This window comes from Rufibacter soli, assembly GCF_054781795.1.
The window spans coordinates 172,620-287,962 of sequence record NZ_BAAGTS010000001.1 but is presented as its reverse complement, the minus strand read 5'-3'; the positions used below and the strand labels follow the sequence as shown (position 1 = coordinate 287,962).

At 52.0% G+C, this 115,343-nt stretch carries 99 protein-coding genes and 1 pseudogene (2 of these 100 cut by a window edge); 58 read left to right on the top strand and 42 right to left on the bottom strand.

The annotated features are described in order from the left end of the window. Together ACYVJQ_RS01215 and ACYVJQ_RS01210 are read right to left on the bottom strand one after the other, a co-directional pair. Nucleotides 1-158: the 5' end (the start) of a hypothetical protein gene (locus ACYVJQ_RS01215; RefSeq protein WP_460891242.1), read on the bottom strand. The gene continues 1,030 nt to the left of window position 1, outside the view; only the first 158 of its 1,188 coding nucleotides appear in the window; its start codon is at nucleotides 156-158; the stop codon falls past the left edge of the window. Beyond that, complete coding sequence (locus tag ACYVJQ_RS01210; RefSeq protein ID WP_460891241.1) at nucleotides 155-619, bottom strand: hypothetical protein; 465 nt, start codon at nucleotides 617-619, stop codon at nucleotides 155-157. The genes ACYVJQ_RS01215 and ACYVJQ_RS01210 overlap by 4 nt, the downstream gene beginning before the upstream one ends. Nucleotides 620-1,436: 817 nt before the next feature. On the opposite strand from ACYVJQ_RS01210, the gene ACYVJQ_RS01205 reads away from it, so the two are divergent. Beyond that, nucleotides 1,437-2,075 (top strand): DUF4230 domain-containing protein, encoded by a 639-nt coding sequence (locus tag ACYVJQ_RS01205; protein WP_460891240.1) that lies wholly within the window; start codon nucleotides 1,437-1,439, stop codon nucleotides 2,073-2,075. 364 nt (nucleotides 2,076-2,439) lie between these two features. Here ACYVJQ_RS01205 and ACYVJQ_RS01200 read toward each other — a convergent pair whose 3' ends face one another. Then, a complete protein-coding gene (locus ACYVJQ_RS01200) occupies nucleotides 2,440-2,925 on the bottom strand; it encodes a regulatory protein RecX (protein WP_460891239.1) in 486 nt (161 codons plus the stop codon). Nucleotides 2,926-3,088: 163 nt separating this feature from the next. Here ACYVJQ_RS01200 and ACYVJQ_RS01195 point away from each other — a divergent pair, with 163 nt between their 5' ends. The 3 genes from ACYVJQ_RS01195 (at nucleotide 3,089) to gloA2 (ending at nucleotide 7,229) form a co-directional block, all read left to right on the top strand. Continuing rightward, nucleotides 3,089-3,952, top strand: coding sequence for a DMT family transporter (locus ACYVJQ_RS01195; protein WP_460891238.1), 864 nt, complete (start codon nucleotides 3,089-3,091; stop codon nucleotides 3,950-3,952). Nucleotides 3,953-4,142: 190 nt separating this feature from the next. Next, nucleotides 4,143-6,782 (top strand): DUF5686 and carboxypeptidase regulatory-like domain-containing protein, encoded by a 2,640-nt coding sequence (locus ACYVJQ_RS01190; RefSeq protein ID WP_460891237.1) that lies wholly within the window; start codon nucleotides 4,143-4,145, stop codon nucleotides 6,780-6,782. Nucleotides 6,783-6,839: 57 nt separating this feature from the next. After that, complete coding sequence (gene gloA2 / locus ACYVJQ_RS01185; protein ID WP_460891236.1) at nucleotides 6,840-7,229, top strand: SMU1112c/YaeR family gloxylase I-like metalloprotein; 390 nt, start codon at nucleotides 6,840-6,842, stop codon at nucleotides 7,227-7,229. Between the two features lie 567 nt (nucleotides 7,230-7,796). Here the strand turns inward: gloA2 and ACYVJQ_RS01180 are convergent. Then, entirely contained in the window at nucleotides 7,797-8,246 is a 450-nt protein-coding gene (locus ACYVJQ_RS01180) for a hypothetical protein (RefSeq protein ID WP_460891235.1), read from the bottom strand. Between the two features lie 66 nt (nucleotides 8,247-8,312). After that, nucleotides 8,313-9,218 carry an EamA family transporter gene (locus ACYVJQ_RS01175; RefSeq protein ID WP_460891234.1) on the bottom strand — a complete coding sequence of 302 codons (906 nt, stop codon included), beginning with the start codon at nucleotides 9,216-9,218 and terminating at the stop codon, nucleotides 8,313-8,315. A 249-nt stretch (nucleotides 9,219-9,467) separates the two neighbouring features. On the opposite strand from ACYVJQ_RS01175, the gene ACYVJQ_RS01170 reads away from it, so the two are divergent. Beyond that, nucleotides 9,468-11,945 (top strand): bifunctional UDP-N-acetylmuramoyl-tripeptide:D-alanyl-D-alanine ligase/alanine racemase, encoded by a 2,478-nt coding sequence (locus ACYVJQ_RS01170; RefSeq protein ID WP_460891233.1) that lies wholly within the window; start codon nucleotides 9,468-9,470, stop codon nucleotides 11,943-11,945. A 255-nt stretch (nucleotides 11,946-12,200) separates the two neighbouring features. Here the strand turns inward: ACYVJQ_RS01170 and ACYVJQ_RS01165 are convergent, their stop codons facing one another. Beyond that, the gene (locus ACYVJQ_RS01165) at nucleotides 12,201-12,947 is read right to left on the bottom strand and encodes a Bax inhibitor-1/YccA family protein (RefSeq protein WP_460891232.1); all 747 of its coding nucleotides are present in this window, start codon (nucleotides 12,945-12,947) and stop codon (nucleotides 12,201-12,203) included. 169 nt (nucleotides 12,948-13,116) lie between these two features. On the opposite strand from ACYVJQ_RS01165, the gene ACYVJQ_RS01160 reads away from it, so the two are divergent. The 5 genes from ACYVJQ_RS01160 (at nucleotide 13,117) to infB (ending at nucleotide 20,971) form a co-directional block, all read left to right on the top strand. Then, a complete protein-coding gene (locus ACYVJQ_RS01160; RefSeq protein WP_231583493.1) occupies nucleotides 13,117-13,350 on the top strand; it encodes a FeoA family protein in 234 nt (77 codons plus the stop codon). Between the two features lie 3 nt (nucleotides 13,351-13,353). Further along, complete coding sequence (gene feoB / locus ACYVJQ_RS01155) at nucleotides 13,354-15,516, top strand: ferrous iron transport protein B (protein ID WP_460891231.1); 2,163 nt, start codon at nucleotides 13,354-13,356, stop codon at nucleotides 15,514-15,516. A gap of 304 nt (nucleotides 15,517-15,820) precedes the next feature. Next, nucleotides 15,821-16,294 (top strand): ribosome maturation factor RimP, encoded by a 474-nt coding sequence (locus ACYVJQ_RS01150; protein WP_460891230.1) that lies wholly within the window; start codon nucleotides 15,821-15,823, stop codon nucleotides 16,292-16,294. A 7-nt stretch (nucleotides 16,295-16,301) separates the two neighbouring features. Further along, nucleotides 16,302-17,561 carry a transcription termination factor NusA gene (gene nusA, locus ACYVJQ_RS01145; RefSeq protein WP_048921923.1) on the top strand — a complete coding sequence of 420 codons (1,260 nt, stop codon included), beginning with the start codon at nucleotides 16,302-16,304 and terminating at the stop codon, nucleotides 17,559-17,561. A 170-nt stretch (nucleotides 17,562-17,731) separates the two neighbouring features. Next, entirely contained in the window at nucleotides 17,732-20,971 is a 3,240-nt protein-coding gene (gene infB / locus ACYVJQ_RS01140) for a translation initiation factor IF-2 (RefSeq protein WP_460891229.1), read from the top strand. Between the two features lie 892 nt (nucleotides 20,972-21,863). Here infB and ACYVJQ_RS01135 read toward each other — a convergent pair. Next, on the bottom strand, nucleotides 21,864-22,283 hold the full coding sequence (locus tag ACYVJQ_RS01135; protein WP_460891228.1) for a hypothetical protein: 420 nt from the start codon (nucleotides 22,281-22,283) through the stop codon (nucleotides 21,864-21,866). A gap of 232 nt (nucleotides 22,284-22,515) precedes the next feature. On the opposite strand from ACYVJQ_RS01135, the gene ACYVJQ_RS01130 reads away from it, so the two are divergent. From ACYVJQ_RS01130 to ACYVJQ_RS01100, 7 genes are all read left to right on the top strand, one after another. Further along, the gene (locus ACYVJQ_RS01130; RefSeq protein ID WP_460891227.1) at nucleotides 22,516-23,298 is read left to right on the top strand and encodes an enoyl-CoA hydratase/isomerase family protein; all 783 of its coding nucleotides are present in this window, start codon (nucleotides 22,516-22,518) and stop codon (nucleotides 23,296-23,298) included. 140 nt (nucleotides 23,299-23,438) lie between these two features. Further along, nucleotides 23,439-24,938: a lipopolysaccharide biosynthesis protein gene (locus ACYVJQ_RS01125; RefSeq protein WP_460891226.1), complete on the top strand. Its 1,500-nt coding sequence runs from the start codon at nucleotides 23,439-23,441 to the stop codon at nucleotides 24,936-24,938. 19 nt (nucleotides 24,939-24,957) lie between these two features. After that, nucleotides 24,958-25,404, top strand: a complete 447-nt coding sequence (dut, locus tag ACYVJQ_RS01120; protein ID WP_460891225.1) for a dUTP diphosphatase — start codon at nucleotides 24,958-24,960, stop codon at nucleotides 25,402-25,404. A gap of 120 nt (nucleotides 25,405-25,524) precedes the next feature. Further along, complete coding sequence (locus ACYVJQ_RS01115; RefSeq protein WP_460891224.1) at nucleotides 25,525-26,532, top strand: sugar phosphate nucleotidyltransferase; 1,008 nt, start codon at nucleotides 25,525-25,527, stop codon at nucleotides 26,530-26,532. Between the two features lie 17 nt (nucleotides 26,533-26,549). Further along, nucleotides 26,550-28,301, top strand: coding sequence for a tetratricopeptide repeat protein (locus tag ACYVJQ_RS01110; protein ID WP_460891223.1), 1,752 nt, complete (start codon nucleotides 26,550-26,552; stop codon nucleotides 28,299-28,301). Beyond that, a complete protein-coding gene (locus ACYVJQ_RS01105) occupies nucleotides 28,294-29,055 on the top strand; it encodes a DUF4292 domain-containing protein (RefSeq protein ID WP_460891222.1) in 762 nt (253 codons plus the stop codon). The genes ACYVJQ_RS01110 and ACYVJQ_RS01105 overlap by 8 nt, the downstream gene beginning before the upstream one ends. After that, complete coding sequence (locus ACYVJQ_RS01100) at nucleotides 29,042-30,424, top strand: murein hydrolase activator EnvC family protein (RefSeq protein WP_460891221.1); 1,383 nt, start codon at nucleotides 29,042-29,044, stop codon at nucleotides 30,422-30,424. Before ACYVJQ_RS01105 ends, ACYVJQ_RS01100 begins: the two co-directional genes overlap by 14 nt. A gap of 285 nt (nucleotides 30,425-30,709) precedes the next feature. Here ACYVJQ_RS01100 and ACYVJQ_RS01095 read toward each other — a convergent pair whose 3' ends face one another. The 4 genes from ACYVJQ_RS01095 to ACYVJQ_RS01080 all read right to left on the bottom strand — a co-directional run bounded on the left by ACYVJQ_RS01095 (nucleotide 30,710) and on the right by ACYVJQ_RS01080 (nucleotide 33,658). Continuing rightward, nucleotides 30,710-31,429 carry an SAM-dependent methyltransferase gene (locus ACYVJQ_RS01095; RefSeq protein ID WP_460891220.1) on the bottom strand — a complete coding sequence of 240 codons (720 nt, stop codon included), beginning with the start codon at nucleotides 31,427-31,429 and terminating at the stop codon, nucleotides 30,710-30,712. Between the two features lie 68 nt (nucleotides 31,430-31,497). Beyond that, the gene (locus tag ACYVJQ_RS01090) at nucleotides 31,498-32,265 is read right to left on the bottom strand and encodes an alpha/beta fold hydrolase (protein WP_460891219.1); all 768 of its coding nucleotides are present in this window, start codon (nucleotides 32,263-32,265) and stop codon (nucleotides 31,498-31,500) included. Between the two features lie 39 nt (nucleotides 32,266-32,304). After that, a complete protein-coding gene (locus tag ACYVJQ_RS01085) occupies nucleotides 32,305-32,874 on the bottom strand; it encodes a hypothetical protein (protein WP_460891218.1) in 570 nt (189 codons plus the stop codon). A gap of 67 nt (nucleotides 32,875-32,941) precedes the next feature. After that, nucleotides 32,942-33,658, bottom strand: coding sequence for a pyridoxine 5'-phosphate synthase (locus tag ACYVJQ_RS01080; RefSeq protein ID WP_460891217.1), 717 nt, complete (start codon nucleotides 33,656-33,658; stop codon nucleotides 32,942-32,944). A gap of 117 nt (nucleotides 33,659-33,775) precedes the next feature. On the opposite strand from ACYVJQ_RS01080, the gene ACYVJQ_RS01075 reads away from it, so the two are divergent. From ACYVJQ_RS01075 to ACYVJQ_RS01015, 13 genes are all read left to right on the top strand, one after another. After that, nucleotides 33,776-34,237: a GatB/YqeY domain-containing protein gene (locus ACYVJQ_RS01075; protein ID WP_460891216.1), complete on the top strand. Its 462-nt coding sequence runs from the start codon at nucleotides 33,776-33,778 to the stop codon at nucleotides 34,235-34,237. 13 nt (nucleotides 34,238-34,250) lie between these two features. Continuing rightward, nucleotides 34,251-34,760: a CvpA family protein gene (locus ACYVJQ_RS01070; RefSeq protein WP_460891215.1), complete on the top strand. Its 510-nt coding sequence runs from the start codon at nucleotides 34,251-34,253 to the stop codon at nucleotides 34,758-34,760. Between the two features lie 189 nt (nucleotides 34,761-34,949). Beyond that, nucleotides 34,950-35,522: an anthranilate synthase component II gene (locus ACYVJQ_RS01065; protein WP_460891214.1), complete on the top strand. Its 573-nt coding sequence runs from the start codon at nucleotides 34,950-34,952 to the stop codon at nucleotides 35,520-35,522. Nucleotides 35,523-35,560: 38 nt separating this feature from the next. After that, a complete protein-coding gene (locus ACYVJQ_RS01060; RefSeq protein WP_460891213.1) occupies nucleotides 35,561-36,325 on the top strand; it encodes an alpha/beta fold hydrolase in 765 nt (254 codons plus the stop codon). Then, nucleotides 36,322-36,987: a CBS domain-containing protein gene (locus tag ACYVJQ_RS01055; protein WP_460891212.1), complete on the top strand. Its 666-nt coding sequence runs from the start codon at nucleotides 36,322-36,324 to the stop codon at nucleotides 36,985-36,987. Before ACYVJQ_RS01060 ends, ACYVJQ_RS01055 begins: the two co-directional genes overlap by 4 nt. 64 nt (nucleotides 36,988-37,051) lie before the next feature. After that, nucleotides 37,052-37,930 carry an NAD kinase gene (locus ACYVJQ_RS01050; protein WP_460891211.1) on the top strand — a complete coding sequence of 293 codons (879 nt, stop codon included), beginning with the start codon at nucleotides 37,052-37,054 and terminating at the stop codon, nucleotides 37,928-37,930. 121 nt (nucleotides 37,931-38,051) lie between these two features. After that, nucleotides 38,052-39,017 (top strand): DUF6089 family protein, encoded by a 966-nt coding sequence (locus tag ACYVJQ_RS01045; protein WP_460891210.1) that lies wholly within the window; start codon nucleotides 38,052-38,054, stop codon nucleotides 39,015-39,017. 66 nt (nucleotides 39,018-39,083) lie between these two features. Further along, nucleotides 39,084-39,839: a type IX secretion system protein PorG gene (gene porG, locus ACYVJQ_RS01040; RefSeq protein ID WP_460891209.1), complete on the top strand. Its 756-nt coding sequence runs from the start codon at nucleotides 39,084-39,086 to the stop codon at nucleotides 39,837-39,839. Nucleotides 39,840-39,901: 62 nt separating this feature from the next. Next, complete coding sequence (locus tag ACYVJQ_RS01035; RefSeq protein WP_460891404.1) at nucleotides 39,902-40,648, top strand: isoprenyl transferase; 747 nt, start codon at nucleotides 39,902-39,904, stop codon at nucleotides 40,646-40,648. Nucleotides 40,649-40,683: 35 nt separating this feature from the next. Beyond that, nucleotides 40,684-43,212: an outer membrane protein assembly factor BamA gene (gene bamA, locus ACYVJQ_RS01030; protein WP_460891208.1), complete on the top strand. Its 2,529-nt coding sequence runs from the start codon at nucleotides 40,684-40,686 to the stop codon at nucleotides 43,210-43,212. A gap of 30 nt (nucleotides 43,213-43,242) precedes the next feature. Continuing rightward, nucleotides 43,243-43,920 (top strand): OmpH/Skp family outer membrane protein, encoded by a 678-nt coding sequence (locus ACYVJQ_RS01025; RefSeq protein WP_460891207.1) that lies wholly within the window; start codon nucleotides 43,243-43,245, stop codon nucleotides 43,918-43,920. A 19-nt stretch (nucleotides 43,921-43,939) separates the two neighbouring features. Further along, nucleotides 43,940-44,542: an OmpH/Skp family outer membrane protein gene (locus ACYVJQ_RS01020; RefSeq protein ID WP_460891206.1), complete on the top strand. Its 603-nt coding sequence runs from the start codon at nucleotides 43,940-43,942 to the stop codon at nucleotides 44,540-44,542. Nucleotides 44,543-44,637: 95 nt separating this feature from the next. Beyond that, nucleotides 44,638-45,711: an RluA family pseudouridine synthase gene (locus ACYVJQ_RS01015; RefSeq protein WP_460891205.1), complete on the top strand. Its 1,074-nt coding sequence runs from the start codon at nucleotides 44,638-44,640 to the stop codon at nucleotides 45,709-45,711. Between the two features lie 505 nt (nucleotides 45,712-46,216). Here the strand turns inward: ACYVJQ_RS01015 and ACYVJQ_RS01010 are convergent. The 8 genes from ACYVJQ_RS01010 to mazG form a co-directional block, all read right to left on the bottom strand. Next, the gene (locus tag ACYVJQ_RS01010; RefSeq protein WP_460891204.1) at nucleotides 46,217-47,707 is read right to left on the bottom strand and encodes a tetratricopeptide repeat protein; all 1,491 of its coding nucleotides are present in this window, start codon (nucleotides 47,705-47,707) and stop codon (nucleotides 46,217-46,219) included. A gap of 37 nt (nucleotides 47,708-47,744) precedes the next feature. After that, nucleotides 47,745-48,698, bottom strand: a complete 954-nt coding sequence (locus tag ACYVJQ_RS01005; RefSeq protein WP_460891203.1) for a PstS family phosphate ABC transporter substrate-binding protein — start codon at nucleotides 48,696-48,698, stop codon at nucleotides 47,745-47,747. Continuing rightward, nucleotides 48,685-48,942, bottom strand: coding sequence for a hypothetical protein (locus tag ACYVJQ_RS01000; protein ID WP_460891202.1), 258 nt, complete (start codon nucleotides 48,940-48,942; stop codon nucleotides 48,685-48,687). Before ACYVJQ_RS01000 ends, ACYVJQ_RS01005 begins: the two co-directional genes overlap by 14 nt. A 137-nt stretch (nucleotides 48,943-49,079) precedes the next feature. Further along, on the bottom strand, nucleotides 49,080-49,907 hold the full coding sequence (locus ACYVJQ_RS00995; protein WP_460891201.1) for an energy transducer TonB: 828 nt from the start codon (nucleotides 49,905-49,907) through the stop codon (nucleotides 49,080-49,082). Next, a complete protein-coding gene (locus ACYVJQ_RS00990) occupies nucleotides 49,907-50,443 on the bottom strand; it encodes an ExbD/TolR family protein (protein ID WP_460891200.1) in 537 nt (178 codons plus the stop codon). The genes ACYVJQ_RS00995 and ACYVJQ_RS00990 overlap by 1 nt, the downstream gene beginning before the upstream one ends. A gap of 15 nt (nucleotides 50,444-50,458) precedes the next feature. Then, nucleotides 50,459-51,067 (bottom strand): ExbD/TolR family protein, encoded by a 609-nt coding sequence (locus ACYVJQ_RS00985; RefSeq protein ID WP_460891199.1) that lies wholly within the window; start codon nucleotides 51,065-51,067, stop codon nucleotides 50,459-50,461. Between the two features lie 30 nt (nucleotides 51,068-51,097). Continuing rightward, nucleotides 51,098-51,952: a MotA/TolQ/ExbB proton channel family protein gene (locus ACYVJQ_RS00980; protein ID WP_460891198.1), complete on the bottom strand. Its 855-nt coding sequence runs from the start codon at nucleotides 51,950-51,952 to the stop codon at nucleotides 51,098-51,100. 255 nt (nucleotides 51,953-52,207) lie between these two features. Next, on the bottom strand, nucleotides 52,208-53,026 hold the full coding sequence (mazG, locus tag ACYVJQ_RS00975; protein ID WP_460891197.1) for a nucleoside triphosphate pyrophosphohydrolase: 819 nt from the start codon (nucleotides 53,024-53,026) through the stop codon (nucleotides 52,208-52,210). Between the two features lie 526 nt (nucleotides 53,027-53,552). Between mazG and glmM the strand changes: the two genes are divergently transcribed. The 3 genes from glmM (at nucleotide 53,553) to ACYVJQ_RS00960 (ending at nucleotide 57,595) form a co-directional block, all read left to right on the top strand. Then, nucleotides 53,553-54,947 carry a phosphoglucosamine mutase gene (gene glmM, locus ACYVJQ_RS00970; protein ID WP_460891196.1) on the top strand — a complete coding sequence of 465 codons (1,395 nt, stop codon included), beginning with the start codon at nucleotides 53,553-53,555 and terminating at the stop codon, nucleotides 54,945-54,947. Between the two features lie 89 nt (nucleotides 54,948-55,036). Beyond that, nucleotides 55,037-56,179 (top strand): cysteine desulfurase family protein, encoded by a 1,143-nt coding sequence (locus ACYVJQ_RS00965; RefSeq protein WP_460891195.1) that lies wholly within the window; start codon nucleotides 55,037-55,039, stop codon nucleotides 56,177-56,179. A gap of 447 nt (nucleotides 56,180-56,626) precedes the next feature. Beyond that, entirely contained in the window at nucleotides 56,627-57,595 is a 969-nt protein-coding gene (locus ACYVJQ_RS00960) for an L-threonylcarbamoyladenylate synthase (RefSeq protein ID WP_460891194.1), read from the top strand. 108 nt (nucleotides 57,596-57,703) lie between these two features. Here ACYVJQ_RS00960 and ACYVJQ_RS00955 read toward each other — a convergent pair whose 3' ends face one another. The 4 genes from ACYVJQ_RS00955 to ACYVJQ_RS00940 form a co-directional block, all read right to left on the bottom strand. Continuing rightward, nucleotides 57,704-59,902, bottom strand: a complete 2,199-nt coding sequence (locus ACYVJQ_RS00955; protein ID WP_460891193.1) for a S9 family peptidase — start codon at nucleotides 59,900-59,902, stop codon at nucleotides 57,704-57,706. Between the two features lie 243 nt (nucleotides 59,903-60,145). Next, nucleotides 60,146-60,727 carry a hypothetical protein gene (locus tag ACYVJQ_RS00950; RefSeq protein WP_460891192.1) on the bottom strand — a complete coding sequence of 194 codons (582 nt, stop codon included), beginning with the start codon at nucleotides 60,725-60,727 and terminating at the stop codon, nucleotides 60,146-60,148. Between the two features lie 19 nt (nucleotides 60,728-60,746). Beyond that, complete coding sequence (locus tag ACYVJQ_RS00945; protein ID WP_460891191.1) at nucleotides 60,747-62,189, bottom strand: aldehyde dehydrogenase; 1,443 nt, start codon at nucleotides 62,187-62,189, stop codon at nucleotides 60,747-60,749. 475 nt (nucleotides 62,190-62,664) lie between these two features. Beyond that, nucleotides 62,665-63,453 (bottom strand): SDR family oxidoreductase, encoded by a 789-nt coding sequence (locus ACYVJQ_RS00940; protein WP_460891190.1) that lies wholly within the window; start codon nucleotides 63,451-63,453, stop codon nucleotides 62,665-62,667. A gap of 523 nt (nucleotides 63,454-63,976) precedes the next feature. Here ACYVJQ_RS00940 and ACYVJQ_RS00935 point away from each other — a divergent pair. Together ACYVJQ_RS00935 and ACYVJQ_RS00930 are read left to right on the top strand one after the other, a co-directional pair. Continuing rightward, nucleotides 63,977-64,504: a 3-hydroxyanthranilate 3,4-dioxygenase gene (locus tag ACYVJQ_RS00935; protein WP_460891189.1), complete on the top strand. Its 528-nt coding sequence runs from the start codon at nucleotides 63,977-63,979 to the stop codon at nucleotides 64,502-64,504. 121 nt (nucleotides 64,505-64,625) lie between these two features. Further along, nucleotides 64,626-65,252: a hypothetical protein gene (locus tag ACYVJQ_RS00930; protein ID WP_460891188.1), complete on the top strand. Its 627-nt coding sequence runs from the start codon at nucleotides 64,626-64,628 to the stop codon at nucleotides 65,250-65,252. Between the two features lie 107 nt (nucleotides 65,253-65,359). Here the strand turns inward: ACYVJQ_RS00930 and ACYVJQ_RS00925 are convergent, their stop codons facing one another. The 3 genes from ACYVJQ_RS00925 to ACYVJQ_RS00915 all read right to left on the bottom strand — a co-directional run bounded on the left by ACYVJQ_RS00925 (nucleotide 65,360) and on the right by ACYVJQ_RS00915 (nucleotide 67,775). Next, nucleotides 65,360-66,094: a YebC/PmpR family DNA-binding transcriptional regulator gene (locus ACYVJQ_RS00925; protein WP_460891187.1), complete on the bottom strand. Its 735-nt coding sequence runs from the start codon at nucleotides 66,092-66,094 to the stop codon at nucleotides 65,360-65,362. 166 nt (nucleotides 66,095-66,260) lie between these two features. Beyond that, nucleotides 66,261-67,118, bottom strand: coding sequence for an SDR family oxidoreductase (locus ACYVJQ_RS00920; protein WP_460891186.1), 858 nt, complete (start codon nucleotides 67,116-67,118; stop codon nucleotides 66,261-66,263). A 261-nt stretch (nucleotides 67,119-67,379) separates the two neighbouring features. Continuing rightward, complete coding sequence (locus tag ACYVJQ_RS00915) at nucleotides 67,380-67,775, bottom strand: RidA family protein (protein WP_460891185.1); 396 nt, start codon at nucleotides 67,773-67,775, stop codon at nucleotides 67,380-67,382. A gap of 257 nt (nucleotides 67,776-68,032) precedes the next feature. Between ACYVJQ_RS00915 and ACYVJQ_RS00910 the strand changes: the two genes are divergently transcribed. Continuing rightward, a complete protein-coding gene (locus ACYVJQ_RS00910) occupies nucleotides 68,033-69,076 on the top strand; it encodes an amidohydrolase family protein (RefSeq protein WP_460891184.1) in 1,044 nt (347 codons plus the stop codon). Nucleotides 69,077-69,441: 365 nt separating this feature from the next. Then, on the top strand, nucleotides 69,442-70,713 hold the full coding sequence (gene kynU, locus ACYVJQ_RS00905; RefSeq protein ID WP_460891183.1) for a kynureninase: 1,272 nt from the start codon (nucleotides 69,442-69,444) through the stop codon (nucleotides 70,711-70,713). A gap of 92 nt (nucleotides 70,714-70,805) precedes the next feature. On the opposite strand, the gene ACYVJQ_RS00900 is transcribed toward kynU, so the two are convergent. Both ACYVJQ_RS00900 and ACYVJQ_RS00895 read right to left on the bottom strand, forming a co-directional pair. After that, nucleotides 70,806-73,061: a cation:proton antiporter domain-containing protein gene (locus ACYVJQ_RS00900; RefSeq protein WP_460891182.1), complete on the bottom strand. Its 2,256-nt coding sequence runs from the start codon at nucleotides 73,059-73,061 to the stop codon at nucleotides 70,806-70,808. A gap of 248 nt (nucleotides 73,062-73,309) precedes the next feature. Next, nucleotides 73,310-73,708, bottom strand: a complete 399-nt coding sequence (locus ACYVJQ_RS00895) for a hypothetical protein (protein ID WP_460891181.1) — start codon at nucleotides 73,706-73,708, stop codon at nucleotides 73,310-73,312. 248 nt (nucleotides 73,709-73,956) lie between these two features. On the opposite strand from ACYVJQ_RS00895, the gene ACYVJQ_RS00890 reads away from it, so the two are divergent. Both ACYVJQ_RS00890 and ACYVJQ_RS00885 read left to right on the top strand, forming a co-directional pair. Further along, nucleotides 73,957-75,204, top strand: coding sequence for a cation:proton antiporter (locus ACYVJQ_RS00890; RefSeq protein ID WP_460891180.1), 1,248 nt, complete (start codon nucleotides 73,957-73,959; stop codon nucleotides 75,202-75,204). Nucleotides 75,205-75,290: 86 nt separating this feature from the next. After that, complete coding sequence (locus tag ACYVJQ_RS00885; protein WP_460891179.1) at nucleotides 75,291-75,905, top strand: alpha-ketoglutarate-dependent dioxygenase AlkB family protein; 615 nt, start codon at nucleotides 75,291-75,293, stop codon at nucleotides 75,903-75,905. 137 nt (nucleotides 75,906-76,042) lie between these two features. On the opposite strand, the gene ACYVJQ_RS00880 is transcribed toward ACYVJQ_RS00885, so the two are convergent. After that, complete coding sequence (locus ACYVJQ_RS00880) at nucleotides 76,043-76,546, bottom strand: methylated-DNA--[protein]-cysteine S-methyltransferase (protein ID WP_460891178.1); 504 nt, start codon at nucleotides 76,544-76,546, stop codon at nucleotides 76,043-76,045. A gap of 106 nt (nucleotides 76,547-76,652) precedes the next feature. Here ACYVJQ_RS00880 and ACYVJQ_RS00875 point away from each other — a divergent pair, with 106 nt between their 5' ends. Both ACYVJQ_RS00875 and ACYVJQ_RS00870 read left to right on the top strand, forming a co-directional pair. Continuing rightward, a complete protein-coding gene (locus ACYVJQ_RS00875) occupies nucleotides 76,653-78,002 on the top strand; it encodes an FAD-dependent oxidoreductase (protein WP_460891177.1) in 1,350 nt (449 codons plus the stop codon). Between the two features lie 103 nt (nucleotides 78,003-78,105). Continuing rightward, nucleotides 78,106-80,991: a CHASE domain-containing protein gene (locus ACYVJQ_RS00870; RefSeq protein WP_460891176.1), complete on the top strand. Its 2,886-nt coding sequence runs from the start codon at nucleotides 78,106-78,108 to the stop codon at nucleotides 80,989-80,991. A gap of 197 nt (nucleotides 80,992-81,188) precedes the next feature. On the opposite strand, the gene ACYVJQ_RS00865 is transcribed toward ACYVJQ_RS00870, so the two are convergent. From ACYVJQ_RS00865 to asnS, 7 genes are all read right to left on the bottom strand, one after another. After that, complete coding sequence (locus ACYVJQ_RS00865; protein WP_460891175.1) at nucleotides 81,189-81,767, bottom strand: DUF4252 domain-containing protein; 579 nt, start codon at nucleotides 81,765-81,767, stop codon at nucleotides 81,189-81,191. A gap of 82 nt (nucleotides 81,768-81,849) precedes the next feature. After that, entirely contained in the window at nucleotides 81,850-82,647 is a 798-nt protein-coding gene (locus ACYVJQ_RS00860) for a LytR/AlgR family response regulator transcription factor (protein WP_460891174.1), read from the bottom strand. Between the two features lie 114 nt (nucleotides 82,648-82,761). Further along, the gene (locus tag ACYVJQ_RS00855) at nucleotides 82,762-83,805 is read right to left on the bottom strand and encodes a sensor histidine kinase (RefSeq protein WP_460891173.1); all 1,044 of its coding nucleotides are present in this window, start codon (nucleotides 83,803-83,805) and stop codon (nucleotides 82,762-82,764) included. Between the two features lie 64 nt (nucleotides 83,806-83,869). Continuing rightward, nucleotides 83,870-84,502, bottom strand: a complete 633-nt coding sequence (locus ACYVJQ_RS00850) for a hypothetical protein (RefSeq protein WP_460891172.1) — start codon at nucleotides 84,500-84,502, stop codon at nucleotides 83,870-83,872. Between the two features lie 62 nt (nucleotides 84,503-84,564). Next, nucleotides 84,565-86,724, bottom strand: coding sequence for a TonB-dependent receptor (locus ACYVJQ_RS00845; protein ID WP_460891171.1), 2,160 nt, complete (start codon nucleotides 86,722-86,724; stop codon nucleotides 84,565-84,567). 211 nt (nucleotides 86,725-86,935) lie between these two features. After that, the gene (locus tag ACYVJQ_RS00840; protein WP_460891170.1) at nucleotides 86,936-87,403 is read right to left on the bottom strand and encodes a hypothetical protein; all 468 of its coding nucleotides are present in this window, start codon (nucleotides 87,401-87,403) and stop codon (nucleotides 86,936-86,938) included. 619 nt (nucleotides 87,404-88,022) lie between these two features. Continuing rightward, nucleotides 88,023-89,411 carry an asparagine--tRNA ligase gene (gene asnS, locus ACYVJQ_RS00835; RefSeq protein WP_460891169.1) on the bottom strand — a complete coding sequence of 463 codons (1,389 nt, stop codon included), beginning with the start codon at nucleotides 89,409-89,411 and terminating at the stop codon, nucleotides 88,023-88,025. Nucleotides 89,412-89,624: 213 nt separating this feature from the next. On the opposite strand from asnS, the gene rpoN reads away from it, so the two are divergent. From rpoN to ACYVJQ_RS00770, 13 genes and pseudogenes are all read left to right on the top strand, one after another. Further along, nucleotides 89,625-91,103 (top strand): RNA polymerase factor sigma-54, encoded by a 1,479-nt coding sequence (gene rpoN / locus ACYVJQ_RS00830; protein WP_460891168.1) that lies wholly within the window; start codon nucleotides 89,625-89,627, stop codon nucleotides 91,101-91,103. A gap of 135 nt (nucleotides 91,104-91,238) precedes the next feature. Further along, entirely contained in the window at nucleotides 91,239-91,859 is a 621-nt protein-coding gene (locus ACYVJQ_RS00825; RefSeq protein ID WP_460891167.1) for a hypothetical protein, read from the top strand. A gap of 101 nt (nucleotides 91,860-91,960) precedes the next feature. After that, nucleotides 91,961-92,581, top strand: a complete 621-nt coding sequence (locus tag ACYVJQ_RS00820) for a hypothetical protein (RefSeq protein WP_460891166.1) — start codon at nucleotides 91,961-91,963, stop codon at nucleotides 92,579-92,581. Between the two features lie 98 nt (nucleotides 92,582-92,679). Further along, complete coding sequence (locus tag ACYVJQ_RS00815) at nucleotides 92,680-94,236, top strand: M28 family metallopeptidase (protein WP_460891165.1); 1,557 nt, start codon at nucleotides 92,680-92,682, stop codon at nucleotides 94,234-94,236. A 174-nt stretch (nucleotides 94,237-94,410) separates the two neighbouring features. After that, nucleotides 94,411-96,060, top strand: coding sequence for a beta-N-acetylhexosaminidase (locus ACYVJQ_RS00810; protein WP_460891164.1), 1,650 nt, complete (start codon nucleotides 94,411-94,413; stop codon nucleotides 96,058-96,060). A 148-nt stretch (nucleotides 96,061-96,208) separates the two neighbouring features. Next, on the top strand, nucleotides 96,209-96,400 hold the full coding sequence (locus ACYVJQ_RS00805; RefSeq protein ID WP_460891163.1) for a hypothetical protein: 192 nt from the start codon (nucleotides 96,209-96,211) through the stop codon (nucleotides 96,398-96,400). 7 nt (nucleotides 96,401-96,407) lie between these two features. After that, nucleotides 96,408-96,875, top strand: coding sequence for a hypothetical protein (locus ACYVJQ_RS00800; RefSeq protein WP_460891162.1), 468 nt, complete (start codon nucleotides 96,408-96,410; stop codon nucleotides 96,873-96,875). Nucleotides 96,876-97,117: 242 nt separating this feature from the next. Further along, nucleotides 97,118-97,699: a DUF4142 domain-containing protein gene (locus ACYVJQ_RS00795; RefSeq protein ID WP_460891161.1), complete on the top strand. Its 582-nt coding sequence runs from the start codon at nucleotides 97,118-97,120 to the stop codon at nucleotides 97,697-97,699. Nucleotides 97,700-97,717: 18 nt separating this feature from the next. Continuing rightward, nucleotides 97,718-98,270, top strand: a pseudogene (locus tag ACYVJQ_RS00790) (DUF4142 domain-containing protein). Nucleotides 98,271-98,336: 66 nt separating this feature from the next. Further along, nucleotides 98,337-98,996, top strand: a complete 660-nt coding sequence (locus ACYVJQ_RS00785; RefSeq protein WP_460891160.1) for a DUF4142 domain-containing protein — start codon at nucleotides 98,337-98,339, stop codon at nucleotides 98,994-98,996. 114 nt (nucleotides 98,997-99,110) lie between these two features. Then, complete coding sequence (locus ACYVJQ_RS00780) at nucleotides 99,111-99,722, top strand: DUF4142 domain-containing protein (RefSeq protein WP_460891159.1); 612 nt, start codon at nucleotides 99,111-99,113, stop codon at nucleotides 99,720-99,722. A gap of 143 nt (nucleotides 99,723-99,865) precedes the next feature. After that, on the top strand, nucleotides 99,866-100,531 hold the full coding sequence (locus tag ACYVJQ_RS00775; RefSeq protein ID WP_460891158.1) for a DUF4142 domain-containing protein: 666 nt from the start codon (nucleotides 99,866-99,868) through the stop codon (nucleotides 100,529-100,531). Between the two features lie 214 nt (nucleotides 100,532-100,745). Further along, nucleotides 100,746-101,009, top strand: a complete 264-nt coding sequence (locus ACYVJQ_RS00770; protein ID WP_460891157.1) for a hypothetical protein — start codon at nucleotides 100,746-100,748, stop codon at nucleotides 101,007-101,009. Nucleotides 101,010-101,175: 166 nt separating this feature from the next. On the opposite strand, the gene uvrA is transcribed toward ACYVJQ_RS00770, so the two are convergent. The 6 genes from uvrA to ACYVJQ_RS00740 all read right to left on the bottom strand — a co-directional run bounded on the left by uvrA (nucleotide 101,176) and on the right by ACYVJQ_RS00740 (nucleotide 109,783). Beyond that, on the bottom strand, nucleotides 101,176-104,208 hold the full coding sequence (gene uvrA, locus ACYVJQ_RS00765) for an excinuclease ABC subunit UvrA (RefSeq protein WP_460891156.1): 3,033 nt from the start codon (nucleotides 104,206-104,208) through the stop codon (nucleotides 101,176-101,178). A 217-nt stretch (nucleotides 104,209-104,425) separates the two neighbouring features. Continuing rightward, nucleotides 104,426-105,070, bottom strand: a complete 645-nt coding sequence (locus ACYVJQ_RS00760; RefSeq protein WP_460891155.1) for a hypothetical protein — start codon at nucleotides 105,068-105,070, stop codon at nucleotides 104,426-104,428. A gap of 254 nt (nucleotides 105,071-105,324) precedes the next feature. Beyond that, complete coding sequence (locus ACYVJQ_RS00755; RefSeq protein ID WP_460891154.1) at nucleotides 105,325-106,437, bottom strand: alanine racemase; 1,113 nt, start codon at nucleotides 106,435-106,437, stop codon at nucleotides 105,325-105,327. 248 nt (nucleotides 106,438-106,685) lie between these two features. Then, on the bottom strand, nucleotides 106,686-107,312 hold the full coding sequence (locus ACYVJQ_RS00750) for a PepSY-associated TM helix domain-containing protein (RefSeq protein ID WP_460891153.1): 627 nt from the start codon (nucleotides 107,310-107,312) through the stop codon (nucleotides 106,686-106,688). A 143-nt stretch (nucleotides 107,313-107,455) separates the two neighbouring features. Then, on the bottom strand, nucleotides 107,456-108,319 hold the full coding sequence (locus ACYVJQ_RS00745) for an LOG family protein (protein WP_460891152.1): 864 nt from the start codon (nucleotides 108,317-108,319) through the stop codon (nucleotides 107,456-107,458). Nucleotides 108,320-108,526: 207 nt separating this feature from the next. Further along, nucleotides 108,527-109,783, bottom strand: coding sequence for an ABC transporter permease (locus ACYVJQ_RS00740; protein ID WP_460891151.1), 1,257 nt, complete (start codon nucleotides 109,781-109,783; stop codon nucleotides 108,527-108,529). A gap of 239 nt (nucleotides 109,784-110,022) precedes the next feature. Here ACYVJQ_RS00740 and queA point away from each other — a divergent pair, with 239 nt between their 5' ends. The 4 genes from queA to ACYVJQ_RS00720 form a co-directional block, all read left to right on the top strand. Next, complete coding sequence (gene queA / locus ACYVJQ_RS00735) at nucleotides 110,023-111,069, top strand: tRNA preQ1(34) S-adenosylmethionine ribosyltransferase-isomerase QueA (RefSeq protein ID WP_460891150.1); 1,047 nt, start codon at nucleotides 110,023-110,025, stop codon at nucleotides 111,067-111,069. A gap of 385 nt (nucleotides 111,070-111,454) precedes the next feature. Further along, the gene (locus ACYVJQ_RS00730) at nucleotides 111,455-114,052 is read left to right on the top strand and encodes a PAS domain-containing sensor histidine kinase (protein ID WP_460891149.1); all 2,598 of its coding nucleotides are present in this window, start codon (nucleotides 111,455-111,457) and stop codon (nucleotides 114,050-114,052) included. A gap of 114 nt (nucleotides 114,053-114,166) precedes the next feature. Continuing rightward, a complete protein-coding gene (locus ACYVJQ_RS00725; protein ID WP_460891148.1) occupies nucleotides 114,167-114,889 on the top strand; it encodes a 2-C-methyl-D-erythritol 4-phosphate cytidylyltransferase in 723 nt (240 codons plus the stop codon). Between the two features lie 76 nt (nucleotides 114,890-114,965). Beyond that, a protein-coding gene (locus tag ACYVJQ_RS00720) for a hypothetical protein (protein ID WP_460891147.1) crosses the window boundary here: on the top strand, nucleotides 114,966-115,343 show its 5' portion. 246 nt of this gene lie beyond the right edge of the window; only the first 378 of its 624 coding nucleotides appear in the window; it begins with the start codon at nucleotides 114,966-114,968; the stop codon falls past the right edge of the window.

Below are 115,343 nucleotides of genomic sequence, written 5' to 3'. Positions count from 1 at the left end.
TGGGCGTGAGGGATATATCTAAAGATTGCGTCTGCAGGAACTGTGACTTGATGTCTTTGATAAAGTAAAACTTGTAGGATTGCCCAAATCAGGATGGGAATCAATATAGAAAGACGGATTAGGAGATTTTCCCTCTTATCAGTATATGTTAACGTCATAGAATGATTGGTGAGTGGTCTTTCTTAATTTGGGTTATGCCTCCTGTAGCCGCCAAAAGCAAAAAGCAAGGTAAAACTGGATACAGCCAACGGCCATCCCAGTCTTCAATAGTAAGCATGGTAATACCCGCCTGCAATATCACTGGCGTAAGCAGCAAAGCCTTTGTAGCAGCTGGAAGAGGACCTTTTCTCCAGCCTATCCATGCTAAGGAATACACAGGAAGAAGGTAGGCCAGAATAGCAATATTGTGCCCTATTGAGTAAAATGGTTTGGCATGAATAAAAAAGAAGAACCCCTTCAACAAGGCCATGCCCATAAAATAAACAGGATTAACGGCTATAAACCACATTACTTGGCCTAGTTGCGTCAGAGATTCGGGTGGCAACTGGGGCTGGTGAAATTGGTTCATCGTTAAACCAAAATACCCATAAATTAAGTCGCCTCTTTCATAAGGGATCATAAGCCGGAAAGCTTCTAACAGGAACGTGTCTAGTACGAGGTAAAATACGGCTATCACTATAAGACCTCCTATGCTTAAAACCCATTTGTTGTAGCGTTTGAAAGGCTGGTATTTTACCACCCAAAAGGCTCCCAAAGCCAACAAGAGAATGAACCCATTAGGCCTTACCAAGGTAGTCCAAACAATAGCAAGGCAAACGCAAATTAGAACAGCGCGGGTTTTTGGTAAAAGGAACAGACAAAGACTAATGGTAAGGAGGCTAGTAAATAAGGAGTCTGTTAAGATATAGCTGTTCCAAGCCTGCAGGTCTGGATTCAGTGCGAAAAGCGCGGCTACAAGTAATGGAATCCAGGGGTGTTGAGTTAGCCTCAGGGTAGTTTTATATAAGGCCAGTCCCGCCAAACCCGACAAAAGCATCTGCACCAGGACCACAAAGGTATGTGATAGACCGGCATAGGCTACGGGGATAAGTAACAGAGGATACCCCAGGTACCGGTACACTTGCGTGTAGGTGACCGGTTCCCCTGTCAGTACCTCATTAGTGAAAAGGATAAACCGGTGGCTGTCAAAGGCGATTCTAACCCCGTGTTGTTGAAAAAGGATTACCTGCAGGATAACCCATGCCAGCACCAACAGCACTTGCGCCACTTTTACTTTTGCCATAGAAGTCTACTCGGGGGTAGACCAAAGGTACAAATTATGGCGGGCATCACGTACAAACTGTTTTAAGCCCGTTTTTCAGAAAACAGCGCCAAAACGGCCGAGGCAACTTTCGGTGCGATTTTCGCATATAGATACCTGCATCTATCTTTCCGCTATGCGTCTACTCTATATTCTCCGTAAACTTGTTCCATTGCTGTTGTTTTTTGCCATAGCGGTAATAGCCTGGAAGTTCTTCCTGGCGCCGTTCCGTGATTTCTTCACGGGTGACAAAGAGCCGTCGGTAGAGGTGATGCACAATACCATCTTGACTAAGGTAGAGGAAATGGGAAAGTTGGAGCTGGTGCGGTTCAACTTCAAAGATGTGGTGGAATACAAAAAGGAAGTCTCGCGTTATCTGCCTGATTCTAAAATCGCCCTGATTGTGGGCGGGGAAGCCGTGGGGTGCATTGACCTGCAGAAATTAGAGGCCAGCGACCTTCAGTTTATAGGTGACTCGGTGTTGCACGTGAGCCTGCCTGCCCCCGAAATCTGCTACTATCGCATTGACCACACGCAATCCAAAGTCTTCGGGAAGGAGAATACCTATTTCCAGGACGCTGACCTGGTGGATGAAGGCTATAAATATGCTGAAGCCAACGTGAAAAAAGCGGCCCTAAGCAGCGGCATCCTGAGGCAAACCTCCATCAACGCCGAGAAAATCCTGAAGCCCATGCTGGAAAACATGACTGGCCGCAAAGTCTACCTCATGCCCCGCGAAACCATGCAAGCGCCACTTCTGCCCAAGAAACGATAAGGTTAATGTGCTAATTCCGTAATATGCTGATGTGCTATTTTAAAGGTGCAGAGGCGGGAATGTAAATTCAGGCGGTTGCCTCATTGTAGGTGAAAACTTCAAGGTAAAGTAGGTCCAAGTTGAAAACTTGAACCAAAGGTAGTAGTGGGTAATTTTCCGTTTTGGGCCTGTTTTTAAGAAAATAGGCCCAAAACGGAAAAGTCAGTCTGCTTGCTTTTTAGAAGAGGTGGCATTTAGAATTTGTAGGGGCAATCCATAACTTTCCCAAACCCTCAAAATTAAAAATAGCACATCAGCACATCCTAAAATTAGCACATCAGCACATCCTAAAATTAGCACATCAGCACATCCTAAAATTAGCACATTAACCCAGCCCTAACTCCTTCCAAGCAGCCTGGATCAAATCTAGTTCGTATCCTTTGCTTTGCAGGAAGTATTGGATTTTCTGGCGGCGGGCCATGGGGTTGCGTTCGCCTTCGGTGGCGTTTTTCTTTTCCAAGAGGTGCAGCAGGTTTTCCCAGTACGTGTCGGGGTCAATTTCCTGGAGGCCTTTCCGGATGCAGAAATCAGAGATGCCTTTGGCTTTAAGGCCCTGCTGGATTTTGCGGCGTCCCCAGCGCTTGAGGCCGTACTTACCCCGCACAAAAGACTGGGCATAGCGTTCCTCGTCCAGCAGTTTTTCCTGAGTCAGGAGAATCACCAGTTCATCGGCATCATCCAGGTCCAGGCCGTAGTCCAGTAGTTTGGTGCGTACCTCGTTCTGGGTGCGTTCCTGGTAGGCGCAGTAAGCGGCAATCTTAGGGAGTGCCTCTTTCTTGGTATAGACTTTCTTTTTCTTCGGCTGAAACACAGAAAACAGTTTAGTAAGGTACCGTTCAGGTATACTCTATAAACCAAAAGTAGGCAAAAACAGTTTGCACTATAGCGCTGCAAAAGCAGGAAAACAGCAGTTTTTTCGGTTCCTATCCTATTTAGCCCGACCTTTGCGGCCTTATATTTTACCGCTTACTTGTATGACCAGAGGGGTGCAGTTTATGCTGCTTTCTACGTTCTTTTTTGCCTTCATGAACGTATGCGTGAAATTTCTCTCGCATTTGCCACCTATGGAAGTGGTGCTGTTTCGGTCCATGATCTCTTTGGTGCTCAGTTATGCCATGATCAGGCGGGCCAATATCTCGCCTTGGGGCAACCGTAAAGCTATTTTGATCACCAGAGGCCTTGCCGGAGGGTTTTCGCTGCTCATGTTCTATACCACCATCCAGAATATTCCGCTGGCGGGGGCGGTCACTATTCAGTACTTAGCGCCTATTTTCACTGCCTTGTTGGGGGTGTTTATTGCCAAAGAAAAGGTAACGCCGTGGCAATGGGTATTCTTTCTGGTGTCGTTTGCTGGGGTGCTGGTGATTGAGGGGGTAGACACACGCATTTCCCTGCATTATTTGCTCATTGGCATAGGCAGCGCGTTCCTGTCGGGGGTAGCGTATAATTCGGTGCGTAAATTAAGCGAGACAGACCACCCACTGGTGATTGTGTTTTACTTCCCGCTGGTCTCGCTTCCGCTGGCGGCCATCTTCTGCCTGTTTGACTGGGTACCCCTACGGGGCGATGACTGGATTTGGCTCCTTTTGACCGGGATTCTGACGCAGCTTGGGCAGTATTTCATGACCCGGTCTTACCAGATTGAGAAGCTGGCGCGGGTGGCTAACCTCAACTATATTGGCATTCTGTACGCGCTGGGCCTGGGGTTTGTGTTCTTTAATGAGACGTTCCATTTCTACTCGTACTTGGGTATTGCGCTGGTTTTGCTGGGTGTATTGCTGAATATGCGGTATAGCCGAAAGCTTAGGAAGCAAGAAGCGGCCTTAGCGGTTAAGTAGGCGTTTTAAGCCTGTTTTCTTAAAAACAGGCTTAAAACGGAGTATAGCGTTGGTACATAGGAGCTCTTCTGTTTACCTTTAAGGAATACTCTTCCGGCAGAGGAAGAGCTGTTTAGAATATTGCGTTTTCTCTATAAAGGCTTATACCCAACACGAAGGATCTTTCGTTATGCTGTCAAACCCTTCGTTCATGCCTTTACCCGTCCTCTTTTCTTTTGCGTTCAGGCCAGTGCTAACGTCCCTGCTTTGCTTGTTTTGTCTACTAAGCGGCACGGCCCAGGCGGGCATTGTGAAAGGCAAGGTCACCGATGAAAAAGGGGAGGGCCTGGCCTTCGCCACGGTTTATCTGCTGGGCTCCACCGTAGGTTCCACCACCAATGAGCAGGGCAATTACCAGTTCAACGTAGACCCCGGCAAGCATACGGTGGTGTTCCAATACGTGGGCTACAAAAGCCAATCCAAGACCATTGAAATCCCCGACGAAGAGAAGCCCACGCCCCTGGTTTTGAACGTGCAGCTCCTCCCCGAGGTCTATAACCTGAACGAGGTTCGGGTAAGCCTCAGCGGCAAAGACCCCGCCTACGGTATTATGCAACAGGCCATTGCCAAACGGGAATATCACCTGAAAGAGGTACAGGCCTACACCGCCCAGGTCTATGTGAAAGGGCTGCAGCGGCTCTTGAACATGCCGAAACGAATCATGGGCATAATTAAAGTGCCGGCTGGCCTTAAACCGGGTATTCTGTACTTGTCAGAATCGGTGTCTGAGCTGAACTTCATGCAGCCCAACAAGTACCGCGAGCGGATGATTTCCTCTAAGGTGAGCGGCAACAGCCGGGCCTTCAGCTTTAACCAGGCCTCCGAATTCAACGTGAACTTCTACCAAAACCTGGTCAAAGCCAAAGGCGTGAACGAGCGCGGGTTTGTCTCGCCGCTGGCCAGCAATGCCATGTTCTTCTACAAGTATGAGCTCATGGGCAGCAACCAGAACAACGGCCACCTCATCCACCGCATCAAAGTCACGCCCAAGCGCAAGAATGACCCCGCCGTGACCGGTTACCTCTACATTGTAGACGGTTCCTGGCGCCTGCAAAGCCTGAACCTCTACGTGACCAAAGACCAACAGATTGAATTTGTGGATACCCTGCGCATTACCCAGCAGTTCACCCCGGCCGCCGGTAACGTATGGGTGCTGCAGTCCCAGAAATTCACGTTTGACGTAGAAGGCTACGGCTTTAAAGGCAACGGGTATTTCATGGCGGTGTACAGCAAGTACCGCATAAAGCCCGCCTCGTTTGTAAAACAGGAACCGGCCCCCGCCCCAGCAACGCCAGCTCCCCAAGCCCCAGTAGTTGCCCCACCGGTGGCCGTGGCTCCGCCTACCGTGAAACTCAGCAGAAAAGAGCGCAAAGCCCAGGAAAAATCGGCTCCCGCTGATGGGGTCCCGGATGCTGAGTTCTTCAAGAAAAAGGAGGTGTTGCTCATAGAGAAAGAAGCCAATACCCAGGATAGTTCGTACTGGGCCGCGGTGCGCCCTGTGCCTTTAACCGAGGAAGAAGTGGTGGATTATCACCAGAAGGACAGCCTGCAGGTCATCAAAGACTCCAAGCCCTACAAAGACTCCATAGACAAAAAGAACAACCAGTTGGGCGTATCTAACCTGCTGCTCACGGGCTACTCTTACCAGAACTCCTTTGAGCGGACCACTTTCAGCCTGGACCCCATTACGCGTATCTGGCAATATAACACCGTGGAAGGGCTGGTGGCCAACCTGCGCCTTGGCTATACCAAACGCTTTGAAGACCGCCGAAGCTATACCATCACGCCCACGTTGCGCTATGGGTTCAGCAATGAGAAGCCCCAGGCCAAACTGTCGGCCTCTTACAACTATGACATGGTGCGCCGCCGCTCTGCCGGTTTTGAGGGAGGCAGGTTTGTGAACCAGTTTAACGCCAATGAGCCCATCACGCCGTTTGTAAACACGGTGTACACGCTGCTGCTGGAAGAGAATTATATGAAGCTCTACCAGAAAACGTTCCTGCGCGGGTGGCACAGGCGGGAACTGGTGAACGGCCTGGCCGCCTTGTTTGAGGTGGAGTACGCCCAGCGTGATATGCTCCAGAACACCGCAGACTACGTGGTCCGGGACCGGACTACCAAGACCTTCACCTCCAATAATCCCTTTAACGCCGAAGTGGGCAACACCGCTTTCCCGCGGCATCAGGCGCTCACGGCCACCATTGGACTGGCATTCCGGCCCGGGGCCGAATACATTTCCCACCCAGACCGCAAGATCAACCTGGGTTCTGAATGGCCTACTTTTACCCTGGTGTATAAAAAAGGCATCCCGGGGCTTTTGGGCAGTGACGTAGATTATGATTTTGTGACCGTTGGGGTAGAAGACGAACTGGCACTGGGACTGCTGGGAACCAGTAACTACACCATCAACGTGGGTTCGTTCCTGCGCAAAAAGGAAATGTACTTCATGGATTTTAGGCATTTCTCGGGTAACCGCACCATCCTGTCCGGCGACTTCAGCGGCTTTCAGCTACTGGACTATTACCGCTACAGCACCCAGAAAACCTTCTTTGAGGGCCACTACAGCCACCACTTCAACGGCTTTATTTTAAACAAACTGCCCCTGGTGCGCAAACTCAAATGGCAGGAAGTAGGCAGCGTGAATTACCTCCACACCCAAGCCTCTGGTCATTACCTGGAGGTAGGCGTAGGGCTGGAGCACCTGTTCAAGATCTTCCGGGTGGACTTTGTGACTGGTTTCCAGGAACGCGTGAAAGTAAGCTCCGGCATCCGGGTAGGTTTCGGGTTTTAGGCCAGAAGCCCTTCCCATTTTGAAAAAGAGCCAGCGGCTTTTACCATTCTAAATTGCATGCTCCATTTAAAGAACATCCACCACATAGCGGTCATCTGCTCCAATTACGCCGTCTCCAAAGCATTTTACACCCAGGTGCTGGGCCTCACTGTGCTTCAGGAAATTTACCGCCCCGAAAGAGATTCCTACAAACTAGACCTGGCCTTGAACGGCGTGTACGTGCTGGAACTGTTCTCTTTCCCAGAGGTTCCCGCCCGCCTTTACTTACCCGAAGCCGCGGGCCTGCGCCACCTGGCCTTTGCCGTGGAAGACGTGGAAGCCGCCCGGCAGGAACTGATTAAAGCGGGAGTTCCTGTACAGGAAATAAGAACAGATGAACACACCGGCCAACGCTTCTGCTTCTTCTCTGACCCAGACGGCTTGCCATTGGAATTGTATGAACAGTAAGTAGTGTGGTTTGGGCCTATTTTAGAAAAACGGGCTGGAAACGTGGGTTGCTCTGCACGAGTAGTCATCCTCCTACCCCCTTCAAAGGGGAAGGATATGCGTAAGGTGAGGCCTGGGCCTCAGGGAAGCTGCAAACTTCCCGAATGGTAGGTCCAAGTTGGAAACTTGGACCAGGAAAGACATACTGATGTAAACACCCCTCTTAATCTCCCCTCAAGGGGGGAGTCTGCGCTTAATAAGTGTTATTGGAAAGTATAATGCAGTAGGGCGTTTTGCGGCTGTTTCCCCAAAAACGTGCCCAAAACACTAACCACCTCTAACTCGACTCTCCTTCTTCCTCGCATTTCCCCGATTCCAGTCTTTACTTCGAGCGCCTCGCTTGTGGCCCTGCAGGGGCTTTACTAAGGGTAGACTGCAACTCGGCCGCAAGGGCAGTGCGAGGGGGAAAGACGGGGCCCCGCGGCCGTGAGCGCTCGGAGAGAGAAGATGAAACAACCAAGCATAAGGACTTAAGGCGACAGCGCTCACCACGCCAGCAGCAGGCGGAAAGGCGTGCACCAAAGCAACTTACAACGCCTTCACCTCAAGCTTCGCTGTTTTCTCCGCCGGTGAAGTATCAGCGGTATTAGGGTACGGCTGTACCTCAGACAAAATCAACTGGTACTGCCGGGAACCCATAGAAACCTGCACGGTGTCGGCGGAGCGTGGACCACGATTGTCTGGAGCGGGGAGGGCATCGCCTAGATACAAGGTTTTGGTGGCCTCATTGCCGCGGGTGTCCTGGAGCTGCAGATAAGTGATAGCTGAGCCTTGCCGGATGCACATAGCATTCATGGGGCACCGGCTGTCCTCTACTTTCTGCAGTCGCACCACCAGGTTGCCTACCGTTACCGGCTTCTCCAAGCCCAGGATAAACGGCGCCGAAAGCTGGGGCGTCTGTTCAGAGGAAAGGTTTTCGGTGTGGGCGCAACCCACCAGTAAAAGGCTGGCGAAGGCGAGAGCGAAAAGACTTTTCATAGGCGTTTAAATAACGTGACTATAGGTAAGAGTCAAAAACGAAGCCAAAGGCTGCACCGGCTTTCCTTAATTTAAGGCCGCTGCCGCTTTCTTCTTGCCAATAGGCAGGTTATACAGAATCACCGACAGGAAGATCACAAAATACGCCACAATCTTTTGCTGACTGGCCACCTCACCGAAATACAGGAACGCCATGGTGAAATTGATGATCGGGTTCAGGTACATAAGCACGCCCACCGTGGCAGACTTCAGTTCCTTTAACGCATACAGGTTCAGGAACAACGGTAACACCGTAAACACCCAGCTCAAGAGCACAATCTGACCGGCAAAATGCACCGTAATCGGCTGCGCCGAATCTCCCACAAACCACGGGTAACTGGGCCCGATGAACAGGAAAGCCAGCAGCAACTGTAGCGTGAGCAGCACAATCTTGTCATAGTCTTTCATGAGCCGCTGCGTGATCAGATAAAAGGCGTAGGAGGCCGCAATGAGCAAACTGAACAGCAGATTATAGAGCGAATCGGTCCCCACCAAAAGGCAACTCATGAGGCTTAGCCCTATAGACAGCCACTGGTTCAGGCGCAATTGCTCCCGCAATAGCAGATAACCCAGAAAGGCCGTGAGAATGGGGCAGAGCAGATACGAGAAAGAGCCGGTCTGAATATCCACATGGTTCACCACGTAAATAAAGGCTAGCCAGTTAATGGTGAGCAGAGTGCCGCCCAGCAACGTGAACAGCACGAAGCGTTTCCGCTCCCGTGGGGCATGGCCTTTGAACAACTGAAGGGTTTCCTGCCATTGCTGCCGGCGTGTGCTCAGGGAAATGACCAGCAACGTGAGCACCGACACCAGAATCCGGAAATACAGAATCTGGCTGGCGGGAAAGTGGGTGAGAGCTTTGAGCGGAAAGGGGATAAAGCCCCATATTAAAAAGGCACTGATGGCCGCGCCGTGGTAACGATTCAACTTCACAACAAAAATATTTTTCTGAGCCGCAAAGGTAACCCATGCCGGGCCCACTGCCTAATCTGCGTTGACTTGCCCGTAAAAAGCGGCGAGTTGCTTCTCCTACAGAACACTTCCAGCCGTGGCGAGGCGTTTTAAAGGCGTTTTTCAGAAAACAGGCTTAAAACAGGAAAAGCCCGGCGGCCATGCCCCGTGACGGAAGAGGTGCGGCGTATAGGCATCTCTCGTATATTTGACTACTACTTGTGAGAGCCTATGTTTACCTTCAAAGAGATAGCCCAGGTCATGGGCGGCACCCTGGCCCAGTGGAAAGCAACCTATCCGGTCCAGCACTTGGTCACCGACAGCCGCAAACTGGTCAACGCCGCCTCATCGGTGTTCTTTGCCATACGCGGCGAATTTCATGACGGGCACCAGTACCTCCCCGAGCTGTATGCGCAGGGCGTGCGCCAGTTTGTGGTGGAAGACGCTGCCGGCATCATGGACCTGGACGCGTACCCAGAAGCTAATATTCTACTAGTCAGCAGCAGCATTGAGGCCATGCAACGGCTGGCTGCCTACCACCGGCGCCAATTCACGTTGCCGGTCATCGGGATCACCGGGAGCAATGGAAAAACTATTGTGAAGGAATGGCTGGCCCAACTCTTGAGCGTGTCTGAGCGGGTAGTGAAAAGCCCGCGCAGCTACAACTCCCAGATTGGCGTTCCATTATCTGTTTGGCAAATCAACGAAAGCCATACCATTGGCGTGTTTGAGGCAGGTATTTCCCGGCCCGGCGAAATGGAGAAACTGGCCAGTGTGCTGCAACCCACCATCGGGATTTTCACCAACCTGGGCTCGGCGCATGATGAGGGCTTTGAGACCCGAAACCAGAAACTGCAGGAAAAGCTCAAGCTCTTCGCGCACGTAGACAAACTCATTTACTGCGCCGACCAGGTGCCGGTGCATTACGCCATCCAGAAGGCCGGTCTGCCCGGGTTCACCTGGAGCAAGGCAGAAGTCCCTTCGGCGGCCGCCGATGTGCAGGTAAAAGTGCTGGAAATGCGCCAACGCAAAACCAAAATACGGGTGCATTACCAAGGCCATGGCCAAGACCTGACGCTGCCTTTCTCAGACGAGGCTTCTCTGGAAAACGCCCTGCATTGCCTGGCTGCCCTGCTGTACCTGGGCGTGGCGCCGGAGCAGATGGCGTCCCGTTTTGACCGCCTCACGCCCGTGGCCATGCGCCTGGAGCGCAAAGAGGCTATCAACGGCTGCTACGTCATAGATGATACCTACAACAATGACGTGGCCGGCCTGCGCATTGCCCTTGATGTATTGGCCCACCAGGCCCGGCGTGGCCGAAAGACCTTGATTCTCTCAGATTTGCTGGAGGCCGGCCTGGAGGAAGAGGCGCTCTATCAGCAAGTGGCGCAGGAAATCTCCGCCCGCGGCGTGGACCACGTTATTGGCATTGGCGACATCATTACCCGCCATCAGGAACTGTTCCCCAAAGGCAGTGAATTCTACCTGGGCACCGATTCCTTTCTGGGCCAACTGCGCCCCGAGACGTTCCGGCAGGAGACCATTCTGGTGAAAGGCGCGCGCGTGTTCCAGTTTGAGAAGATAGTGGCCGCCCTGCAGCAGCAGGTGCACGGCACCATGCTGGAAGTGAACCTGGATGCTCTGGTACACAACCTCAACTATTACCGTTCCCGGCTACAGCCCCAGACCAAGATCATGGTCATGGTCAAGGCCTTCGCATACGGCGCCGGTTCTTATGAGATCGCCAACCTGCTGCAGTTCCACCGGGTAGATTACCTGGCCGTGGCATACACAGATGAAGGCGTGGCCCTGCGCGAGCACGGTATCACGCTGCCCATCATGGTCATGAATCCCAGCGCCGACAGCTTCCTAAAGATGCAACAGTACGCCCTGGAGCCCGAGATTTACTCCCCGGACCTGCTGCACCGGTTTCTGGACTATTTTCCCGAAAAGAGGCCTAAAACGCCCCGCATTCATCTTAAGCTAGACACCGGCATGCACCGCCTGGGCTTTGACGCCGCAGAGTTGGAAGAGGCTCTGACTGTGCTGGACCAAATGCCGCACGTGCGGGTGCAAAGCGTGTTCAGTCACCTAGCTGGCGCCGATGAAGCCCTGTACAATGACTTTTCCCGCGAGCAGATTGCCCAATTTAAACAGATGGCCGCGCGCGTAGAGAAAGCCTTAGGCTACACGGTCACCAAGCATATCCTAAACTCAGCGGGCATAGTGCGTTTTGGGGAGGAAGCTGCCTTTGACATGGTGCGCCTGGGCATTGGCCTGTACGGCATTGAGTCCTCGGGCAGTGACCAAGCTAGCCTGCAGACCGTGGGGCAACTCAAAACCACCGTCTCGCAGGTAAAGCAGATCAAAGCCGGAGACACCGTGGGCTACAGCCGCCGGGGCGTGGCTGATACCGACAAGCAGACCGCCACCATTGCTATTGGCTATGCCGATGGCTATGACCGCCGCTTCGGGAACGGGGTGGGCGAGGTGCTCATCCATGGCCAGCGCGCGCCCATCATCGGTAACGTGTGCATGGACATGTGCATGGTAGACGTGACCGGTCTGGACGTGCGCGCCGATGATGAGGTCCTGATCTTCGGGGAAGGCCTGCCGCTCACCGAGCTGGCCGCGCGCATTGGCACCATACCGTATGAGCTTTTGACCAACGTGAGCACGCGGGTGAAACGAGTGTTTTATAATGCGTAGCGTTTTGGGCTGTTTTTGTGAAAACAGGTGTAAAACAGAAAAGCCCCGGCAATCGCCGGGGCTTTTCTGTTTCTATCAACTTTTCTTTTTAATGCAGTTAGGTACTTGCTTGCCGTCTTTGTCTTTCATGCCGGCTTGTTCATACCCTTTCCAACACGGATCTTCCTTCTTCTGGGCTTTCTTCGTCTTAGGCATATTATTTCACGGTTGGTGATATACTAGCCTACGAGGTCTATCCCGTTCTGTTAAAATAAATTACCTGCGGTTGATTTTAGACAGCAGGCGCAGAATCTCAATATACAGCCAGATCAAGGTCACGGTTAGGCCGAAGGCGGAGTACCATTCCATATACTTGGGAGCGCCTACCGCCACGCCTTGCTCAATGGTGTCAAAGTCCAGGATCAGGTTCATGGCGGCAATGATAACCACAAACACACTAAACACAATGCCGGCTATACCGCTGCTATGAATAAGCGCCATCTCCACGCCAAACAGCATTAAGACCCAGGAAAGCATATAATAGCAGAAAATCCCGAAGGTGGCGGTGATGATAATGGACTTGAACCGCTCCGTAGCCTTAATCACGCGGGTGCTGTATAGAAGCAGCATGCTCCCGAAGATAGTAAGCGTCAACAGCATGGCCTGGTTGGCAATACCGGGATACTGGGTTTCCAAAAGCCCAGATACGCCGCCCAGGAACAAGCCTTGCAGTGCGCAGTAGATCGGGGCAATATACGCGGCCAGGTGTTTCTTGAACGTGATCAGGAACGCCAAGGCTACGCCTACCAACGGAATAGCAATGAGGTAAGGCAGGGGCACGCCCATGTAAAAGAACAGATCCCAGGAGAAAAGGGCAAATACCACCACAATGGCAAATAAGGCCGCTGACTTGGCGATGGTGCCGTTCAGGGTCATGGTTGGTCCGGCATAGGCTTCGGCCTGCGCCAGGTCGGTGAAGGTTTTTTCTTTGAGGGCGGGGTTGTTAGAGGTGAACAGTGACATGCGCTGTAGGTTAGATTTGAAGGAAAAATAGGGAACAAATACGGCAAATGCAATAAATGTGCCGCGTATGTGGTCGTTCTCCAGTTAAACCTGCCTAACTTTTTGGATTCATTAGGAACACCTTGTACCTTGCGGTTGTTTATAACAAGTCTAAATAAAGCAGAGACAGGTGCAGAAAGACCAAAAGAGCGTGCGGGATCTGAAGATAGGGGAGAAGGGCATTATCTGTTGCCTCACCGACCCTGATATGTCTTTGAAACTGCTGGAGATGGGCTGTATACCAGGCGAAGAGGTGAAACTCAATAGCCGGGCCCCCCTAGGTGATCCCATTACCATCATTGTGAACGATTACACCCTTTCCCTGCGTTTAGACGAAGCTGCTACCATCAAGTTAAAGGCTTAGTCTATGTCTCAAGTTCTTGCTCCGGCTCCTGCCTCCGTTCCGCGTCCTACTGATAGTGCGCCCCGTACAGCCGTTGCCAAGATTGCCCTCATCGGGAACCCAAACTCCGGTAAAACCTCTTTATTCAACCACTTAACCGGTCTTAACCAGAAGGTAGGGAATTTTCCGGGGGTAACGGTTGATAAGAAGACCGGCCTCACGAACCTCACGCCCAACCTGCGGGCCCAGGTTATTGACCTGCCCGGGACCTATAGCCTGTACCCCAAGTCACTAGATGAGAAGGTTATCATAGACCTGCTGCATGATAAGAAGTCTGCGTTTTACCCAGACGTACTCATCATCACCGCAGATGCCTCCAACCTAAAGCGCAACCTGCTGCTGTTCACCCAACTAGCAGATCTGAAGATTCCTGCGGTACTGGCTTTGAACATGATGGACGTGGCCGAGAAGCATGGCGTAAAGATTGACATTGCCGAACTGCAGGAAGAACTGGGCGTGCCTGTGGTACCGGTGAACGCCCGTACCGGCGGCGGAATCGCAGCCCTCAAGATTTTGCTTTCCCAGCAGTTGGAGGCGCCAAAACCTTCCTTCTTCCAGATACCCGAAGGCCTGTTGGTGATGGTGCGCCAGATACGCTACTACTTTGAGTTGAGCAATGATTACCTGGCCTGGCACTATGCCCACCAATACCAAAAGCTCTCTTTCCTCTCTGAGGATGACAAAGAATACATTGCAGACTTGGTAAAGAAATACGATTTCCAGTCTAACGCGCTGCAGGCCACTGAGACCATTGACCGCTACACCCGCATCAATACGTTGCTCCTGGACGCTATGCGCGTGACCAAAGCGGAGAACAACGAGCAGATCAGCAACAAGATTGACCAGGTACTTACCCACAAGGTGTTTGGCTACTTGATTTTCTTTGGCGTGCTGTTCACCATCTTCCAGGCCATCTTCGCCTGGGCGGCTTACCCCATGGATCTGATTGACGGCGGGGTAGCCACGCTCAACGCCTGGATCCATACCCAGGCCGAGGGTCCGCTGGTAAACCTGCTCACTGATGGTGTGCTGGCCGGTTTGGGCGGCGTGCTGATTTTCATTCCGCAGATTGCCCTGTTGTTTGCTTTTATTGCTGTGCTAGAAGAGACTGGGTACATGGCCCGCGTCACGTTCTTAATGGACAAGATCATGCGCAAGTTCGGGCTGAACGGCAAGAGTGTGGTACCGCTGATCTCTGGCGTGGCCTGCGCGGTGCCGGCCATCATGGCTACCCGCACCATTGACAACTGGAAAGACCGCATGATCACCATCTTCGTGACCCCGCTCATGAGCTGTTCGGCGCGTCTGCCCATCTATACCATCATGATCGCGCTGGTGGTACCTGAGAAATACTTCCTGGGCTTCCTGAGTTTGCAGGGGCTGGTGCTTATGGGCTTGTATCTGATTGGGTTCCTGGCGGCTATTTTCTCAGCGGCTATGCTCAAGTGGGTACTCAAGACCAAAGAGCGCAGCTACTTTATCATGGAGTTTCCTACCTATAAAATGCCCCGCTGGACCAACGTAGGCCTGACCATTGTAGAGAAGGTGAAAGCGTTTGTGTTCCAGGCCGGTAAAGTGATTCTGGCTATCTCCGTAATCCTGTGGGTGATGTCTTCGTACGGCCCCGGCAACGCCATGGAGCAGGCCGAAACCCGTGCTACTGCTGAACTAACCACCTTGAGCCTGAATGAGGCAGATGCCAGCGCGCATATTGCCGGGCAGAAGTTGGAGGCATCGTATGCCGGTCAGTTTGGCAAGTTCATTGAGCCGGCCATTAAACCGCTGGGCTATGATTGGAAACTGGGTATTGCCTTGCTTACTTCCTTTGCCGCCCGTGAGGTGTTTGTGGGTACCATTTCCACTATTTACAGCGTAGGCGATTCTGAGAACATTGCTACCGTCAAAGAGAAACTGCTGGCTCAGAAAGATGAGTTCGGGCAGCCGTTCTTTACCCCGGCCCGTGCCTTCTCGTTGCTTATCTTCTACGTCTTTGCCATGCAGTGCATGAGTACCCTGGCCGTAGTATACCGTGAGACCAAAGGCTGGAAGTGGCCTATCATGCAGCTGGTGTACATGACCGGCCTGGCCTATGTTTCGGCGTTTGCCGTTTTTAAGCTGTTCTCTTAGACTTCCGTTTTGGGCCTGTTTTCTGAAAAACAGGCCCAAAACGCATTTTCTGCCTTAGGGGCAATTCTGTTGAATTACCCGGGCTCTTTCCTTTCTGCTTATGGTGACCTGCCGGCGAAACTTCTTTGCTGAAGGCATTTGACCATAGCGCTTCTTTTTCCGTAAATTTATTTTCCAAACAACTTCAAACGTACATAATGCGCTGTTGCTTGTGTTACAGTAGATTTATTAGTACATTTGTGCGATTAAAGTGAAATGGAGGGGACGAGAGAGTCCCCCTTTTTATTTGTTACCCAGACCGCGAATGGCCTTAGACCAGAAAACAATAGCAGATTTTGCGCAGGAAGCGTTGCCGGAACCGGACTTGTTCCTGGTGTCGGTGCACGTGTCTGATACGCCGGTGCGGCCCAAGGTGACTATCTTAGCCGACGGTGACCAGGGTATTACCATCCAGCAGTGTGCCAAGATCAGCCGTAGGGTGTCCAAAAGGATTGAGGAAGTATACGGGGAAGAAACGGAGTATTCCATTGAGGTTTCCTCACCGGGCGTAGACTACCCTCTCACCGAGGCCCGGCAGTACGCCAAAAACGTGGGCCGCAACATCAAGATCACCCTGGCCGGCGGCACCGAGAAAGTGGGCGTGCTGCAGGAAGTAGTAGAAGACGGAATTTTATTTGCCGAAGAGGTAAAACAGAAACATAAGGTGTCTTTGCAGGAGCCCATAAAAGTGCCCTACCTGGATATTGTGAAAGCGCAGATTGTAATCTCTTTTAAATAAGAAAGACATGGATAGTTCAATATTAATCGAATCATTTGCGGAGTTCGCCAAATTCAAGAACATTGACCGCCCTACCATGATGAGGATCCTGGAGGACGTGTTCCGCACTATGATCCGGAAAAAATGGACGACAGATGAGAATTTTGACATCATCCTGAACGTAGAAAAAGGTGACCTGGAAATCTGGCGTAACCGCGAGATCGTGGATGATAACTCAGAGGACATCTGGGACGATGACAAGATTCCCTTGTCTGAGGCCCGCAAGATTGAGCCTGACTTTGAGGTAGGTGAAGAGGTTTCTGAGCTGATCAAGCTGGAGGACTTCGGTCGTAGAGCCGTGTTGACTGCCCGCCAGACCTTGATCCAACGCGTGAAAGACCTGGAGAAAGACTTGCTGTACCAGAAATACAAAGACCAGGTAGGGGAGATCATCTCCGGCGAGGTCTATCAGGTATGGAACCGTGAGGTGTTGATCCTGGACTCAGAAGACAACGAGCTTCTGATCCCTAAGTCTGAGCAGATCCCCAAAGACCGTTACCGCAAAGGTGACGTAGTGCGGGCAGTGGTACAACGCGTAGAGATCATCAACGGTAACCCAAAGATCATTCTTTCCCGTACTTCTCCGCAGTTTCTGGAGCGTTTGTTTGAAGGCGAAGTGCCCGAGATCTTTGACGGTTTAATCACCATCAAGAAAATTGTGCGGGAGCCCGGCGAGCGTGCCAAAGTAGCCGTAGAGTCGTATGATGACCGCATTGACCCAGTAGGGGCCTGCGTGGGCATGAAAGGTTCACGTATCCACACCATTGTGCGGGAGTTAGAGAACGAGAACATTGACGTGATCAACTACACAGACAATATGGAGCTGTACATCCAGCGGGCGTTGAGCCCTGCCAAGATCAGCAGCATCAAGATAAACGAGGAATCTGGACGCGCCTCTGTGTTCCTGAAACCAGACCAGGTATCACTGGCCATTGGTAAAGGCGGGCAGAACATCAAACTTGCCAGCAAGCTGGTAGGTCTTGAGATTGACGTGTTCCGTGAAACCGAAGGGTTTGAAGAGGACATTGACCTGACCGAGTTCTCTGATGAGATTGAGGCCTGGGTGATTGACGAGCTGAAGCGCATTGGTCTGGATACAGCCCGTAGTGTGATGGCCGTCAGCAAGGAGGATTTGGTGCGCAGGACAGAACTGGAAGAAGAAACCGTGGAAGACCTGCTCAACATCATCCGCCAGGAGTTTGATTCAGAAGAAAGCAACAACAACTAGTGGTGCGCTTTATGTGCCGGGTTATTTGATCTGACCGGAAGGATGGGAGCCGTTTTGGGCCTGTTTTCCGGGAATTAGGTTAAAAACGCGAAGTCGTCATGGCCGCCCATCCTTTTCATGAGTAAGAAACAAGTAACTACAAAAAGTAAATCATAACAGCATATTTGAACATGTCAGAAGAAAGAACGATGAGGCTTAAACAGGTAGCAACCACCTTGAACATCAGTACCTCCACGGTAGTGGAGTTCCTGGAGAAAAAGGGGGTTGATGTCGAGAATAAACCTACTTCAAAAATTACCCCGGAGCAGTTCAATATGCTGTCGAAAGAATTTGCTTCCTCTATGCAGGCCAAGGCCGAGGCGGCAGAGCTGAACATCCCCGGGAAAAAGCCCGCTGAGGTTGAGCCGAAGGCTGAGCCTAAGCGTCAGCAAGAGCCCGAGCAGGAGATGCTCATCAAGTCTAACCAGGTGAGACCACAGGCCGAGGCGCCTAAGCCAGCAGCCCCGGCAGCACCTGCCACGCCAGAACCCGCCCCGGTAGCGGCTTCTTTGCCTGGCATTAAAGTGCTAGGCAAAATTGAATTGGACGCCAAAGGCAGACCGGTTCCGGCAAAACCTGCTCCTGCAGCAGAAGCGCCAGCCCCGGCTCCGGTGGCAGCTGCTCCAGCGCCCGAAGCAAAAGCTCCTGAGGCGAAAGCGCCAGAGGCCCCGGTTGCTCCGGCAAAACCAGTAGAGGCCCCTGCGGCAGAAAAGCCGGTTACTCCGGCTCCCGCTCAGCCAGCTCCGGCAGCTGCTCCTGTAGCAGAAGCCAAAGCCCCAGAGGCGAAAGCGCCTGAGGCTCCTGCAGCTGCTGCTCCGGTAACTCCGGCCGCGCCAGCTCAACCAGCGGCTCCGGCACCTGCCCCTGCGGCAGAAGCCCCTAAGGCAGCTGCTCCGGCTCCGGAAGTTCCTGCGGCTGCACCAGTTGCTTCGGCTCCAGCCGCCGCCGCTCCGGCAGCGCAGGCCCCAGAGGCCTCTGCAGAGCCAGAAGTACCACAAGAAACCATCAAAGCACAGGCAGATCAGCTGAAAGGCTTAACTGTATTAGGTAAAATAGAATTGCCGGTAAGCGGCGGCCGTGGCAAAGGCGGTAAGCCGGTAGCCTCCTCAGATGAGCGCCGTCGTGGAAACCAACCAGGTGCCCCAGGCCAACCTGGCCAGGGCCAAGGCGGAGACAAGAAAAAACGCAAGCGCATTGAGGTGCCTAAACCAGGTACCCCAGGTGCCGGCGCTGCCAACCCTAACCAACCACAGGCGCACCGCGCCGGTGACAGGGCTACCAGCACCCGTCCATTGGGAACCGGCCAGGCGGCTAACCGTCAAGGCGGTGCCAGCGGACCAGGCGGCCCACGTCCAGGTGGCGGTGGCTACCAGGGAAATCGTCCGGCGGGTGGCCCAGGCCAGCGACCAGGAGGACCGGGCCAGCGTCCGGGAGGCCCATCGGCCCCTCGTGCTGAGTTAACGGATAAAGAAATCCAGGATCAGATTAAAGCAACACTGGCTCGTTTGAGCGGTGGTAAGGGTGGTAACCAAGGAAATCGCGCCAAGTACCGCCGTGAGAAACGTTCTGCCGTGGCAGATGCCGCTGATGAGCGTAGAGCACAGGAGCAGCTGGAGTCTAAGATTCTACGCGTAACCGAGTTCGTGTCTGCCAATGACCTGGCCGCCCTCATGGATGTGAGCGTGAACGAGGTGATCAAGACCTGTATGAACCTAGGCATGTTCGTGTCTATCAACCAGCGTCTGGATGCCGAGGCGATCACCATCATTGCCGATGAGTTTGGCTATGACATTCAGTTTGCCACTACCGAAGACGAGGAGAACATTGGTATTGAGGAAGAGGATGCTGAAGAAGATCTGAAGCCACGTGCGCCAATTGTAACTATCATGGGTCACGTTGACCACGGTAAAACCTCTTTGCTGGATTATATCAGAAGAACCAAGGTAACAGCCGGTGAGGCCGGGGGTATTACCCAGCACATTGGCGCCTACCAGGTAACCACAGATGCGGGTAAAGACATCACCTTCCTGGATACACCTGGTCACGAGGCCTTTACCGCCATGCGTGCCCGTGGTGCCAAGGTAACGGACGTAGTTATCATTGTGGTAGCCGCTGACGACAGCGTAATGCCGCAGACCAAAGAGGCCTTGAACCACGCGCAAGCGGCCGGTTCGCCTATTGTGATTGCCATTAACAAAGTAGATAAGCCTACGGCTAACCCAGACAAGATCCGCGAGGAACTGGCCCAGTTAAACGTATTGGTGGAAGAGTGGGGTGGTAAATACCAATCTCAGGAAATCTCTGCTAAGACCGGACAAGGCATTGACGAACTTCTGGAGAAAGTATTGCTGGAAGCCGAATTACTGGATCTGAAAGCCAACCCAGATCGCCGTGCCGTGGGTACCGTGATTGAAGCTGCCTTGGATAAAGGCCGTGGGTACGTAGCCACCGTGCTGGTACAGACCGGAACCCTGTCTATTGGGGACATTCTGGTAGCCGGTTCGCACTACGGCCGTGTGAAAGCCATGACCGACGTGTTGGGCAGACGTCACAAGACCGCCGGACCTTCCATGCCAATTCAGGTATTAGGTATTGACGGTGCGCCGCAGGCCGGTGACAAGTTCCAGGTGATGGAGACGGAGCGTGAAGCCCGTGAGATTGCCGTAGGACGTCAGCAGTTGCAGCGTGAGCAGAGCATGCGTACCAAGAAACACATTACCCTGGATGAGATCGGTCGTCGTTTGGCCATCGGTACTTTCAAGGAACTGAATGTGATTGTACGTGGTGACGTGGATGGTTCTGTAGAGGCACTTTCTGACTCCTTACTGAAACTGTCTACCGAAGAGGTACAGGTGAACATCCTGTCCAAAGGCGTAGGTCAAATCTCCGAGACAGACGTTATGCTGGCTTCGGCCTCAGACGCCATCATCATCGGTTTCCAGGTTCGTCCATCCGCGAGTGCGCGTAAGTTGGCAGAGAATGAGCAGATTGACATCAGGCTGTACTCTATCATCTACAACGCCATCAATGAGGTGAAAGACGCCATGGAAGGCATGTTGGCCCCAACCGTACAAGAAGTGGTAGTCGCCAACGTAGAGGTACGCGAGGTGTTCAAGATCACGAAAGTGGGTACTATTGCGGGTTGTATGGTTACAGACGGTACCATTACCAGAAACTCTAAAATTAGAGTGGTGCGCGATGGTATTGTGGTTCACTCCGGTGATATCCTGGCCTTGAAACGCTTTAAAGATGATGCCTCTGAAGTACGCCAAGGCTACGAGTGTGGTGTCAGCATTAAGAACTTCAATGACCTGAACCAAGGTGATATCATTGAAGCATACGAAGAGCGTGAGATTAAGCGTACGCTGTAAGCAGCTGTCGTTTTAGAATACGTGTTATAATGAAGGCCTCTCCTGCAAAGGAGGGGCCTTCTGTTTTGAGGGTGTTTTTGGGAAAATAGGCTTGAAACAGGTGTTTTATGGTTTTTCGTTGCTTTCGTTGTTTTTAGTATTTGTGGCCATTGTTTGTTCGCCGTTGTTAGTGTTGTTGTTCGCCGTAGTTGGTAGTCTTAGCAACGACTTAGACTGCCGGTCCGTTTGACATTTAGCCATTACTGTCCATTTCCTTTCCTGCCAAGCCTCCAGGCTGGAGTGGCGGCCTGCCCGCGTCTGTCACTTTTCTCCTTGATGAGAAAAGTAACCAAAAGAATCAAGAAGCCCCGAACTCGCTGACGCTCAGACAGGCGGGGCTTCCTTTCATTACCACCAGGTAAAAGCCTTCTGCTGCGTAGGGAACTTAGGCCCCTGCCAATTGATTAGCCGCTGCTTGCCCCTACCCATGCTTCGGGCTACGCGGTAGCGGCCCTCCGCAAGGTCCGGGGCACATGGGCCTATCGGTGATTGGATTGTTGCAAGGCCTTAATCACCCTGAAGGGAGGATTGGGGAAAGAGTTTGAAGGTACTGAGGACTCTACTCAGAAGACCTCGTAGCGTGCGCAGCTCCTACGAGTGTCTGTGCCAAAGGCCTTAACCTAGGCAGTAAGGTATAAAACACGTTTGTGTAGGGACAGGGCTTGACCTGTCCGTGTCTCCAGCTGCATTAGGCCTTTTTTCTCTAAGAATTCTAGTAACCCGTTTGGAGGCTACGCATCTTTGTTAAAAGCAACCAAAAGGCTGTCAGGAACTTTAATCGCTTAGCCACAAAAAACAAAATCCCCTTGCATATTCTGCAAGGGGATTTTGGGTAGTAAAAAGTAATGGGATGTTAAAAGATCAGAAACTTGCGTTCGCGTTTGTTCAGGGTCTGCTGGTAAATGCGGCCATCTGGGTTGTCCTGGTCAATTAACCTTTTTGATTTTTTAGGTTGCGCCCGTTTGGGAACAGACTTCGTCTTGTATTCTTTGATAGTAAAGCGGCCTACCCCGGTGTCAAACTTAGTGTCTGGCATGGAGTACGCGGCACCTGATGTCATGCCGCCACTGGTTTTAGCAGAGGCAATGGCTTTCTGCTTTTCAAGCAGCATTTGGCGGTCTGCGTTACCAGTCGCTACTTCCCCTTTCTTAATGCCGTCGGGACCAAGGCTGCCTTTTGCTTTTCTGGGCTTTTGAGCCATGGCTTCAGGAGCAGTGGCTCCCAACAGGAACAGCGCCATCACAAAAGCCGCATATCTAAAAACTGTGATCATAAAAGTAAGAGGAGATTTTGAATATGTTCTGTAACGAGAAAGTAAGGGCAACTGTTCCGAAAGAGAAGGCTAATATTGAAATATATTTTATACTTTCCTAAGTTTTGAAGCGGAAATGATGCCTAAGTCAGGTATTTTTCTGGGGTAGGGACCCAAGGGGATATTCTGTGTGGATTTCTTTATATTTGCGCCTTCTGGTTTGTACCCGTTACGTACGTTTAGAAAAGAAAATATGACCCATTATAATAACCTTCTGCTTGAGAATAAGGGCGGTATTTTATTTATCACGGTAAATCGTCCTAACAAGATGAATGCCCTTAACATTGAGACGGTAAAGGAAATAAATACCGCCATGCAAGGGGTGTACGATGATGCCGAGGTGCGGGGGGTTATCTTGACCGGAAGCGGTGAGAAAGCCTTTGTGGCCGGGGCAGACATTGCCGAGATTGCGGAGTTGAACGAGGTGAACGGCCGTCGCTTTGCTGAGCGCGGGCAAGACGTTTTCTCCATGATAGAGGAGTGCCCCAAACCGGTGATTGCCGCGGTGAACGGATTCGCGTTGGGCGGGGGCTGCGAGTTGGCCATGGCCTGCCACATACGGGTAGCCAGTGAAAACGCCCGCTTCGGGCAGCCCGAGGTGAACCTGGGGATCATACCCGGGTACGGCGGAACCCAACGCCTGACCCAACTGGTAGGCAAAGGCAAGGCCATGGAACTGATGATGACCGGCGACATGGTTTCTGCCAACGAGGCCTTAGAGATTGGCTTGGTCAACCACGTAACGCAAGCCGTAGACCTCATGCCGAAGTGTTTGGAGATCATGGAGAAGATCATCAGCAAAGCCCCTATTGCGGTAGGCATGATTGTAGACTGCGTGAATGCTTGGTATGACAAGGAAGAGCACGGCTACCAGACGGAGGCCAACTCTTTCAGCCGGTGCTGCGGGTCTGAAGATTTCAAGGAAGGGACCGCCGCGTTCCTGGAAAAGCGTAAGCCTGAGTTTAAAGGCGAGTAATTCCCATTTGTCTCTTATTCCTATACATGACCTGTCTGCTCCCGTTTTGGGCCCGTTTTTGAGAAAACAGGCCCAAAACGGGAGTTATGCTGCCTAAGCACCAGGTAATTTTTCTGTTTAATTTCTGTGAATAGCCTTCTATGAGTATTGCGAAAAAGCTAGTGGGGCAGACGGCGGCGTATGGCTTGAGCAGCATTGTGGGCCGGGCGCTTAACTATCTTCTGGTGCCTCTGTACACCGGCGTTTTTGCGCCGGAAGAATACGGCGTGGTGACCAAACTTTACGCCATTGTGGCGTTCCTGAACATTGTGTACACCTACGGCATGGAGACCGCCTTCTTCAGGTTTGCCAATAAACCAGGCGTGGACCGGCGCGCGCTCTACCACAAGGTGCAAACCCTCATTATCACCTCTAGCCTTGTCTTGACCGCCGCCTTTGTCCTGAATGCTTCACCTATAGCCGCCGCGTTAGGGTACCCTGGCAAAGAGAAATACATCATTTGGTTAGCCATCACCATGGCGGTAGATGCCATCTCGGCCATTCCGTTTGCGCGGTTGCGCCTGGAGAACAAGGCGGCCCGGTTTGCCATTATCCGGCTCACCAACATCTTTCTGGTTATAGGCGGTAACCTGTTTTTCCTGCTTTTTTGCCGGCAGGTGTATGACGGCAAGTACCTGACAGAATTGCAGCCTATAGTGGCGGCCATCTATGACCCTGAGATGGGGGTAGGCTATATCTTCCTGGTGAACATGGTGGCTAATCTCCTGTTTATTCCCATGCTCTGGCGTGAGTTCTCAGATTTTAAGTTCCGGCTGGAATTAAAGGAGATGTGGCCTATGCTGGTGTATGCCTTTCCTATTCTAGTGATGGGCCTGGCCGGCGCTACCAATGAGATGCTGTCCAGGTTAATGCTGGAAGATTGGCTTCCCCAGAACTTTTACCCAGGGGTAAGCAATGAGAAGGCGCTGGGTATCTTTGGCGCCAACTACAAGCTGGCCATCATGATGAGTTTGATGATTCAGGCGTTCCGGTATTCGGCAGAGCCGTTCTTCTTCTCGCAGGCCCAGGAGAAAAACTCGCCGGCCACGTTTGCCGTGGTCATGCGCTGGTTTGTGATTGTCTGTGCGTTGGCGTATCTGGGCATCAGTGCCAACCTTGATATTTTCCAGTATTTTCTAGGGCAGAAAGCCTACCGCACGGGTATGGAGGTGGTGCCGGTGCTGTTATTGGCTTATCTGTTCAACGGTGTATATTATAACCTCACGGTCTGGTTTAAGCTCACCGACAAGACGCATTACGGCACGTACATCACCATCTTTGGGGCCATCGTGACGGTAGCGGCTAATTTCCTGCTTATACCGGTGCTGGGGTACATGGGCAGCGCAATTGCGGCGTTCTTGTGTTATTTTACCATGTCTGTGGTGTGCTACCTGATAGGGCAGAAGTATTTTCCGGTGCCCTACCCGCTTATGGCTATCTTTGGTTACCTGGGGCTGGCCACGGTCCTTATCTGGTTGGCCAATGTGGTAGAGATTGACAGTTTCTGGCTGGGGAATGCCTACCACATAGGGCTTTGCCTGGTGTTTCTGGCCGTGGTCTGGGTGGTAGAGAAGCCGCAGATCAAGGGAACAAATAGATAATTGACTATATTAGCTTTCTATGAATACCACTTTACCTGTAAAAGTCATTAATAGTGGCAAGCATGCATTGCCGGCCTATGGAACAGAACACTCCGCGGGGTTAGACCTGCGGGCCAACATTGAGGCGCCCATCACGTTAAAACCTTTGCAGCGGGCACTCATTCCCACGGGCCTCAGCATTGAATTACCAGAAGGCCATGAGGCGCAGATCAGGCCCCGCAGCGGCCTGGCCTATAAGCACGGTATTTCCATTGTGAACAGCCCCGGCACCATAGACGCAGATTACCGCGGTGAGATCAAGGTGTTGCTGGTTAACCTTTCAGATACAGATTTTGTGGTGGAAGACGGGGAGCGCATTGCCCAGATGGTGGTGGCGCGGTATGCCCGTATAGAATGGGAGACGGCCCAGGAGTTAACGGAAACCCAACGCGGCACCGGCGGCTACGGCAGTACCGGAAAACACTAAGAACTTCGGTTTTTACGCTATTTTCCTGAAAACGGCCTTAAATCAGAAATTACCTATATCTAAATTGTGGTCTGGCCGTAGGTAGGCCATACTTAAGCAACCTATATTTAAGATCTACTTATGAGAATCATTGTACCAATGGCCGGCATGGGCAAACGCATGCGTCCGCACACCCTCACTGTTCCTAAGCCACTTATCCCCATTGCAGGCAAACCTATTGTGCAGCGTTTGGTGGAAGACATTGCCAAGGTGTGCCAGGAGCCCATTGAAGAAGTGGCCTTTATCATTGGTAACTTCGGCGAGGAAGTGGAAGCCCGCCTGCTCAAGATTGCCGAGTCTGTTGGGGCAAAAGGTTCTATCCATTACCAGGACCAACCGCTGGGCACAGCCCATGCCATTCTTTGCGCCAAAGACGCGCTTAAAGGCAATGTGGTGGTGGCCTTCGCCGATACCCTGTTCAAAGCCGACTTTACCCTGGACACCTCGGCAGAGGGTACTATCTGGGTGCAGAAAGTGGAAGACCCGCGTCCGTTTGGCGTGGTGAAACTGAATGAGCAGGGCCAGATTACCGAGTTTGTGGAAAAGCCGCAGGAGTTTGTGTCTGACCTGGCCATTATTGGTATCTACTACTTCAAAGACGGCGAGTACCTGCGGGATGAGTTGCAGTACCTGCTAGACAATGACATCAAAGACAAAGGCGAGTACCAACTTACCAACGCCCTGGAGAACATGAAGAGCAAAGGCTCTGTCTTCATCCCGGGCCCTATCTCTGAGTGGCTGGACTGCGGCAACAAGGATGCGACCGTATTCACCAACCAGAGGTACCTGGAGTACATCAAAGACGAGGAGGGCTTGGTGTCCAAATCAGCGAAGATCACCAACTCTGTGATCATTCCGCCGGTGTATCTGGGAGAAAACGTGGTGCTGAACAATTCAGTGGTAGGTCCGCACGTTTCCATAGGGAACAACACCCAGGTGAACGGGGCAGTGGTGAGCAACAGCATTGTGCAGGAAAACAGCAAAATTAATCATGCGCATATCGCTAACTCAATGTTGGGGAATTTCGTTGTATATGAGGGGATTCCAACTGACTTAAGCCTAGGCGATTACAACGTGCTGCGTGGCTAGATAGGGAATAAATTTTTATGTGGAAGAGAGGACTCACGGTAGTGGCCGCTGTGTGCGGGTTGGTGGTAGCCGGAGAAAAAAGCTATGCCCAGTCTGAGCGCAAGAAAGAGAAAAGCACAGTCACCTCGGCTGCGCCTGCCCCTGCGTTAAGCCCGCAAGAGCAGCAACTCAGTGAGTCCTATTTTCTGGAAGGCATGAAGTTCTTCGTGCTGGAAGACTACAACAAGGCCCTGGACCGGTTCCAGCGCGCCTACGCCATCAGCCCAGACAATGCCGGGGTCAACTACAAACTGGCAGAGACCAGCCTGCTCATGGGCAGCGCCCGCGGCGCCCTGCCTTTTGCCAAAGCTGCGGTAGAACTGGAGCCCAAGAACCCCTATTACCACCTGTTGCTGGCCCAGATCTACACCAACCAACAGCAGATAGATGACGCCATAAAGGTGTACGCCCGCCTCACCCAGGAACTACCCAACACCCAGCAATACCTCTTCAACCTCACAGACCTGTACCTGGCCAAAAACCGCCTGGATGATGCCTTGCGCACGTTGAACCAAATTGAGGAAAGCTATGGGCTGGTAGAGGAGATTTCGTTCAAAAAGCAGCAGATTTACCTTAAGCAGAATAACCTGGACAAGGCGCTGCAAGAAGGGGAAAGCCTCATCAAGTCAAACCCAGATGAGGTGCGCTACCTCTTGGCCCAGGCCGAAATACTGGCTGCCAACAAACGGGTGCCCGATGCCGTGAAAGTGGCCGAACAGGCCCTTAAAGTAGACCCCCAGAACGCCTATGGCCGGCTCATGCTAGCAGACCTGCTCCAGCAGCAGGGCAAGGCCGCTGAGGCAGACACCCAACTGGAACTGGCCTTTAAAAACCCGTCCCTGAACATAGATGCCAAGGTGAAGATTCTGGTGGACTACATCAGGCGGTTGCCCAATGAGAAAGTAGCGGGCCAGGCCATTAAGCTGGCCGACCTCACCACCAAGGCGCACCCGCAGGAAGCCAAAGCCTTCGCCGTGGCCGGCGATATCTACGTGAACGCCGACAAGAAACTGCCCGCCCGTGACCATTACCTGAAAGCCGTGGCCCTGGACCCCGGTCATTACAAGATCTGGCAGCAGATTGTGTTTCTGGACGGCGAAATGAACCAGAACGATTCCCTCATCGCCCATTCAGAGCGCGCACTGGAGTTCTTCCCTAATCAGCCTATCTTCTGGTTTTACAACGGCACGGCCCACCTCATCACCAAGAACTACGCCAAGGCGGTTAAGTCATTGGAATATGGTCGCCGGCTGGCCGGTAACAACGCTGACCTGCAGTTGCAGTTCAACCTACAGCTGGGAGACGCCTACCATTCCCTGCAACAGTTTGAGTTGTCTGACCAGGCCTATGAGAATGTACTGGCCATTGATGCTAAAAACCCCCATGCCCTCAACAACTACAGTTATTTCCTGTCTTTGCGGGGGCAGAACCTGGCAAAAGCAAAAGCCATGGCCGGATCATTGGTGGCCCAGTTTCCAGACAACGCCACGTACTTAGATACCTATGCGTGGGTGTTGTATAAAATGAAAGAGTACCAGGAGGCGAAGCGCCTGCTGGAAAAAGCAGTGGCAGTTTCTTCAGATGCCGCTATTATTGAGCACTACGGGGACGTACTCTACCAATTGGGCCAGCGGGACCTGGCCCTCAAGCAGTGGGTGCGGGCCAACCAGGTGGGCGGTGCCTCTGAAGGCATCAGCAAAAAGATAAAAGACAAGAAACTATATGAGTAGTAGCAGATACGTATGCGCGTTAGGGTTAAGTTTATTGGTGTTGGTAGGTTGTCAGAGAAAGGCGGTGCCGAGTGCCTCTGGCGCGGTGGCCCCAGAGAACATGAACAACGTCAACGTGGTCAACACAGACTATACCTATTTCACGGCAAAGGGTAAGCTGCAGAGTGAGCACAGCAACCTAAGCGCGAACCTCACCATACGTATGAAGAAAAACGAGGTCATCTGGGCCTCGGTACAGGCCTTCGGGTTTGAGGCTGCCCGCCTCAAGGTCACGCCAGACTCAGTGTACATTGTCAATAGACTCAAAGAGGAATACCTGATAGGTTCTTATGAGGTGCTGCGCCAACGGTATAATGTAGACGTAGATTTCAACACGCTGCAGGAAATCCTGATCGGGAATTTTGTGCCCGGAGACCCAAGCAAGATCAAGCTGGAAAAAGACGGGCCCATGCAGCACGTACGCACCCTGCGTACCAACCTGCAGCTAGACCAGTTTGTAGATACCACCCGCTATAAATTGAAACGCGCCGAGGTACGCAACCTGCAGACCAAAGACTATATGTCTGTAGATTACCAGGATTTTGAAGACGTGAACGGCAAACCGTTTGCCATGGCGCTGCTGCTTTCTATCCAGCAGCCAGAGGGCAATACAGCCAAGACCACGGTGGTGGCAGTGAAGCACCGGCAGGTTTCCACCTCAGATACTTCCCTGGATTTTCCTTTTTCAGTACCTTCACAGCATGAACGTAAATAGGGCGGGGGTACTTTATCTTTTTTTATTCTTTTTCTTGATTGGATTCTATTCTGCCAACGCGCAGCAAAAGAAGACCACCCGTACCCCGTCCAAAACATCTTCAAAAACAAAAAAAGCGCCGGTAAAAAGCAAAGCGCAGCTGGAGCGCGAGAAAAACGCCAATCTAAAGCGTATTCAGGAGGCTAACCGTATTTTGGCCCAGACCGCCCAGAAAAAGCAGGCCTCCTTGGGTCAGTTGAACGTGATCAAAGAAAAGATCACGGTGCAGAAAGGCGTCATCAAAAACATTTCCTCAGAGATCGTCTACCTCAACAAAGACCTGAGAACCACAGAAGAAAAGGTAGCCGATACCCAAACAGACCTGGAGCGGCTTAAGAAAGAATATGCCCGCCTGATCTACGCTGCCTCCAAAACGGCCAATAGTTACAACAAACTCATGTTCCTGTTCGCCTCAGATTCCTTTAACCAGATGATGCGGCGCATGCGCTACCTGCGCCATTACACTGAGGCCCGCAAAGAGCAGGCTGCCGCCATTGAGGCCACGCAGAAAAACCTGAGCCAGCACCTGAATACCCTTACCTCACAGAAACAGCAAAAGAAAAGCCTGCTCAACGTGCAGCTGAGCGAGAACAAGAACCTGCTTTCCATGCATGACCAGCAAGACCAGGTGATTCAGCAGCTGAGCATGCAGGAGCAGTCTTTGAAGCAGGAAGTAGAGCAGCGCGAACAGGCCGTGCGGCAGCTGGATAAATTGATTGCCAACATCGTGCGCGAGGAGATAGCCCGGGCTGCCCGCGCCGCGGAGGCCGCCGCCAAAGCCAGAGCCGCCCGGGAAGCCGCCGCCGCAGCTGCCGCAGCCGCAGCTGGTAAGCCAGCCCCGGCCCCAAGCACCGCCAGCGCACCCGCCAAGGCCAGTACCAGCCGGGTAACGCTTACTCCAGAGGGAGAGATTGTCTCGTCTAACTTTGCGGGCAACAAAGGCCGCTTTGCTTGGCCGGTAGAACGGGGTTTCATTTCGCAGCGTTTCGGGCGGCAGGCGCACCCGGTATTGAAAGGCGTGTACGTTCAGAACAACGGGGTCAACATCCAGACGGGGGCCAATGAGAAGGTGAGGGCCATCTTTGGCGGAAAAGTACTCACCATCCAGACTATACCTGGCATGAACAACATTGTGATGGTACAGCACGGCGAGTACTTTACCATCTACGCCAAGCTACGCACCGTAAGCGTGTCTGAAGGGCAGGAAATAAGCGCCAAACAAACCATAGGCACCGTGTACACAGACGCCGAAGGTACCTCTGAACTCCAGTTCCAGATCTGGAAAAACCAGGCCAACCTCAACCCAGAGGGCTGGCTAATCCGGAAATAAAAATTCCTGTTTTGAGGCCGTTTTCTTAAAAACGGCCTCAAAACAGGAGGCTATGGAAAAAGTAAATTCCTTGTAATTATCAATTAATGGCAGCATAGGCTAAGTTGTTGGTAAGAACACTTAACAACACAATACTGATGTTGGCACCTGAACAGTTGGTCTGCCCACATTACCATCAGCTGCCCCTGTTGATAATCGCATTAGCCAGAAAAATTTCTCTGATAAACCTTCCTAAAGCCCGCATTTCTGTTTTGAGCCTGTTTTTTCAAAAACGGCCTTAAAACGCTACCGCTTGTAAATCAGGAACACTGCCGGTTGCTTGTGCAGATCGGGTACCTTGCCTTTCCAGTCGGCCACGCGTAGGGTTTTGATGAATTCTGTGGGGCCCGAGATGTTGGCGGCAATGCAGAGTTTGGTGTCTTTGTTGAGGTGCTGCAACAGGTCGTCTATCATCTGGCGGTTGCGGTACGGCGTCTCCATGAAAATCTGCGTCTGGTCTTTGACGGCCATCTCTTTCTCCAGGTTTTTAAGGGCCCCAATACGGTCGCGCTTCTCAATGGGAAGGTACCCATGGAACGCAAACGACTGCCCGTTAAACCCTGAGGCCATTAATCCCATTAAGATCGCCGAAGGCCCTACCAGTGGCACCACCTTTACCCCGTACTGGTGCGCCAGACGGGCCAGTTCGGCACCGGGGTCTGCCACGCCGGGGCAACCTGCCTCAGAGATGACCCCAGCGTCTTGCCCCGCCAAAAGCGGTTTTAGGGCGGCGGTAAGCTCCGCATCAGAAGAGTTCTTGTCAATGACCGTGATCTGTAGTTCCTCTATGGTTTGGCTGGGGGCAATGGATTTGATGTAGCGGCGCGCCGTGCGGGCATTCTCCACCAGAAAGTATTTCAGTTGCGCCGTCACCTCGGCTACCTGCCGGCAGATCACCTGCTGGGCCGTGTCCTCGGCCAAGACTGTGGGGATTAGAAAAAGCGTGCCTTTGGCCGATGTGCTCATAAAGCTTTGATTTTCTTGTAAAAAAGGAAGGCACCGGTACCCCTGGTGCCTTGAATGGCTGTGGCCTGCTAGGCTTGCAGAAACTCCATAGCCAGGCGGTAAAACTCTGCCGGTTGCTCAGCATGGAGCCAGTGGCCGGCGTTCTCAATGGTTTTAATCTCGGCCGCCGGAAACAGCGCTCTGATGGGGGCCAGGTCCTGGTCTGGTTTGATATAGCGGGAATTGGCGCCGCGCAGGAACAAGACCGGCTTAGTGAAAGGAGTCGCAGACTCCACGGTGCTCAGCACCTGGTCCAGGTTTTTCTCAATGGCGTCCAGGTTCAGGCGCCAGCCAAAGGTATTGTCGTCTTTACGGTAGAGGTTCTTGAGCAGGAACATACGGGTGCCCAGGTCCGGTACCAGCTTGGCCAATTGGTCATCGGCGTCTTGCCGGCTCTGGATGGCGTTAAGGTCTATAGACCGGAAACCCGCCAGAATATCATCATGGTGCGGCGGGTAATATTTAGGGGCGATATCGGCGACCAGTAGTTTGGAGAGCTGGTCTGGGTGCTGCAGCGCGAAGTTCATGGCTACCTTGCCGCCCATGGAGTGGCCTATAACCATGGCGTCCTGCAGTTGGTGCTGCTGAATGAATTCCAGCAGGTCATCGGTCATCAACTGGTAGCTGAAGTCATCTGAGTGCGGCGAGCGACCATGGTTGCGCAGGTCAATCAAAAACACCTGAAAGTGCTCTGAGAATTGCTTGCCCAAGGTCTGCCAGTTATCTAAGGTGCCAAAAAGCCCGTGCAGAATGAGAAGCGGTTGGCCTTGGCCTAAGGTTTTATAGTTTAATTCCATGGAGTTGCGGTGTAATGTAAAGTGCGGGTTAAGGTTGTTTTACAGAAAGCAGGCCCATTTCGTTCTGGTTTGGTACGGCACGCGGGGCCATAGGGCCTTCAAGAGTTCTAAGTCAATTAAGAGCGAGGTTACCTTTACCTGACGGCCGTCTGCCAACGTGAGGGTGAGGTACGCGTAAGAACTCCAGAAAAACCGGCGCGAGGGACTGTGGGTCTCCAGAATATGCCGGATCTGCTGCTGGTTGAGCAGGTAACGGCCGTTTGGCTGCAGCAATAAGGCTGTCTGGGTTTCCTTTTCTAGTTCCAGGGCGTTTTCCCGCTCATGCCGCCAATACTGAAAGTGCAATAAAAGCGTGGGCAGCGCAAAGAGAAACAGCATTACCCCTAACCCAATGGCCAGACCTCTTTCCAGCGACGTTACGGTTTGGTCCCGGGCCAGCAGACTGATCATAGAGCCGCCCAGCCAGGCGCTCAGCAATGACCAGAACACCATCTTAAACTGCCGCATAGGTGACAGGAAAAACACACGCTGCTGCCGGTTAAAGAACTTGGAGAAAAAGCGCACCAGGTAATGTGCCGCAATGACTAGGGCAGTAATCTTAAGCAGCATACCTAGCATAGGCCGCCCGTTTTAAGCCCGGTTTTGAAAAAAGAGGCTGAAACTGAGAATTCCCGCATTAGTAGTTGAGTTGGCGCAGGTATAGCTGAATGGTATTCTCCAGCCCGAAATACAGCGCGTCACAGACTAAGGCGTGGCCAATGGAAACCTCGGCCAGGTTAGGCAACTGCTCTTTGAGGTAGCGCAGGTTGTCCAGGTCCAGGTCATGGCCGGCGTTCAGGCCCAGGTTCAGTTGCTGGGCCAGGCGGGCGGCTTGGGCATAGGGCTTCACGGCTGCCTCGCGGTTGGTGTGGTAGTCATGCGCGTAGGCCTCGGTGTAAAGCTCAATGCGGTCGGTGCCGGTGTGGGCGGCGCCTTCCACTTGGGACTCAACGGGGTCCACGAAGATAGAGGTGCGGATGCCTTCGGCCTTGAATTGGCCAATCACGTCTACCAGAAAGTCTTTGTGCTTTACGGTATCCCAGCCGGCGTTAGAGGTGATGGCATCGGGGGCGTCGGGCACCAGGGTCACCTGCTCGGGTTTTACGGCCAGCACCAGTTTAATGAAGTCTGGGGTGGGGTTTCCTTCTATGTTGAATTCGGTAGTCACCACGGCCTTTAAGTCGTATACATCCTGAAACCGGATGTGGCGCTCGTCTGGGCGGGGGTGCACGGTAATGCCCTGTGCCCCGAACCGCTCGCAGTCCAGAGCGGTTTGCACTACATTTGGCCGGTTGCCGCCGCGTGCATTCCGCAACGTGGCTATTTTATTTATATTTACGCTGAGTTTGGTCATGTACGTCTTGCGTTTATGTTCCTCCTGTACGGGATGGGCAAAGATAAAAGAAACTTGGCGTCACGTAACCATCAGATTTCACACCTAGGGCACGTGCCCTCTATACTACGTAAAACTATGAGCCTGAAAGAAAAAGTTGAAGCCGGAATTAAGCAAGCCATGCTGGCCAAAGATAAAACCCGCCTGCAAGCCCTGCGTGCCATCAAATCACAGATCCTTTTAGCGGAGACTGAGAAAGGTGGGGTAGACGCCCTGGCCCCGGACACTGAGTTGAAACTCCTGACCAAAGCCGCCAAGCAGCGCCGCGAGTCTGCCGAGGTATACCGCACCCAGAGCCGCCCAGACCTGGAGGAAATTGAAATGGCAGAACTGGCCGTGATTGAGGAGTTCCTGCCTAAGCAAATGGACGAAGGAGAATTACGCGAGCGCCTGGTGGAAATTATTCAGCGCGTGGGCGCTTTAGGGCCTTCAGACATGGGCAAGGTAATGGGCGTGGCCTCCCGTGAGCTGGCCGGCCAAGCCGATGGCAGAGCCATTTCCAACGCCGTGAGTGCGCTGTTGAACAACCCTAACGCCTAGTACTTTTAGGAGCGTGACCACTTTTGACCTTTTCCTGCTATTGCCGCTGGCCTACGGGGCCCTGAAAGGATATTTCAAGGGCCTGGTGCTGGAGGTTGCCTCTTTGGCCACGCTCATAATCCTTACGGTCTTCGGGATGAAGCTAGTAGGGCTCTTGACGCCGCCTATCCATGAGTGGCTGGGTGACAACGCCGGGTTCCTGCCGTTTGTGCCCTATCTGCTGGTGTTCATTGGTATTGGGCTGGCAGTGCGCGCACTGGGGATAGTGGTCAAGAAAGGGGTGCATCTTACGCCCTTCGGGGTGCTGGACAATCTGGTGGGCGCGGGAATTGGTGCGGCCAAATGGGCGTTTGCCATCTGCCTGCTGGTGTACTTCGCCAATGCCACCGGCCTGGACACCTCCCTGCAGATAGTAAAGGAGTCTGACGTGTACCCGTTTTACCTGAATGCCGCTCCCGGGGCCTGGGCCTTTGTGCAATGGATCATTCCCTTCGGCCGTGAGGCCCTGGCGTCTTTTGCCTAATCCATGGTTTTGCTCCAGAAACAAGTTTGTGTTTTAGGGCCGTTTTCCAAAAAACGGCCCTAAAACACAAACTTGTTTCTTTTGATGACCAGGTTATTACTTTCTGGTTTTCCTATTTTAGGCCTGTTTTTGGAAAATCGGCTTTAAAACAGGAAATATCTTTTTTCCCTTTCCCTCCGTTTCTGTCCTGTGCTGCTGCTCTTAGATAATTTTGATTCCTTCACTTATAACCTGTTTGACTATTTCAGGCAGCTGGGGGTAGAGGTAGAGGTGCGGCGTAATGATGTGTCTTTGCCAGAGTTGCAGGCGCTTCCGCTGAAAGGCATTGTGCTTTCACCGGGGCCGGGCACGCCCGAGAAGGCCGGTGTGATGCCTCAGGTGATCTCTTACTACCATGACCGTTTGCCTATGCTGGGCATCTGTTTGGGACACCAGGCGCTGGGCCAGTTCTTCGGTGCCAAGGTAGTAAAAGGCCTGCTGCCCATGCATGGCAAAGTCTCCCAGATACACTGCGCGCCAGACCCTATTTTTGAGGGAGTGCCTACGGTCACCGACGTGGTGCGTTACCATTCCTTGGTGGTGGAGGGCGCGCCGGCAGACCTGGTGCCGCTGGCCCAGACCGCCCAAGGAGAGTTGATGGCCTTTAGGCACGTGCACCTGCCCTTGTATGCGCTGCAGTTTCACCCGGAGGCGGCACTTACCCCCTATGGGCTGCAAATGCTCAGAAATTGGGTAAATATTTTTAATATTACATCCCTATAGTTGTTTCTACATACATTTATTACAAGCGATTCTCTCACATGAACTTGGAAATCAAGAAGGAAGGCGGGTTTGAGTACATAGACGAAGGCCAGGGCGAAGTGCTTTTGCTTTTGCATGGTCTGTTTGGGGCGCTTAGTAACTGGCAGGGAGTAGTTTCTTTCTTCCAGAAAAATTACCGGGTGGTCATTCCCCTGATGCCGCTCTATGAAATGCCGTTGCCGCAGGCCAGCGTGCCTGGCCTGGTAGAGTTTGTGGAAGATTTTGTGGCCTATAAAAACTTGTCTAACCTTACGTTATTGGGTAATTCCCTGGGCGGGCACGTGGCGCTGGAGTATACCTTAAAGAACCCAGAACACGTGAGCCGCTTGGTGCTGACCGGTTCTTCGGGGCTTTTTGAAGATTCCATGGGCGGCTCTTTCCCTAAGCGTGGCAACTACGGTTTTGTGAAGGAGCGCGTAGAATACACGTTCTATAACCCGGCCGTGGCCACCAAAGACCTGGTAGACGAGGTGTTTGACATCACCAACAGTAACACCAAGGTGCTGCGTATCATCTCCATTGCCAAAAGTGCGCAGCGCAATAACCTAGGCAAAGACCTGGGCAAGATCCATGCGCCTACCTTGTTGATCTGGGGCCTGAACGATACCATTACCCCACCGGTGGTGGCCCATGAGTTCAACAGGTTGATTCAGCACTCAGAGCTTCATTTCATTGATCACTGCTGCCATGCGCCTATGATGGAACATCCTGAGACCTTTAACAGTATCTTAGAGAGATTCCTGCTAAAGACCGCTGCCGTATGATTGCTGAAGAACTGATAAACCAGATGGTGCCACCGCTCAAACTCTCTGACTCGGGCAAGAAAGCCGTGCAGTGGATGGATGAGTTCCGGCTGAACCAACTGCCCGTGGTGAAGAACCGGAAATACCTGGGCCTGGTGACCGAGGAGAATGTGCTGGACGCCAAGAACCCTGAGTTGATCCTGGAGAACATTCCCTTTGATTTTGAGCACGTGCACGTGCAGCAGAACCAGCACTTCTACAGCGTGATGGAACTGGCCATCAAAAACAAAATACAGGTGGTGCCGGTTCTGGACGAACTGCAGGAGTACCTGGGCGTGATCACGGTCAATGACACCATTGCCGCCTTTGGGCAGATGTCTGCGCTGCAGGGGCAGGGGGGTATTCTGGTGCTCTGCATGAACGAGCGCGATTATTCGCTGAGTGAAATAAGCCGGCTGGTGGAGTCTAACAATGCCAAGATATTGAGTGCGTATGTGTCACCAGATGAACTGGATATCTTTAAGATGAAGCTCACCCTAAAGATAAACACCACAGACCTGGGCCGCATAGTAGCTACCTTGGAGCGGTTCAATTACAAAATCACCGCCCAGTACCATGACGCTCCAACAGACCAGGAAGACCAGGACCGCTTAGACCAGTTGCTACGGTATATCAATATCTGAGGTAACACCTTTGGTTGCCTTTGCCTGCAGAAGACGCCTTCACTAATTTTGAGCAAGACCTAGTATGAAAATAGCAATAGTTGGAAAGCCCGTGAAAGAGGACGTGGTTCCTTTTGTGCGCCAGCTGTTTGATATTCTGTTGCGGCAGGGAATTAAGGTAACGGTGTCTGAGCAGTTTGCAGAATGCCTATATCCTTTTTTGCCTATTCCGGCAGAGGTAGACTATTTCAACCGGGAAACCAGCCTGCATGACGTTTCCTACATGCTCTGCCTGGGCGGCGATGGCACCATTCTGGACGCGGTGACCTACGTGGGGCCTTTGCAGATTCCTATTATGGGTATTAACATGGGACGGCTGGGCTTTCTGGCCTCGGTACCCTTCGCGCAGCTGGAGGTAGCCGTTGACTCTTTGCTCAAAGGGCATTTCACGCTAGATGAACGGTCTCTCATTCACCTGGACAGTGACCAGGAGGTGTTTGACGGCAAGAACTTCGGGCTGAATGAATTCTCTATCTTAAAGCGTGATACCTCTTCCATGATTGCGGTACACACCTATATAGATGGCGAATACCTGAACTCCTATTGGGCAGACGGTCTGATTGTGGCCACCCCCACTGGTTCTACGGGATATTCCCTATCTTGCGGCGGACCGGTAATGATGCCGCAAACAAACAATTTTGTGATCTCACCCGTATGCCCTCATAACCTGAACGTACGGCCGCTGGTGGTGTCTGATAAAAGTGTGATCTCTTTTGAGATTGAAGGGCGTAGTACCAAATATCTGGTTTCTCTTGATTCCAGGTCTAAGCCAGTAGATGCTACCATTCAGTTAGCAGTGAGGCGGGAAGAGTTTAACGCCCGGCTAATCAGGCTCAATCAGATAAACTTTTTAACAACGTTGCGTACAAAGATGCACTGGGGACTAGACCACCGGAACGGATAATTAAAATATTAATATTAAAAAATCCTATATACCTATTTGTTATATTAAAAAAAGGTATAATTTTGTCGGCGGCAGTTTAGGCGTCTTTAGGAAAAGTTAAAAATCAGTAATAGTTGAAGGCATGAAAAAATTATTCTCTACTTTATTTATCTTATTTGTTCTTTTAACTACTGTTCTCTCAGATGCTGAGGCACAGCGTTTTAATAGAAGGAATCTTTACAACAGCGTAGGGATTAGCCTGAACGCCATGAATTACTTTGGTGACATCACCCCCGAGTCTGATTTCACCAGCTTGCGCCTGAACTCTACCCGGCCAAGTGTTGCCGTGAATTTCACACGTAAGTTTACGCCCCGTATCTACGGACGTGCCGCTTTGTCCTGGGGTCGTATCACGGGAGATGACAGCAAAAGCGCCTCTCCAACTGAAAGCGAGAACGAGCCCCGTTACAAACGTAACCTGAGCTTCCGTAATGACATTAAGGAGTTGAACCTGGTAGGTATCTTTGATTTGTTTGAGAACAGAAGATCTTACCTGCGTCGTCCTGACTTCACGCCTTATGCCTTTGCAGGGGTAGCGGTATTGCACCACAACCCTAAAGCGTACTATGATGGCGGTGCGGCAGGTGTTCCAACCGGTTGGTATGAGCTTCAGCCATTGGGTACTGAAGGACAGTACGCCAGCGGTGCAGGATATCCTGAGCCTTACAAAAAAGTGCAGTTTGCCATTCCTTTCGGTTTGGGCGTAAAATACAAGTTGGCACGTAGCTGGGATGTAGCCTTTGAGGTAACTTGGAGAAAAACTTTCACTGACTACCTGGATGACGTGAGCACTACCTATGCAGACAAGAATGATCTGTTGGCTATGGGTGGCGATAACGGCAGAAAAGCCGCTGTTCTTTCTGATAGAAGCGCTGAAACAAAAAGATATGCTACCGTGACAGACGCAAATGGCTTAAGCCGCGTTGAAGGTTATGGCAGAAAAGGTGACCAAAGAGGTGACGCTTCTGACGATGACTGGTATATCACCACCGGCTTTACGCTTAACTATATCCTGAGCCCTATTGGCCGTGGACCTAAATTCCGTTAAGCCGGAACACTTTTTGATTTTGAGTACATGATTTTACAAAAATTACGCACACTCCTTATTTGCACCTTGGTACAAATAGGGAGTGTTTTTTTTATCTCCCCTGCCTTTGCCCAATTGCAAACGGGCCAGCCAAGAACCACCAGTGAGATAGGAATAGGTATTGGCGGCGTAGTCTACAAGGGTGAAGTTGCCCCCCGGTACAGACTGGCCAATAACCGGCCGGCGCTTACGGTGTTTTACAAAAAGGATATTTCTAACGCCATTGCCTGGCGGGGAAGCCTGCTTTTAGGTAGAGTGAAGGCAGAAGATTTTGTGCCTGAGAAGAAATCCTCTCTGGCCAATGATCTGCCTTTGGCTAATTACAGAAGAGCCACTATGATTACTAGTCTGCTGGAGTTGAGCGGAGGCATAGACTATAATTTTATGGACTACTATGACTTCCGGCAGAACGTAAGGTGGACGCCTTATTTTACGGTGGGGTTAGCAGGGCTAGTGTATAACAACAAGACCACTGCCACAAATGAAACCATCATTTACCCAGAGGGCAGTGGCAAGACCTCTGCCTACAGAACTTCCTATGCGCTGGCCATTCCTATTGGAGCGGGCATTAAGTACGCCCTTTCTGAAAAATGGAATTTAGGCCTGGAGGCAGGCGTGCGGATGATGCTCTCTGATGAGTTTGACAACCTCACCTCACAGAACCAGGCGGTGATGAATAAATATAACAATGACCTCTACTTTTACAACGGGGTTAGCCTTTCCTATACCTTCTATAAAATCAATTGCCCTGTTTTGCCTGCCAGCAACACAACTATCAAATAAGAATAAAGTGCAAAGTGCTTAGCTTTTCCTAAATTGCATTGAAATTTCTTTTTTTAATGAGCATAAAGGAAAAGATAGATATAGGCAATTTGCCACAACACGTTGCCGTTATCATGGACGGGAACGGTAGGTGGGCGAAAAAGAAAGGGAATCTTAGGATCTTTGGCCACCAGAACGCCATTACCGCCGTGCGGGAAACGGTGGAGGCGGCCGCCGAGTTAGGCGTCAACTTTTTAACCCTCTACGCTTTTTCAACGGAGAATTGGTCAAGGCCTAAGTTTGAGGTAGATGCCTTAATGAAGTTGTTGGTTAGCACCATCCGGAAGGAAACCGAAACGCTGAACAAGAACAACATCAGGTTACAGGCCATTGGGGATTTGGCTTCATTGCCAGCCGCCTGCCGGGCGGAACTGGAAGAGGCCATGGAAATCACCAGCCGTAATTCCAGAATGACATTGGTGCTAGCCTTGAGTTATAGCGGGCGCTGGGAATTGGTGCAGGCTATGCAGAAAATAGCAGACCAGGTAAAAGCCGGTACTATAGAGCCTTCTGCCATAGATGAAAACACCATTCGCCAGAACCTGAATACCGCCAATATACCTGATCCTGAACTCTTGATCAGAACCAGTGGTGAACAACGCATTAGTAACTTTCTGCTTTGGCAATTAGCTTACACAGAGCTATATATCACAGATTTGTTGTGGCCAGATTTTAGAAAAGAACACCTTTATGAAGCCATACTTGCTTTCCAGCAAAGGGAGCGCCGTTTTGGGAAAACAAGTGAACAATTACAAAAAGCACAACCTTAATGAGTAAGTACTTTTGGCTAGCATGCCTCTTGGTAATGTCTGGGGCGACCGCCTCAGCTCAAATCAGAATTGGTCTTGGTAGCGGCAACTCAGCAACAATTGATTACGCTAACCCTCGCAAATATGAGATTGGCGGTATTACCGTAAGCGGTGCTAAATTCCTGGACCCAACTACTTTGATCTCCCTTACCGGGCTACGGGTAGGGGATGAGATTGAGGTGCCTGGTGACGCCATCAGCAAAGCCATTCAAAAACTCTGGGACCAGGGGATCTTGGGCGGGGTAGACGTGCGTGCCACTAAAATAGAAGGCGATAAGATTTTCCTTGATTTCCTGTTAACAGAACGGCCCCGTCTTTCACGTTTTGACTTTTCTGGTATCTCCAAGTCACACGCGGAAGACCTACAGAAAAAGATTTCCCTTAACAAGGGCCGGGTAGTCACAGATGACCTGTTAAGCTCTACCCGTACCACTGTACAAAAATTCTTTCAGGAAAAAGGCTACCTCAACAACCAGGTAGTAATACGGCAAACCCCAGATTCCATTATAGCCAATAGTGTTGCCTTAGAGATTAAGGTAGACAAAGGCGAGAAAGTGCGCATTGGCGAGCTGGATATTGTGCGCCTTAGAAATGGCCAGGTGATGGAAGACGAGGGAAACCTTTTCACCAGACTTTGGGGCGATGACGAGGCCTTCACCGAAGGAAAACTGAAGCGCCAGCTGAAAAAGACTAAAGAGAAAAAAATCTACAAGTTCTTTACCAGCTCCAAGTTCCAGAAATCTGAGTTTGAGAATGATAAGAAACTGCTTATTGAATTCTATAACAAACAAGGCTACCGTGATGCCGCCATTATCTCAGACTCAGTCTATAAGATAAGCGATGACCGCATAGGCATTAAGCTGGTGGTAGATGAAGGCAACCGCTATTTCTACCGTACCATTTCCTGGAACGGGAATTACCTGTATAATGACGCGGTGCTAGCCAGAGTTCTTGGACTAAGCAAAGGCGATGTCTATAATAAAGAGGAACTGGATAAGCGCTTGAACTACAACCCAAGCGGAAGTGATATTACGTCTCTCTACATGGATGACGGTTACCTGTTCTTTCAGATTGAACCTGTAGAAGTAGCCGTGGAAGGTGATTCTATTGACATTGAGATGCGGATTAGCGAAGGCTCACAGGCCAAGATCAACTCCATCTCCATCTCTGGCAATACCAAAACCAGTGACCATGTGATCTTGCGGGAGTTGCGCACCTTGCCAGGGCAGAACTTCAGTAGAGCCAACCTGATCCGTTCACAGCGTGAGCTTTCTAACCTGGGGTATTTTGACCCAGAGAAAATTGGAATGGTACCGGTGCCTAACCCTGAAAACGGAACAGTAGATATTCAGTACTCAGTAGAAGAGCGGCCAAATGACCAGATCACCCTTTCTGGTGGTTGGGGCGGTGGCCTGGGCGCGGTAGGTACCGTAGGCCTGGTGCTTAATAACTTCTCCCTGAGAAAAGCCAGAGACTGGAAAGAATGGAGACCCGTTCCTTCTGGAGACGGACAGCGCCTGGCCCTGAACATCCAGGCCAACGGCAAGCGTTACCAGTCATATTCGCTTTCTTTCACAGAACCATGGTTAGGTGGCCGCAGACCAAATTCATTGACCGTTAGCTTGAGCAAATCTGTGCAGCGTTTCAATGAGTATGATGAGTTTGGCCAATTGAGAGATGCCAACATTGATATCTCAGGTGCTAGCGTGAACTTGGGTCGTAGATTGAAATGGCCAGATGATTATTTTACCTTGAGTAACTCTATTTCTTACTTCAGGTACAACATGAGCAATGGCTCTTCTATTTTTAGAGGCTACGCCGAGGCAGATAAAATAAAGGATGCCAATAACATCTCCTTTATCACGTCTTTCGCCAGAAACAGCATTGACAACCCAACTTATACCCGTTCCGGTTCTTCTATTGGCTTGAACGTGACGTTTACGCCACCTTACTCCCTGTTTAAAACCGGGGCGAATTCCTTCCAGTGGATTGAGTTCCACAAGTGGATGCTGGATGCCTCTTGGTTCCATTCACTGAGCGGTGACGGTAAACTGGTATTGAATACCAGAGCCCACTTCGGGTACATTGGTACCTATAGCAAAGACGGCGTGATTGGTCCGTTTGAGCGGTTCAAGTTAGGTGGTTCTGGTTTAGGCGGTGGTTCGTTCATTGTGGCCACAGACTACATTGGCTTGAGAGGGTATGAAGACGAAAGTATTACGCCTAATGCCGCCGGCGGTATTGCCTTCAACAAATACGTGGCTGAGCTCCGTTACCCTATCTCTTTGAACCCGGCCGCTACGGTGTTTGTTTTAGGGTTTGCCGAGGCCGGTAATAACTTTGGAAGCTACCGCGAGTATGATCCGTTTAAACTGTACCGCTCCGTAGGTTTGGGCGCCAGGGTGTTTATGGCGGCCTTCGGGTTGCTAGGCTTTGACTACGGTTGGGGACTGGATACCGTGCCAGGCAGACCAGGGTCTAACGGCGGTCAGTTCCACTTTATCATAGGTCAGCAGATAAGATAGTTGGAACAGTATTTGTAGAGAGATATAAAAATGAGGAAGCTAGCGTCCCTTTTGTTTATCAGCCTGTTCCTGCTTTGCGGGATAGATGCCAATGCCCAGCGTTTTGGTTATATTGACTCCGGGTTTATATTGCAGAAGATGCCAGCCTACAAGAATGCCCAGGAAGAAGCTGAGAAGCTTTCACAGGGATGGCAGAAGGAGATTGAGAACATGAGGGCGGAACTTGAGAAGCTTCAAAAGAGTTATCAGGCCGAGGAGATCCTGCTCACCCCAGACATGAAGGTGAAACGGCAGGAGGAACTCACCCGCAAAGACGCGGAGCTAAGAGAGTTCCAACGGAAGATGTTCGGGTTTGAAGGAGCCCTCTTCAAGAGACGCCAGGAACTGGTAAGACCTGCCCAGGACCAGTTGTTTGAAGCCATAGAGAAAGTGGTGCGGGCACGCGGCCTGAACTTCATGTTTGATAAATCTGGTGATATGGTCATGTTATACACAGATCCGCGCCATGACTACACTGAATTTGTGCTGGAGGAACTAGGATTAGCCTCAAAAGAGCAGAACACGGCAGGCCCTAAACCTGCCAATGCTCTCAAAGATGATCCGGCAGATGTGCCTCCTCTACCTGAAAGCGCCGAGCCTACGGTTAACCCAGCCAAAAAATCTGTTCCCAGCCGTAAGGCTCCACCAGTTAAAAAGAAAAACAATTAAACAAACTAAGTAACCTAAAATGAACAAATTGAAATCTCTTTTGGTAGCCGCTTTCTTATTGGTAAGTGTGGCTTCATTTGCACAAACGGGAAATGTGAAGATTGGCTATACTAACGCCAATTACATTATCAGCCAATTACCAGAAAGCCGTCAAATTGAGTCTGACCTGAAAGCCCATAGCAGCCAGCTGGAAAAAGAACTCCAGAACAAATACAAAGACTATCAGACCAAAGTAGAAGCCTACAAAAAAGGCGCTGGTCAAATGACAGACGTGGTACGCGCTGACAGAGAAAAGGAATTGACTACTTTACAGGCCTCTATTGAAGAGTTCCAGCGTAACGCTGATGCTTCTCTGCAGAAAAAAGAGCAGGCTGCCTTAGAGCCGGTAATGGGCAAGATCCAGAAGGCGATTGATGAGGTAGCCAAAGAAAACGGCTATACCCACATCTTTACTGCTGAGGCATTGCTGTACGGCCCTGAAGACGGAAACAACTTCACTGACCTGGTATTGAAGAAAATGGGCGTGACCCCAGCTCCTAAAGGTGCTGCTACTACATCCCCTGCTGCCACGGCTCCCAAGCCAGCTGCTTCTACCGCTACTCCAGTTAAAAAGAAAAAATAAGGGTTAAATCCTTTATTGGTAAGAGCCGGTAACGATAAAACGTTACCGGCTCTTTATTTTTGTGCTTTATTCAGAAAACCACGCCCCAAAACGCCATGCTTGAACCTGAGCACCTAAGAGAAGATGATGACGCCGATGAAATAGCTGGGTCAGATTCAGATGAGCTGTTTGAGCACCACCGTATTCAGGTAGACAAAGGGCAGGCCCTGCTGCGCCTGGATAAGTTTCTGATGGACCGTTTGCCCAACGTAACTCGCAACAAGCTGCAGGGAGCCATCAAAGCCGAATCTGTGCGGGTTAACGGTGCGCCTATCAAGGCCAGTTACCGGGTCAAGCCTCTGGATGTGATCACCGTTACGCTGGCCACCCCACCCCGGGAGACCGATGTGCTGCCAGAGAATATTCCCCTGGATATTGTCTATGAAGACACTGAGCTATTGCTTGTCAATAAGCCCGCGGGTATGGTGGTGCACCCTGCTTACAATAATTGGACCGGTACCCTGGTGAACGCCTTGGTGTATCATCTACAGAACCTGCCTACGCACCGCAACGGGGAGATACGGCCTGGGTTAGTGCACCGCATAGACAAAGACACATCTGGCCTGCTGGTGATCGCCAAAACAGAACTGGCAATGTCTTACCTGGCCCGCCAATTTTTTGACCACTCCATTGAACGCACTTATTATGCCTTGGTGTGGGGCGTGCCGGCGCAACCCAAAGGCACTATTGTGGGCCATATAGGGCGCAGCCTGAAAGACCGCAAGGTAATGGCCGTGTACCCAGACGGTGAGTTCGGGAAGCCCGCCGTGACCCACTATGAGGTTTTAGAAGACTTCTCTTACTGCAGCCTGATCAAATGTAACCTGGAGACGGGGCGTACGCACCAGATACGGGCGCATATGAAGTACCTGGGGCACCCCTTGTTCAATGACGCTACCTATGGCGGTGACAAAATACTGAAGGGGCAACAGACTGGTTCTTATAAGGCTTTTGTGCAGAATACGTTTGAGGCCCTCCCTCGGCAGGCGCTGCATGCCAAGTCTCTGGGGTTTGTGCACCCGGTTACGCATGAGACCATCCATTTTGAGTCTGACCTACCGGCAGATTTTATGGCGGGTCTGGAAAGGTGGCGGCAATACGGCAACCTGCTGGCTAGCAGAGCACACTAAACCCGACTTCCGTGGTTACCGGTTAGTTTCCAGGCGTAAGAAAGGCGGTTCTGTTTTAAGCCTGTTTTTAGGAAAACGTGCCCAAAACAGTTCCTATTCTTTGACTGTAGCTTAGGGTATGGGTTGGTATTGGGAAGAGCTAAGTCTTTATTAGAAGAGATTTCGGTAGTTCCGTTTACCTGGCTGTCAACTATTAAATCAAATCCTGTTTTGGGCCTGTTTTTAGAAAAACGTGCCTAAAATAGGATTTTGCATTTTCTGGGCCTGTTCCTAACTGGCTTTGAGCTTAATGCCTTCATAAGCTTGTGATGCAAGATGAATGAACGTAATGTTAATCGTTCCGGAAATTCTCTGGTTAGGTAATGTAAAAATTCCACCTCCCGTTTTGGGCCTGTTTTCCTAAAAACAGGCCCAAAACGGGAGGTGGAAAGTGAGAGAAGGCAAGGCATAAAAAAGCGCTCCCATTTGAACAGGAGCGCTTTTTTTATGCTTTAATAATGAAGGGTTATTTCATGCTCTTTAAGCCATTCAATCCGTTGGTGGCATCAGCGTTGGTTGGATCCAATGTCTTTACCTCTTGCCAGTATTTGGTGGCATTGGCTTTGTCTTTCTTCAGGTAATAGAAGTAGCCCAGGTAGTTGTTAGCCGTGATCAGGTCCTTCTTATATTTTTCCTTATCAGCGGCGGTTAACTTGATGAACTCCTCATAATGCGGTTTGGCCAGGCCTAATTTTGTGTCTGGGTCCAGGTTAGCATTTACCCGGGCTCTCCACAGGTGACCATACGCGTAGGTAGGGTTACTGGTAGTGATGATGGCGTACACACTGTCTGCGGTCTTGTAGTCATCGTTCAGCTCATGGGTATACCCGTAGTAGAACAGGTCTGTGTTGCTGGGAGGCGTAACGGCAAACTTGGCTTTGTAGGCTTCAATGGCTTTAGGGTAGTTCTTGAGGCTGAGGTACTGCTTGGCCAAAAGATCATCATAAAGCGCATTTTTAGGGTCTAGCTGTTTCGCCTTCAAAATAAGGTCTACCGCTTCCTGGGGCTTCTTGTTCTCTACCAGAATATTGGCGTAGTATTCATAGTCCGTAGGAATGCGCTTGGTCTCATCATACTTGGCGAAATATGACTTCATGGCCTCTAAGGCTTTGTCATACTGCTTGGTGTCAAAGTAAGAGTAAGCCAGCAGGCGGTTCATGGCGATGTTGTTGGGATCAGCCTTCAACACGTTCTGGATCTCTGTCATGGCATTGGTATAATCCTTTGTCAGGTACAGGATAGAAGCGTATTTAGCACGGGTCTCAGGCGTGTTTTCGGCCATAGAAACGTACTTCTTGATATACTCAGAGCTCTTAGGGAATTGCTCAGCACGGTAGTACAGCTCAGCTAGTTCCAAAAAGGTAGGCGCGTAGTTAGGGTCTGCGGCGGCGGCGGCGTCTAAGGCCTCTTTAGCGGCCGGGAAGTTACGTGACTGCACGTACAACTGGCCTTTGCGTAGATAGGCTTTGGCAGATTTGCTGTCCAGGGCCAGGGCTTTGTCATAGTTGGCCATAGCTTTACCACCGTCAACGGTTTTGTTGTTGAGGTATGCATCTCCTAAAAGAATGTAGGCATTGGCGTTTTTCTGGTCTTTGCTCACCACTTCTTCCAGAAGCTTAATGGCAGGCGAAAGATCTTTCACCTCGCTGCTGATGTAGGCTTCCGCAATAGCTACCTTCACGGTATTGTCCTTAGATTTTGTCATAGCCAGGGCCTTGTCAAAATGCTGTTGGGCTTCAGCTACTTTATTCTGCTGCAGGGCAGTTTTGCCTTGTTTCACCAGGCCTAGGGCGGTATTGTCCTGTACCAGGTTAGTGGCAAGTATATTATGCTCCAGATAGGCGTGCACGGCTGCGTTTGTCTTACCAGAACCCAGCCCAACATTAGTGGCTGATGCTCCAGCGGTAGTAAACAGAGCGGCCGCTAAAACTCCATACGTCTTCCAGTTCTTACTCATTGGTTGTGGTTGTTAGTGTTGTGAAAAAATGTAAAATCTATTCTTCTTCTGAAAACCCTACTATCCGCACCGGCATGGAAGCAGGCACTAAGCCAGATTTCAGAATGATTCGCTGGCCCTTGTCTCCTGTTATAAAGGATGCAAAACCTGTGCCAAGTCCTGCGCGGGCCTCTCTACTAATTATAAAAACCTCTCTTTTAAGAGGATAAGTTCCTTGCGCCAGATAGCCCTGGTAGGGCTGTACGTAATCATCTACAGAGGCGGGGTTGTTACTTTTGCTGATGCCCACCACATTCACCTTTTTAAGGAAGCTAATGGCGGTGCTGTCGGCGCGTTCGCTAATCCAATTGACGCCTATAACCCCAATGGCATTGCGGTTCTGGGCCACGTAGTCTACCAGCTTCGCGTTTGAGGTGCTGGCGTAGGTATTGGCGGGTAGGGGCTTTTTCTGGTTGATGGAGTCCTGGATAAACCGGGCGGTGCTGGAATTGCTGTTGTCAAAGACAATGGTAATCTTACCGTCTTTGGCGGCAGGGTCTAATTGCTTCCAGGTAGTAGTCTTGCCTGTAAAGATGTCGCGTACCTGTTGCATGGTAAGCGTGGTGTCTGAGTTTTCCTTGTTAAGGATAAGGGCTATCCCGTCTATGGCAATCTTATACACCCTTGGGGTGATCTTTACGCGGTCAAACTCGGCTTTTTCCTGGGCATTTAACTCACGCGCCAGCACTGCAAACCGAATGGTGTCATTGAGCAGGTCATGTACCACCTGCACTTCTGGCTTATAGACGGCCTCTACTTGGGCATACTTGTACAAGGACTCAAAGACCTGGATCTGGGAGTCTATGATAGGGGCGAAGGACTCATCTACACTAATCTTGATGGAGCCTGTGGTGGCTGTGTCTGTGGCCCCCTTGCCAGACTGGTTGCAGGAGAAGGCGGCAACGCCTGTAAGCACAGATACGGCCAAAGCCAATAGTCTAGTCTTCTTCATGTCGTCTGGGTTTCTTAAAGTATTGCTGGTACGCTCTCACAAATCTAATAAAACCATAGAAAAGCAGCAGGCCGCCCAATATATATTTAAACTCATTGGGGAAGGGGATCTGTTTGGGGCTGGAAAGTAAAACGTACAAACCAAAGCCAAAGTATAGAAGCACCATGAGCAGGGAAACATATTTCATGATGTTGCCATAAGCGTTCTCCTGCCGTGGGCGCGGTGGTCTTCTGGAATAATTCATAAGCCGTTCCCTTGTACGGGAGCTAGAGGGTAAGAGAGTTAGGTAAGCGGTAGCCGGTAAGAAAAAACTCCGGAGTCTGTCCATTCAAAGGAATGGCAGTCTCCGGAGTTTCAGATTAGATCCAGCCGAGGCTGCAGTTATTTGATCACGATACGGTAAGGAACTGTATATTTTACAGATACCTTACGGCCGTTCTGCTCTCCTGGGGTCCATTTAGGCATTCCCTTGATCACGCGTACGGCTTCTTCGTCCAGACCATAACCCAGGCCTTTCAGTACTTCAATGTTGGTGATTTCACCGGTGGGGCCTACCACAAAGGATAGAACCACGTTTCCTTCGGCGCCAGCGCGCTGGGCAGCAGACGGAATACGGAATTTATCACCCATGTATTTCATCATGGCAGCCATCCCGCCTGGGAACTCAGGCATTTTCTCTACCGCAATGTATACCTTTTCTTCAAAGACTTCCTGAGCCGGGCCAACCGGACCTGTGCCGTTTTCAATCCCTTCTAAAGTGGGCGGCGCATTAGGGTCACCTTTTACGGTAGAGGTTCCGGCATCAGTTTTCTGAAGCTCTTTCACGTCTGGAATTTCCTCCTTCTGTACTTCTTCGTCCTTCTTCACTACCGGAGGCGTGAATTTTACGGTTGAACGTACAGGTGGTGGGGGTGGTGGTGCGTCTGGCGGCGGTGGCGGTGGCGGAACCACTTTCTCTACTGAGGGTGGTGCAGCCAGGTCAACTACCTTTACTACCGGTGCCTTTCTTACGGCTTCTTCATCCTTAAACAATGATTGAATCAAAGGGATGCTTAGGAACAGTACAAAAAGAACGATAGCAATTACCGTAGCCCGTGTAACGTGTTTGTTATACAGTTTACGCAGCATGTACGCGCCATACTCTTTGTTACGGCCTTCAAAGACCATATCATCAAGGGTGGCATTTGTCAATCTGTTAGTAGTATCCATTATTGCCCTCCTTTTTCTGCGTTTCTAAGTAACGTAGCATCTGCATTGTCTAAGGGTACAATCGCATACTTCTGAGTGCTGGTAATGGCCATCTCATCCAAGATATCTACCAGATTCTTGTAATTTGAGGTCTCATCTGCCTTGATCAGAACTACCAATTTAGGGTTGGCGCTGGTTGCGTCAAGTACCACTTGTCTAATGCCTTTTGCTGACCAATCGCTTTCCTCTACCTTAGGAATGATGTTCATGTTTGGCTGGTGAAGGCCACGGTAGTAGAAAATGCGGTTGTTGTCACCTAAGAGAATTGTAAACGCATTAGATGCCTTTAGTTCATTTCTTTCTTCTTCGGTCTTGGGCTTCACCGGCATGTTGATCTCCATGATCTGCGGCTTAGCCAGGGTGGTGGTCATTACGAAGAAGGTAAGCAACAGGAAGCCTAAGTCTACCATGGGGGTCATATCCACCTTGGTAGAGCCTTTCTTAGCCCGCTTCTTGCCGCCTTCGTCGCCGCCGCCTTTCTGCTGTATTTCTGCCATTTCTTTTCCCTTTCGTTATTTTTTAATAACAGGTTTAACTTCCATGTCAGTAATCAGATTGAAACGGTTTACATTGATGTCCTGTAAAATCTCAATCACACGACCAGCAACTGGATAACCTGCCTTCTGATCTCCTTTGATGGCTACAATAGACTGGGGGTTAGAGTAACGGGCTTGCTGCACCCAGTCTCTCAACTCATTTCTGGTAGAATCAATAGGAATACCCGGCTGGTTCACCTTTTTCATGTCCTCGGGCGTCATAGACAGATAAGACTTTAGCTGAGCAATAGGAACCCCAAAGGAAGAAAGGCTGGCAAAAGTCTGCTTTTCTGCGTCTGTGAAGGCTACTCCGTATTTCTCGCTTATTTTGTCTATCAATCTCAATTTAGTGTTTTTGTCATCTACCCCAACAAACACGCGCTCATCGTTACCAATACTAATGGTGATAATGTTGGCATCTGGCGCTTTAATCTCTGTTGTGGCAGAAGGCGTATCCACTACCAGCACTTCCTCTGGTGCGAACTTCGAAATAAGCATGAAGAACGTTACCAGAAGGAATGCCAAGTCCACCATTGGAGTCATATCCAGGGATGGAGAGGTTCTGTGTACTTTTACTTTAGGCATTTTTCTTCCTTCTAATAAAGAAGCTTAAAATTAGATTCTGTTGCTTTCAGTATGCTGAGCGGCATACGTCTGGATGATGCTGTAAGAAGCCTCATCAATGCTGTACGTCAACTCATCAATCTTGCTGGTGAAGTAGTTGTAAGCCACGATAGCGATGGCAGAACCTGTGATACCAAGAGCAGTGTTGATCAAGGCCTCAGAGATACCGTTTGCCAACTGAGTTGCATCTGGAGCACCAGAAGCAGTTGCAAGGGCCGCGAACGCTTTAATCATACCCAATACCGTTCCAATAAGACCTACCAGAGTAGAGATAGAGGCGATAGTAGAGATGATTACCAGGTTTTTCTCCAGCATAGGTAACTCAAGAGCCGTAGCTTCTTCAATTTCTTTCTGGATAGCCAGGATACGCTGATCTTTGGTCATGCCTGATTCAGTATGCATTTCCTGATACTTCAACAAGCCGGCTTTTACCACGTTGGCAACAGATCCTTTTTGTTGGTCACAGATAGCAATAGCTCCGTTTACATCACCTACGTCCATTTTCTGACGCACGGTACGCACGAAAGACTCCAGGCCTTTACCACCTTTTGCTTTGCTGATAGTCATGAAACGCTCAATAGAGAAAGCCAATACCAGAATGTTGATCGCGATCAAGATTGGTACAATGAAACCTCCTTTATACACCTGGCCCAGCATGTTGCCTGGCAGCGGGTGGTTAGCGTTGTCATTACCTTCAAAGTTGGCAGGGTTACCAAGAATGAACATGTAGATTAAAACGGCGGCAATAATGGCCACAGGAATTACGATGCTTGCAAACATTGAGCCTGCCTTGCCTTCACTTTTTTGTACTGGTTTTGCAGTTGCAGGTGCACTCTTTCTTTCCATTGTCTTCTAAAAATTTAGGTTTAGTTGTTGTGTTACTGTGTTTGTTTGTGAAAAAAATATGGTAAAAAGTTTAATTGCCCCTTATACACTAATACTTCCCTGTAAGGTTACCCAAGAAATTCAAAAATGCACATTTTAAGACAACATAAATACAAGCCTAGGGATTTAAAAGCAGAATATCAAATAATGAAGCATATTTCATTTCAAAAATACAAATGTATCGCAATCGATTGCAATATGAATGAACATGCTTTCTTAGCTCTTTTTCTCTGCCTTTGCCTCATTCCAGTAAACGTCCATTTCGGCCAGGGTCATCTCGCTTAGCTTCTTGCCCTGGGCGGTGGCGGCCCGCTCAAGATACTGAAACCGCTTGATAAATTTCAAATTGGTTTTCTCCAGGGCTTCTTCTGGGTTAAGGTCCAGAAACCGGGCGAAATTGATAAGGGAGAAAAAGACGTCCCCTAATTCATCTGTGGCTTTGGCTTTGTCTTCTGGGGTGAGATTGGGCTTGTCAAACTCGGCCTTGAACTCAGCTAGTTCCTCTTCTACCTTTTCCCAGACCTGCGCCGGTTCCTCCCAGTCAAATCCTACACCGCGGGCTTTCTCTTGAATACGCATGGCCTTCACCATAGACGGGAGTGAAGAAGGAACGCCAGAAAGCACGGATTTATTTCCCTCTTTCAGTTTCAGGCGCTCCCAGTTCTGTTTCACCTCTTCTTCGGTGTCTGCCTTGGTATCCCCGTAAATATGCGGGTGCCGGAAGATCAGTTTGTCACACTGGGCATTGAGAACATCGGCTAAGTCAAACTGCTGTTGCTCTGCGGCTATCTTGGCGTAAAACACCAGATGCAGCATCACATCACCCAATTCTTTTTTTATCTCGGCCATGTCCTGGGTAAGGATAGCCTCAGAAAGCTCAAACGTCTCCTCAATGGTAAGGTGGCGAAGGCTGTCCAGGGTTTGTTTCCGGTCCCAGGGGCATTTCTCGCGCAGTTCATCCAGAATGTCCAGGAGGCGGTTAAAGGCCTCCAGTTGTGCCTTTCTAGAGTAAACGGGGGCAGCAGGGTTTTCCATTAGGCAAAGATAAAGGGATTGTTAGCATTTTGGGTTGGCCTGCTTTCTTATTCATTAAAATCAGTAACACATGAAAAGTTGCACCTACTCCTGCCTAAGCAAGATACCGGGGAGCTACTGGTTTGGGCCTGTTTTCCGGAAAACGGGCTCAAAACCGGTTTTCTTCGTCCTGACCTTGTCAAGCGGAAGCACTGTTTGCCTATAAGATGCAGGCTCCGCATGGATTCCATAAAAAGAATTAAAATATTTTTGAATACGTCCTGGCCAGAAGGGGAGACAACGCATTAGTACGGTATTTTTGCCCGCAGGAACTAAACGAAGTCAGATTCTTTTAAAAATAATTATACTTAAAAGCAGTTCATAAGAGGGGATAGAGCTGGCCTTCCCATTTATTTAAGGGAAAGAGGCCTTATAGGCAGAGCCCCTAAATGGTGGCGCCGTCTCTTCTCAGCTCATAGCCTTGTGATCTTATTGCAGGGAATCGGTTCGTTTTTACTACTTTTGTCTATTCAAATACTAGGAATCTGTGGCACTTATAAAATCAATTTCAGGAATTAGAGGTACAATTGGCGGGCAGGTAGGAGAGGCGCTCACACCATTAGACGTGGTGAAATTTGCGGCGGCTTTTGGTACCTGGGTGCAGCAAACCACTAAAAATAATACCCTCATCATAGGCCGTGACGCCCGCTTGTCTGGTGACATGGTCAACCGCTTAGTAGTGGCTACCCTGCAGGGGCTGGGCATAAACGTGATTGACCTGGGTCTTTCTACTACGCCCACCGTAGAGATGGCGGTGCCGGCTTTGAAGGCCGGTGGCGGTATTATTCTCACGGCCAGCCACAACCCCAAGCAATGGAACGCCCTTAAACTCCTGAACCAGCACGGTGAATTCATCAATGACGCTGAGGGGAAACTGGTGCTGGAACTAGCTGAGAAAGAGTCTTTCCAGTTTGCTGAAGTGACCAAGCTGGGTACCTACACCCAGAACGAGAAATTCCTGAAAACCCATATCAAGGCCATCCTGGACCTGCCGCTGGTAGACGTGAAAGCCATTAAGAGCCGCGGCTTTAAAGTAGTGGTTGATGCCGTGAATTCCAGCGGAGGCTTTGCCGTGCCCATGCTCTTAGAGGCCCTAGGCGTGGCGCAGGTAGAGAAACTGAACTGTGACCCTACTGGTAACTTCGCCCATAACCCAGAGCCGTTGCCAGAGAACCTGGGCGAGATTGCCCGGGTCATGGAAAAAGGCAAATTTGACCTAGGCATTGTGGTAGACCCAGACGTGGACCGCCTGGCGCTGGTGAACGAAGACGGCAGCATGTTTGGCGAGGAGTACACCTTGGTGGCCGTGTCTGATTACGTGCTGCAGAACCAGGTAGGCAATACCGTTTCTAACCTGTCTTCTACCCGCGCCCTGCGCGATGTCACCGAGAAAGCCGGTGGCCAGTATTTTGCTGCCGCCGTGGGCGAGGTGAACGTGGTGAACATGATGAAAGCCCAGAACGCTATTATTGGCGGCGAGGGCAACGGAGGTATCATTTACCCAGAACTGCACTACGGCCGTGATGCCTTAGTGGGTATTGCCTTATTCCTGACGCACCTGGCAAAAACCGGCCATACTATGACCCAGATGCGGGCTACGTACCCTAACTACTATATCTCCAAAAACAAGATTGAGCTCACCAAAGACATTGATGTAGATGCCGTGCTGGGCAAGGTGCAGAAACACTACGCCAAGCAGCCTATCAACACCATTGACGGGGTTAAGATTGAGTTTGACAAAGAGTGGGTGCACCTGCGCAAGTCCAACACAGAGCCTATCATCAGAATCTACGCCGAGTCTGACACCCTTTCCACGGCAGACCATCTGGCCAATAAAATCATTGGCGATATCAAGGAAATTATCTCTGATAAGTCTGCCTAACCTACTGTAAAAGCGTTTTATCTCCTTTCAAGGAACCGTTCCTATGAACCGTATCTGTTGTACCTGTTGTTGTTAAGTTAAAAAAGATCATGCGTGTATATTTAGACAATGCGGCCACCACCCCGCTAGACAAAGAAGTTTTTGAGGTAATGGCTCCCTTTATGCTGGAGCACTACGGCAACCCCTCTTCTATACACGCACACGGCAGGCAGGTGCGCGCCGCCATTGAACTGGCCCGCAAGACGGTGGCCGGCCTGGTGAACGCGTCGCCCTCAGAGATCTTCTTTACCTCTGGCGGCACCGAAGCCGATAACCTGGCCATTATCTGTACCATCAAGAGCCTGGGTATCAAACACGCCATCACCTCTCCGCTGGAGCACCATGCGGTGTTGCACTCCCTGGAATCTCTGGAGAAGAACGGTGACATTGAGCTAACCATGCTCAAGGTGGATAACAAAGGTGTGCTGGATCTGGCGCATTTAGAGCAACTGCTGGCGTCGCAGCCCCGCACGTTTGTGTCTATCATGCATGCCAACAATGAGATTGGCAACCTTAATGACATTGAGACTATCGCCCAACTCTGCAAGCGATATGACGCCGTGTTCCACTCAGACACCGTGCAGACCATGGGCCACTACAAGCATGATGTGCAGGCCCTGGGCGTGAACTTCCTGGTAGGTTCGGCGCATAAATTCCATGGACCTAAGGGCGTAGGGTTTATCTACGTGGATTCCTCCATCAAAATTCATCCCTTGATCCAGGGTGGTTCACAGGAGCGCAACATGCGCGGCGGCACCGAGAACGTATACGGCATTGTAGGCCTGGCCAAAGCCATAGAAATTGCCTGCCGCGACATGGAAGAGCACCAGCAACACATTCAGGCCCTCAAAGACCGCATGGTACAGAAACTGCGCGAGCAGATAGAAGACGTGCAGTTCAATGGCCTCTCGGCCGAAGGAGACAAGAGCCTCTACACCGTCCTGAATGTGAGCCTGCCGGCCTCTGAGATGAATGAGATGCTGCTCTTCAACTTGGACATCAACAAAATCTCGGCCTCTGGCGGAAGCGCCTGCACTAGCGGCGTGGACCTGGGTTCCCACGTGTTGCGCGCCATCGGCGCGGATATGGAAAGGGGCAACGTTCGCTTCTCCTTCAGCAAGTACAATACCATTGAAGAGATTGACTACACCGTGGCTACCCTGGCTAAGCTTTACCAGAAAGAGACGGTGTAGGCTAGTTGGTATTTATTAGTAGTTAGAATTCATTCGGAATAATTCTTAGAATCCCTGTCCTTGCGGCAGGGATTTCTGTTTTGGGCCTGTTTCCATAAAAACGGGCCCAAAATAGCTTATAAGATCTACCGCAAGTTTAGCGCTAGCGTAACTTGTGGTTTCAAATGGCGGGGAGTTTTCAACTCCCCTTCTTCTGCCGGATAGAAAGGCTATTAAATGGATGAAAGGTTGAAGCTAAATAAGTTTATAAACTTACTCAATGGTTAACCACAAGTTACGCTAGCGCTAAACTTGCGGTAGAAAAGATGAATTTCCTCCAGGCGATTCAAAGCCAATCTCCATTTCAGTATAGTAAGATATCCAATGAAACCTGTACGCGTATCTAGTTTAAACCCATAGCTATAATTTATGCGGTAACGCGTAGCTTTGCGAAATTGTAATCCACCCATGGCAGACATCGGCATAGACCTACAGCGGGCCGCCGCTTTTTTAACCCAAGGCGATTTGGTAGCCATCCCCACCGAGACAGTGTATGGCTTGGCGGCTAACGCCTATGACGAAGCGGCCGTGGTGAAGATCTTCGAGGCCAAGAACCGGCCGGCTTTTGACCCGCTCATTGTCCATACCCATTCCATTGAACAAATAGCCACCATTGCCCGCGAGGTCTCTGACGTGGCCTATAAACTAGCTGAAAAGTTTATGCCCGGCCCGCTCACGCTCATCCTACCCAAGGCCGAGCATGTGCCATTGCTGGTGACCTCGGGCCATGATAGTGTGGGCGTACGTATTCCCCGGCACCTGCTCACGCTGGAGTTGCTACGTCAGTTGCCGTTTCCGTTGGCGGCGCCAAGTGCCAACCCATTTGGGTACGTGAGCCCCACTACCGCTCAGCACGTGCAAAACCAGTTAGGTGACCGCATTCCGTATATTCTGGACGGTGGCGCCTGTCCCGTGGGCATTGAATCCACCATCATCCGGGTGACTGGTAATGAGGTGGAGGTACTGCGCCTGGGCGGCCTGGCCTTGGAAGAACTAGCCGAGGTGGTGCAGATCTCCAAAGAGAAAATAAAGACTTCCAGCTCCAACCCAGATGCGCCGGGCATGCTTAGCAGCCACTATAACCCTGGCAAAAGGGTATACCTTTGTGATGTGGAGGAAAATATTTCTGCCGTAGATGATCCTTATAAAGTGGGGTTGATTACGCTTAAAACAGACTTTCCGGATTTGCCGAAAGAGCACCAGGTCATGCTTTCCCCCACTGGAGATTTGAAGGAAGCCGCCCGCAATCTTTTCTCTGCCCTGCGTAGCCTGGACCGTGAATCTGTCAAGTTCATATTAGCTGAGCGCATGCCTGATGAAGGCCTGGGCCGTGCCATCAATGATCGTCTGCAACGCGCCAGCTTTCAGGAGGAATAACCAGTAATTAGCCTATTTTCCAGAAAGCAGGCTAAAAACAGCTACACAAAAAAAGGCTCCCGTTCACTTAAGAACGGGAGCCTTTTGCTTTATAGGAATTAGAAACGACTACAGGTTGCGCAGTACAAACTCGGTCATTTTGGTGAACAGGTGAATGGTGGTGTTGCCGCCGCTGATGCCGTGGTTCCGATTAGGGTAATAGGCGCTCTCAAACGGGATGTTGGCCTTCACCAGGGCGTTGACCATCTCCACGGAGTTCTGGAAATGCACGTTGTCATCGCCGGTGCCGTGGATGAGCAGGTACTTGCCGCGCAGTTTGCCTGCGTGGGTCACCGGAGAGTTCTCATCATAGCCTTTGGCGTTTTCCTGGGGCGTTTTCAGGAAGCGCTCGGTGTAAATGGTGTCATAGAAGCGCCAGTTGATCACCGGAGCCACCGCAATGGCAGCCTTGAAATAGTCGGCGCCTTTGGTGATGGCCAGCGAGCTCATGTAGCCCCCGAAGCTCCAGCCCCAGATGCCTATGCGGCTCTTATCAACGTAGGGCAGGCTGCCCAAATGCTTAGCGCCTTCAATCTGGTCAATGGTCTCATAATGGCCCAAATCCCCGTAGGTTACTTTCTTGAAATCCGCGCCGCGGCCACCGGTGCCCCGGTTGTCTACCACGGCAATGATGTAGCCTTGCTGAGTGAGGTAGCTGTGCCACAGATAGTTGCGGCCTCTCCAGCTGTCTACCACTTCCTGGCTGCCCGGGCCGCCGTAGAGGAACATGAGCACGGGGTATTTCTTGTTGGGGTCAAAGTTGGTGGGCTTTAACGTGTAGCCGTTCAGGGTCACGTTATCAGTGGTCTTGAACTGGAAGAACTCGGCCTTGGGCAGGTTATAGTTGGCTACGGTGTTCTTGAGGGCCTCATTGCTCTCCAGGACCTTGATCTGGTTACCAGACGAGGTGTGCAGGCTCACCACCTGCGGGGTGGTGATGGTGGAGTGGTAGTCCAGGTAATATTTGAAGTCGCGGCTCAGGTTGATGGTGTGCGTGCCTTTGGCGGGCGTGAGGCTCTTCTTGTTCTTGCCGTTGAGGCCAATGCTGTAGAGGTGACGTTCCATGGGCGATACCTCGGTGGAGGAAAAGTACACCAGATCGTTTTTCTCGTCTACGCCGTAGAAACTGGTCACTTCCCACTTGCCCTTGGTGATCTGGCGCACCAACTTGCCTTTCATGTCATAGAGGTAGAGGTGGTTAAAGCCGTCTTTCTCAGAGCTCTGCACAAACTGCTTGCCGTTGGCCAGGTAGGTGAGGTCATCCGTGATGTCAATGTAGGCTTTGTCTTTCTCGGTGAGCACCACGCTGGTTTTGCCGGTGCGGGTGTCGGCGTGCAGGATCTCCAGGGTGTTCTGCAGACGGTTCATGCGCCGGATAGAGAGCAGGTTAGGGGTTCTGGTCCAGTTGATGCGCGGAAGGTACTGGTCTTTCTCCTGGCCTATGTCCATTTTGGTGGCTTTGCCCGAGGTCAGGTCAAACACGGAGATAGAGACGATAGCGTTCTTCTCGCCGGCCTTTGGGTACTTAAACTTATAGTCTTTGGGGTAGAGCGGGCCCCACATCTGCATGTTGTACTCGGGTACCTGGGTCTCATCAAAGGTGTAGAAGGCTATCTGGTTGCCTTCTGGGGACCAGAAGAAGGCCTGCGCGAAGCCGAATTCCTCTTCGTACACCCAATCCGTGCCGCCGTTGATGATGAAGTTCCACTTGCCGTCTGTGGTGATCTGGCGCTCCTGCATGGTGGCCAGGTCTACGTAAAACAGGTTGTTGTCGCGTACAAAGGCCACAAACTTGTTGTCTGGCGAGAACGTGGCGTAGCTCTGCTTGCCGCCCTGGCTCAGTTTCTGCAGTTTCTTGCTGGCGCGGTCATACACGTAGAAGTGGCCCTTGCTGCTGCGGCGGTAGATGGGCTCATGCTCGGTCTCAAACAGGATCTTGGTCTCGTCTTCGCTGAAGCTGTAGTTGTCATAGTCCAGCACCTTGCCATCGGCCTTCAGGTTTTCGCCTTCCAGGATGGTGCTTACCGGCTGACCCGTGGTCACGTCTACCTGCACAATGTCAACGGCCTTGTTGGCCTGGTCTTGTACCTGGCTGGAGTAAAACTGGCCATTGCGCATCCAATTCACCCCGTACACCGACTTTGCCTGGAACGTGTTCTTCCGGAAAATATCGTCTAAGTCAAAGGAGCGTTTCTGCTGGGCCTGGGCGCTTACCGCCAACAAAAGGCAGCTGGCCGCCAAAATCCAGCGGTTCATTCTATGTTTCATAAGGTTTGTTAGAAAGTTCGTTGCCTTAAAATTAGGCAAATATTGGGGAATGAGAGATTGAATGGTTGAATGATTGAGAGAATAAAGCAGGAGAGGGCCGGCACAGGCAGGGAAAGTTTTGTTTTAAAGAAGAGAAAGGAGTTTCGCCTTTACGGGCGAGAGGATTAGAAATCTCCGACAGAGAGCTTCCAGATTGGAAATCCGGAAGAGCGGGTAGTGGATGACTAGGGACTTACTGGAGGGTCACCATAACTTTTTCCACCAAGGCTTTTTCTGCTCTTTCTCAAGTCGCTCCCTGGCTTCTCTTTCTCTTTCTTCTAAAGCAATATCTGCCTTCTTATTCAGCTCGAGCCACTCCGGATAATTATCTATGGAGTAATCTTTATAAAGGTCAAGGAAATCGGCTACCTGTTGTCTAACACTTTCTAGGCTACCATGAACCTTGGTGTGTGCCATATCAAAGTATTCTTCAATTGTATAGATTTCCCAAACCTCTAATGCAGACAATTCTACATTGTTTATAAAATGGTGCATTGTTTTGACGATTTCCTCAAGTTCATCTCCCTGTGTAAATCTTTTATGAAGAAGGCCAAGAATGGCTTTCCCATTTGCTGTCGTGCCTGAGTCTAATTCTGCACCAATTAGTGTGACGGCTTCATTTTTTGATTTGGCGAGAGATAATTCAATAAAGAAATAATCTGGCTCCTTTTCGGTTAGTATGAAGCCATCCGCCCATTTAGTAACCTCATTCTTCTCAATAACACCAGCCGATAAACCAGCTTTGTACCAGGCTAAAAGCACTTTAAAATCCTTTGGACTAGCCATCACTTGATTTAATCTCTATCTACAACTTTACACAAACATTCTGGGGCTCGGTAAAAAACCGCAGGGCTTCCCAGCCGCCTTCTCTCCCTACCCCGCTTTGTTTCATGCCTCCGAAGGGCGTGCGCAGGTCGCGCAGGAGCCAGGTGTTCACCCAGACAATGCCTGCTTGCAGGGCGTGGGCCACGCGGTGGGCGCGGGTGAGGTCTTGGGTCCAGACGGAGGCGGCCAGGCCGTAGGGGGTGTAGTTGGCAGAATGGAGGGCTTCTTCCTCGGTGTCAAAAGGCTGCAGGGTCACCACCGGCCCGAAGATCTCCTCGGTGTTGGTGCGGCAGGTGTGGGGCAGGTTCTCAAAGACGGTGGGCTGTAGAAAATAACCTTTGGCGCAACGGCCTTCCAGGTGTACCTGTTCGCCGCCCAGCAGCAAGGTGCCGCCTTCTTCCTTGGCTAGGGCAATGTATTGCTGTACCTTCTGCAGGTGCGCATCTGAGACCAAGGCCCCTAGGTTAGTGCCTTCCTGCATGGGATCGCCTACGGAAAGGGTTTTTACTTTGGCCAGGAAGGCTTCTTTAAACTTCTCATACAGTGGGTGCTCCACCAGAATGCGGGAACCGCAGAGGCAGATTTGGCCCTGGTTGGCAAAGGCGGCCTGCACGGCGGTGGCCACGGTTTTCTCAAAGTCACAATCGGCGAAGATGACGGTGGCATTCTTACCACCCAGTTCCAGGGATAGTTTTTTGAACAGCGGGGCCGCCGTGCGGGCGATGGTTTTGCCGGTCTGGGTACCGCCCGTAAAGGAGATGGCTTTCACCAGCGAGTGCTCGCACATAGGCGCGCCTACCTTGGGGCCGGTGCCATGCACGATGTTGAGCACACCCGCCGGAAGCCCGGCTTCCACGCAAAGCTCGGCCAGGAGGTGGGCGGTGTAGGGGGTGATTTCTGAGGGTTTGGCCACCACGGTATTGCCGGCGGCCAGGGCCGGGGAAATTTTCCAGGTGAACAGGTAAAGCGGGAGGTTCCACGGGGAAATACAGGCCACCACGCCCAGCGGCCGCCGCACCGTGTAATTTACCGCCAATCCTTCCATGATATGAGCCTCAGACGCGAAGTGCTGTACGCCCGTCCCGAAGAAGTAAAGGTTGCTGCTGGCCCTTGGTATGTCTACCGTTCTTGAAAGCTTCAGGGGTTTGCCGTTGTCGGTAGTCTCGGCCTCGGCAAGACGCTCCAGGTTCTGATCAATCAACTCAGAAAGCTTGATCAGGTACCGCCCTCGTTTCTCCGCCGACAGCATTGACCAGCCCGGGAAAGCCGCCTCCGCTGCCTCTACCGCCGCCTGCACATCGCGCTCATCAGAATCCGGGATCTGCGAGAAAACCTCGGCCGTGGCCGGATTCAGGTTAGGCAGGTAAGTGCCAGAAGCCGGAGGGACGAAGGTGCCATTGATGTAGTTCTGGAGGTGCAGCATGGTTGGAGACACAAGATATAAGACACAAGATGTAAGACTAAAATTGCTTCTCTTCATTGCCATTGGCTCCAAGAAGTAATGCCGCCGTTCCTTCTCCCTGAGGGAGAAGGGTAGGATGAGGGGGAGAAGCCTCTAGTTAGAAAGGCTTTGCTATGAAATTGTTGCCACCTCACTGATTACTTTGCTCTTTCGGAGTTCCACACCGGAAGTAATTGGTCGGGGAGTTCCACTCCCCTTCTTTGCTCGTGGTTCCCGGCGGAGTGGAACTCCGCAGCCAGGAGGTTCGGGATTGGAACTCCCGAAAAGCACAGCTAAAGTAAAATGCTTTTGACAACTTGAGGAGCCTCTGCCCTGGAACCACCGCTGCCCCTCACCCTAACCCTCTCCCTCAGGGAGAGGGAATTACCGTTGTTTCTGTTTTAGGTCTGTTTTTCGGAAAACAGACCTAAAACGCATTTCCAACTCCGGACTCCCTTTACAGGTTCCCTAACCTTCCCCCGTCTACCGGCAGGTTAATGCCGTTGATGTAACCGGCGGCCGGCGAGGCCAGGAAGGCGGCGGCGGCGGCTACTTCGGCGGCTTCCCCGAAGCGGTTGGCCGGGATGCCCGCTTTCATCTCTTTCTCAATCTCCTCGCGGGAGAGGCCGGTTTTCTGCATGCGGGTCTCAATAAGCGAATGGTGACGGGCCGTGACGGTGGCGCCGGGCAGCACGTTATTCACCGTAATCCCGAAGGGGGCCAACTCAAAGGAAAGCGTCTTGGCCCAGTTGGCCACGGCGCCGCGTATGGTATTGGACACGCCCAGGCCTTTGATGGGCTGCTTCACGGAGGTGGAGATGATGTTGATAATGCGGCCGTACTGCGCCTCTTTCATAAGCGGGGCCACGGCCTGCACCAGCACGTGGTTGCAGATAAGGTGCGCCGCGAAGGCTTTTTCAAATTCCTCTACGGCGGCATCCAGGGCCGGTCCGCCGGCGGGGCCACCGGTGTTGTTGACCAGAATATGCGCCTGCCCGGTTTTGGCCAGGTGCGCCGCCACCCGTTCCTGCACTTGCGTGGGGTTGGTGAAATCGGCTACCACGTAATTGTGCTGCTGTCCGGCATTGGTAGCCAGCTCCTGCAGGGTTTGCTGTAGGCTGGCTTCGTTTCGGGCTACCAACGTGACGGTGGCGCCCATTTGGGCTAGTTCTATCGCGACGGCTTTGCCTATACCTTGGGTGCTTCCGCAGACCAGGGCGTATTTATCTTGAAGGTTTAAATCCATTATAAGGAGTTCTGAGTCTAGAGTCCTGAGTTCTGAGTAGACAAAATAGCGAATTTTCTGGTGAAGTGCTGCCTAACTGGTGAATTGCCTCTGCTTTCACTTTTGTTTTCTCCTGTACTTTATAACCCTTGTCCTGCCGCCACTTCTCTCCTTCTGTCATCTTGGAAAGATCTTGCTTGCGAACGGCAGTAGCGTATATCCTAAGTCATTACCGTTCGCCACCGAGATCCTTTCAGGATGACAAAGAAGAGGAATAAAGAAGCTAAGGCCAGGATAAAGCGGGGATGGAAAGAAACAAGAGCATGATATTCCTGTCGGTTTAGCCCATAGGTATGCTTATCATTTGGTCTACCATAGCCATTCAATTGAGGAGGAGGGTAGAAAAGGGCAGTCTGTTGTTTTACCCCTGTTTTCTGGAAAACGGCCCTAAAACGGCGGCTATCTTTTCTGCAAGAGGTTTCGTACCTTGGAACGGCCTCCTTTTGCAGAGGTTTCTCATCTTTTACTTTAGATTTTCAGCGCCATGGCCATCCAACCCGCCTTCAACTTCAAACAATGGATTGACGAACACCGTCACCTGCTCAAGCCGCCGGTGGGCAACCAGCAGGTCTACAAAGACAACAAAGATTTTATTGTAATGGTGGTGGGCGGTCCCAATTCGCGCAAGGACTACCACATCAACAACGGCGAGGAGTTTTTCTTCCAGCTGGAGGGCAGCATTACCCTCAAGGTTATTGACGAGGGCGAGTTCAAAGACATCCAGATCAACGAGGGCGACATTTTCCTGCTTCCGCCCAACGTGCCGCACTCCCCGCGCCGCGGCCCCAACACCGTGGGCCTGGTCATGGAACGCTACCGCGATGAAAAAGAACTGGACGGTTTCCAGTGGTACTGTGAGAACTGCAACACCAAGCTCTACGAGGAGTTTATTCCGGTCTCAGACATTGTAGGCCAACTACCCGTGGTCATGGACGCCTTCTGGGCCTCAGAGGAGAAGCGCACCTGCAAAAACTGTGGCGAGGTGATGCAGAAGCCGGTGGCGGCGCAGTAAGCAAGAAAGCCAATTGCCTATTCAACCTCCCCATTCTGTCATCCTGGAAGGGCTTTGTGGGCGAACTATGAAAGCATTTATCTGCTACTAATTTATTGGTTTTAGATTTTATTAATAATTAATGAAAATGGAAGAAGCTCATATTGGAATTATATGTCCTGATAATTTTCCAGATACTATTTTAGATGAAATCATTAATGAAATTGATGAGCCAACCTTAAAGATAGCAGTAAGTAAAGTGCCTCGTACTCCCTTTGCGGCCATTGAATGGACAGTGCCTACTATTGTAATTGCTTATTTAGCAAAGCCTTATTTTGAAGAATTTCTAAAAGAAGCCGGGAAAGACCATTATCATAAGCTCAGCAAGTGGTTAAAGAAGATTGTCACAAATAGCAAAAACATGAAAGTGACAACAATTACTTCAGCAGGATCTACTCATAAAGTTGATACAAGCTATTCTCAATCGAAAGCTATATCATTAATAATTCAAACTAAATCAGGGAAGCCTATTAAGCTTTTATTCGATGATAATTTAGATAAAGAAGATTGGGAATGTGCTGTTGATTCAATGTTGGAATTTATAATTGATAATTATGAAAAGTATCCCAATGATGAACTTTCCAAAAGAACTGATGATCTAAAACCTAATAAACCTGTTTATTCATTAATAAATAAATCGACAAAAAAATTAGAGTTCTTTGATGATCATACAATTTACATGTACCTGAATAAAGATAATAAAAGCTAAAGTTTAAACAGAGATAAACACAAAGGCCCGCCTTCTCTGCAGAAAGCGGGCCTTTGCTATTATTCCCATTTCAAGCCTGTTTTCCTGAAAACAGGCCCAAAACGTTTCTATTCGTCGTCTCCGGCGTCTTCTTTCATGTTATGATAAACCGCCTGCACGTCTTCGTCTTCTTCTAGACGGTCCAGGAGCTTGTTCATGTCTTCCTGGTGTTCAGGGGAAAGTTCCTTCAAGACGGTGGGGTAGCGCTGCAGCTCAGAGCTCTTCACGGGCAGGCCGCGCTCTTCCAGGGCTTTCTGCATGGCGCCGAAGTCTGGGAAAGAGGTTTGGATGATGATCTCGTTTTCCTCTTCGTCTTTGTCAATGCTCTCCAGCCCGAAGTCAATTAGGTCCAGCTCCAGTTCTTCCATGTCCAGGCCTTCGCCCTCTAAATGGAACACGCCTTTGCGCTCAAAGATGAAGTCAAACTGGCCGGTGCGGCCCAGTTCACCGCCGGTGCGGTTAAAGTGCATGCGCACGTTGGCCACGGTACGGTTCACGTTATCAGTGGCAGTTTCTACCAGCACGGCCACGCCATGCGGACCGTAGCCCTCATATACTACTTCAGAATAATCATTTTCTTCTTTGCCCTGGGCGCGCTTAATGGCGGCCTCTACCCGGTCTTTGGGCATGTTCACGCCTTTGGCGTTCTGAATGCACACGCGAAGCCGCGAGTTGGTGTCTGGGTCCGGGCCTCCGGCTTTTACAGCCATCACAATCTCTTTCCCTATGCGGGTGAACTGCTTGGACATCATGTCCCAGCGTTTCATCTTCCGGGCTTTCCGGAACTCAAATGCTCTTCCCATTGCGGTTAGTCTAAAACGAAGTACAGGCAAATATCGGTAAAAACGGCGGATAGCCCAAGCGGGTTCTAGCCATGTTTACGTTTTGTGTGGACAGAAAAATCAAGGTCTAGCCGGCAGCCTTAGAAGGACATAAGGCCCGGTGGCCCGATAGGAGAAAAGAAGTCGCCTATACGTGCTCCGCCAGATAGTCCTCCAGCCTAAGCCGGCCTTTGACCGGGGCTACGCAATCGGTTTTGGCCACTTCTATCAGAAACGAGGCTTTCTCATACAGAGAGCGGTTGACCAAACGCACCAGCGGCAGCACCGAGTGCGCCACCCAATAGGGGATGGAGGGAACTGGCAGCGTTTTGCCAATAGAGTTGCCCACCAGTTTCACCAGCTCTACCCGCGAGTAGGTGACCGGGCCGCCCAGTTCTATGGTTTGGGACGGTTGGGTGAGGGCCTGTACGCAGGTCTCGGCTACTTCCTGCTCATGAATGGGGTTGGTGACACTGTGGCCAGGGCCAATAGAGGGCAGGCGGCCTTTGCGGGCCATGGGCAGCAGGTCCAGAAACGCCGAAAACAGGGCAGGCGGTTTCACAATGGTATGGGCCAGTCCGCTTTGGCGCAGTTCCAAGGCAAAATCTTCGTGGGCTTTGAAATAGGCTACTTCAGGGTGTTTTTCGCCGCTGAAGGCCCCCACGTACACAAACTTCTTTACTTGCCCGTGGGCCTGGGCCAGCCGAAGCACATTCAGGTTCCCCTGGAAATCTACCTGGTGGAAAGACGTGCGGCTGCGGTCGGCTAGGTTCAGGCTTTTGCCCAGCGCCGAGATAATGTAGTCTACGCCTTCCACCAGGCCCTCAGATAAGGTAGATTCCTCCGTAGGATCGCAGACCACCACCTCATCAACAGAGGGTTTTAACTGTTCCGCCTTGAGCGGGGTTCGGGCGGTGGCGCGCACGCGGTATTGCTGCTTTTTCAGTGCTTCAATGATGCAGGAACCCAGGCTTCCGGTGCCTCCTACTACTAAGACTGTTTCCATGGGCAAGCTGTTTTTAAGGACAAGACATAGCCTAAGCTCCTGTAATGTAAAGGATTTTTGCCTTTTTGTCAACCGCCTGCCGTAAAACCTGCAGAATCCCCATTGAAAGAATCCCATGTTTAACGTTTAGGTAAAGTCCTTCAGAAGGTCAGCCAGCCCAAGAAAGAAAGCACTCCGGCAAGGCCTTTCTCGGTGCTTATCTCCCGGATAAAAAGTGCGTTTTAGGCCTGTTTTTGTAAAAACGCCTCTAAAACGCAAACGTCAGCCGCAGTAGGCGGTCACCTCAATTTCCACCAGCATGGCCGGATCAATAAGCGCCTTCACCTCCACCATAGAAGTAGCTGGCCTGATGGTCTGGAAAAACTCGCCGTGCGCCCGGCCAATAGCTTCCCACTGACTAATATCCGTGACAAACAGGCGGGTGCGCACCACGTCTTCCAAAGAGGCCCTGGCATCCTGCAGTACCCGCTCAATTTTCTGCAAAATGAATCTGGTCTGGCCATAGGCATCGCCAGCGGCGATGACCTGCCCGTTCTCCACGGCGGTGGTGCCAGCCACCTCAATCAGCGGCCCTACCCGCACCGCCCGTGAATAGCCCACGGTGCTTTCCCAGGGCGCGCCCGAAGAGAATAATTGACGTGTTGTTTTGGCAGCCATAAGTGTATGCTTTAAGATATAAGTTCAACGTAGGGGCAATCCCTTGTGGTTGCCCTTTTGCGTTGGCCACCGGTTAGGGCAACCACAGGTTTTCAAACAGCAATCAACAATTAACAACCAACAATTAAAAACCCGTTTTGCGGCCGTTTTATGAAAAACATGCCCAAAACACAGGCAGCTCAAAGGTTGCCTGCCGCAATGTGCAGGAGATTGCTTATTTTGACCATCGGTTATAAGTTATCGTTTGTATTTCTGCCATGTTGCACGCCCCGCTCAAGATTGACATCCACACGCATATTCTGCCCGAGAAATGGCCAGATCTGCGCGAGCGGTACGGCTACGGCGGTTTTGTGCGGCTAGAGCACCACAAGCCCTGCTGTGCGCGCATGATGAAAGATGACCGCTTCTTCCGGGAGATCCAGGAAAACAGCTGGGACCCCGAGGCGCGGCTCAAAGACTGCGGCCACCACGGCGTGCACGTGCAGGTGCTGAGCACGGTACCGGTCATGTTCAGTTACTGGGCCAAGCCCGAACACACCTGGGACCTCTCTAAAATCCTGAACGACCACATTGCCGGCGTAGTAGCCCGGTACCCCACGCGGTTTGTAGGGCTGGGCACGCTGCCCATGCAAGACACCGAACTGGCCATCAAGGAACTGGAGCGCTGTGTGAAGGAACTAGGGCTGGCCGGCGTGCAGATTGGTTCCAACGTGAACAACACCAATCTGGATGACCCTTCGCTGTTCCCCATCTTTGAGGCCGCCGCCGACCTGGGTGCCGCCGTGTTTGTGCACCCCTGGGACATGATGGGGGAAAAGAAGATGCGCAAGTACTGGCTACCCTGGCTGGTGAGCATGCCCGCCGAAACCTCTCGCGCCATCTGTTCCTTAATCTTCGGGGGCGTGCTGGAGCGGTTGCCGCACCTCAGGCTAGCCTTCGCGCACGGCGGAGGTTCCTTCCCGTTCACCATTGGCCGCATCCAACACGGCTTTGACGTGCGCCCTGACCTCTGCGCCGTAGACAACCCCGTGCCCCCTGAAAACTACATTGGCAAGTTCTGGATTGACTCCCTGGTGCACTGCCCCAACACCTTAGATTATGTCGTCAAGCAGTTCGGTGCCGACAAAGTTGCCCTGGGCACCGACTATCCTTTCCCGCTGGGTGAACTGGAACCCGGTAAACTCATTGAATCTATGCCCTACCCAGATGCTACCAAAGAACTGCTGCTGGGCGGCGCGGCCCTACAGTGGCTGGGGCTGGAGAAAGAACGGTTCCTGCAAGAGCTAAACAAAAAAGTGTAAGCAGAGGTTATCCCGGTAAACCCAACAGGCCAAGGCTTTCTTTTCCCTGGTTCAATCTTACGCTGGCTTCCTTTTTTCCTGGTTGAAGTTTTCAACTTGGGCCTATAATGGGTGGAAGTTTTCAACCTCCGTGAAGCGAGAGCCTCAAAACAAGCAAGTTTGCTTTAGGAAACCTTGTAACCGAAAGCAGAATTGTCCGTTCTCGGCAAAAAGCGTTTTGGGGCTATTTTTCAGAAAACAGGCTTAAAACAGCAAATGCAGGAAAGCCGCGTAAAAGAAGCCATAAAAAAATCATGGTTCTCTAACGCCTGTTAGGTAAATTAGCCAACTGAATTCATCCTAACGCATTCTTTTACTTCGCCTTCATGTCTTTTCAAAATACCATCGCTTGCGCCCAGGAGCAAGATCACGCAGACCCATTACGCTATTTCAAAGAGCATTTTCATATTCCGCAGCACAACGGCCAGGACACCGTGTACCTGTGCGGCAACTCATTGGGGCTACAGCCTAAATCGGCCCGCGCGGCGCTGGAGGAGGAAATGACCAAATGGGCAGAGCTGGGCGTGGAAGGCCATTTTAAAGGCGATGATCCTTGGTTTACCTATCACAAGCCGCTGTCTGAGCTGTCCGCCGGGCTGGTGGGCGCCAAACCCGAGGAGGTGGTGATCATGAATCAGCTCACCGTGAACCTGCACCTCATGCTGGTGTCTTTTTATCGGCCGGAGGGCAAGCGGTTCAAAATTCTAACCGAGGCCGGCGCTTTTCCCTCAGATCAGTACGCCCTGGAAACCCAGGTGAAATTCCATGGCTATAACCCAGACGAAGCCATTATTGAAATTGCCCCCCGCGAAGGCGAAAGTACCTGGCGCACCGAGGATATTCTGGCTGCCATTGAAGAAAATAAAGACAAGTTGGCGCTGGTGATGCTGAGCGGAGTACATTACTACACCGGGCAGGTGTTTGACATGGCTGCCATTACCCAGGCCGCTCATGCCGCCGGCGTGCCCTGTGGCTTTGACCTGGCGCACGCTGCTGGTAACGTGCCTATGCAACTGCATGACTGGGACGTAGACTTTGCCGTGTGGTGCACCTATAAATATTTGAACTCGGGCCCGGGCGGCACCTCTGGCGTGTTTGTGCACGAGCGTCACGCCCACAACAATGACCTGCCGCGTTTTGCCGGCTGGTGGGGCCATGACCAGGGCCAGCGGTTCCAGATGAAAAAGGGCTTCATTCCCATGGCCGGGGCCGAAGGCTGGCAAGTCTCCAATGGCCAAATCTTGCCCATGGCTGTACATAAGGCCTCTTTACAGATTTTTGCGGAAGCCGGGATGGAAAAACTGCGGGCCAAAAGCGAGAAGCTCACCGGCTACCTGGAGTTCCTGATCAAAGAGCTGAACCAGCCCAAGGAATTACTGGAGATTATTACCCCGGCAGACCCTTCGGCGCGCGGGTGCCAACTTTCTCTGCTGGTAAACCAAAACGGCCGCCAACTGTTTGATACGCTCATGGCCAACGGCTTCATCCTGGACTGGCGCGAACCCAACGTGATACGCGTGGCGCCCACGCCGCTCTACAACACCTTTGAAGACGTGTACCGGTTCGGGCAGTTTCTGGCGGCGCACTTCCAAAAGTAATCAGTAAGCAAATAAAAGGAAATCCGTTTTGGGCCTGTTTTTAAGAAAACGGGCCCAAAACGGATTTCTGGTTTATAGAGCGCTGAAACTGGTTAGGCGTTGTGAGGGATAGGGGCGGAGGCGCCTTGGTCATGGAGTTGTTTAATCCGCCAGGGGCTACCCACAATCCAGACAATATCGTCTTCCTCAAAGACCAGTTCAGAAGAAGGGTTGAGAATGCGTTTTCCTCTTTTCTCAATGCCCACAATCAGGCCTTTGGTTTGTTCCCGCACCCCAGATTCCCTAATGGCTTTGTGCAGTAGCGGCGAGGTAGGGGAGATGACCAGTTTCTGCAGCTTTATTTCCTCTTTTTCCAGGGGCAGGCCCTCAGGAGAGCTTTCTTCTTCAATAAACTGCCTGAAATGCTCCATCTGCTCCTCAGACCCAAACACGTAAATCTTGTCATGCGGGAAAATGCGTTCGTTGCGGGTAGGGGCCATGATGGTGGCATCACCACGCTCTATCACGGCCACGTTCATGCCGTACTTTTCGCGCACCTGCAACTCCAGTAGAGATTTGCCTGCCAGGGCAGATTGCGCTGGAATGTCAAAGCTGGTCAAATGCACATCCCAGGGCGTGAGCGAGTGGTGCTTTTTCTGGTTTTCGCTTACCTCGCGGGCATTCAGGTTAGACATGAACCGGTTCTCAATCCTGATGTAGAAATTCTGGATTTTCCTGGAGAAAAAGGCAAGCAATACCAGAATCAACAACCCTACCAACAGTGCCACCTGTACAGACAGGAACCGGTCCAGCAAGAAGGTCACAAACAGAATGGCTACCCCAATCTTAAAGAAAGACAGCACAATAATCAGGCTCCTATAGTTCTTGTTAGCCCAGATGCGGGCCTGCGCTTCTTTCTGGGGGTGATGCATGACCAGGGCCCAAAGAAACGGCGCCATGGCTACCAAAGTAATGACCAAGGTAGTGAGGTTGGCCCAGTGCGGATCTGGAATAAGGTTAGACAAAAACGGCCCCAAATACCGGCCAGACAAAAGCACCAAAGCAATAATGATCACGGAATACACTACCAGGTTGATCACATAAGACTTGAGCACCAGTTGCCAGTCGCTGGTGGTGCTGATGGTCTGGGCTCCGGAACTGTACTCGTTCAGAGAGGCTTTCCAGCGGGTAGGCAATATTTTCTCCAGGGCCAGGTGAAGGGGCTCTGAATACTTGATCATGTAAGGCGTAGAAAAGGTGGTAATGGCAGATACCGCCACCGCCACCGGGTATAGGAAGTCACTGGTTACTTTAAGGGTAAGGCCCAGGGTGGCAATAATGAAAGAGAATTCCCCAATCTGGGACACACTCATGCCAGATTTCAAAGAGGTTTTAAGCCCCTGGCCCGCCACCAGACCGCCGCCGGTAATGCTCAATACCTTGCCTATAATGGTCACCAGCGTGATGATGGCAATAGGCCCCGCATATTCCAAGATCACGGCCGGGTTAATTAGCATACCCACAGACACAAAGAAAATAGCCCCGAACAAATCCTTCACCGAGGAAATAAGGTGTTCTATTTTTTCGGCTTTAGTGGTTTCGGCTAAGATAGAGCCCATGATGAAGGCCCCTAAGGCGGGGGAGAACCCAACCTGTGCCGCCAGAATCACCATTAAGAGGCAGAGCGCCAGAGACACAATAAGCAGGGTCTCATTGTTCATAAGTTTACTGGCCCGTCTAAGGAACGTGGGGATAAGGAAGATGCCGGCCAGAAACCAGACCACCAGAAAGAACGCCAGTTTGAGCACGGCCGCCAGCATCTCAGAGCCCGCAAACTGCTGGCTTACCGCCAGGGTAGAAAGCAAGACCATGAGCAAGATGGCCACCAGGTCTTCTACAATGAGCACGCCAAACACCAGGCCCGCAAAACGCTGCGTCTTCACGCCTAGCTCGTCAAAGGCCCTAATGATAATGGTGGTGGAGGAAATGGAGAGAATACCGCCCAGGAAAATGCTGTCCATGGTAGACCAGCCCATCAACTGGCCCGTGAGGTAGCCCAGCACCAGCATCACCACCACCTCAAAAAAGGCCATGATGGAGGAGGCCCCGCCTACCTTCACCAACTTCTTGAAACTGAATTCCAGCCCCAGGCTGAAGAGCAGGAAGATTACACCAATCTCGGCCCAGATGGTGATGTTCTCGGTTTCAATAACAGTAGGCAGCAACGCAAAGTGCGGCCCTACCAGCAGGCCGGCAATAATGTAGCCCAGCACCAGTGGCTGCTTCAGTTTCTTGAAGATTAAAGTGATGATGCCGGCTGCGGCCAGAATCAGGCCCAGATCTGTGATTAAATGAGGTAAATGGGTCATGCGTTTATTGGAAAACCCCAAGCAGAGCCAAGGTTATAACAGACTTTTATTTAACGTGAAAAGAAATGAAGGGTGGAAGAATTGGGAGAAAACCTTCTTAGCCAAAAGGGCTAGCACCCGCAAGAAAGCGTGCAGGTGGCAAGTGGTTGTCAAAACAGGCATGCTGTTTTTTAGAAGACACAGTTGCTTAATCAGCTCCCAGCCCTCATCTACCACACAGGAATACCTGCCCAAAAGAACGGAAGAACCTAAGGGGCGTTGGGCTGAAGAGAGAAGGGAAGAAGCAGGGCCAACAGGCCTGCCCCAGCCAATACCGGGACTTTCCGGGGCAGGGCAAGGCCTGCTCCCGGAAAGAAGAAATCCGTTAGAAACGAAGAAAAGGCCGGCCCGGCTTTCTGTAGCACCGGCAAAACACTGTTGGTAGCCGGGCGGGCATCTGGGAACGCCGTCACCGCCTGGGCCTTTACCTGTAGGGTGCTGGTTTCATCATTGACGGGGTGGGCCGCAACTACGGCAGACCCTGAACCCGTGAGTAAAAAGGTATAGACGGCTACCTCATGACCAGGCAAAGTGAACGCCCACAGCAGCATCACCCACATGAGTGGGAGCCTTAAAAAATGCCGGGTTATGTTGGTACGGGTGGCCATGGGTCTAGACAAAATTGCAGTTTTTAGGGCAAAAGCACAAACCCAGGGCTGGATAAATACGGTAAAATAGCAGGAAACCCCTTCGGTCAAAGTCCAGAAATACACTCACTTTTTACGCTATTTTATTGAAAACTAGGGCCAAATAGAAAACTGTTTTTTGCGGAAAATACGTATTGGTCAGGGTGGGTTCTTTTTTGGGCCGGTTCTAGTCTCTCATTCTTGCCCCCGGGCAGGCCGGTTGTTATTCTATGAGTGTATTCCTAATCGTTTTTGTAGTGATTGGGGCTTCGGCCCTGGCCATGGCCTGGTTACCGAAGTGGCTGGAAAAGTTTTCTTTCTCCTATGGTATTGTGTTTGTGGTGCTGGGGTATCTGCTGTATATGCTGCCGCTGGGCCTGCCAGAGCCAGATCCTTTGCGCGAGAATGAGGCGGCGCTCCGGCTCTCAGAGATCTGCGTCATTATCACGCTCATGGGCACCGGCATTAAAATCAACCGCAGGTTTACCTTCAAAAACTGGGCAGTGCCTTTCCGGTTGGTGAGCTGGACCATGCTGCTGTGTATTGGGGCTATGGTCCTGATGGGGTGGTGGTGGCTGGGGTTGTCGCTGGCCTCGGCGGTGCTGCTGGGAGCAGCCATGGCGCCCACAGACCCCGTACTGGCCGCCGATGTGCAGGTTGGCCCTCCCAGCGATGAGGTGGAAGACCACGCTCGCTTTTCGCTTACCGCCGAGGCAGGTTTGAATGATGGCATGGCTTTCCCGTTTACCTGGCTGGCCGTCGCCCTGGCCATACATGGCGTAGAGCCCAGTGAATGGCTGGGCAAATGGCTGGCCTATGACCTCTTGTACCGCATTGTGGCCGGCGTGGGCGTGGGCTATTTTTTGGGTCGGTTGCTGGCTTACCTGCTCTTCAGGCTGCCCAAGAAAACCAGGTTCCCTGAAACCCATGACGGGTTTGTGGCCATTGCGGCCACCCTGCTGGTGTATGGCCTCACCGAGATGATCCATGGCTACGGGTTTATTGCCGTTTTCATAACGGGGCTTACCATCAAGAATTATGAGCGCGACTATGAGTACCACCGCGAACTGCATGATTTCACAGACCAGATTGAACGTATCTTGCTGGTAGTGGTACTGCTGCTGTTTGGCGGGAGCCTGGCCCGCGGCCTTCTGGACTCCCTAACCTGGCAGGGCGCGTTGGCCGGGGTTATTTTCGTGTTGGTGGTTCGGCCCCTGGCCGGAATGATGGGGTTATGGGGGGCCAAAGTGCCGCTGCGCGAGAAATGGGTGATTAGCTTTTTTGGGATAAGGGGGATTGGGTCTATTTTTTACCTGACCTTTGGCCTGCAGGAAGCAAAATTTGCTGAGCCAGACCAAATCTGGTCCGTTGCCGGATTTATCATTCTGCTTTCTGTGTTGGTGCACGGCATTCTGGCCACCCCCGCCATGAACTACATAGACAACAGACGCCTACCCAGTGATCTAAAAGTGAAGTAGCCCACGTTATGGAGGACTTTCACGTAAAAAACCGTTTTAAGCCCGTTTTTTAAAAAACAGGCCCAACCGCCCCATTGACTTGTACCATGGATCTTTCCCCTGTATTCAGGCAACAGCACCTTGCCCAGCGTCTGCCCATGCCAGACGCCGAGGTATACCTACTCAAAGATTTTCTTTCTCCGGCCAATGCAACGGGGCTTTTTGAGGCCTTGGAGGCGAAGGCAGCCTGGCGGCAGGAAAAGATAACGCTGTTTGGCCGGCAGATAGACCAGCCCCGCCTCACGGCCTGGTACGCAGACGCCGGCAAAGCCTACACCTACTCGGGCCTTACCTGGGAGCCGTTGCCCTGGCTGCCTGAATTAACCCAACTAAGAAACCAACTGGAAACCTTGACAGGTGCCTCCTTCAATAGCGTTTTACTCAACCTCTACCGCCACGGGCAAGACAGCATGGGCTGGCACGCTGATGATGAACCCGAGCTTGGGCCAAACCCGATCATTGCCTCCATCAGCCTGGGCCAGGAGCGCACCTTCTCTTTCCGGCACCGGCAGCAGAAAGGCCTGAAACAGCAATTGGTTTTACCTTCGGGAAGCCTTTTGTTGATGGCCGGTGAGACACAGCATCATTGGCATCACCAGGTGCCAAAGTCCGCCAAAACGTTAGCGCCCAGAATCAACCTCACGTTCAGGTTTATTGAGTGAGTGAGTGAGTGAGTGAGTGAGTGAGTGAGTGAGTGAGTGGCGCGCCTCTCTTTTCAGGATGACAAAGCAAAAGAGAAGAATAGCACATTAGCTCATTAGCACATTACCATCCATTCTCTCATTCACTCAATCACTCATTAAAATAAAGAAGTCTGGTACACGCCGCTCATCTTGGCCTCATGCTCTAACAACCATTTCTTCCGCCAGAGACCACCGGCGTAGCCTACCAGTTCGCCTTTGGCGCCTATCACGCGGTGGCAGGGCACCAGCACCAGCCAGGGGTTAGCGCCGTTGGCCACGCCCACGGCCCGAACGGCCCCTGGGTTGTCAAAGCGTTTGGCCAGGCCCAGGTAAGTCTCGGTTTTTCCGGGAGCAATCTGCTGCAGCGCCTGCCACACCTGCTGCTGGAACGACGTACCTTGCGGGTGCAAGGGAAGATCAAAGGTCTGGCGGGTGCCGGCAAAATATTCTTCTAGTTGGATAGCGGCTTGTTGCAGGCAGGGGGGCTGGATGGCGCTATCGGTTTCGGGGCCGTTTTCCAGAAAACAGGCTGAAACCAGGTGGCTTTGCGTGGAGGTAAGCTGAAGGGTGCCCAGCGGAGAGGCCAGGTGGAGGACAAACAGGGGCAAAGGAGCGGCCATGGTGCGGGTTTTTCACGAAATTTAACCAAGTTTACTACTTGTAACCGTAAAAGGCAGTATTTTTTGGTAGCTGCGGCGCCAGAAGCAGGATCATAACCGCATATTCATGGAAGAAAACACCCAGTTAAGTGTCATGGGCGGTGGCTTGGTAGGCTGCCTGCTTTCTTTGTATCTGGCCAAGCAAGGCTACCGGGTAAATGTGTATGAGCGGCGCCCAGACCTGCGCCGCACCGACATCGCCGCTGGCCGCTCCATCAACCTGGCCCTGAGTGATCGGGGCTGGCGCGCGCTGGAGACCATTGGCATTTCCGAGGATATCAAGAAGGTAGCCATTCCCATGTACCGCCGGGTCATGCATGACAAAAGCGGGCATCTTTCCTTTCAGCCGTACGGGCAGGAAGGGCAGGCCATTTACTCGGTTTCGCGCGGCGGCCTGAACCAGGCGCTGCTGGACTTAGCTGAGGCCCAGCCTACCATCTCACTGCATTTTCAGCAACAAGTACTGGAGGTAGAGGTAGCCACCAATAAAGTAACCATGCTGGACAACAGCGCCGGCCAGGAATACCACATCACTCCAGACGTGATTTTTGCCGCAGACGGCGCCTACTCTATGGTGCGGCTCTCGCTCCAGAAAACAGACCGGTTCAACTATGAGCAAAGCTACCTGGATTACGGCTACAAAGAACTCACTATTCCGGCCGCGGCCGATGGTACTTGGCAGTTAGAGAAAAACGCGCTGCATATCTGGCCCCGCGGCCAGTACATGATGATTGCCCTGCCCAACATAGACGGCTCCTTTACCTGTACGCTGTTTTTCCCTTATGAAGGTGAGCCCTCCTTCCAATCGCTCAAGACCGAAGACCAGGTGCATAGTTTCTTCCGGGAGGTTTTCCCGGATGTGACGGCGCTCATGCCAGAACTGGCCCAGGAATTTTTTGAGAACCCCACCGGCTCCCTGGTCACCCTAAAATGCTTCCCGTGGAGTAGTGCCGGCAAAATACTGCTCTTAGGCGATGCCGCCCACGCCATTGTGCCCTTCTACGGCCAGGGCATGAACGCCGGCTTTGAGGACTGCACCGTTTTGCGTGGCCTGCTGGAAGAGCACCCCGGTCAGTGGGAAGCCATTTTCAAGGCGTTTGAAGAAGTGCGTAAGCCCAACACAGACGCCATTGCCGATCTGGCCGTCTATAACTTTATTGAGATGCGCGACAAGGTAGCCGACCCGCGGTTCCTGCTCCAGAAGAAAATAGAGGCCAAGATAACCGCCCAATACCCAGATGCCTGGTTGCCTTTGTATTCCATGGTGACCTTTTCCCCAGATCTGCCGTATGCCCAGGCACTGGCCAACGGGCAGCGGCAAGAGGAAATGATGCGCCAGTTAATGGAATATATCCAGACGGAGGAAGATTATGACCGCCCCGAGGTACAGGCTTTCCTGCAGGAGAACCTCGCGTAGGACTTTTCTGTTTTAAGGCCATTTTTGGGAAAACAGGCCCCAAACGCCATTGCCGCCCTTGGAATGCCCTTTGACGGATGTAGCTGATGAGACGTAATTACACATGATATTCTCCCGCTTAAAAGATTATTACCTGGCACTGGGGTCCTTCATATTGGTGTTGGGGATAACCCTGTACGCCTACTATGTCTCCCGGACCAATGACCAGGCCCAGGACAAGCAATTGTTTGAGATAAGGAAGGTACAGATAAAAGGTACCCTGGAGCGGCGCATGGGCTATTACCTGCAAATCCTGAAAGGGGTGAACGGCCTGTTTGCGGCCTCAGATACCGTTACGCGCCGTGACTTCCAGCAGTACCTGAGCACCCTGCAGGTGACGGCCAATTACCCGGGGGTGCAGGGCATCGGCTTTGCCGTGATGGTGCCCCCAGAGAAATTGACCTCTTTAGAGCGGCGGGTGCGGGCAGAGGGCTTCCCTGATTTTGAGGTAAGGCCGGCCGGGCCCCGCACAGAATACTCCTCCATTATCTTCCTGGAACCCATGAACGCGCAGAACAAGCGCGCCTTTGGGTTTGACATGTTCAATGAGCCCCTTCGGCGGGAAGCCATGGAGGCCGCCCGGGACTTTAACCTGCCCGCCATGACCGGCAAGGTGAAACTGGAGCAGGAAGGAAGAACCAACGTGCAGCCGGGTATTTTAATCTACATGCCCGTGTATTTTGGCGGTGTAGACCCCATAGACCTCATGGAGCGCAGAAACCGGCTGAAAGGGTTTGTGTACGCGCCTTTCAGGGCCATAGACCTCTTCAACAACACCATAGGCAAGGAGTTTACAGATGTGAGCGTGGCCATTTATGATGGCAAGGAAATCACACCAGAGGCGCTTCTCTACAGCAACGAAAGTTCCAGTGAAAAGCTGGACAGCAGCGGCAAACTGCTGGTAGCCACAGACAAGGTGCGCATTGCCGGCCGCACCTGGACCATCCATTACCAGGCCAACCGCACCTTCTCCAACCAGCCGGGCCTGGACGAGCACAACCTTATCTTGCTGGGCGGCGGCATCATCAGCTTGCTGATCTTCTTTGTGATCTGGTCTTTGCAGCGCTACCTGCTGTCTAACAAACTCACCAACCTGATCACCAGAAACACCACGGCCGGTATCTTTATGCTGGATGACCGCGGCTACTGTACGTTCCAGAACCCGGGGGCTGAGCGCCTTCTGGGCTACTCTCTGGAAGAACTAAAATCCAAACCTTTGTATGAATGGGTGCACCAGGGGCAGGAGCCGGGCAACCTGGCCCCGGAACTGGTCTCGCAACGGGCCTTCACCTTTGAGGACTCTTTTGTGCGGCATGACGGCACCAGTATTCCGGTTTCCTGCGCCACTCGTTTTGTGAAGCAAGGCGGCGAGGTAGTGGGCCATATTCTGGAGGTGCGGGACGTGACCGAGGAAAAACGCGCCCAGAAAGCCATGCTGGAAAGTGAGGCTCGGTTCCGGAATATGGCAGACAGCGCCCCGGTCATGATCTGGATCACAGACCAGGAAAACAACTGCCTCTACATAAACCGCCAGTGGCTCAAGTTCACCGGTTCTACCCTGGACCAGAACCTGGGCAAAGGCTGGGAACAGTTCTTCCACCCCGAAGACATGCCGCGCATTGCCCAGGTATACCAACAGGCCCTTTTGGCCCACGAAGAATTCAACCTGGAGTTCAGGCTACGCCGTGAAGACGGCAATTACCGGGGCATGATGGCCTCCGGTATTCCGCGGTTTAGTGCAGAAGGCGAATTTATGGGCTACATCGGCTCTGCCATTGACATCAGTGACCGCCTTAAAATGGAGCGGAAGCTAAAGCAAAGCGCTGACACGTTGCAAAAAATCTTCATGCAGGTACCGGCTATTGTGGGGTTGGTGAGAACAAAGGATCTCAAATACACCCTTGTAAATGCCTACCTAACCAACCTGTACGGCGGAAAAGCCCAGGTGGGAACCGTGGCGACAGAATCTTTGCCAATGGCCCGGCGCGAGAAGTTCAAGGAATCCATTACGCGTATTGCCCAAACCGGTGAGCCCTATATTGGCCAGGAGGTTCCCATTCCGTTTGAGCAGCCCGGGGGGCAGGACGAGGTACGCTACTTTAACATGGTGTATGAGCCCATCTTTAGTGGCAGCGGCAAGGTAGAGTCTGTTTTGACCTTTGCCGTAGAGGTAACCGAGCAGGTGAAAAGCCGGGAGCAGCTGTCTTCCATTAATGAGGAACTGAACAGCAAAAACAACGAGCTCATCAGAATCAACAATGACCTGGATAGCTTCGTGTACACGGCTTCCCATGATTTGCGGTCGCCGCTGGCTAACCTGGAGGGGCTCACAGCCGCCTTGCTGGAAAGTTATGAGGAGAAAGAGGGCAAATCTGAAGAGCAGCTCCTGCTGCAGATGGTGGCCTCTTCCATCACTAAGCTGAAGGGGACCATCCATGACCTGACTGAGATCACCAAGGTGCAGAAAGACCTGGACTCCCAGGCAGAGGTGCTTTCTTTTGCTGAGGTCCTGGAAGGGGTGGAGGAAGACATTGCGCCCATGATCAAGGAAGCAGGCGTGGTGCTGGATACCTCCTTTGAAGTTCCGCAATTGCGGTACGCCCGCAAGAACCTGCGCAGCATTCTGTATAACCTGGTGTCTAACGCGGTAAAGTACCGCAACCCAGAGGTGCCATTGCAGGTGGCGGTGGGTACCCGCCGCGAAAACGGGTTTGTGGTGCTAACGGTAGAAGACAACGGCTTGGGCATACGGCTAGACCAGCAGGAAAAACTGTTCACTATGTTCCGGCGGTTCCACTCCCACGTGGAGGGTACTGGCATTGGTCTCTACATTGTAAAACGCATCATAGAAAACAACGGCGGCCGTATTGAGGTAAGCAGCGAGCCCGGCCGGGGCAGTAAGTTCACCGTTTATTTCAAGGAAGTAACCTCTCCAGAAGAGAACCAATAAGAAAGGGAGAATCCCGTTTTGGGCTTGTTTTCTGAAAAACAGGCCCAAAACGGGATTCTCCCTTTGAACGCTTTTCTAGTCTCTGCCAACCTCCAGATATACTGCCAGAGCAATCCTGTAGGCTTAACCGATTACGGCACGGACCTCCATCTGGAGAAAAGCTGGTTACGGGTATTTTTTACATCCTTCTTCGCTTCTTATTCCAACAGTGGAAGAAACACCTCTGGATCTATCTTTTGGAGCATCTGCTCTACCTGGCGGCGGGTAAAGCGGCCATTGATCTGGAGCATGAGAAAAGAGTTGCCGTACTTGCGGTAGCCCACTATTTCCTGTACCTGGTCTTGGGCGGCACGCATTTTAAACTGTAATGCGCCCGGGTTGTCCAGAACCACCGGTAGGTTCTCGTAATTTTCTTTGGTCAATACCTGGTCCAGTTCTTGGGTAAGGCCGCTTTCCAGTAACCGTTGCGCCTTTCTGTTGGTGGGGGTAAAGGAGAGCACCCGCATAGAGGTGATGTTGGCTAGAGCCGCCCGGGTGGTGGTATCTGCCGCATCCTTGGGAAGAAGGTAGCGGGTAACCAGCCCTACGGGAAGCGTGGTGCCTTTAAAGCCTGCCTCGTTTTTATATTTCTGGTAAAAGTCTGCCGTGGTTTGGGCCGGGGGCAGGTTACGGGTACTGCTGCAGCCGGCAAAAATAAAGAGAACAACCCCGGCAAAGAAAAGCAAGAGGCTGTTTAATAGAGCAGTAGGGAAGGAACGGGAAGATAGGTTTTGCATAGAACTTTCTGTTTTTAACCTCTTTTACGGGAAACAGGCCCAAAACGCTTTCTTCCCTCCGCTGTGCGTCTTTGGTCGGTTTTTACCCATCTAGCCAGGTCCGGAACGCGCCCACCCGCTCGCGGCTCACCAGCACTTCTTCCTGAGGGTGGTGGCGCAGCAAGACCTTCAGGCGGCTGTTGGTGTACTGCACAATGTCTTGAATGGCCTTGAGCTGCACCAGATAGCCCCGGTTTACCCTAAAGAAACGCTGCGGGTCTACCAGTTGCTCCAGCTGTTCCACGCTATAATCCAGGGCAAAGCGCCGGTTGTCTGCCGTCTGCAGAAAGGTAGCTTTCTCAAAAGAGTAGAAGAAATCAATGTCCTCCACCGGAATGGCCCGCAAATGCTCCCCAACTTTTAAGACAAACCTGTTCTTGTAGGCTGGCGCCGATGGGTTCTGTAATTGCTGCAGGGCCTGTTGCAGTAACTGGAGTTGGGGGAGGTCGGCGCTTGGTGGGGTGACAGCGGCCGGGGCCGAGGTGAGGCGCTGCCATTTCTGGAGGGCCTGGGCCAGCTCTTCGTCGTCAATGGGTTTGAGCAGGTAATCAATGCTGTTGGCTTTGAAAGCACGCAGGGCGTAGGCGTCAAAGGCGGTGGTGAAAATAATGGGGCAGGTTACCTCCACCTGGTCAAAGATCTCAAAGCTAAGCCCATCTGCTAGCTGAATGTCAAAGAACGCCAGGTCTGGGGCTGGTTGCTCTTTGAAATAGGCCACTGCCTCCTGCACCGAGGCCAGTTGGGCTACTACGGTCACCGGAACCTGGGTTTGGGCCGTCAGGAGCCTGGCCAGCCTATTGGCCGCCAGCGGTTCATCTTCTATAATTAATGCCTTGCGCATGGGTAGGTTCATGGTCTGGTTTTGCCCTGTTTTTTGAAAAGTAGCTCTAAAACGCACCCAGCGGGAAAGTGCATGGCGGGGAGTGGTGGGGCTGCCGTTTCTGCCGTGCCGGTTCTACTGAAAGGACAGGAGCGGAAGCCGTACGGTAAAAGCGGCATCTGTCTTTATGATATCCATTTTTCTGTCTGTGAGCATTTCGTAGCGGGCCTGAATGTTAGGCAACCCCAGCCCACTGGGCGGTTCATGCTGGCTTTTGGGTTGCAGGTTGTTTTCTACCACCAGGTAATCAGCTGCCAGGGCCACGGTAATATGCAGGGGTTCTTTGGCCCAGGCCCGGTTATGCTTAACAGCGTTCTCCAGCACCGTTTGCAGGGCCAGGGGAGGTACCTGAAACGAGGATGGCACCTGGGCAGGTAAGGTGACCTGTAACCCCTCCCCGTGCCTGATCTGCTGCAGAAACACATACTGCCGGGCAAACTTGAGTTCCTCCTCCAGGGGCACCACTTCTTTATATTGAGAATCCAGCACGTAGCGGTACACGCTGGAGAGTTGTTTGATGAAGGTCACGGCCAGGTCTGGTTCCTCATGTACCAGGCTGGCCAGGGCGTTGAGGCTGTTGAACAGAAAATGGGGATTCACCTGGTTTTTAAGCGCCTCATACCGTGAGAGTGCGTGTTCTTTCTTTAATCGTTCTGTGCTCACGGCAGATTCCCGCCACCCGTTCAAAAAGGCCACCGCATGAACGGTCATGGTAATGATAAAGGTGACAATCATCTGGGTAATCATTGCCCACCGTACCGCCTCGGTACCCAGGTACTGGAAGTTGCGCTGCGGAATCAACACATACCAGGTCCAGTTCACCAGAAGAATAACCCCTGCAGAATAGACAAAGACCGCCAGCACCGTTACCAGAAAACGCTTTAAAGGAGTCTTGGTCCAGGAAACCCACCGATTAAGGTTATTGCTCAGGAAGCCATTGCCCAGCCATAGCAAAGAGAACAGGCAGAAGGCATACAGGAAATTATATAGGGCCTTGCCCGAGTCTGAATAGCAGCTCTGGCATACCAGCATCACCTGCACCACGGCCAGCAGGACAAACAGCAGCAGCCACTTTAGAACAGAGAGCAGACGCGTGGTAGGAATACCAAAAGGAGACATAGCCGGAAGGTAAGAATTTTAGCCGGTAGATGCTGCCCGGCCAATAGACCAGGGCCGCAAAAGGTTATTGGCATTTCGCCAGCAACGCCAGGGCATTCTGCTCTCCCCAGTTAGGAGACAGGGCCTGCGCCGGTTTAAAAGTGCTGTATTTTTCCTTGGCCATCACCAGAATTGGTTTAGCCGCCTCTGGTCCTCCTCCAAACATTTTGGGCGTGTTAAAGGTGTTCTGCCCCAGCAGGAAATAGACCCGTGGGTTGTGGGGGTTCAGTTGTTTGGCTTTGTCAAGGGAGGCAGCGGCCAGGCCGGCATATTTCATGCCCCGAGTCATGGGGGAAACCACCAGGCGCGCCTGGTGCAGGTAGGCTTGCAGGGCATACAGTTCAGATTCTTTGGGCTGCAGTTTGAGGGCGCGGTCAAGGTAGGTCTGGGCTTTGTCTAAGACGGCATCACGTTGGGTATCCTCCTTCAATAGGAAACTGAGGCCTGTGCCAGCATAGGCGGCATAGTACGCCGGAAGCCATTCCTTAGATTCTGCCTCGGCTATGCGTTGCAATTTGTTTACCAGGGGTTGGGTTTCTGCAGCTGTTTTAGCCGTCCTGAGTTGCTGTATGGTTTCTGTAAGGGCTGGCTGGTAGGTTGCCTGCGCCCGGGCGAAAAGGGTGATGAAGAGAAACGGAAGTAAGAGTAATTTTTTCATGATGGTCTGTTGTGAAGGCGTTTTTAAAGATACAAGGTGAAACCAAGGGTTTAGAACAGGTTTTATTTTTTAGCGTCATTAATGGAAAGGAGCAGCGCCACCAGGGCAAAGCGCTTGGCACCGGGCTCCACCGGTTGTGAGGCAAATACCCCAGCTGCATCTGGCGCAGAGGCGTAGCGGTAGCCAAACACGTTCTCGCGGCCCAGCAGGTTGTTGCAAGACGCATGCAGAATGAGGGAATGGCCTTTTAGGGTGGTGAGATAGCTGGCGTTCAGGCTCAGGTCCTGGTAGCTTTTGGTATGGCTCTGCTGAAAGCCCTCCAGGTTGGGATTATGGAAGGGCCTGCCGCTGGTGTAGCTGGCGGTGGCCCCCACGTAGGTCTTGATAGGGAAAATCATCTGCTTGTACACCAGATTCACGTTGTGGGTAGAGGCAAAACCAGGCTGTGCGGCCACCGGGTACCCTTTGTACAGGCGCTTGCTCCCCAACAGGGAGTAAGATACCCAGTAGTCAGCCCCTTTCAAAGTCTTTTGGTCACGCCAGAAGATTTCCACGCCCCGGGCATAGCCGTGGCCGCCATTGGTCATCTCAGTGGCCTGCTGCAGTAGGGGCGCGTTGTACCTGATCAGGTTTCGGTACTCTTTGTAATAGCCTTCTACCCGCAGGGTGCGCTTGTTGGCGGTGCGCTGGTAATTGAGAATATAGTGCGTAGCGCGCTCAAAGGTGAGCGGTTGGCGGTATTTGAGAAAATCATTTTCGGGGGTCTGGTAAAAATGCCCATAGGCAAAAGAGACCTGCCCATAGGTACTTACCTGGTAGGCCAGGGCCAGCCGCGGGGAGAGCGCATTTTGGGTCAGAAAAGTAGAACGCTCCCAACGCACGCCCGGGCGGGCCACCAGTTTCTCGCCCAGGTACACATCGGCCTCGGCAAAGCCGGCCAAGTTCTGGTCTGCTACCATTGCGGTTCTCTGGTCAGGCTCCAGGCCAGACTGGTACTTTTGCCCATACCCGCGTACCTGTACTTCAAGGCCGGTGCGCAGGGTCACGGAGTGGTGCAGGTCTCTGATCATGACGGCCTTTCCGGTCCAGGAATTCTGGTGGGTGTGGAGGTGGGCATTTCCGGCGGTAAGGTCATCAACGGTGTGGGTAAAGGCCATGCCCGTCTGCAGCGTCCATTTTTCCTGAAAGACCTCTTCATAGGTGCTGTTCAAGAACAGGTTACGGTTGCGCACGTCAATGGGGGTAGGGGCGGTGGGTTGGTCCAGGTTGGATTGATGCAGGGCCAGGTGGCTATCTGCGTAGGTGCCGTAAAGTTTTAAGAGGCCGGTGGCCGAAGGCTTGTGGCGGAACACCAGGCTCCCGGATTTGGTCTCGGGCATGTGCTGCCATTTCTGCCGTTGGGGTACCAGGCTCATGTAGGGCTGCAGGTTGGTGTACTCGCCAGAGACCGCCAGCGAGGTGTTCTCCCAGCGCTTGGTCCGGGATAGGCTGGCGCCCACGCTCATGAGGGAGATTCCCGTCTGGGACTCCTCGGCCAGGTCCTGGCTCTGGAGCAGCAAGGCAGAGGACAGGGCCTGGCCGTATTCAGCGGAGAACCCACCGGAACTGAACGCCATGCCGCTGAACAGGAAAGGGGAGAACCTGCCCCGGGCGGGTACGTCTGGCACGCTGGCATTGTAGGGGTTGGCCACCAGCAGCCCGTCAATAAAGGTTTTAGATTCATGGCTGTCACCGCCGCGCACGAACAGTTTGCCTTCCTCGCCTACCTTCTGGGTGCCGGGTAAGGTATTGATAGCGCCCATGATGTCAGCAGATGCGCCGGCGGTGGTGACAATGTCCCGCGAACTAAGCAGGGCGCTCCGTTTTTCGTCACTGGCCTCAAACGCCCCGGCCGTAATCATAACAGTCTGTAGTTGCCGTTGGTCTGCTTTCAGGATTAGGTGTAGCGCAGGTACGGGCTGGCTCAGGTTTACCTGTTTCTCCAGTGGGCTGTACCCTAAAAAGCTAATCACTAAAATTTGGATGCCGGTTTCGTTGGTGGTGAAAGAAAAGGAACCAGTCATATCTGTAGAGGTGCCATCATACAGGCCTTTGAGGTACACATTGGCCCCAATGACCGGTTGGCCAGCACCGTCCTGTACCTGGCCTTTCAAAGCAGTCTGGGCTTGCCCCGAAAAGCTGGCCAGGGTAAGTAACAGGGAAAGGATGGAGAGGGTTTTCATAGCGGTTTCTCTTAGTTTCTGAACAAAGATGAACCGCTAGGAAAGGGAATAAAATTAAAACAGGATGAACTGTAGCAGGAGCTGGATGAACTGTAAAAGCAGTGGTATGGGCTGCTTTTTGGTTTTGGCTTAATTTTGTGAAAACAGCTTTAAAACAGGAAGAGCCCGCATTTGCGGGCTCTTCCTGTTTTATATTGGTTATGGAAGGAGTCTATTTGATGTTAGAAGCCACTGCTCTGTCTTTAGAGGCCATTTTACGGGCTTCAGCTTTTTCTTTCAGGTCCATGGCGCGCTCGGCGGCGGCAATTTTTCTGTTTTCTTCTTTTTCTTTCATGGCCAGTTTAGCCATTTTCTCTTTCTCTTTCAGGGCCAGGGCTTTTTCTTTCATAGCCTCTTTTTTCTCCTGCTCTTTCTGCTTCAAAGTAGCCATTCTTAACTTCTCAGCTTCTTTTCTGGCGCTTTCTTTTTGGTACATAGCCTCATCCAGGGCTGCGTACTTGGCATCCAGTTGCGCCTCGCGGGCAATTTGTTTCTGCTTGGCTAATTCCTTACGCTCTTTTTCTTTCTGCTTGGCCAGTTCTTTACGCTCCTGCTCTTTCTCCTTCATCTGCGCCATGCGCTCTTTCTGGGTTTGCTTTGCAGTCTGGGCAAAGGAAGTGCCTGATAACAAGGCTGACATAAACACTAAAAGAAGTAGACGTGTTAGCATAATGTTGATTATTTTAGTTTTGTTTGTTTGTTTGGTGTTGTAAATTAAAAGACAAATTCACTACAATCCAAAATGTTAAATAAAAAAATCATTTTAAAGTTAACTATTTGTAAAATTTAAGGTTGATGGCAGCGTTATAAGGTTAACAGCTTCAGAATCAACTAGACTGTAAGCAACTTGTACGGCAGTTTTTAACCTTTGACCGGGTTTAGAGCCAAATTCTATAAAAAAAATCAGAATAGCCTGTGGTTTTGCCAAGTCCCCTTGGTTCTCAAAGCCTTACTGGCTTAAAAGACTATTTTCAAGATGTTAAAAAAGGTAAAGTATATTGAAGTATCGTTATATTAAGCTATATCAATATTAAGTGGAGTGCTTGGCCCATGAGCGCTAGTTAAATCTGGATTATTTTTGAAAACAGGAAGTGCGGGAAGCTAGGGTAAAACGTGTATCCAAAACGTAGGCCACTGATTTCGCCTAGGATCTCCTTTTGCGTTTTAAGCCCGGTTTTCTGAAAACAGGCCTAAAACAGCACGGCCCGGTTGCGGGTAGCAACCGGGCCGTGTAGGAAGTAACAGGTCTAGAGACCGTATTAAAAGTCTGCGCTCTTAGGGTAACGTGGGAAAGGAATCACGTCTCTGATGTTACCCATGCCGGTCACAAACAGAAGCAGACGCTCAAAGCCTAACCCGAATCCGCTGTGCGGTACAGAACCAAAGCGGCGGGTATCCAGGTACCACCACATTTCCTTTTCCGGGATATGCATTTCCTGCATGCGTTTCACCAGTTTCTCGTAGTTTTCCTCCCGCTGGGAGCCGCCAATGATCTCGCCAATACCCGGGAACAATACGTCCATGGCGCGCACGGTCTGGTTGTCATCATTCAGCTTCATGTAGAAAGACTTAATGTCTTTGGGGTAATTGGTCAGAATCACCGGTTTCTTGAAGTGCTTCTCTACCAGGTAGCGCTCGTGCTCGCTCTGCAGGTCGGTACCCCACTCCACTTTGTATTCAAATTTCTGCTTGGCGTCAATGAGAATTGCCACGGCCTCTGAGTAGGTCAGGCGCTGGAAATCATTCTCCACCACAAAAGACAGACGGTTCAGCAGTTCCTTGTCATACATGTCGTTCAGGAACTGGAGGTCATCTGGGCAGTGGTCCAGGGCGTAGCGGACCAGGTACCGCAGGAAGTCCTCGGCCAGGTCCATGTTGTCTTCCAGCTCATAGAAAGCCATCTCAGGCTCCACCATCCAGAACTCCGCCAGGTGGCGGCTGGTGTTGGAATTCTCTGCCCTGAAGGTAGGCCCGAAGGTGTAGATCTCAGACAGGGCCATGGCGGCCACCTCGCCCTCCAGCTGCCCAGACACGGTCAGGTTGGTAGAGCGGCCAAAGAAATCCTCAGAGAAATCAACCGAGCCGTCTTCAGTGCGTGGTGGGTTTACCGGGTCCAGGGTAGTCACCCGGAACATCTGGCCTGCACCTTCCGCGTCTGAGGCGGTAATAATGGGGGTATGAATGTAGAAGAACCCGTTGTGGTTGAAATAGCGGTGAATGGCGTAGGCCATGGCGTGCCGAATGCGCAATACCGCGCCAAACGTGTTGGTTCGGGGACGCAGGTGGGCAATCTCGCGCAGGAACTCCAGCGAGTGGCCTTTCTTCTGCAGAGGGTAAGTCTCAGGGTCGGCGGTACCTAAGATTTCAATGTGCTTGGCCTGAATCTCCACGGTCTGGCCTTTGCCCTGGCTTTCTACCAGCGTACCCAACACAGAAACGCTTGCCCCGGTGGTAACGTCACGTAAACCTTCGTCTGTGAAGAGCGTCATGTCTGCCACCACTTGGATATTATTGATGGTAGAGCCGTCGTTCACGGCAATAAAGGTCACATACTTGTTGCCGCGCTTGGTGCGCACCCAACCTTTTACCAACACTTCCTGCCCGCTGGCGGGCGTCTTGAGCAATGCGTTTACTTTAATTCGTTTCATGTTGTTTCTCGTATCTGGTAGCACGTATCAAGTAGCACGTACTTTTTACCTTTGCAAAGGTAAGTAGCAAGAAGCAAAAAATTAATTTAAAAGAAGAGTCTTGCTCCTACTTGATCCCTCGGGCTCTGGCGCGATTAACCTTTTTTGCAAACCGGTAGTAAAAAACCATAACTTTGGCCTAGTCCGCGCTTATAGGACCCGGTGCTTTGACCTATGCAGAGACTTGACTTAAAACAACTTTTATCGCAGAAGCTGTCGCCGCAGCAGATCCAGTTCATTAAACTGTTGCAGGTGCCTACCGCTGAGCTGGAGGCCCGCATCAAAGAAGAACTGGAGGTAAACCCTGCCCTGGAGGAAGGCGATACCGCTGATGAGCCCACAGACAATGATGATTCCAGCAGTGATGCCGATGACGACTTCGACAACACCGAGGATGATTTTGCCGAAGACGAAGCCCGCCGCGACGATGACGACGTCAATATAGAGGACTACCTCAACGACGACGAGATTGCCGGCTACAAGATGCAGGGCGACGGTCCCGGCGACGAAGAGGACCGCGAGATGCCCATCGCGTTTACCGGTTCCCTTACCGATGCCCTCATGGACCAACTGGGCTTCCTGAACCTCAACGAGAAGCAACTGGCCATTGGCGAGCAACTCATTGGCTCCATTGACCAGGACGGTTACATACGCCGCGACCTGCAAGCCATCTCCAATGATCTGGCCTTTTCCCAGAACATAGACGCCTCTGAAGAGGAGATACTAGACGTGCTGCGCCGCATCCAGGCCTTTGACCCGCCCGGCATTGCCGCCCGTGACCTGCAGGAGTGCCTCTTGCTGCAACTGGAGCGCCGCGAACCAGATGAGGTCACAGAGGTATCCGAGCAGATCATTCAGGAGACTTTTGACGAGTTCACCAAGAAGCACTACAGCAAGATACAGCAGAAGCTGGAGCTGGAAGACCATGAGCTAAAGGCCGCCATTGACCTTATTCTCAAGCTCAACCCCAAGCCCGGCGGGACCGGCGGCGCCACGCGCATCCAGTACGTGATCCCAGACTTCATCATCACCAATGAAGACGGGCAACTACAATTGAGCCTGAACGCACGCAACGCCCCAGACCTGCGCATTTCCCGCTCGTACGCCGACATGTTTGACGCCTATGACAAAAGCGCCAAAACCGACAAGAAACTGAAGGAGACGGTCACCTTTGTCAAGCAGAAGCTGGATGCTGCCAAGTGGTTTATTGACGCGATCAAACAGCGCCAGAATACCCTGCTGCGCACCATGGAAGCCATTCTGCGCCGCCAGTATGACTATTTCCTGGAGGGCGATGAAAGCAAGCTCAAGCCCATGATCCTCAAAGACATTGCCGAGGATATTGGCATGGACATCTCCACGGTGAGCCGGGTGGCCAACAGCAAAAGCGTGCAGACCGAGTTTGGGATTATCCCGCTCAAATTCTTCTTCTCTGAGGGTATTGCTACTGATGCCGGCGAGGACGCCAGTAGCCGTGAGGTGAAAGCCATCCTTAAAGACATTATTGAGGCCGAGAACAAGCGCAAGCCCCTCTCTGATGACAAGATTGAGAAGATGCTTAATGAGAAAGGCTACAACATCGCCCGCCGCACCGTTGCCAAATACCGCGAACAGCTCAATATTCCCGTAGCCCGCCTTCGCAAAGAACTGTAGGAAGCAAAGCTTCTAATTAGGAATTAATAATTGAGAATAGATACATGATTTTGACACCCGCACATTAACAGAGGAAGTTCTCCTAAGAGCCAACTCCTGATTCTGAATTCTCAATTCCTAATCCTTCATTTAAAAGTGAATTCTCGTCTCGCAACGGTGCTTTCCGTGCTTTTTCACCCGTTGCTGCTGCCCACCTACCTGTTTGTGCTGCTGCTGTACTACCTGCCGCCGGAGGTGTTTGCCTACCCGCCTGCAGGCCGGCGGCTGATTGTGGTGCTGGTGTTCATTCTCACGTTTTTGCTACCTGTATTCGGTACTTTGCTTCTGCAGCAGGCTGGGGTGGTCGCCTCGCTTACCTTAGATGCCCGCACTGACCGTCGCTGGCCGCTGGCCGTGGCTGCCGTCTGCTACACGGTTCTTACCGTCTTGTTTTTCAGGATGCCTTTCTTTGATTACCTCTTCTGGATGGTCATGGCCGTCATCACAGCATCCGTGTATCTTACGCTTGTCATCAATCAGTTCTGGAAGATAAGTGCGCATAGCATAGGCCTGGGCGGCGTGTTGGGCTTGTTGGTGTTGCTCCATAACTTGCTGCCAGAGACCTATTTGCTGTACCCGGTGCTGGCGGTGTTGGTCATCAGCGGGGCGGTCATCTCGGCACGGCTGGCCCTGGGTGCCCATACCATTAAACAAGTGTACACCGGTTTCTTTCTGGGGTTCCTGTTAGGCATTAGCCTATGGGGCGTTGCCCTGTAAGGGCGTTTTAAGGCCGTTTTTGCCAAAACAGGCCTAAAACGCACGCTAAGCGGCCCGGACGGGGTGCGTTGTGATTGACGCCAACTTTTCAGATATTGTACATGAAATTTCTGTTTACCAACTTCATGCGTTTCAAGCTTTTATCTTTTTTATTTTGTTTTTATTGCTTGTCTGAGGTGTACACGGCTGTTGCCTGGGCGCAGGCCCCCAGAACCGAGGCGCAGGTGATAAAAGATTTCCTGCGCTACCTGTCTGAGCAGGCTGGGGAGCATAACCGGGTAGACAAAACCATTCTTCCAGTGCCCTTATCAGAGATCTATCTGAATGACTCGCTGCTGGCCAAGGTCAATTTCTCAGATGAGTCCAGGATCATGGCCCGGCAGGGATGGTTTGGGGCGGGACCCATGCTGCGTCTGGACTACAAACTCACCAAGCAGGATTTTGCGCACATCAAAAACCGCGTAAGAAACCAAGCTAAATTTGAATGGACCCAGGAAGATTTTCCGGAGAATATTATGGTGCTGCAGCAGTTGAACCTGGCACCGGCTGCCTATTACGCGTATTCTTACCCCATTGTGCTCCTCAAGAAAAACCTGGTGCTGGTAAAACGGCATTTCCACTCAGAGCGTGCCGGTAGCCGCTGGACCTGCCTGGAAGTCTACCGTATCATCAAACCCGGGCAGTATGAATTTGAAAATTGTTACCTTAGAACAGACAGGTAGTAATTCTTTTCGCCTTTTGGCTACTAATACCAGAACCGGGTCCCTGTCCTCTTTTCTTTTCTTTTCCTATTCCACTACTTCAAAACAAACAAACACTCATGAACAAAGCGTTTTTATTCTTACTGGGTGCTTCCTTTCTGGCCATGCCGGGGGTTGCCCAAACCGTAGAGCCTTTAGATGCGGCCGTGGTGGAGAAAATCCGCCAGGAAGGGCTTAACAAGTCGCAGGTAATGGACATTGCCTTCTACCTCACAGACGTGAACGGCCCGCGCCTTTCCGGGTCTACCGGTCTGGCCAAAGCCAACCAATGGGCTAAGGACAAGTTAACCTCCTGGGGGCTGAAGAACGCCGTGATTGAGCCTTGGGGCACATTTGGTAAGGGCTGGGAAGTAGAGAAATCGTACCTGGCGCTCACCAAACCCTATTACCAACCCATGATCGGGTCACCTAAAGCCTGGACCCCCGGCACAAACGGCCCGGTAAAGGCCCAGGTAATGCTGGTGAAAGCCACCCAGGAAGAAGACCTGGCCCAGTACGCCGGCAAATTGAAAGGCAAAGTGGTGATGATGGAAGTGATGAACCCCATTAAAACCACGTTCACGGCCGACGCCAGCCGCTACACAGATGAGCAGCTACAGAAATTAGCCGAACCAGTGCAAGCCACAGCCGGGCGCACACCCATGACCGAGGAGCAGATGGCTGCCATGCGCGCGCGCCGTGCGTTGGTAGGCAAGATGAGCGAGATGTTCCAGAAAGAGGGAGCCGTGGCTATGTTTAGTGGCCGGAGCGGATCACACGGTACATTCTTCACTAGCAACGGGGCCTCTTACGCGGTAGACGCGCCACAAGCCCTGCCTGAGTTTGAGATGGCCCAGGAAGACCTGGCCCGTATGAGCCGCCTGCTGGCTGCCGGCATTCCGGTAGAGGTAGAGCTGGAAAGCAAAACCCGTTTCCTCACCGAAGACCCGCAGGGCTACAACGTGATCGCGGAGATTCCGGGCACCGACAAAAAGCTGAAGTCTGAGATTGTGATGCTGGGTGGCCATATTGACTCCTGGCACGCCGCCACCGGCGCCACGGATAACGCCGCTGGGGTAGCCGTCATGATGGAAGCCGTACGTATTATTAAAGCCCTGAACCTGCAACCAAAACGCACCATCCGCATTGCCCTTTGGGGAGGCGAGGAGCAAGGCTTGTACGGCTCGCGCGGCTACGCCAAGAAGCACTTAGGCGACCCAGCCACCATGAAACTGTTGCCAGAGCATGAGAAGATTGCTGGTTATTTTAACCTGGACAACGGGTCTGGCAAGATCAGAGGCATCTACACCCAGGGCAATGAAGCCGTGGCACCATTGTTCAATGAGTGGATGAAACCGTTTAAAGACTTGGGCGCCACCACCGTGACCAACCGTAACACCGGCGGCACCGACCACCTCTCTTTTGACGGCTTGGGTCTGCCTGGCTTCCAGTTCATTCAGGACGGCTTGGAGTACAACACCCGCACCCACCACACCAACATGGACACCTATGACCGCCTCCAAGCCGATGACCTGAAGCAGGCCTCGGTGATTGTAGCCAACTTTGTGTACCAAACCGCCATCCGCAAAAACAAGCTTCCCCGCAAGCCGCTTCCGGTAGCTAAGCCGCAGTCATAAGCTGACGTAGAGCAAATTAAAACATGCTCTTACCTTGAATCTTATCGGCCTTTCTTCAGGTAATCTGGGGAAAGGCCGTTTTCATGTTGACACTATCAGAGATAAGCCGTTACTTTCACAGTGTCTTCTGTTTTAAGCCCAAAAAACCAAAAACAGGCCCAAACTAGCTTAACTATGAAAAACCTCTGGTGTCTATTCTTGCTGCAGGCCTTGGTGCTTCTCTCTCTTGGGTGCGAGGCGCAGACCTTGCTGGTCAATAACATTGTGCCCAAGCCCGTGTCTTTCACTGCCACCGGTGACAGACCGGTAGAAATAGACAAGCATACGGTTATCATAGCAGATACCAACTACCGGGAACAGGCCGTGTACCTGCAGGAACTGCTGCAAAACCAGATTGGGCTTGCCCTTGAGATAGCCACACCGCAAACCAAACTGGGACGCCACACCAGAATCATGCTCCTGCATGACTCCGTAGAGGCCAACCGCCCAGAAATGTACTGGCTGGAGGCGGGGGCGCACTACATCAGGTTAAAGGCCCGCGATGTGCCGGGCATGGTGCACGGCATACAGACGCTACTGCAGTTGCTACCGCTCAAGCAGGTGAAAGAGGTGAAACTACCCACGGTAGAGATCAAGGACTACCCCCGGTTTGCGTACCGCGGCATGCACCTGGACGTGAGCCGGCATATCTTCCCCATGGCCTTCCTCAAGAAATACCTTGATTATCTTGCGTTCCATAAATTCAACAACTTCCATTGGCACCTCACAGATGACCAGGGCTGGCGTCTGGAAATCAAAAGCTATCCTAAACTCACCAGCGTGGGCGCTTGGCGCAACTCAACCCTTATTGGGCATTTTAAGGCCGAGCCGGCGCGTTATGACTCTACCCGCTACGGCGGTTTCTATACCCAGGACCAGGTGCGCGAGATTATTAAATACGCGGCCGTGCGGGGCATTAACGTCATCCCTGAGATTGATATTCCGGGCCACAGCCGGGCTATTATTGCTGCTTACCCAGAGTTCAGTACCAAACCAGATTCTGCCTGGCAGGTAGCCAACACCTGGGGCATGTACAACCGGCAGAACAATGTGCTGGCCCCTAACCCCGCTACGTTCAAATTCCTGGAAACCGTTTTTGGGGAGGTGGCCGACCTGTTCCCGTCTGAATACATTCACCTGGGCGGTGACGAGTGCAGCAAGATCTGGTGGAAAGCCAGCCCCAGCACCCAGGCGTTCATGCAGGCCAACGGGCTCAAAGATGAGAAAGAGCTTCAGACCTATTTCATCAAAAAAGTAGCTGGGTACCTGGCCGCTAAAAACAAGAAAATCATTGGCTGGCACGAGATTCTGGAGGGCGACCTGGACACCACCGCGGTGGTCATGAACTGGCGCAGTGATAAAGAAGGGATTGAGGCCGCCCGGCGCAACCACCGCGTGATCATGACCCCGGGCAGTCCGCTCTATTTTGATGCCTACCAATCCAAAGACCCCAATGACAGCCTGGCCATACACGGCTACAACCCATTAGATGCTGTCTACAACTATAATCCGGTACCAGCAGAACTGAAGAAAGCCCGCCTGGACAAGTACATCATGGGTGCACAGGGCAACGTCTGGACCGAGTACATGGAAACCCCTTCTAAGGTAGAGTACATGGTCTTCCCGCGCATGACCGCCCTCAGTGAAGTGCTCTGGACCGACCCCGCCAAGAAAGACTATGTAGACTTTAAAAGAAGGCTTAAGGGGTTCATTCTGCCCAGGTACCAAGCATGGGGCAGTGGCTACTTTAAAGACTTTGAGCGCTGGACCGCGGCAGATAAGTAAGTCCCTTATGGGTTAGTTGTGGGGAAGATACTATTCTGGCTACCATGGCGTTAGAAGAAAATAGACAGTTAGCCGTTAGTATACCTTTTTCTGGTGATTGGGGAGTGCGCGCAAGTGCTTATCTTTACTGAATACCCTTTGTTCTTTTATGAGTAACCGCAACGTCACCGCCAACATGTTGCTGAACGGCATGTTAGTGATCTCTTTTCTTATTCTCATGTACAACCTGGAGCACCCCAATATTCTGGTGCCTTTGTTGGCTTTTATAGGGTTTATCACCTTTGTTGGCTTTAAAATTGTGCTGGTGCTTAGGCACAGGAAAAGTAATCCCTCAAAATAGTACGCGTATGGAGACCTTCTTTTTAAATCTTTCGCCGTCTAAGCAGAATGCCTCTACCATTTCCTTGCTGTACCTTTTCATGGCGCTGGTGTTTCTGGTAGTGGGCGGTGTTGGGGTATACAAGCAATATGATGCCCAGGAAACAGTGTTAAGCGTCTATGCCCTACCGCTGCTCCAACTGGCGTTGGCCATTGCCTACGGCATAGTGGCCTGGCGGCGCAGCAAACCGGCCGGCAAACGGTATGTGCAGGTAACTGAAGAGCACCTGGAGCTCAAGCTGCAGCCCCGGCAGGCACCACTTACCCTTCTCTGGAGTGAGATAAGCCTGTTACGGGTACTGCCAGACCGGCTTATGTACCGTCTGGTTTCCGGGCAGAGCGGGGAAATCACCTTTGACTCCATTCCCGAAGAATACGAAGACACCGTGCGCGAAGCCATCCGGCAGGCCGGCAAACGAAAAGGTGTAAGTCTGTAATACCATAGAAGCCACGTCGGCGTACGCCGATGCCAAGGTGTTTTGGGCCTGTTTTTCTGAAAACAGGCCCAAAACACCTTTTTCTTTTTAGGCAGTTCGCCTTGCTTGCTCCTGTCATTCTTCTGGGTGTGCTGCCCAACAAAAACAGTGGGCAAAAACGGCCAATATCAACCCTATGTGATGCAGGCCGTAAAATAAAGCAAACAGGGACTACCTGTAAGCCATACGTACAAGATCTAACTATGAAAAACTACCTGTTCTACCTGCTTTTTGCAGCGGGCGCGACATTGGCCACCGGGTGCGGCAACTCGTCTGATTCTACTTCTGTAGATGCCGCCGGGAAACACAATGAAGAACTGCTGGAGAGCACAGGCAAAGACGAAAAAGCCGGTTGGTTTGTGGCCAAGGCCGCCAGCGCCGGCCTCTTTGAGGTAGAACTGGGCCGCCTGGCCAGCAGTAAAGCGGTTGACCCCCGGGTGAAGAAGTATGGGCAGATGATGCTGGACCATCACACCCAGACCAATGCGCAACTCAAGCAAACCGCAGACCTGAAGAACCTCATGGTACCCACCACGCTGAGCGATGACCACCAGGAAATCTACAATGAGATCATGAGCAAGTCGGGCGTAGCCTTTGACAAAGCGTACATGGAGGCCATGGTGAAGGACCACAAGCAGGTCATCAAAGAGTTTGAGGAGATGGCGGAGGAAGGAAAAGATATGGAGATTAAAAATTTCGTCACCAAGACACTGCCCACCTTGCGGGCGCACCTGGCCCAGGCAGAACAACTGGAGGAATTGGTAGAGGAACTTCCAGCAAAATAGCGCCCAGTGAAAAAGCATATGCTTCTTAAAGCCAGGGCAGGCAAGGCGTTGCTCCTGGGTAGCCTTCTATGGGCCACTGTTGGTTGTGCCACTACAGATCTTGGCGGCAACACCGGCGGCACTGGCACCGGAACCACTTCTTCGGTGCAGGCAGACCAGACCTTTATTGAAACCGCGGCCGGCGGGCAGCAATTGCGTTTGCGCCTGAGTGAGGTAGCCGTACAGAAAACCGCCAGCCTTGAAACCCGTGAATTCGCGAAAGCGGTGATGACCAACCACACCAAAAGCGTAGCTAAAGGGAATTGCGCAGCAACTTAGAATCACTTACCCCAGCGCGCTGCCCTCTGGGAAACAGGCGGTGTTTGACCGGGTAACCCAGCTTTCCGGGGCAGACTTTGACCGGGCGTTCGTGCGGGAAATGGAGGTGGCCTACCAGCAGGATATCTCGCTCTACCAGAATTCGGCCACGGCAGCCGGTAACCTGGCGCTGCGCGGATATATCATCAAAACCACCCCTGTGTTGCAGGGGCAGCTCAGGCTGGCTACGCAACTCAAAAATATTCTGCCGTAACTGTTATTGGGCCTGGCACACTTAGCAGGTGCCCGGTAACGCAACCCTTACCTTAACCCAAGTACTATGAAAAAGATAGGATATATGATGGCATTGACGGTGCTGGCGGCCAGTACCGCTTGCAGTAAAATAGATGCCAATACGTCTAATAATGTCCCCACCACTGATGCTTACGCCGCCTCTGTGACGGCCGCCAGTGCAGCCGGCACTACCTCGGCCAGCCCGGCAGACGCCGTGGTGCAAACTGGCACCAGTACCGTGCCTGGCGGCATGATGTACGGGGCCAGGGTCATCACCGAGGCCACTTTTCTGGCAGAGGCGGCCAGCAGTAGCCAAATGGAAGTGCAGCTGGCGCAGTTGGCCCTGGACCGGTCGGCCCATCCAGAGGTAAAGACTTTCGCCCGCATGCTCCTGGACCACCATACCAAGGCCAACAAAGAACTGATGGACCTGGCCACGGGCATGAATATGACGCTTTCCGGTACCCTGTTGCCAGAGCATCAGAAAATAGTTGACAAGCTCTCTAAGCTAACTGGCCGTGAGTTTGACAAGAAATACATGGATGACCTGGAGGAAGTGCATGAACAGGATATTGCCCTGTATGAGGTGATCAGCAACAAGGCACCTACCACTTCCATTAGGGCTTTCGCTATCAGGACGCTGCCTGTTTTGCGCACCCATGAACATCAGGCAGATGAACTGGAAGACAAGGTAGAGAAACAATAACCAATAGATAGAACACGAAAGAAAGGCTGGCCTCATTTGGGGCTGGCCTTTCTTTTTGCGTTTCAACCACAAGCCTTGCCGGTCGTATAGTTACATAGGCCAACTATATAAACTATGAAACAACAACTACCTCTCCTTCTAACTTTTGTATTGGCCGCTGGCATGGGCTGTAGCAGCACAGACACTTCCTCAGACACCACTTCTGTTTCTACCGCTGAAACCGCTCTCTCTGATAGCGCGGCTACAACCCTTACCACCGCAGCAGGGGCCCGGGGAACAGGCCTTTCCTCCACTGACATGTCTGACGCCGCTTTTCTGATAGAGGCCGCCAGCAGCAACCTGATGGAAGTGGAACTGGGTACCTTGGCAGCCGAAACCAGCACCGATGCAGAGGTTAAAAAGTATGGGCAGATGATGGTAGACCACCATACCAAAGCCCATAAGGATCTACAGGTAGTGGCGGCCTCTATGAAGGTAGAACTACCCACCACCTTAAACCAACTGCACCGTGAGATGGCCGACCAACTGAAAGGCAAAACCGGGGCTGGCTTTCAAGAGGCCTATATGGATTTAATGGAGAAAGCCCATAAACGGGACATAGACATGTTTGTGGCCAAAACTACCAGCGCTGAGAACCCGGCCGTCAAAGATTTTGCCGTGAGGATGTTGCCCATCTTGCGGTCACACCTTGAAATGGCAGATCGCCTGGAAGACACCGTAGATTAATAGGTTCTCCCTAGTGTATAGAAGCCCGTTTGCCGCCTATAAATTGGCTTTTAAAAGAAAGAGTGGTATTTAACCCCGTTAACCTACAGCCGTATAAGTGTCAGATAATAGGTACCACATTCTTCGCCTTACCTCTAAAAACTATGAAAAAACTAATGCCACTTTTTGCGGCTGGAGCTCTATTGACCGCTTCTGCCTGCAATACCTATACCGCCACCACAGACCCCGCCGACCTGGCCACCGGCTACAGCATCACCCCTAGCCCTGCCGCTACCAACCTCACCAACAGCCGGGCCATAGCAGAAACCAACAACAACGCCACCTTTGACAACCCCGCCACGGGTGCTACCCCAGACAGCGCCATGGCCACCCAAAACCCGGCCCAGGACTTTGTGATGAAAGCTGCCAGCGGCGGTATGATGGAGGTAGAGGCCGGCAAATTGGCCAGCACCAAGGCTAAGGACGCAGGGGTGAAACAGTTTGGTCAGCGCATGGTAACAGACCATTCCAAAGCCAACACCGAGCTCAAGGCCCTGGCCGCCAAGAAAGGAATCAAGCTTCCTCCCTCTCTATTGCCTGAGCACCAGCAGCACCTGGACATGCTGTCCAAAGCCCCCGCCGGCGCTGAGTTTGACTTAATGTACATGCAGCACATGGTGGAAGACCACAATAAAGACGTGCAGGAGTTTGAGCGCCAGTCTACCACCGGCCAGGACGCCGAGGTAAAGGCCTTCGCGGCGAAAACGCTGCCCGTGCTCCGCGAGCACCAAAAAGCCGCCCAGGCCCTTTATGACAAACTGAAGAAGTAACTTTCTTTCTTGAAGCATAAACAGAAGGCTCCTCTTTCAAAAAAAGAGGAGCCTTCTGTTTTAGAGCCATTTTTAGAAAAACAGGCCTGAAACGGCTTTGAACCAAATTATCAATTTGACTCATGTCGAAAGTATTCGCTGGTGCCTGGCTCCGGAAAATGGAGATTGTTTTTTGCGAAGCTGGAAGTACCTTTGGGCAAACTTTACGAAACCCATGAAACATCTAATGCCTTTTTTCGCGGCCTGCGCTCTGTTGGTAGGTTCTGCGTGCTCCACCTATACATCTTCCACAGACCCCAATGACAAAGGCTCCGGAACGGCGCTGGGCGAAGAAATAACCACCGAGGCCCCCGTAGCAGAGGCGCACGCCCCAGCTGCTGCCACTCCTGCTGACACTACTACCGCTACTGCCGCTACCGCTGCGCCCGCTGATTCAGCTGCAGAGAAAGCCGTGCCTGCGGCAGAAGCTGCCCACTAGAAATAACAGCTCTTTTCGCTTTCGCGCCAGCGTTCAACCCTTGGCTAGCTGGGGTAGAACCGAAGGGAGAATTACCGTGCTATAAACAGAAAAGCCCTGCTCCCAGAGCAAGGCTTTTCTGTTTATGCTGTTTTGGGGCTATTTTCCTAAAAACGGGCCCAAAACGTTATTCTGCCTTTTTCTTCCGGCCCGGGGTTTTCTTTTCCTTGGCCGGGGCAGAGGCATTTTCAGCGGTGGGTTCTTTCTTCTTGCGGCCCCGGGTCTTCTTCTCGGGTGCTTCCGCTGGGGCCTCGTCTTCCGGTTCGGGTGCTTCCTCTACAAACACCGGGGCGTCTACATAAAGGCTGGTGCGTAACTCCTCGGCCAGGAAGCGGGCGGTGTAGCCCAGGTTCAGGGCGGCCACTTCCTCAGGGGTACCTTGGGCCACAATGAAGCCGCCTTTGGCGCCGCCTTCGGGGCCAATGTCAATCACGTGGTCTGCTACCTTGATCAGATCCATGTTGTGCTCAATAATGAGTACGCTGTTGCCTTTGTCTACCAAGCGGTTCAACACATCTGAAAGGTGCTCAATGTCCTGGAAGTGCAGACCCGTGGTAGGCTCATCCAGAATGTAAAGCGTACGGCCGGTGTCTTTCTTGGAGAGCTCGGTGGCCAGCTTCACGCGTTGGGCCTCACCGCCAGAAAGCGTGGTGGCCTGCTGCCCGAGGGTGATATAGCCCAAGCCAACATCATTGAGCGTTTTGATCTTGCGCAGGATGCGGGGCTGGTGCTCAAAGAACTCAGTAGCCATCTCCACGGTCATGTCCAGCACATCAGTGATCGACTTGCCTTTAAAGCGAACTTCCAGGGTTTCACGATTGTAGCGTTTGCCTTTGCAGGTCTCGCAGGGCACGTACACATCTGGCATGAAGTTCATCTCAATGGTGCGCATGCCGGCGCCCTCACAGGTCTCGCAGCGGCCGCCCTTCACGTTAAAGGAGAACCTGCCTGCGGCGTAGCCTCTGATCTTGGCCTCGGGCATAGACGCAAACAAACTCCGGATCTCAGTGAACACGCCGGTATAGGTGGCGGGGTTAGAGCGCGGCGTGCGGCCAATTGGGCTCTGGTCTACCTCAATCACCTTGTCAATGTGGCTCAGGCCTTCAATGCCCTTAAAAGGAAGCGGCTCGCGCTTGGCATGGAAGAAGTGCTTGTTGAGGATAGGGTAGAGGGTGTCATGGATGAGCGAGGATTTCCCGCTGCCCGATACGCCCGTCACGCAGATCAGCTTGCCCAGGGGCAGTTCCAGGGTCACGTCTTTGAGGTTGTGGCCGGTGGCCCCGCGCAGAATCACGCTCTTGCCGTTGCCTTCGCGCTTTTGGCGGCGCACGGGAATGCCGCGGCGATAGCTGAGGTAATCTGCGGTAATGGTGCCGCTCTCCATCATCTCCTGCGGCGTGCCGGCCGTTACCACCTGCCCGCCATGGATGCCCGCACCCGGACCTATGTCCACCACGTAATCGGCGGCCAGGATCATGTCTTTGTCGTGCTCCACCACTACTACGCTGTTACCCAGGTCGCGCAAATCCTGCAGGGCCTTGATGAGCTTCTCGTTGTCGCGCTGGTGCAGGCCAATGCTGGGTTCATCCATGATGTAGAGCACGCCTACCAACTGCGTTCCGATCTGGGTGGCCAATCTAATCCGCTGGCTCTCGCCCCCGGACAGGGTACGCACGGAACGGTGCAGGTGCAGATATTCCAGCCCTACGTCTACCAGGAAGCCAATCCGCTTGCGGATCTCTTTCAGGAGTTCGCGGGCAATCATGTTCTGGCGCTCGCTCAGGCGGTCCTCCAGGTTGGCAATCCAATTGGCCAGTTCCTGGATGTCCATTTCAGAAAGCTGCCCAATATGCTTGTTGTCCAGCTTGAAGTGCAGCGATTCCTTTTTCAGGCGGTAGCCGTTACACTCAGGGCAGGTGCTTTGTTGGGTGTATTCCTGAATCCAGGCGCGCACGTTGTCTGAGTCAGACTCCAACTGTTTCTTCAGGAAGTTGATAACGCCCTCAAACACGAAGGGTTCTTTCTTGCCTTTGGGGTCCTCCTCCTCAAAGCCGTACATGAGCTGGTGCCAGGCCTCTTCCGGAATCTCTTCAATAGGGGCCATCAAAGACAGCTTGTGGCGCTTTAGCAGGGCCTGTATCTGCGAGAAAATCCAGATGTCACGGTACTCGCCCAAGGGCGCAATACCGCCCCGGCTGATGCTCACGCTCTTGCTGGGCACGATGGATTCCTCGGTGAGTTCCTCAATCTCGCCTAAGCCGTTACACACCGGGCAGGCCCCGTACGGCGAGTTAAAGGAGAAGGTGTTAGGCGCCGGGTCATCATAGGCGATGCCGGTGGCCGGGTCCATTAAATGTCTTGAATAGAACTGGGTCTCATTGGTGTCAGCGTCCATGGCCAGGGCGGTGCCTTTGCCGTGCTGCAACGCATTCTGAATGGAGGTAGACAGGCGGTAGCGATCATCTGCACTAGGCACCAGCTTGTCAATCACGATCTCAATGTCGTGGATCTTGTAGCGGTCCAGCTGCATTTTAGGGGTGAGTTCCACCAGTTCGCCGTCAATGCGGGCCCTGATAAAGCCCATCTTGCGTATCTGCTCAAACAGCTCGCGGTAATGACCTTTACGGCCTTTCACCACGGGGGCCAGAATGATGGTGCGCTTGCCGTTGAAGTGCTCCAGGATATGCTGCACAATCTGGTCATCAGACTGCTTGATCATCTTTTCGCCGGTCACGTAGCTGTAGGCCTCGGCGGTGCGGGCGTAGAGCAAACGCAGAAAGTCATAAATCTCCGTGATGGTACCCACCGTAGAGCGCGGGTTGCGCGAGGTGGTTTTCTGCTCAATGGAGATCACCGGCGAAAGCCCTTCAATCTTATCTACGTTAGGCCGCTCCAGGCCTCCAAGAAACGAACGCGCGTAGGCCGAGAACGTCTCCATGTAGCGGCGCTGCCCCTCGGCGTAGATGGTGTCAAAGGCCAGCGAGGACTTGCCGCTGCCCGAGATGCCCGTAAAGACCACCAACTCATTGCGGGGTATCTTGAGCGAGATATTCTTGAGGTTGTGTTCCCGGGCGCCGTACACTTCAATGAAAGGTACATCCACGGTGGTAGAGGTTTTATGTTTGGCTACAGGCGTAGCGGCAGATTCTTTTGGCGTCATCCGACTCGGTTCGGTTTAAAGAGCAAAGGTAGGCATTCCCGCGCTAGAATAGGAGCGGGCCGTGCATCTCTTCTTAACCGAAATTACCGCAGAATAGTTTAGGGGAGGGCCGGAGTTTTTAGTTGCTCCACTCCTGGCCCTTTCTCAATTGAAGACGGGAGTTTTTCAGTAAAAGCGTTTTGAGACTGTTTTGGGGAAAAGAGGCTGGAAACAAAAGCTAGTTTCTGATTGGAGGTGGTGGAGGGGGTAGATCGGGTGGAGGTAGGGGGCGCATAGCAGAAAATATAGGGCGAGAGAGGACTGGCCTTAAAACACTATCCTCGTTCAAGTTAACCGTGGTATCTAAAGACTGAATATTTTTTCCGTTGGCTAATAAGGCCATTACCTCTCCCTTAATGTCTGCAAACCCAAAGTCATAGCGGAAAGCAAAATCCTTGGTGATTGTATCAGATTTTATGACCCCAATATAATCTTTACCACAATATAAGCCACCTTCATAAAGTGTAGGGATACTGTTATTGCTTTTCCTTGTAAGGGTTTCGCGGACAAACCTAACAATCTTCTCATTTCTACTTAAATCTTTGATTTTGCCAGATACTTGGCCTTTAGTAAAGTAAGCCGTACTATCCAAATGAAAAGCCTTTTCATAAAGTATAAAGCTATCATTAGCTAAATCAACAAAGAAAAAATTTGCTATTCCGCCATGAAGCTGATTTCCAGAAGTAACTGAATCTGCAATCCCTAGAGTGATGAGCGTAATACTTTGCTCAAGGTCGTTATCTGTTTTTCTCTGAGCATTATTTTCACAACCTAAGGTAAGGCAGAGGAAACAGAAGAAAAGTAGAAGTCTGGTGCGCATCATGTGAGTAGACCGGTAGTGAAGGTATAGTGAGTAGATGCGTTTTGGGGTTGTTTTCCATAAAACAGACTCAAAACGGTCACTTTCCTTCTGTCATCTTGGAAAGATCTTGTAGGCAAACTAGAAAAGCTTTGTAGTAGGCGCTATTACTGTTTGTTCACAAGATCCTTTCAGGAAAACAAAAGAGGGCAGAGAAACCCAAAGCAGACTTTATCTAAAACTCCCCTCTCTATGGGAGAAGGGGCCGGGGGTGAGGTTCACACCACCCCACTCAAATGCTCCAGCCGCTCACCCTCCAACGTCACATACCCCTTCATCAAATCTGCCGCCAAGCAAGAGTGCACCGGCAAAACGCCCACCAATCCTCCTAACTTAAAATGCTTCATCAAGTCATGGGTGGTGTGCACCACGCCGTGCTCCTGTGACAGAGAAATGACTGAGGTTTGGGGCAAAGGTTCTCCCCAGCCTTTTTCAGTGAGCGGCACTACCAGCCCGAAGATGGTGCTTCCGTTGGGCAAGGAAAGCGCGTCTTTGGAGAAGTGGACCGCGCCGCCATAAAGAATGACTTCGTTTCTTTCAGGGTGTAGGGCTACTATGGGGCAGGCCACGGCCACGGCAATATCTTGCAGGGTACAGGAGCCAATTTGGTTTTGAGTCAGGTCATAGAACACAAAGTTGCCGGGGCGTATTTCGTCAATACCGGTAAAATTATCTATGACGCTGCAACTGGGCGTGTCTCCAATAGACAGTTCTAGTTCGGACCAGGCAGGCGCATACCGGGCTTTCAGGGCCTGCATTTTCTCTAGGGTCTGTTGGTGAATGGAGGCGATAGTGCCCAAGTGGCGGGTCTTATAGGTGTGGCCGGCGTGCGCCAGGAAGCCGCAGAAAGAGTGCTGGGGGGTATTGGCCAGTTCGGTCATGACCGCGTCCAGGGCCACAGTGTCTTTGGGCATGATGCCCGTACGGCCGTAGCCAGTGTCAATCTTCACCCACAGGTGAACCGGTACAGACAGGTTTTTCCGCAGAAAGGCCACGTCATCAGCAGAGGTAACCAGCAGGTTTAAGGTGATCTGTTTCGCCAGTTTGGCGATCTGAGGTAATTGCCTGCGGTTGAGCGGGAAGGCGATGGTAATATCGGTCCAGCCATGGTGGGCAAAATAGGCGGCCATCTTCACCGAGGAAACCGTAATCTCCGTGACCCCTTCTTCTTTGAACCATTCGCCTACCTGTTTAGACTGGTGGGTCTTGAAGTGGGGCCGGAAGCGTACCCCGGCCCGGCGGGATTTCTCTGCCATGCGCCGAATGTTGGCGCGCGCGATCTGCTGGTTCAACAAAAGCGTAGGTTCTGAAATCTGGTCAAGATAAGTCATAGCCGTAGAGTTGCAGTGTATTAAAGATACACGTTTACCGCACAATCTCAACTTATTCAGTAAAAAGCCAGGCGTCTTGTTGGCGGGCTAGGAAATAGAAATCCAGGCGGGTGCTGTTAATAAAAACAGATGGCGGCTAGTTTATGCACCAGCGCTAGGCTTGCGTTTTAAGGGTGTTTTCTGAAAAACGGGCTTAAAACAGAAATTAAAACAACCAGAGGCTAGTGTCAGACCAGCCTCGCCAGTTATCAGGCGCGGAGCGGCCGGGCGGTGCGGGGCCGGTTTAGAGGGGAGACAGGGGCAGGTTTCTCCTGTTTCATGCGCTTGGGTCCGTACCAAAGCCAGAAGCCGGTAATGGTGAAGATAAGCAGCGCCACGCCCATAATGGTGCTGTAGATGACTTTCAGGACGCCGCTTTCCACGCCCAGCCACCGGTCCAGGACGGTGCCGTCATGCAGGTGCTCAATAAAGTCGGCGCGGCGGCTTTCCAGGTGCAAAAGTTGTCCGGTGGCCCCGTCTATCTGCACGCCCACGTAGCCTTCCACAAACGTGAACTTAGCGGTGCCTTTGTCGGGGCGGAGGTCAATGCGGTCAAGAGTAAGGGGCGTCTCCTGGCCCAGGGAGTCCCGCACGGCCTGGAAGGCATGATGGGTGAGGCTATCTACCGGCAGCCAATCTTTGAGATTGGTAGAGGTGCCGGTGTGGGTTTTGGCCAGAATCGCGCCGCCCGTGTGTTTTTTCCAGCCCAGCAAAAGCCCGGTAATAGCCAGCACAAAGAAAAAGACGAACAGCAGGGCGCCCGTGATCCGGTGCACTTTCCGGAAATCGCGGAGTACGCGGGCTTGTTTCTGTCTTTTGGTACTGTCTGTGGTCATGGCGCGGGGGCGGGGTTGCCTGTATAACTCCTGTTTCTCCAAAGTTAGTGTATTCCGGCAAGGCCTGAAACCAAAAGAGCCCCGAATCGTTTCGGGGCTCTTTTTCTAAAAACAGGCTTAAAACAGGCCCGTTGCGGTTTCGCTTAGAAGTTGGGAGACAGCAGGTATTTGCTGTAGAACTCATCAATCACGGTCACGGCATCGGTGGCGTTGTCTACTAGGTGCACCAGGTCCAGGTCTTCTGGGCTGATGTTGCTTTCCTGGGTGAGCATCACGTCTTTGATCCAGTCAAACATGCCACCCCAGTAGGCTTTGCCCACCAGTACAATCGGGAATTTGCCAATTTTCTTGGTCTGGATAAGGGTGATGGCCTCAAACAGCTCATCTAGCGTACCAAAACCGCCAGGCATACCAATAAAGCCCTGGGCGTATTTCACAAACATTACCTTGCGTACAAAGAAGTAGTCAAAGTTGATGATCTTGTCTGGGTCAATGTAGATGTTGTTGAACTGCTCAAAGGGCAGCTGAATGTTCAGGCCCACCGAGCGGCCGCCCTCTGAGTGGGCGCCTTTATTACCGGCTTCCATGATGCCCGGGCCACCGCCCGTGATTACGCCGTAGCCGTGGCGCACCAGTTTGGCGGCAATCTCCTCGGCCATTTTGTAGTACGGGTTCTCGGGCTTGGTTCGGGCAGACCCGAAGATAGACACGCAGGGGCCTATCTTGGCCATTTTCTCAAAGCCTTCCACAAACTCAGACATCACCTTGAAGATCTGCCAGGAGTCTGCGATCTTGATCTCGTTCCAGTTTTTGTCTGTGAACGCCTCTCTAATGCGCTTGTCATCATCACTGATCACCGGGCTTTCGCGCTTGGCTATTTTCTTGGCTTCCTGCAGGGAAGGCACCTTGTCATCGTTTACATTGGGTTGAATGATGGTGGTGCCGCTTCCGGCGTTCTGAACCTCATCATGCAATTTTGTTTTACTCGTCTTTCTCAACTTCGTCATAGATCAATCATGTATTAAGCCCATTTACGCGAAAAAAGCCAGTAAAGGGCACGTCTAAAATTATATTATGGTTATTTTCTGGGTGCAGGCCCCAGATTTTGTGTAATTACCTCTGGTTGGCTGGTGGTTTTGTTCTGGAAAAGGCGCAGGCAGCAACGCGCACATGGAAGAGTTGGTCCATAGCATCATGTAAACGTAAGGTTTTGCTTATTTAGACCTGATGGCAATTACCGGGTCCAGATGGGAGGCGATCACGGCCGGGATAATGCCGGAGAGAACGCCAATCACGACCGATACGCCCAACCCCAGCAAGATGTTTCCGGGCGTAAGGATTATATCCAGCGTGCCCATGGGAATTAAGGTGATCAACGAGACCAGCAGGATACCCACACCCCCGCCAATCAGGCTCAGGAACACAGACTCAAACAGGAACTGGAACAGGATGAAAAAATTCTTGGCCCCCAGTGATTTCTGAATGCCTATGATGTTGGTACGCTCTTTCACAGACACAAACATGATGTTGGCAATGCCAAAGCCACCCACCAGAATGGAGAACCCGCCAATTACCCAGCCGGCAATGCCAATGATGGAGAACATCTCGCCAATGGCGTCTGCCATCATTTCTGAGCGGTTCACGGCAAAATTGTCTTCCTCATAAGGCTTGAGGCCGCGCACGGTACGCATTTTGCCTTTTACCTCGTACTCCAGGTTCTGCAGGCCCGTGTCTTCTACCTTGCCCTTGATCATGAGCGTAGGCTGAATGCCCCTCGGCCCGCCGGCAAACATCTTCCCGAAAGCCCCAAAGGGCACATATGCGTTCTTGTCATTGGTAGGCAGGCCCTCAAACAGACCGGCTCCCTGTTTCTCCATCACGCCCACCACGGTGAACTTCTGGCCCCGTATCTTAACATCGCCGCCCAGGGCACCGCCGTATGGGAAAATGTTTTCTGCTATCTCAGCGCCAATAATGATTACGTTGCGGGCGCCCTCCACCTCCTGGTGGGTAAAGAATCGTCCCTCCTCAATGGGCACCTCGGCTACTTTGTTAAAGTCTTTGGAAACGCCCTGCAGCATAAGCCCGCTCATGCTGTTGTTGCCATGCTTGAAGGTATTGCCGCCCCGGCGTGATACCATGGCCACGCCTTCGGCGTTTTCCAGCGTCCCTTCCAGGTATTTGAATTCGCGGCTGTTGGCGGGTGGTCGCTGCATGTACTTCCACCACGGAATGTCCTCGCCGCCTTTAAAAATCCAGGGGAATTTCTCTACATAGATAATACGCTCGCCCACAAAGCTCATGCTCTCCCGTATGCTGCGCTCCAGAGAGTCTACAATGGTGAACACAGAGATAATGGCGAAGATACCAATGGTTACCCCCAGCAACGAGAGAATGGTGCGCAGGAGGTTAGCCCGCAGGGCCTGCCACGCGAACCTAAAACTCTCTAACACCAGCCGGAAGTAGATCATAAGGAAATTACAGAATTATCTGGGTGAAAAGGAATGCGTTCACGGTGAAACGGTTACAGGCCTTACCGGTGCAAAGGCGGTGGCTAAAGGGAAACATAGCAGCGGGTGATATGTTTAGCCAATAGAAACAACCAAAGCGGGTAAAGATACTTATTTATCTGAAAGTAATATAAATTAAGGCAAACTGCCTACCTTTGCGGTCTGTTTTTGCGTAATATTTTAATACCGTAATATTAAATATGAAGTTATCTGAGTTCAAATTTGACCTGCCAAATGAGTTGATGGCCACCCATCCGGCTCCGCACCGTGATGAAGCCCGTATGATGGTCCTGCACCGTGACAGCGGCAAGATAGAGCATAAAATCTTTAAAGATATTATCACCTATTTTGATGAGGGTGACGTGATGGTGACCAACAACACCAAAGTGTTTCCGGCCCGTTTGTACGGTAATAAAGAGAAGACCGGCGCCAAGATTGAGGTTTTCCTGCTGAGAGAACTGGATAAGCGCATTCACCTCTGGGACGTGCTGGTAGACCCGGCCCGTAAAATACGGGTGGGCAATAAGCTCTATTTCGGGGATAGTGACCTGGTAGCCGAGGTTATTGACAACACCACCTCCCGCGGCCGTACCATCAAGTTTCTGTATGACGGCCCAGACGAGGATTTCTACAAGATTGTACACAGCCTGGGCGAGACCCCGCTGCCAAAATACATCAAGCGCGAGCCAGAGCCTGAGGACGAGGAGCGTTACCAAACCGTGTACGCCGAGGTAACCGGGGCCGTAGCCGCCCCTACCGCCGGTCTGCACTTTACCAGAGAGGTACTCAAACGCCTGGAACTGAAGGGGGTTGACGTAACACCAGTTACCCTGCACGTAGGCTTGGGCACGTTCCGGCCGGTAGACGTGGAGGACCTGACCAAGCACAAAATGGACTCTGAGCAGTTCTTCGTGACTGAGGACACGGCCAAGGTGGTGAATAAGGCCTTAGATGCCAAGAAACGGGTTTGCGCCATTGGTACCACCACCATGCGTGCTCTGGAGTCGTCGGTATCGGCTAACAACCGCCTTAAGCCCAATGAAGGCTGGACAGACCGGTTCATTTTCCCTCCGTATGACTTCAAGATAGCCAATGCGCTGATTACTAACTTCCACATGCCGGAGTCTACGCTGTTGATGATGGCTGCCGCCTTTGGAGGGTATGACCTGGTCATGGAAGCTTACCGCACCGCTATTAAAGAGGAGTATAAGTTCTTCAGCTACGGTGACGTGATGCTGATCCTGTAAAAGATAAATCTGATCATATTGGAAAGCCCCGCTGGTACTTGTACCGGCGGGGCTTTTTATTTTTAACTTTTTTCATGAATAATTGCCTAAAACGGGCTTGGGCTTAGGCTAGCTGTTTCTGTTTTAGTAGTTTAGGCTCCCGTTTAGCGTGCCGGTTGCGCTGTTTACCCCGCTTACCTTCTTTCCGGCTTTGGGCCATGTTTCTGCCAGATTCCTAATGGGTTAGACGGCTTGGCAAGACCACCGTATAAAAGGGCCGGGCGTTCTGAGGGCGTTTTCCTGAAAACAGGCTTAAAACAGCCAAGAAAATTAGCCAGGGCTAGAGAAACCGAAGCCATCCGCACCCGGCAAAGCCACGAAGTAGAGATTCAGCTGTAAAGCCATAATGAAGCAGAATGAAAACAAGATGCTAGTCTTGCAGAACTCAGACAGCCCAGACGGTAAACAACGGCTGGCGCTGGAAGAGGCTTTGCAGCAGACCCAGAAAAAACTGGAGAGCCTGCGCCTGGAATTGGAAAGCACGCAGCAGGAGTTAGTGCAGGCCCAGGCGCTTATTGCTACGGGCATGCCCTCTGGCGTGTCTGCTGAACAGGAGGTGGCAATTCCCGCTGGGGGCAGGTTTAGCAGATACCGCCGCATCATTGCCCTGGAACAACTTGGCAAGCAGGTATTGGAAAAAAACGCGTCCTCGGGCGTAAGCCTGCAAAGTGTGGTGGAGTTTTACCTGGCCGGGGTGGAGAAGATTTATCCGGGCCTGCTATGCTCCACCCTTCAGCTAAAGCGCCAGAACCTTTCTACCGTGGCGGGCCCTAGTTTGCCTGCCGGCTTTTCAAACGCCATTGACCACATCTCCATTGAGCAGGCCAAAGGCACTTTTCTGCTGGAAAGCTCTTCTAATGAAAAAATCATCCTTGCAGACCTTGCGCAGGAGTCTAAGAACCAACTGCTCCAGAGCATGGCGCATTCCTATGGTATAAAAGCGTGCTGGTCGTATCCGGTGGTTAGCATAGGGCAGAAGCTGCTGGGCGCTTTGGTAGTGTATCTGCAGGAGGCCAGGCCGCCCTCCCGTGAAGAAGAGAAATCGCTGGAGAGCGTGCGTAACCTGCTCCAGTTGATTATGGAAAGCAAGCTCGCGGAAAAAGAGCTAAGAGAAAGTAATGAGCGTTTCTATTACGCCACCCTGGCCACCAATGATGCCATCTGGGATTTTGACATCCACACCGGTACCATTGCCTGGGGCCTGGGCTTTGAGAAACTGTTCGGCTTTAAGGTACAGGAGTTCGGGCTGGAGTTTGACCTCTGGGCCCAGCAGGTGCACCCCGAAGACCTTGACCGTGTCAATGCCTCCTTAGAGGAAGTGATCACCCATGCCACCAAAGACTTCTGGCGGGAAGAGTACCGGTTCATGAAGGCCAACGGGGAATATGCCTATGTGGTAGACCAAGGTTCCCTGATCAGGGATGAGGCCGGCAAACCAGTGCGTATAGTAGGGGCCATGCAAGACATCACGGCCCAGAAACAAGCCGAAGAAGAACTCCGGAAGCTTTCTGTGATAGCGCGTGAAACCGTGAACGGCGTCTTAATTATGTCTCCTGACCTGAGGGTGCACTGGGTGAACCCCGCTTTTACTAAAATGCTGGGCTACACCCTGGAGGAGATTGCCGGTAAAACCCTGGCCTCTTTTCTGAACGGCTCTGAAACCGACCTGGGCACCCTGGCTAATATTGAAGAGCGGCTAAGCAAAGTGCAGCCCCTGGAGTGCAACGTGCTCCAGTATTCCAAAACCAAGGAAAAGCACTGGATAAAACTACAGGTGCAGCCGCTGCTGGATGAACACGGACAAGTAGAAAGTGTGTTTGCCCTGCTCACAGACATTACCCAGCAGAAAGCCGAGGAGCAGCAGCTGCGCTTGCTGGAATCTGTGATCACCAATTCCCAGGACGCTATTATCATTAGTGAGGTACTGCCAGATGATTTGAACACCCTCAAGGCTATTTACTTTAACAACGCGTTTTTCTCCATGACCGGGTATACCCAGGAAGAGGTGCTGGGCAGAGACCCTTCCTTCTTGAACGGCCCCGACACTGATACCCAGGTGATGGAAGGCATTATTGGGCAGATGCGACAGGGAAAGGCCTGTGAGGGGGAATTGATGAGCTACCGCAAAGACGGAAGCCGCTTCTGGACCCAACTGCTGCTCATTCCTATGTTCAACCACCGGGGCCAACTCACGCATTGGATCTCCTTGCTGCGCGATATCACCCTGCGCAAGAGCTACGCCCAGGAACGAGAGCTCCTCATCTCAGAGCTTACCCAGAACAACGCAGACCTTAAGCAATTCACCTTTATCACCTCGCATAACCTGCGGGCGCCGCTTTCTAACCTAACTGGCATCATTAATCTCCTGGACATGGACGCCGTGCCTGAGGGCCGCAACAAGCTCCTGATCCAGAAGTTCAAGGAGTCTACGGTGCAGCTCAATACTATTATTGATGATCTGCTGGAAATCCTGGTCATCAAGAACAAGCCCCACACCCAGAAAGAGCAGATTAACCTGCCAGAGGCCTTTGAGCGGGTACGCCTTTCGGTAGACGGGCTTCTTACGGAAATTGGCGCTGATGTTCTCACAGATTTTGCCCAGGTGCCAGAGGTGTACTACAACGGCAGCTACTTGTACAGCATCCTGCTCAACCTGCTTTCCAACGCCATCAAATACCGGTCACCTGACCAGATACTCTCTATTGAGGTAACCACAGAGACCATAGACGGCCGACAGTACCTTCATTTCAAAGACAATGGCCTGGGCATAGACCTGAATAGGTACGGCGAGCGCATCTTTGGTTTGTACCAGCGGTTCCACCAGCGCAAAGACAGCAAAGGCATGGGCCTTTACATTGCCCATTCACAGGCCAAGGCCATGGGCGGCAACCTTTCCGTAGTCAGTGAGGTAGGGCTGGGCACCACCTTTACCTTGCAGTTCTAACCCAGGAAACCGTTAAAGTCCAGGGCCGTCTGGTTTGCGTTTTAGGCCCGTTTTTGCGAAAACAGGCCCAAAACAGGTTTGCCAGGCGCGTGCCGGAATGTGTATCTTGCAGCCATGTCTTCCGCAGAATTAAAGAAATACGCCATTATTGTGGCCGGTGGTTCGGGTAGCCGCATGCAGGCCGCGCAGCCCAAGCAGTTTCTGCCTATTGGCGGAGAGCCGGTGCTCATGCATACCCTGCGCCGTTTCCATGCCTTTGACCCAGCCATGCTATTGGTATTGGTGCTGCCGCAGGCGGAGATAGAAACCTGGCAGACCTTGTGCGCTGACTATTCCTTCACCCTGCCGCACCAGATGGTGGTAGGTGGCGCCAGCAGGTTTCAGTCGGTGAAGAACGGGTTGGCGGCCCTGGACCAGGAACTGGATGGGGTGGTGGCGGTGCATGACGGGGTGCGCCCTTTCGTAGACAATGTCATGTTGCAAACTGCCTATGACACTGCCTTTGCGCAAGGCACGGCGGTGGTGGCGGTTTCTCTGAAAGACTCCATTAGACGGGTACGGGGCGGAAGCTCCAAGGCCGTGGACCGTTCTGCGTATAGGCTGGTGCAGACTCCGCAGTGCTTTAGGTTGCCGCTGTTGCGCCGCGCCTACGCCCAACCGGGGAGCCCGCTGTTCACTGATGACGCCTCAGTGGTGGAGCGGTTTGGGCATAAGATCCACCTGGTGGAAGGCAGCTTCAAGAACATCAAACTCACTACCCCCGAGGATTTGCTCCTGGCCGAGGCTTTCCTGCAACAGGAGAAAAACCAGGCCTCGGCAGAGCCGCCTAAAAAATAACGTGTATTTCTGTTTTAAGCCTGTTTTTCAGAAAACAGGCTTAAAACAGCTTTCCTTCCACTTAACGCTATTTCCCATGAAGCCATCTGTCTGCTTGTCTTTGCGCCCGCTTACCGCGCTTATGTTGCTTGTGTTTCTATGGGCCGCGGCAGAGCAAGCAAAGGGCCAGGGAAAATTTTCCCCGCAGTACAACCAACTCACCGTCCTAGATTCTACAGACATGGTGGTGGCGTCCATTTACTCGGCCTCTAAGATAAACGTGGGTTTAGGGGAAGAGGTAGGGCTACTTTTTATCAATACCAGAACCGGGCAGTCGGTTAGATTGGAGCTACCGGCTCCGTTCCAGATAGACGCTACGGCTTACAAAGAGGGCGGCACCTACCGGAAAGAGCGGCCTGTGGTCATTATTGGCGGGGATAAAACCTGGAACCAGAATGATAAGCTGGACTCTAAT

Excerpts from the sequence above, each read along its gene's own strand:
- ACYVJQ_RS00980 (WP_460891198.1), bottom strand. The coding sequence starts at position 51,952 with ATGGAAAGAAAGAGTGCACCTGCAACTGCAAAACCAGTACAAAAAAGT.
- ACYVJQ_RS01125 (WP_460891226.1), top strand. The coding sequence starts at position 23,439 with ATGAGTATTGCGAAAAAGCTAGTGGGGCAGACGGCGGCGTATGGCTTG.
- ACYVJQ_RS00845 (WP_460891171.1), bottom strand. The coding sequence starts at position 86,724 with ATGAAAACCCTCTCCATCCTTTCCCTGTTACTTACCCTGGCCAGCTTT.
- ACYVJQ_RS00915 (WP_460891185.1), bottom strand. The coding sequence starts at position 67,775 with ATGGCTGCCAAAACAACACGTCAATTATTCTCTTCGGGCGCGCCCTGG.
- ACYVJQ_RS00780 (WP_460891159.1), top strand. The coding sequence starts at position 99,111 with ATGAAACAACAACTACCTCTCCTTCTAACTTTTGTATTGGCCGCTGGC.
- ACYVJQ_RS00725 (WP_460891148.1), top strand. The coding sequence starts at position 114,167 with ATGTCTTCCGCAGAATTAAAGAAATACGCCATTATTGTGGCCGGTGGT.
- feoB (WP_460891231.1), top strand. The coding sequence starts at position 13,354 with ATGTCTCAAGTTCTTGCTCCGGCTCCTGCCTCCGTTCCGCGTCCTACT.
- ACYVJQ_RS01055 (WP_460891212.1), top strand. The coding sequence starts at position 36,322 with ATGATTGCTGAAGAACTGATAAACCAGATGGTGCCACCGCTCAAACTC.
- ACYVJQ_RS00745 (WP_460891152.1), bottom strand. The coding sequence starts at position 108,319 with ATGACGAAGTTGAGAAAGACGAGTAAAACAAAATTGCATGATGAGGTT.
- ACYVJQ_RS01190 (WP_460891237.1), top strand. The coding sequence starts at position 4,143 with ATGCCTTTACCCGTCCTCTTTTCTTTTGCGTTCAGGCCAGTGCTAACG.
- ACYVJQ_RS00920 (WP_460891186.1), bottom strand. The coding sequence starts at position 67,118 with ATGGAAACAGTCTTAGTAGTAGGAGGCACCGGAAGCCTGGGTTCCTGC.
- ACYVJQ_RS01150 (WP_460891230.1), top strand. The coding sequence starts at position 15,821 with ATGGCCTTAGACCAGAAAACAATAGCAGATTTTGCGCAGGAAGCGTTG.
- nusA (WP_048921923.1), top strand. The coding sequence starts at position 16,302 with ATGGATAGTTCAATATTAATCGAATCATTTGCGGAGTTCGCCAAATTC.
- ACYVJQ_RS00960 (WP_460891194.1), top strand. The coding sequence starts at position 56,627 with ATGGCAGACATCGGCATAGACCTACAGCGGGCCGCCGCTTTTTTAACC.
- ACYVJQ_RS01110 (WP_460891223.1), top strand. The coding sequence starts at position 26,550 with ATGTGGAAGAGAGGACTCACGGTAGTGGCCGCTGTGTGCGGGTTGGTG.
- ACYVJQ_RS01130 (WP_460891227.1), top strand. The coding sequence starts at position 22,516 with ATGACCCATTATAATAACCTTCTGCTTGAGAATAAGGGCGGTATTTTA.
- ACYVJQ_RS00740 (WP_460891151.1), bottom strand. The coding sequence starts at position 109,783 with ATGATCTACTTCCGGCTGGTGTTAGAGAGTTTTAGGTTCGCGTGGCAG.
- ACYVJQ_RS01205 (WP_460891240.1), top strand. The coding sequence starts at position 1,437 with ATGCGTCTACTCTATATTCTCCGTAAACTTGTTCCATTGCTGTTGTTT.
- queA (WP_460891150.1), top strand. The coding sequence starts at position 110,023 with ATGAAGTTATCTGAGTTCAAATTTGACCTGCCAAATGAGTTGATGGCC.
- ACYVJQ_RS00930 (WP_460891188.1), top strand. The coding sequence starts at position 64,626 with ATGAAAATGGAAGAAGCTCATATTGGAATTATATGTCCTGATAATTTT.
- ACYVJQ_RS00800 (WP_460891162.1), top strand. The coding sequence starts at position 96,408 with ATGGAGACCTTCTTTTTAAATCTTTCGCCGTCTAAGCAGAATGCCTCT.
- ACYVJQ_RS01010 (WP_460891204.1), bottom strand. The coding sequence starts at position 47,707 with ATGAGTAAGAACTGGAAGACGTATGGAGTTTTAGCGGCCGCTCTGTTT.
- ACYVJQ_RS00785 (WP_460891160.1), top strand. The coding sequence starts at position 98,337 with ATGAAAAAGATAGGATATATGATGGCATTGACGGTGCTGGCGGCCAGT.
- ACYVJQ_RS01020 (WP_460891206.1), top strand. The coding sequence starts at position 43,940 with ATGAACAAATTGAAATCTCTTTTGGTAGCCGCTTTCTTATTGGTAAGT.
- ACYVJQ_RS01005 (WP_460891203.1), bottom strand. The coding sequence starts at position 48,698 with ATGAAGAAGACTAGACTATTGGCTTTGGCCGTATCTGTGCTTACAGGC.
- ACYVJQ_RS00985 (WP_460891199.1), bottom strand. The coding sequence starts at position 51,067 with ATGCCTAAAGTAAAAGTACACAGAACCTCTCCATCCCTGGATATGACT.
- ACYVJQ_RS00900 (WP_460891182.1), bottom strand. The coding sequence starts at position 73,061 with ATGACCCATTTACCTCATTTAATCACAGATCTGGGCCTGATTCTGGCC.
- ACYVJQ_RS01060 (WP_460891213.1), top strand. The coding sequence starts at position 35,561 with ATGAACTTGGAAATCAAGAAGGAAGGCGGGTTTGAGTACATAGACGAA.
- ACYVJQ_RS01085 (WP_460891218.1), bottom strand. The coding sequence starts at position 32,874 with ATGCTGCTTAAGATTACTGCCCTAGTCATTGCGGCACATTACCTGGTG.
- ACYVJQ_RS00820 (WP_460891166.1), top strand. The coding sequence starts at position 91,961 with ATGAAATTTCTGTTTACCAACTTCATGCGTTTCAAGCTTTTATCTTTT.
- ACYVJQ_RS00860 (WP_460891174.1), bottom strand. The coding sequence starts at position 82,647 with ATGCGCAAGGCATTAATTATAGAAGATGAACCGCTGGCGGCCAATAGG.
- asnS (WP_460891169.1), bottom strand. The coding sequence starts at position 89,411 with ATGAAACGAATTAAAGTAAACGCATTGCTCAAGACGCCCGCCAGCGGG.
- ACYVJQ_RS00815 (WP_460891165.1), top strand. The coding sequence starts at position 92,680 with ATGAACAAAGCGTTTTTATTCTTACTGGGTGCTTCCTTTCTGGCCATG.
- ACYVJQ_RS01095 (WP_460891220.1), bottom strand. The coding sequence starts at position 31,429 with ATGAGCACATCGGCCAAAGGCACGCTTTTTCTAATCCCCACAGTCTTG.
- ACYVJQ_RS00870 (WP_460891176.1), top strand. The coding sequence starts at position 78,106 with ATGATATTCTCCCGCTTAAAAGATTATTACCTGGCACTGGGGTCCTTC.
- ACYVJQ_RS00880 (WP_460891178.1), bottom strand. The coding sequence starts at position 76,546 with ATGGCCGCTCCTTTGCCCCTGTTTGTCCTCCACCTGGCCTCTCCGCTG.
- ACYVJQ_RS00895 (WP_460891181.1), bottom strand. The coding sequence starts at position 73,708 with ATGGCCACCCGTACCAACATAACCCGGCATTTTTTAAGGCTCCCACTC.
- ACYVJQ_RS00805 (WP_460891163.1), top strand. The coding sequence starts at position 96,209 with ATGAGTAACCGCAACGTCACCGCCAACATGTTGCTGAACGGCATGTTA.
- ACYVJQ_RS00945 (WP_460891191.1), bottom strand. The coding sequence starts at position 62,189 with ATGCTGCACCTCCAGAACTACATCAATGGCACCTTCGTCCCTCCGGCT.
- ACYVJQ_RS00775 (WP_460891158.1), top strand. The coding sequence starts at position 99,866 with ATGAAAAAACTAATGCCACTTTTTGCGGCTGGAGCTCTATTGACCGCT.
- infB (WP_460891229.1), top strand. The coding sequence starts at position 17,732 with ATGTCAGAAGAAAGAACGATGAGGCTTAAACAGGTAGCAACCACCTTG.
- ACYVJQ_RS00950 (WP_460891192.1), bottom strand. The coding sequence starts at position 60,727 with ATGGCTAGTCCAAAGGATTTTAAAGTGCTTTTAGCCTGGTACAAAGCT.
- ACYVJQ_RS00750 (WP_460891153.1), bottom strand. The coding sequence starts at position 107,312 with ATGACCACAGACAGTACCAAAAGACAGAAACAAGCCCGCGTACTCCGC.
- rpoN (WP_460891168.1), top strand. The coding sequence starts at position 89,625 with ATGCAGAGACTTGACTTAAAACAACTTTTATCGCAGAAGCTGTCGCCG.
- ACYVJQ_RS00840 (WP_460891170.1), bottom strand. The coding sequence starts at position 87,403 with ATGTCAGCCTTGTTATCAGGCACTTCCTTTGCCCAGACTGCAAAGCAA.
- ACYVJQ_RS00940 (WP_460891190.1), bottom strand. The coding sequence starts at position 63,453 with ATGGATTTAAACCTTCAAGATAAATACGCCCTGGTCTGCGGAAGCACC.
- ACYVJQ_RS00890 (WP_460891180.1), top strand. The coding sequence starts at position 73,957 with ATGAGTGTATTCCTAATCGTTTTTGTAGTGATTGGGGCTTCGGCCCTG.
- ACYVJQ_RS00955 (WP_460891193.1), bottom strand. The coding sequence starts at position 59,902 with ATGAAACATAGAATGAACCGCTGGATTTTGGCGGCCAGCTGCCTTTTG.
- ACYVJQ_RS01115 (WP_460891224.1), top strand. The coding sequence starts at position 25,525 with ATGAGAATCATTGTACCAATGGCCGGCATGGGCAAACGCATGCGTCCG.
- ACYVJQ_RS01050 (WP_460891211.1), top strand. The coding sequence starts at position 37,052 with ATGAAAATAGCAATAGTTGGAAAGCCCGTGAAAGAGGACGTGGTTCCT.
- ACYVJQ_RS00865 (WP_460891175.1), bottom strand. The coding sequence starts at position 81,767 with ATGCAAAACCTATCTTCCCGTTCCTTCCCTACTGCTCTATTAAACAGC.
- ACYVJQ_RS00990 (WP_460891200.1), bottom strand. The coding sequence starts at position 50,443 with ATGGCAGAAATACAGCAGAAAGGCGGCGGCGACGAAGGCGGCAAGAAG.
- ACYVJQ_RS00730 (WP_460891149.1), top strand. The coding sequence starts at position 111,455 with ATGAAGCAGAATGAAAACAAGATGCTAGTCTTGCAGAACTCAGACAGC.
- ACYVJQ_RS01015 (WP_460891205.1), top strand. The coding sequence starts at position 44,638 with ATGCTTGAACCTGAGCACCTAAGAGAAGATGATGACGCCGATGAAATA.
- ACYVJQ_RS01080 (WP_460891217.1), bottom strand. The coding sequence starts at position 33,658 with ATGACCAAACTCAGCGTAAATATAAATAAAATAGCCACGTTGCGGAAT.
- ACYVJQ_RS01090 (WP_460891219.1), bottom strand. The coding sequence starts at position 32,265 with ATGGAATTAAACTATAAAACCTTAGGCCAAGGCCAACCGCTTCTCATT.
- ACYVJQ_RS01170 (WP_460891233.1), top strand. The coding sequence starts at position 9,468 with ATGTTTACCTTCAAAGAGATAGCCCAGGTCATGGGCGGCACCCTGGCC.
- ACYVJQ_RS00810 (WP_460891164.1), top strand. The coding sequence starts at position 94,411 with ATGAAAAACCTCTGGTGTCTATTCTTGCTGCAGGCCTTGGTGCTTCTC.
- ACYVJQ_RS01025 (WP_460891207.1), top strand. The coding sequence starts at position 43,243 with ATGAGGAAGCTAGCGTCCCTTTTGTTTATCAGCCTGTTCCTGCTTTGC.
- ACYVJQ_RS00965 (WP_460891195.1), top strand. The coding sequence starts at position 55,037 with ATGCGTGTATATTTAGACAATGCGGCCACCACCCCGCTAGACAAAGAA.
- kynU (WP_460891183.1), top strand. The coding sequence starts at position 69,442 with ATGTCTTTTCAAAATACCATCGCTTGCGCCCAGGAGCAAGATCACGCA.
- gloA2 (WP_460891236.1), top strand. The coding sequence starts at position 6,840 with ATGCTCCATTTAAAGAACATCCACCACATAGCGGTCATCTGCTCCAAT.
- ACYVJQ_RS00995 (WP_460891201.1), bottom strand. The coding sequence starts at position 49,907 with ATGGATACTACTAACAGATTGACAAATGCCACCCTTGATGATATGGTC.
- uvrA (WP_460891156.1), bottom strand. The coding sequence starts at position 104,208 with ATGACGCCAAAAGAATCTGCCGCTACGCCTGTAGCCAAACATAAAACC.
- ACYVJQ_RS00850 (WP_460891172.1), bottom strand. The coding sequence starts at position 84,502 with ATGAAAAAATTACTCTTACTTCCGTTTCTCTTCATCACCCTTTTCGCC.
- ACYVJQ_RS01210 (WP_460891241.1), bottom strand. The coding sequence starts at position 619 with ATGATCCCTTATGAAAGAGGCGACTTAATTTATGGGTATTTTGGTTTA.
- ACYVJQ_RS01180 (WP_460891235.1), bottom strand. The coding sequence starts at position 8,246 with ATGAAAAGTCTTTTCGCTCTCGCCTTCGCCAGCCTTTTACTGGTGGGT.
- ACYVJQ_RS01045 (WP_460891210.1), top strand. The coding sequence starts at position 38,052 with ATGAAAAAATTATTCTCTACTTTATTTATCTTATTTGTTCTTTTAACT.
- ACYVJQ_RS00925 (WP_460891187.1), bottom strand. The coding sequence starts at position 66,094 with ATGGGAAGAGCATTTGAGTTCCGGAAAGCCCGGAAGATGAAACGCTGG.
- ACYVJQ_RS00855 (WP_460891173.1), bottom strand. The coding sequence starts at position 83,805 with ATGTCTCCTTTTGGTATTCCTACCACGCGTCTGCTCTCTGTTCTAAAG.
- ACYVJQ_RS00770 (WP_460891157.1), top strand. The coding sequence starts at position 100,746 with ATGAAACATCTAATGCCTTTTTTCGCGGCCTGCGCTCTGTTGGTAGGT.
- ACYVJQ_RS01165 (WP_460891232.1), bottom strand. The coding sequence starts at position 12,947 with ATGTCACTGTTCACCTCTAACAACCCCGCCCTCAAAGAAAAAACCTTC.
- ACYVJQ_RS00795 (WP_460891161.1), top strand. The coding sequence starts at position 97,118 with ATGAAAAACTACCTGTTCTACCTGCTTTTTGCAGCGGGCGCGACATTG.
- ACYVJQ_RS00910 (WP_460891184.1), top strand. The coding sequence starts at position 68,033 with ATGTTGCACGCCCCGCTCAAGATTGACATCCACACGCATATTCTGCCC.
- bamA (WP_460891208.1), top strand. The coding sequence starts at position 40,684 with ATGTCTGGGGCGACCGCCTCAGCTCAAATCAGAATTGGTCTTGGTAGC.
- ACYVJQ_RS01195 (WP_460891238.1), top strand. The coding sequence starts at position 3,089 with ATGACCAGAGGGGTGCAGTTTATGCTGCTTTCTACGTTCTTTTTTGCC.
- ACYVJQ_RS00875 (WP_460891177.1), top strand. The coding sequence starts at position 76,653 with ATGGAAGAAAACACCCAGTTAAGTGTCATGGGCGGTGGCTTGGTAGGC.
- ACYVJQ_RS00885 (WP_460891179.1), top strand. The coding sequence starts at position 75,291 with ATGGATCTTTCCCCTGTATTCAGGCAACAGCACCTTGCCCAGCGTCTG.
- ACYVJQ_RS00755 (WP_460891154.1), bottom strand. The coding sequence starts at position 106,437 with ATGACTTATCTTGACCAGATTTCAGAACCTACGCTTTTGTTGAACCAG.
- dut (WP_460891225.1), top strand. The coding sequence starts at position 24,958 with ATGAATACCACTTTACCTGTAAAAGTCATTAATAGTGGCAAGCATGCA.
- ACYVJQ_RS01100 (WP_460891221.1), top strand. The coding sequence starts at position 29,042 with ATGAACGTAAATAGGGCGGGGGTACTTTATCTTTTTTTATTCTTTTTC.
- mazG (WP_460891197.1), bottom strand. The coding sequence starts at position 53,026 with ATGGAAAACCCTGCTGCCCCCGTTTACTCTAGAAAGGCACAACTGGAG.
- ACYVJQ_RS01105 (WP_460891222.1), top strand. The coding sequence starts at position 28,294 with ATGAGTAGTAGCAGATACGTATGCGCGTTAGGGTTAAGTTTATTGGTG.
- ACYVJQ_RS01075 (WP_460891216.1), top strand. The coding sequence starts at position 33,776 with ATGAGCCTGAAAGAAAAAGTTGAAGCCGGAATTAAGCAAGCCATGCTG.
- ACYVJQ_RS01000 (WP_460891202.1), bottom strand. The coding sequence starts at position 48,942 with ATGAATTATTCCAGAAGACCACCGCGCCCACGGCAGGAGAACGCTTAT.
- ACYVJQ_RS00935 (WP_460891189.1), top strand. The coding sequence starts at position 63,977 with ATGGCCATCCAACCCGCCTTCAACTTCAAACAATGGATTGACGAACAC.
- ACYVJQ_RS01135 (WP_460891228.1), bottom strand. The coding sequence starts at position 22,283 with ATGATCACAGTTTTTAGATATGCGGCTTTTGTGATGGCGCTGTTCCTG.
- ACYVJQ_RS00760 (WP_460891155.1), bottom strand. The coding sequence starts at position 105,070 with ATGATGCGCACCAGACTTCTACTTTTCTTCTGTTTCCTCTGCCTTACC.